Source organism: Cryobacterium sp. AP27 (genome assembly GCF_056680495.1).
Genome location: NZ_CM155285.1, coordinates 3,250,844 through 3,364,480, shown reverse-complemented (window position 1 = coordinate 3,364,480; position 113,637 = coordinate 3,250,844). Strand labels below are relative to the sequence as shown.

Here is a 113,637-nt window from a genome sequence, read left to right as displayed (position 1 = left end):
GTCGTCACCGAGCCACAAGGCGTACTCCGCAACGTCGTCCGAGGCGACGGATGCCGACGCGATCAGTTCGTCGGGGAGCACGGTGGCGTCAACCTGAACGTGCCCGTGACCGTCGTCGTGTGTGGCCTCATCCGCTTCGCTGATCATAGGTGCTTCACTCCCTCGCTCTTGGAGTAGTAGCTCGCGTGACGGTAGTTTTTACCGGACGCGGATTCGAAGAAGGCACCCTTGGCGTCGGGGTCGCTCGTGGTGATGGCGGCCGCGGGCACCACCCACACGGAGACGCCCTCGGCGCGACGGGTATACAGGTCGCGGGCGTTACGCACAGCGAGAATTTCATCGGGAGCGTGCAGCGATCCCACGTGTACATGGCTCAGTCCACGGTTGGAGCGCACGAAGACCTCCCACAGCGGCCAAATTTCAGTTGCGGAATCGCCGGGCGCGGTCATGAGGCCACCATTTCAGATCGTTCGGACTGTTTGCGGGCGTATGCGGCGGCAGCTTCGCGCACCCATGCGCCTTCGGCGTGGGCGTCGCGGCGGCGCTGCAGGCGCTGGGCGTTGCTTGCTCCCCGGCCGGAGAGTACCTCGTGGAACTCGGTCCAGTCGATCTCGCCCAGGTCGTACTTCTGGGTTTCTTCGTTCCAGCGCAGATCGGGGTCCGGCAGGGTGATGCCGAGCACGGCGGCTTGCGGCACAAGCATGCCCACGAAGCGCTGACGGAGTTCGTCGTTGGAGAACCGCTTGATCTTCCACGCCATGGACTGCGCGGAGTTCGGCGAGTCGTCATCGGGCGGGCCGAACATCATCAGGGCGGGCCAATACCAGCGGTTCACGGAATCCTGCGCCATTTCGCGCTGGGCCTCCGTGCCCTGCATGAGCTCGAGCAGAATCTCGAATCCCTGGCGCTGGTGGAAGGATTCCTCCTTGCAGATACGCACCATCGCGCGGCCGTACGGACCGTAGCTGGCGCGGCAGAGCGGCACCTGGTTGCAGATGGCCGCGCCGTCCACGAGCCAGCCGACCGAACCCATGTCAGCCCAGGTCGGGGTCGGATAGTTGAAGATCGAGGAGTAGCGCGCCTTGCCGGCGATGAGGGCCTCGGTCATGCCGTCGCGCGTGGCGCCGAGCGTCTGCGCGGCAGAGTACAGGTAGAGACCGTGTCCGGCCTCGTCCTGCACCTTGGCCATGAGAATGGCCTTGCGCTTAAGGCTCGGTGCCCTCGTGATCCAGTTGGATTCCGGTTGCATACCGATGATTTCGGAATGCGCGTGCTGGGAGATCTGCCTCACCAGGGACTTGCGATACGCCTCTGGCATCCAGTCGCGTGGCTCAATGCGGGAATCCGCCGCGATCAAATCGTTGAACTGCTGTTCGTCGGCCGAGATCTCCGGATTCTCTGCGGAGGCATCCGGAGCAAGGGCGTAAGGCCCTGCGGGGGTTGTCATCATTGACTCCTGGTCATCGTTGGGCTCAAGGTGCACATCCGAAAGGCGAATGTTTTACCAACCGATCGTTCAGTTAGTATATAGTCACAGTATCGGCGCGGCAACCCCCGCCGCCAGCACAAGTCATTACCGCACGGTCGCTCAAAGAGGAGAACCAAGTTGGACGCAGCACCCGACGCCGTACAGCGTGAAACAATCGCGCCTCAGTCAACCGAATCATCCCTCGGCACCAGCGCCATGATGCGGCGAGACCGGGCATCCGCTGCCCTCGGCATGGTCGTGGAACACACCGAGCCGGGAAGCGCCATCGTGTCGATGCTGATTCGCGACGATATGCTCAACGGCTTCGACGTGACGCACGGCGGCATGATCTTCTCCCTTGCCGACACGGCCTTCGCCATTGCCTGCAACGACTCTCATCACGTCACGCTCGCGGCCGGCGCCGACATCAGCTTTCTGAAACCGGCCACCCTGGGACAGACTCTTACCGCCACCGCCGTGCTCCGTACCAAGAGCGGGCGGAGCGGACTGTACGACGTGCGCGTCACCGACGAGCACAACGTCCCCGTCGCGGAATTCCGCGGTCGCAGTCGCACCACGAACCTCGCAACGCCCACCCGCGCCCACAACTAATCTGCTCCGGAGGCACCATGTCAACGCTGACCACGACCCGCCTGCACGCTCCATCCCACGATGAACTCGACCCGGAAGAGCGGATGTCTCGCGACGAGATCGCCGCTCTTCAGCTGGTACGGCTGCAGCAGACGGTGCGGCACGCCTACGCCAACGTGCCGCTGTACACGCGAAAGTTCGATGCGGTCGGGGTTCACCCCGACGACATCCGCACGCTGGACGATGTGGCCCTCCTGCCGTTCACGACGAAGGACGACCTGCGGCAGAGCTACCCCTTCGGCATGTTCGCGGTGCCGATGAACCGAGTCGCACGCATTCACACCTCCTCGGGCACCACCGGTCTGCCTACCGTGGTCGGGTACACCAAGGACGACCTCCGCAGCTGGGCCGGGCTCGTTGCGCGCAGCCTGCGGGCCGCCGGCGTGCGCCCCGGAATGAAGGTGCACAACGCTTACGGGTACGGCTTGTTCACGGGCGGACTTGGCGCACACGCCGGCATCGAGGCCCTGGGTGCGGTCGCCATCCCCATGTCGGGAGGACAGACCAACAAGCAGGTGCAGATGATCAACGACTTCGAACCCGACGTGATCCTGTCCACCCCGAGCTATCTGCTGACGATCACGGATGCCATGATTGCCGCCGGCCTCGACCCTCGTCGATCCAGCCTGAAGGCGGGCGTCCTGGGCGCCGAGCCGTGGACCAACCAGATGCGTCTGGAACTGGAGGAACGTCTGGACTTCGACGCGCTCGACATCTACGGGCTCAGCGAAGTCATGGGCCCTGGTGTGGGCAGCGAGTGCATCGAGTCGAAGGACGGACCGCACCTGTGGGAGGACCAGTTCTACCCGGAGATCATTGACGGCGACAACGGAAACGTTCTCGGCGACGGCGACACCGGCGAGTTGGTCTTCACCTCCCTGACGAAGCAGGCCTTCCCCGTGATTCGATACCGCACCCGGGATCTCACTCGCCTGCTGCCCGGAACGTCGCGCCCCGGCATGCGCCGGATGGAGAAGATCACCGGACGCAACGACGACATGATCATTCTCCGCGGCGTGAACCTGTTCCCCACCCAGATCGAGGAGATCGTGCTCAGCATCGAACACCTCTCCCCGCATTTCGTACTGGAGCTCACCCGCCCCGGGCGGATGGACGAGCTGACCGTGCGCATCGAGCGCCACGAGCACGCTGACGGCGCCTCATCCGCCACTGCCCGCGCGGCGCTCATCGCGCGGATCAAGGACCAGATCGGCTCGACTGTGCACGTGGAGATCGCCGAACCCGGCACGCTGGAGCGCAGCGCCGGCAAGCTCAAGCGCCTGTACGATCTGCGGTGAATCGGAGTACGTCGCCCCCGGCATGGGATACTTCTAACAATGTCTGACCTCATCACGGCCAAGCGGGGGCGCCCCGGGTACGATCAGCGCGCCATTCTCGACATCGCCGTCGCCGCCTTCAACGAGTACGGCTACGACGCCACCTCGATGGGTGTGCTCGCGGCGCGCCTGGACCTCTCGAAAGCGGCGATTTACCACCACTTCGCGTCCAAGGAAGAGTTGCTGCAGCTTGCCCTCGACGAGGCGTTGACCGCTCTCGAAGGCGTGCTTCGTGAGGACGGAGCACTCGAGGGGTCCGCGCTGGACCGGCTCGCCTACGTGTTGCGCGGCGCGGTACAGGTGCTCGCGGCCAAGCTGCCCTCGGTGACCCTGTTGCTGCGCGTGCGCGGCAATTCTCAGGTCGAGCGGAATGCCCTCACCCGCCGGCGCGCGTTCGACCGCGTGGTCTCGGCCCTGGTGGTCGAGGCTCGTGACGAGGGATCCCTGCGCAGCGACGTGGACGCGCGCGTTGTCACCCGGCTGCTCTTCGGCATGGTCAACTCCATCACGGAGTGGTACCGCCCCGAGGGGCCGGAAGACGGCGCACAGCTCGCCGACGACATACTCACGGTAGCCCTGGACGGCCTGCGCCCCCGCACCTGACGTCCCGCGTCGAGGCGCGGACAGCGTCCACGCCCGATCCCGGCCGGCTCCGCTTGGTGTGGTGTGTGGTGGTTTAACGCAAAAATGGCCACCCCGTGCGGGGTGGCCATTAGTGTGTCGCTAAGTTAAGTCCGGCGGTGTCCTACTCTCCCACAGGGTCCCCCCTGCAGTACCATCGGCGCAAAGAGTCTTAGCTTCCGGGTTCGGAATGTGACCGGGCGTTTCCCTCTTGCTATAGCCGCCGAAACACCTGTGATGCGTGTTTCGAACCTATATTTTTTAGTTATAGTGCTTCCGTAGAAGCGGTTGTTCTCGACCGTACATCGAGAACCACATAGTGGACGCTAAAGCAGCTTCTTCAAACTGAGTGTTATCAAATTATCGGCTTATTAGTACCGGTCAGCTTCATGGGTCTTTAGTCCCCACTTCCACATCCGGCCTATCAACGCAGTAGTCTAGCTGCGAGCCTCTCCCCCGAAGGGATGGAAATCTCATCTCGAAGCTGGCTTCCCGCTTAGATGCTTTCAGCGGTTATCCATTCCGAACGTAGCTAATCAGCGGTGCTCCTGGCGGAACAACTGACACACCAGAGGTTCGTCCATCCCGGTCCTCTCGTACTAGGGATAGATCTTCTCAAATTTCCTGCGCGCGCAGCGGATAGGGACCGAACTGTCTCACGACGTTCTAAACCCAGCTCGCGTACCGCTTTAATGGGCGAACAGCCCAACCCTTGGGACCTACTCCAGCCCCAGGATGCGACGAGCCGACATCGAGGTGCCAAACCATGCCGTCGATATGGACTCTTGGGCAAGATCAGCCTGTTATCCCCGAGGTACCTTTTATCCGTTGAGCGACAGCGCTTCCACAAGCCACTGCCGGATCACTAGTCCCGACTTTCGTCCCTGCTCGACTTGTCAGTCTCACAGTCAAGCTCCCTTGTGCACTTACACTCGACACCTGATTGCCAACCAGGTTGAGGGAACCTTTGGGCGCCTCCGTTACTTTTTAGGAGGCAACCGCCCCAGTTAAACTACCCACCAGGCACTGTCCCTGAACCGGATCACGGTTCGAAGTTAGGTATCCAATATGACCAGAGTGGTATTTCAACGATGACTCCACCTGAACTAGCGTCCAAGCTTCAAAGTCTCCCACCTATCCTACACAAGCCACACCGAACACCAATACCAAGCTGTAGTAAAGGTCACGGGGTCTTTCCGTCCTGCTGCGCGTAACGAGCATCTTTACTCGTAATGCAATTTCGCCGAGTTCGCGGTTGAGACAGCTGGGAAGTCGTTACGCCATTCGTGCAGGTCGGAACTTACCCGACAAGGAATTTCGCTACCTTAGGATGGTTATAGTTACCACCGCCGTTTACTGGGGCTTAAATTCTCAGCTTCGCCTTGCGGCTAACCGTTCCTCTTAACCTTCCAGCACCGGGCAGGCGTCAGTCCGTATACATCGTCTTGCGACTTAGCACGGACCTGTGTTTTTAGTAAACAGTCGCTTCCCACTGGTCTCTGCGGCCTTCGAACGCTCCCGGAGCAAGTCCGTTCACGCCTCAGGCCCCCCTTCTCCCGAAGTTACGGGGGCATTTTGCCGAGTTCCTTAACCACGATTCTCTCGATCTCCTTAGTATTCTCTACCTGATCACCTGAGTCGGTTTGGGGTACGGGTGACTAAAACCTCGCGTCGATGCTTTTCTCGGCAGCATAGGATCACTGATTTCACCCTTACGGGCTACCCATCGGGTCTCAGGCTATATGAACGACGGATTTGCCTATCGTTCGCCCTACATCCTTAGACCGGGTCAACCATCGCCCGGCTCAGCTACCTTCCTGCGTCACACCTGTTAATACGCTAACCGCACCAGAATAGGGTCGTACGCTAGGCCCCACGCCTCACCCCGAAGGGATCGGTCTAGGGGATTCAGATACTTAGCATTACTGGATTAGCTTGGGCGGTTTTTCGTCAGTACGGGAATATCAACCCGTTGTCCATCGACTACGCCTGTCGGCCTCGCCTTAGGTCCCGACTTACCCAGGGCGGATTAGCCTGGCCCTGGAACCCTTGATCTTTCGGAGGACGGGTTTCTCACCCGTCTTTCGCTACTCATGCCTGCATTCTCACTCGTGTGGCCTCCACGGCTGGTTTACACCGCCGCTTCGCTGGCCACACGACGCTCTCCTACCCATCAACACGGCTGAACCAACACCACAAGGGTGCGGCTAACCAAAAATATCAATGCCACAACTTCGGTGGCGTGCTTGAGCCCCGTTACATTGTCGGCGCGGAATCACTTGACCAGTGAGCTATTACGCACTCTTTCAAGGGTGGCTGCTTCTAAGCCAACCTCCTGGTTGTCTGTGCAACTCCACATCCTTTCCCACTTAGCACGCGCTTTGGGACCTTAGTTGGTGGTCTGGGTTGTTTCCCTCTCGACGATGAAGCTTATCCCCCACCGTCTCACTGCTGCGCTCTCACTTACCGGCATTCGGAGTTTGGCTGACGTCAGTAAGCTTTTGGGCCCCATCGGCCATCCAGTAGCTCTACCTCCGGCAAGAAACACGCAACGCTGCACCTAAATGCATTTCGGAGAGAACCAGCTATCACGAAGTTTGATTGGCCTTTCACCCCTATCCACAGCTCATCCCCTCCATTTTCAACTGAAGTGGGTTCGGTCCTCCACGACGTCTTACCGTCGCTTCAACCTGGCCATGGATAGATCACTTCGCTTCGGGTCTAGGACATGCGACTGAATCGCCCTATTCAGACTCGCTTTCGCTACGCATTCCCCTCTCGGGTTAAGCTCGCCACATATCACTAACTCGCAGGCTCATTCTTCAAAAGGCACGCTGTCACCAGAATCAGACTGGCTCCAACGGATTGTAAGCAAACGGTTTCAGGTACTATTTCACTCCCCTCCCGGGGTACTTTTCACCTTTCCCTCACGGTACTTGTTCACTATCGGTCATGTAGGAGTATTTAGGCTTATCAGGTGGTCCTGACGGATTCACACGGGATTTCTCGGGCCCCGTGCTACTTGGGATACTCTTCGGGTGATTGCTGCATTTCGACTACGGGGTTCGCACCCTCTATGACCAGGCTTTCAATCCTGTTCGTCTATACAACGCTCTAACCCTTGCCATTCGGTAGAATCAGCTGAAAAGTCCCACAACCCCGACCATGCAACGCCTACCGGCTATCACACATGATCGGTTTAGCCTCATCCGGGTTCGCTCGCCACTACTAACGGAATCACTATTGTTTTCTCTTCCTGTGGGTACTGAGATGTTTCACTTCCCCACGTTCCCTCTACCCGCCCTATATATTCAGGCGGGAGTCACCAGGTCACCTCACGGGCCTGGCGGGGTTTCCCCATTCGGACATCCTCGGATCACAGTTCGTTTATCAACTCCCCGAGGCTTATCGCAGATTACTACGTCCTTCTTCGGCTCTACATGCCAAGGCATTCACCGTTTGCTCTTAAAAATTTGAAATCACATGAGTTTGAATCGATTGGTGCCACGAATAAATTCGCGGCAGAAATTGACCAATGATCTAATTGCTTAGATCTTTGTAATTTGGGGACCGAAGTCCCACAAATTTAAGATGCTCGCGTCCACTGTGTAGTTCTCAAAGTACGGGCGGTACCCCTCGAAGCCGGCGATTAATGCCCACAACAAGAAGTCCAGAGGAAGGTCCAAACCACCGAAGTGATCCGTTCCGGTCCCTCAGGACCCAACAGCGTGCTCATGCAAGTCTCTCCACCCCAATCTTTTCCAACCTCCGAAGAAGCGTACTTGAACCGAACTGGCCGTTCTTACATCAATGTCAATGTTCCACCCATGAGCGCCATCGAAAACGTTCGTTTCCGTATGACTGGCAATCGTATTCCGCTGTATACAGACGGGATTGCACGTGCTCCTTAGAAAGGAGGTGATCCAGCCGCACCTTCCGGTACGGCTACCTTGTTACGACTTAGTCCTAATCACCGATCCCACCTTCGACAGCTCCATCCCTTACGGGTTTGGCCACCGGCTTCGGGTGTTACCGACTTTCATGACTTGACGGGCGGTGTGTACAAGGCCCGGGAACGTATTCACCGCAGCGTTGCTGATCTGCGATTACTAGCGACTCCGACTTCATGAGGTCGAGTTGCAGACCTCAATCCGAACTGAGACCGGCTTTTTGGGATTCGCTCCACCTTGCGGTATTGCAGCCCTTTGTACCGGCCATTGTAGCATGCGTGAAGCCCAAGACATAAGGGGCATGATGATTTGACGTCATCCCCACCTTCCTCCGAGTTGACCCCGGCAGTATCCCATGAGTTCCCACCATTACGTGCTGGCAACATAGGACGAGGGTTGCGCTCGTTGCGGGACTTAACCCAACATCTCACGACACGAGCTGACGACAACCATGCACCACCTGTATACCGACCTTGCGGGGCGACTGTTTCCAGCCGTTTCCGGTATATGTCAAGCCTTGGTAAGGTTCTTCGCGTTGCATCGAATTAATCCGCATGCTCCGCCGCTTGTGCGGGCCCCCGTCAATTCCTTTGAGTTTTAGCCTTGCGGCCGTACTCCCCAGGCGGGGAACTTAATGCGTTAGCTGCGACACGGAGACCGTGGAATGGTCCCCACATCTAGTTCCCAACGTTTACGGCATGGACTACCAGGGTATCTAATCCTGTTCGCTCCCCATGCTTTCGCTCCTCAGCGTCAGTTACGGCCCAGAGATCTGCCTTCGCCATTGGTGTTCCTCCTGATATCTGCGCATTCCACCGCTACACCAGGAATTCCAATCTCCCCTACCGCACTCTAGTCTGCCCGTACCCACTGCAGGCCCGAGGTTGAGCCTCGGGTTTTCACAGCAGACGCAACAAACCGCCTACGAGCTCTTTACGCCCAATAATTCCGGACAACGCTTGCACCCTACGTATTACCGCGGCTGCTGGCACGTAGTTAGCCGGTGCTTTTTCTGCAGGTACCGTCACTTCCAGGAAAACCCAGTCACTTCTTCCCTACTAAAAGAGGTTTACAACCCGAAGGCCTTCGTCCCTCACGCGGCGTTGCTGCATCAGGCTTGCGCCCATTGTGCAATATTCCCCACTGCTGCCTCCCGTAGGAGTCTGGGCCGTGTCTCAGTCCCAGTGTGGCCGGTCACCCTCTCAGGCCGGCTACCCGTCGTCGCCTTGGTGAGCCATTACCTCACCAACTAGCTGATAGGCCGCGAGCTCATCCTTGACCAAAATTCTTTCCACCCCAGAAGATGCCTTCCAAGGTCGTATCCGGTATTAGCTACAGTTTCCCGCAGTTATCCCAGAGTCAAGGGCAGATTGCTCACGTGTTACTCACCCGTTCGCCACTGATCAAAGAAGCAAGCTCCTCATCACCGTTCGACTTGCATGTGTTAAGCACGCCGCCAGCGTTCGTCCTGAGCCAGGATCAAACTCTCCGTAAATGTTTGAATAGCTACCCAACCGAAATCGAGTGCCCATCTAGTGCACCAAGTCGCCGGAATAGGCGAACAAGATGCAAGTTTGAAACTAGCAAGAACAAATCATTACTGACTTGCTTTTGTTATTTTGCGTGATCGAAACCACGACTTTCAATTCATATTCCAAAGGAATCTCCCGGCTGCGTACCCGCTAGAAACGGGACAACAACCACGAGGTATTTGGCATTTGACATTGTGCACGCTGTTGAGTTCTCAAGGATCGGACGCACCCAGCTTCACACCCTAACGGGCACTCTCGCTGAGGCACTTCACTTATTTCGTGTAGCTCATCTGCACCCGAAGGAAACTGATGAACTTCATCAAGTCAAACAGCACTGCAAGAGCAGGTTGTTTAGGCTTGGAATTGGTCCCGCATGAGGCCGGGAAGCTGAGCAGCTTTCCGCACCTGTGGGGTGACTTAGATGACATTACGGCCATTCCCACGACCGCGCAAATCCGCCCGGGTTTTGCCTGCATCCCGGGCGCGTCGCGACTCCGGAGCCCCTGAGGGGCACGTGTCCTCATTCATGCCGACTGCGGCCTGGAAGAGCCCCTGCTACCTTTTTTGCACAGGGGCAATCGGGCGCCGCACGGGCACCCAGTCAGGTCCTCGACACTCCGCGATGTGCGAAACGATTGGGGAAGCCCCTCATGAGAATCACGTGCCCGTACTGCCGCTCCGATGCCATCCTCACCCCGAATGCAGCCCATGTCGATCGGGGGCCGCTTCCCCTCTATGTGCTGGCGTGTTCGGGCTGCGACCGAACCAGTGTGCGGCGAGACAACCAGGAGCGCCTCGTGGCTGCTCTGGTCGGCCGGCGGCACGGCAGCGGAACCCACGAGCTCAGCGTGACGGCTGAGCACGGCGGGCTCCTGAGATTCCAGACCGATCCGACCGGTCGACGGTCCCCCACGCTCGAGCACTCCGCCCTCCTTGAATTCGTCACGCGCAGCATCGGTGCCTCGCAGACTTTCACTCTTCTGCTGCGCACCGTTGAGGTTGGGGCACGCTACGCCTCACCGCACGGCAACGTCCCGTATCAGGCCGTCCGCGGATGGGTGGTGATCGACGGCGAGATCCACGCGCTCACCCGAACCGAAGCGTGGGAGGCCTCATGCGAGGAGGCGCACCATGACATGCCGGAGGGGCCGGAGGCCGGCGTTCACTACGTGACTGCCGACAACATCTATCGTCCGTACCAATGGCGGATGACCCCCACCAGATAGGTTCCGTCGGCTAGGGCTCAATGGATTCGACACGCTCGGGACGCTCGTCGACCCAGGCGAGGAGCTCGCGCACGCCCTCGGGGATCGTCGCGTCGGTGCAGCGATAGCGGTACTCATGCTTCCCGTCCACGAGGGCGATGTCGTAGAGCTGGGCATCGGGCCACGCGCGCCCGGGCCGCGGGTCGGCGAGGTCCCGCAGGCCCGCGCGGTCGATCTCCGCGGCGAGAGCCGTGGCATCCGCCGGCGGGAGCACGGCACTGTCCAGGTCGGTACGAGCCACCATCCCGGCGAAACCGCCACCACGCCGCACGCTGAGTCTCATGGCAGAACTCCCACCTCCGTCCACGCACCATGAACAATCGCTTGCTCGTGGGCGCCGAAGAGCTCGCCGGCCGCATCGATCGTAAACTGTGCCGCGGCGGCAAAATCCGTGGCGGTGCCCATTTTGGTGGTGAGGGCGTTGTACCAAATTTTGCCGGCCTTCTCCCACGCCGCCCCGCCGAGGCCGATGGCGGCGAGGTAGAACGCGCGATTGGGAATGCCCGAGTTGACGTGAACACCACCGTTGTCGTTGGCGGGGTCGTTGTCATCGGGCAGGTCCAGATACTGGTCCATGTGGCCCGGCTGGCGGTCGCCCGCGAACGCCGTGCCGGGACTCTTCATGGAGCGCAGGGCCGCCCCCAGCTTCGGCACGAGCACGCCCTGCCCGATGAGCCAGTCCGCCTCGGCGGCCGTCTGCCTGAGGCCGTACTGTTTCACCAGGCTGCCGAAGACGTCGGAGAAGGACTCGTTGAGCGCGCCCGGCTGTTTGCTGTAGACGAGGCCTGCGGTGAATTCGGTGACGCCGTGCGTGAGCTCGTGCGCGATCACGTCGATCGCCCGAGTGAGTCCGCCGATCTGAAAGATTCGGTCGCTGCCGTCGCCGTAAACCATTTGGCTGCCATCCCAGAAGGCGTTGTCGAAGGCCACGCCGTAGTGCACGGAGGAAACCAGTTCCATTCCCGCGTTGTCGAGGGAGCTTCTGCCGAGGACGTCGTGGAAGAAGGCGGCGGTGGCCGCGCTGCCGTCAAACGCCTCATTGACGGCGAGGTCGGAATGGAGCGCATCACCCGCGGATCGTTTCTTGACGCCCGGCAGAAAACTACGCCCGTGCGTCTCGTTGTCGTACACGGTGATCCCCTGCTCGGTCAGGGAGACGACTCCGATCAAGCCCAAATTTTGGTCAAGTTCGCGACTGAACTGGCCAATCAGGGCCCGACGCGATCGAATGCCCGACGACGTGCCTATCGACGACAGGGCTGCTTCACGTTCGTCCTTGGTTCCCTGCATCGCCAGCCAGGCGAGAAGGTCGGGCGGGGCGATGCTGCAGCTCGGCCGGCGGCGGACCCCCGACGGTTGTTGCGGCAATGGGTGCAACTGTCGCTTTGGCATGATTCTCCTTTTCTCGCGAATCGGCAGCACGCTACGGTATGCCCACAGTATGACCTCCGCGCGTGCCGCGCTACCGTGCGCGGCGATAACGCCGGAGTAACGCGAATCGGGCCAGAATGCCCGCATACGGAAACATCACGCCTTCAGAAAGGAACAAATCATGGCTGACGCCGATTCCCGCGATCTGCCCACGACTCGCTACTGTGCCACTCCAGAGTTGTACACCAAGCAGTTGGCCGAGCAGCCCGGCTTTGCCGCGGCCCGCGTCGCCATGGACACGGCGGTGCGAGAAATCGTGGCGCGGGGCATCTTCCCGGGCCGATCCGGTGTGACGCACATTCCCGTGGTCGTTCACGTCGTGTGGCACGACGATGACGAGAACATCTCCGACGAGCAGATCCACAGCCAAATCGACGTGCTCAATCAGGATTTCCGCAAGACCAACGCCGATCTGGACAGCCTGCCGAAGGTCTTCGAAGCCCTGGCGGATGACGCCCAGGTGGAGTTCGCCCTGGCGACAACGGATCCCGACGGTATGGACACGGACGGAATCACCCGCACCCACACCGACCGGTCCTCGTTCAGCTACGACGACACGATCAAATTCGACTCGTCCGGAGGTCGGGACGCATGGCCGGCCGACAAATACCTCAACCTCTGGGTGGGCCGGCTCGGCGGTGGATTGCTCGGATACGCCCAGTTCCCCGGAGGTGAGCCGTCCACCGACGGCGTCGTCGTTCTCAACACGGCCTTCGGCACTGTTGGGACGGCATCGCCGCCGTTCGGACGCGGCCGCACAGCAACCCACGAAATCGGCCACTGGCTGAACCTGAACCATATCTGGGGTGACGAGTCGGGGTGCGTGGGTACCGACAAGGTGGACGACACGCCAAATCAAGCGGACGCGAACGTCGGCAAGCCCACCTTCCCTCATGTCTCCTGCAACAACGGACCGGACGGGGACCTGTTCGTGGACTACATGGACTACGTGGACGACGAGGTCATGGTGATGTTCTCCGTTGGACAGGTCACCCGGATGCAGGCCTGCCTCGAAGGCCCCCGAAACACCTTCGAATTCGTGGAGGATAGTGCGCTGGCAGAGCAAAACCGTGACCGTCTGTCGGGCATGGACACCATGTGAGGGGCGGCCCCGCCGGATCAGGAGAGGAAACGCACCCCGTGGCTGCGATAGATCAGGACTCGCCCGTTCCTGTCGGCGAATGGACCCACTCGCATGAGGAAGATGACGACGAGATCCTGGTCTATCGCCCGGCGGCGACGTTCCCGTTCCCTCCCACCCGGGGAGGGAGGGACTCTCTCCGCGTGCGCGATGACGGCACAATTGTGACGCTCACGCCCGGACCGGACGATCGTCCCAGGCAAACCGGGATCCGCGATGTCGGCGACACGTCGGCGCTCAGGGTCGTTGAAGTGAATCCGGAGATTCTCAAGATTCGTCGGCCGTGACGGAGACCCCGTCGGTCGGGCAGGAAGGCAGGAGTCATGTACACCTACGTCATCGTTCCCGCATCCGTCGACCCCGCGGCGGGGCGGTCGGCGCGGCGCGAACCGGGACTGAAATGGTGCCGGTTCGGAGACCAGGTCATCTACTGGACGACCGGCATAGCCGATTCGAGCGCCGGACGTCGTGTGCGCACGCTGGGGCCCGCGACGCAGTCAAGTCGCGGTCTCTTGCACCTTGTGGTGCAGGCCGGCAACGCATTCCGCCAGGACTTTCCGGACGTGCCCGTCGTTCTCGATCATGGACGGTACCTCGCCGTCGAACTGAGCGATGACGAGTTCGTTCGGGCGTCGCTCGGCAACCCCGCACACTTCAGCGTTCAACCGCTCCCCCAGAACTCCTCCATCGTCGTGCCGGCGTCGAGCGCCGGCCGGCGCCTCCATGCCGTCGATCCGGCGCTGGCCATGCTCGCCGAGCAGGTCTCCGCCGCTCATCTCCAGGACTCCCTTGTCGCTCTCACCGGGTTCGGCACGCGTCATTCCCTGAGCCAGGGGTACGCTCAGGCCGCCGACTGGGTGACGGAACGACTGCGGCTGTGGGGGTACGGGCTCACCCGAGTTGCCATCACGGTCGGGTCGGGCACGAGCTTCTCGGTTGTCGCCGACAAGCCAGGGCAGGGCGACGATCCCGAGCTCGTTCTCGTCACCGCCCACCTCGATTCCATCAACCACGTGGACGGCCCTCTGGCACCCGCACCCGGCGCCGATGACAATGGCAGCGGATGTGCCGGCGTACTCGAAATCGGCCGAATCCTGGCCGAGCGCACGGATGCCCAGGATCTGCGCCTGGTGCTCTTCGGCGGCGAAGAAGAGGGCCTGTTCGGGAGTGAGCAGTACGTTCGAGCCCTGAGCGACCGCGACCGTGCTCGCATCCGGGCCGTGATCAACATGGACATGGTCGGCACCCTCAACTCCGACCGGCCTGGCGTACTTCTCGAGGGAGCCCCCGTGTCACAAGGGCTTATTGACGAGCTCACGGCGAGCGCGCAGGACTATACGACGCTTTCGGTCGACGTGTCGTTGAATCCGTTCGCAAGCGACCATGTGCCATTCATTCGTGCGGGGCTGCCCGCCGCACTCACGATTGAGGGCATGGATTCCGCCAACCACAACGTTCACTCGAGCCATGACACCCTCGACACGATCAACTACCCGCTTGCCTGCGAAATCATCACAATGAATCTCGTCACAACGGCACGCTTGATCGGCACCCGAACCTCCACTGACGATCTCAAGCGGCGGCGCCGGTCAACAACCGACAGCGACTGACTCGCCCGATCAGAAGTGATCGGTGCGCCGTGTCCTCAGGTTTGCTCGGGTCTCATCGGCTTCGCGACCGGCCGTGCGGCTGTCCTGGTCTTGACCGGATTCCCGCAGGCACAATGAGAGAGTCTCAAGCGAATCGGCAAGATCGGATGCGGGGTGGACGCCCGCCCCGTTTCCGACTTCACTACCCTCCTCCACGCGTCTCCGCTGCATTGCGACGGCGCGTTCGCTCTCAAAAAGTGCCTTGTCCCGACGCCCCGCCTCAGCGAGTCTGAGGGCGAAGACGTTGAGGGCACGGGCGAGGACCGCCGTATCGGCGTGCTGGTGCGCGTCGGCACGCTTCCACGAGTTCTTCACTCGCCTGGACTGAACCGTCGATGGGTGACGCTGAGGTCACCGGCAACCTCCTGATCGTTCGCGCCGCCACGGTGGCCGCGTCACAGCCAGTATCGCCCTCCCCCGTGTGCTGCATAGGCTTTGGGCGCCAGGACGTCGACCGGGTGAGACGGGCGCAGAACGCAGTCGCGGCCCGACCGGGGAACCTGAGCACGCACTGAAACCAGTGACGGGGTTCCTCGGCCGGGCCGCGAGCGGCCGCGCCTGTTAGCTCTTCACATACCCGTTCGGGTTCAGGACGTACTTCGTGGCCGCACCCGCGTCGAACTCCGCGTAGCCGCGCGGGGCATCTTCCAAGCTGATCGCCTTGGCGTTGACCGCCTTGCCGATCTGCACGCGGTCATGGAGGATGGCCATCATCAGCTGGCGGTTGTACTTCATCACGGGACACTGGCCGGTCGCGAAGGTGAGCGACTTGGCCCAGCCGAGACCGAGACGAATGGACAGCGACCCGACCTGGGCCGCAGCATCCTTCGCCCCCGGGTCACCCGTGACGTAGAGCCCCGGGATGCCCAGACCTCCACCGGCAGCGGTGACCGTCATCAGAGAGTTCAGCACCGTGGCCGGGGCCTCTTCGCCGGCCCCCTTGCCGTGGCCGCGCGCCTCAAAGCCCACCGCGTCGACGCCGGCATCGACCTCCGGCACACCGAGGATCTGTTCGATCTGCTCCCCCGGCTCGCCCTTGGTGAGGTCAATGGTCTCGCATCCGAAGCTGCGTGCCTGCGCGAGCCGTTCCGTGTTCATGTCGCCGACGATGACGACGGCGGCACCGAGCAGCTGCGCGGAGACCGCCGCCGCGAGGCCGACGGGCCCTGCCCCGGCCACGTAGACCGTGGACCCCACTTCGACCCCGGCGGTGTAAGCGCCGTGGAACCCGGTCGGGAAGATGTCCGAGAGCATGGTGAGGTCCATGATCTTCTCGAGCGCCTGATCCCGATCGGGAAACTTGAGCAGGTTCCAGTCAGCGTAGGGCACGAGCACGTACTCGGCCTGGCCGCCGACCCAGCCGCCCATGTCGACGTAGCCGTAGGCGCTGCCCGGACGATCCGGGTTCACGTTGAGGCAGATGCCCGTCTTGCGCTCCTTGCAGTTGCGGCAGCGACCGCAGGAGATGTTGAAGGGAACGGAAACGATGTCCCCGACCTTGACGAATTCGACGTCGGGTCCGGCTTCAATCACTTCGCCGGTGATTTCGTGCCCCAGCACGAGGTTTTTGGGCGCCGTCGTGCGTCCGCGGACCATGTGCTGGTCCGAGCCGCAGATGTTGGTGGTCACCGTGCGCAGGATGACCCCGTGGGGCACCTTGCGACCCACGTTGGCCGGGTTCACGCCCGGTCCGTCCTTGAGTTCAAACGTGGGATAGTCGATGTCGATAACCTCGACTTCGCCCGCGCTCTTGTAGGCAACTGCTCTGTTGGCCGTCATGAAGTACCTTCCTAATTCTTTAGTCGACCAATACCCCCCAAAAAGGGCTGGTCAACAATTGGATTTCTCAAGTTCGTTCCCTGACAGGGTATATGTCGCGCTGGACACCAAACTGAGTACCCGCTCACAATAAGAACAGAGCTGGAAGGCACATCACGCCGTGCCGCGCGTGCGTCGTCAGTGCTTGGCAACCAGGGTGAGCACGTCGTAGGAGGCGACCATCTCATCGTTCTGATTGGTGAGGATCGCGTCCCAGCGCACCTCACCGTACTCATCGGTCTCCCGTGGCGTTATCTGCTTGGCCGTGAGCGCGACGCGGATGCTGTCCCCCGGTGAGACCGGCGTGAGAAACCGCAGGTTTTCGAGGCCGGAATTCGCCAGGACGGGCCCCGGCGCCGGGTCCACGAACAGTCCGGCCGCCCAGGATACGAGCAGGTACCCGTGGGCGACTCGCCCGGGGAAGAACGGGTTGGCCGTCGCGGCTTCCTCGTTCATGTGCGCGTAGAACGTGTCGCCGGTGAACTCCGCGAAGTGCTCGATGTCGTCGAGGGTCACGGTGCGGGAGTCCGACACGATCTGGTCGCCGAGCTTCAGCTCCGCGAGGCTCTTTCTGAACGGATGCGTTTCACCGGCATGCGCCGTCGCACCCTGATGCCAGATGCCCGTGATGGCGGTGAGCATCTCGGGCGAACCCTGAATGGCGGTGCGCTGCATGTGGTGCAGCACCGCGCGGATGCCGCCGAGCTCCTCGCCACCGCCGGCGCGTCCCGGTCCACCGTGCACGAGCTGGGGAACGGGTGAGCCGTGCCCCGTCGACGTGCGGGCATCGTCGCGGTCGAGCACGAGTACGCGTCCGTTGAACGCGGAAATCCCGGTCATGAGCGCCACGGCCACCTGAGGATCATGCGTGGCGATGCTCGTCACGAGCGATCCGCCGCCGCGTCGCACCAGGGCGATCGCTTCCTCGATGGTGTCGTATCCGAGCACGCTGGAGACGGGGCCGAAGGCCTCGACCTCGTGCACAGCATCCGTTGCGACGTCGAAACGCAGCAGCAACGGGGGGACGAAGGCGCCGTCGGGCGCGGGGGCGCTGGTGCCGTCGCTGCGCACGACGGTCGGGGCATCGGTTGAACCCACGACCAGTTCGCCGCCGGCCTCCTGCAGCCGGGCGACCTGGCGGAGCACCTCGGCGCGCTGCTCGGTCGAGGCGAGCGGGCCCATCGTGACGCCCTCGGCTCTCGGGTCACCGAGTACGATGCGCTGCGTGATGCGCTGCTGCACGGCGTCGATCACGTCGCCCATGGCGGCGCGGGGCACGATCACGCGGCGAATGGCGGTGCACTTCTGGCCCGCCTTGACTGTCATCTCGGTGACGACCTGTTTCACGAAGGCGTCGAATTCCGGGGTTCCGGCCGTGGCGTCGGTGCCCAGCACGGAGGCGTTGATCGAGTCGGTCTCGTTGGTGAAGCGCACGCCGCCGGTCTGCACCGAATCGCTCGCGCGGAGCTTCTCGGCCGTGGACGCGGAGCCGGTGAACGCCACAAGGTCGCCGAGTCGCACGTCGTCGAAGAGGGTCGGGACGCTGCCGGACACGAGCTGCAGCGAACCCTCGGGGAGCAGCCCGGAGTCGGCGAGGATACGCACGAAGGCTTCCGCGAGGTATCCCGACGGCGTCGCGGGCTTCACGAGTGTCGGCACGCCGGCGAGGAAGGCCGGGGCGAACTTCTCGAGTGCGCCCCAGACCGGAAAGTTGAAGGCGTTGATCTGCACGGCCACGCCGGGCAGGCGCGAGTAGATGTGACGTGCCAGGAACGAGCCGTCTTTCGACAGCGGTTCGACCGGTCCGTCCACGTATACCTTGGCGTTCGGCAGTTCGCGGCGGCCCTTCGACGAGTAGGAGAACAGCACGCCGATACCGCCGTCGATGTCCACCCAGGAATCAACCTTGGTGGCACCAGTGCGGCTGGAGAGCTCGTAGAGCTCCTGCTTGCGTTCGGTCAGCAGCAACGCCATCTGCTTGAGCAACACGGCGCGCTGGTGAAACGTGAGGGCGCCGAGCGACGCCTGACCGACGGTCCGAGCGTATTCGAGGGCGGCGCCGAGGTCGAGGCCCTCCGTGCTCACGCGCGTGACGATCTCACCGGTCGACGCGTCACGCACGTCGACGGCGGATGCCTCGGCGGCGGGAACAAACCAGGAACCTTGAACGTAGCTGGGCAGAATCTGAGTCATTTAGCGAGCTCCTCGATGTGGAGAGTGGACGAAGTGGGCATCATCAGTCGGTCCAGCTGTAAAAGCCCTGGCCTGATTTGCGGCCGAGTTTTCCCTCGGCCACGAGCCGACGGAGCAGGGCGGGGGGCTCGAATCGGGCCCCGAGCTGGCTGTGCAGGTATTCGGCGATGCCGAGGCGCACGTCGAGCCCAACCAGGTCGGTGAGTTTAAGCGGGCCGACCGGGTGCTTGTATCCGAGCATCATTGCCGCGTCGATGTCCTCGGCGGAGGCCACGCCATCCTCGAGCATGCGGATAGCCTCAAGACCGAGGGCCACTCCGAGCCGCGATGACGCGAAACCGGGGGCGTCGCTGACGGTGATGGGCGTCTTGCCGAGCGCCACGACCCAGGCCTGGGCATCCGCGATGAGTTCGGCGGACGTCTCTCGGCCGGCGACGAGTTCGACGAGGGTCGAGGCGGGCACCGGGTTGAAGAAGTGCAGTCCGAGGAAACGGGCGGGGCGCTCGAGCTGGGCGGCGAGGTCGTCGATCGAAATGGAGGAGGTGTTGCTCGCGAGGGCGGCGTCCGCATCGAGCTCGGCCTCGACGCGCTGCAGTGCGTCGACCTTGAGCGCTCGAACCTCCGGCACCGCTTCCACGACGAGTTCCCGGTCGGCAAAGGCGGTGAAGTCCCAGCCCACGTGCAGTCGGTCGGTGAGTTCGGCCTGCGTCTCGCCGGTGGCTCCGCGGGTGATGCTCGCCGTCACGGCGCGAAGCACCCGCTCCCGAGCGGCCTCGGCCTCGACCTCGTTGCGTTCGACCAGGCAGACGTGCGCCCCCGCGAGCAGGAAGGAATGCGCGATGCCCGCACCCATCCGGCCGCCGCCCAGGACGCCGACCCGTTCGGGTACCCCGCTCTCGCCGCGATCGCCGAGTTCAAGTCCTACTTTGCTCATCAGACACGCTCCAGGATTAGTGCCGAGCCCTGGCCGACGCCCACGCACATGGTGGCGAGGCCGTGCTGGGCGTTTTCACGCTCCATCCGTCCGAGCAGGGTCACAACAAGTCGTGCACCGCTCGATCCGAGGGGGTGACCGAGCGCGATCGCTCCGCCATCGCGATTGACGATCCGCTGATCCAGACCGAGACGGCGGATGCTGGCGAGCGACTGGGTGGCGAAAGCCTCGTTGAGCTCGATCGCGCCGAGGTCGTCGACGTCCAGTCCGGTGCGGTCCAGCACCTTCCGGGTGGCCCCGACGGGTCCAAGACCCATAATTTCGGGGGCGAGGCCCACGCTCGCACCGAACACGATGCGTGCGCGCGGCACGAGGCCGTACCGTTTGACGGCCTCGCCACTGGCCACAATCACGGCGGATGCTCCGTCGTTGAGCGAGCTCGCATTGCCGGCGGTGACCACGGATCCACCCGAGACGATGGGACGCAGTTTCGCGAGGCCCTCCAACGTCGTATCCCGGCGCGGTCCCTCATCGACGAGCACCTCGCCGGCCTTGGTTGGAACGCCGACGATTTCGTCGACGAAGTGTCCCGCATCAATCGCGGCGGCGGCGCGTTGCTGGCTCTGCAGGGCGAACGCATCCGCTTCGTCGCGGGTGATGCCGTCGAGACGGGCGACCTCTTCGGCTGTTTCACTCATGGAGAAGGTGGCCTTGTCGCGGGCCGCCAGGCGCGGGTTGACGAAGCGCCAGCCGATGGACGTGTCGAACTGGGGGCTCGGCTTGGCCCAGGGGCGTTCCGGCTTTCCCTGCACCCAGGGTGCGCGGGTCATGGATTCGACGCCGCCGGCGACCATGATGTCGGTGTCTCCCGCTCGAACGGCCTGGGCGGCCATGGTGATGGCGGACAGACCCGAGGCGCACAAGCGGTTCACGGTGATGCCGGGGACCCCGTCGGGCAGGCCTGCGAGCAGAGCGGCCATGCGCGCCACATTGCGGTTGTCTTCACCGGCCTGCGTGGCCGCGCCGAAGATGATGTCGTCGATGCGCGACGGGTCGACACCTGCTCGGCGTACAGCTTCGGCGACAACGATCGCGGCGAGGTCGTCGGGGCGGACTCCGGAGAGCACTCCGCCGTAACGACCGACGGGGGTACGTGCCCCTCCAACGAGATAGGCCTCTGCCATGGTTTCTCCTGACGACGGTGTCTGCGTGAATGCTGTGGTGAACGCGTCGAATTAGTAACCGACCGTTCGGAAAGTAATTCTGGCAGATAGTCGACCGCTCGGCAACCTGCGCTGTCACCACCATAGTTCTGCGGCCCTTGACAGTCCTGCGCTCTGCGGCATACTCGGAGCAGTTGAACACCTCGCTGCCGAATCGGGTGTCGGATGACGTGCGCGGGGATGCTGCCTTCGCCGGCATCCCGAAATGAAAGAGGAACGTCGTGACCAGTGCCACCGCCCCGGGGAGCGGCGACTCCTTTGACACCCAGCCGATCCCGCTCGAGGAGATCACCCGACACCCGCACCCGGGGCCGCTCGCGGGGGTGATCGGAATCGACGGGCATGAGGGAACGGGCAAAACCACGATCGCCCGGGGCGCCGCCGACGCACTGAATGCCTCGTACGTGCGGCCGTTCGGCGGCGAACGGGGGCTGCTTCTCTCCAGGGCCGACGAGGCCGGCGACAGCGACGCAGTGTTGCGAATCGGTGCGGCGGCCATCACGGCGGCAATCCGGCGTTCCGGTCCGATGCGTCCCATCGTGGTGGAACGCTCCTGGATAACGGTGGGCTCGTTGGTGTCGGACGAGGAATTCTACGAGCGCTGGCAGCTATGGATACCGACGATCCTGTGCTGGGCGGACCTGCCGACCACCCTCAAGCGATTGGGCCACGGCGCCGAGGCGCGGGAGGCCAGGGACCGGCACGGGCACTTCGTTGACCGCTACCGCCGCATGGCCGAGGACCGCGGATGTGTGATCGTCGATACGTCCAACGCGACCGACGATGAGGCCATCGCGCAGGTTGTCCGCGCGGCTCGGCGTCTGCTCCGTTGGGCGGCCGCTCCATCCACGCAATCTTGATCAGGCGGCAGACAGGCACAGGCTGATTAAACGCCAGAAGGGGCACCCGCCGCATGGCGGGTGCCCCTTCTCAGCTGAAGCGGGTGTTAGATGCTGGCGAGTTCACGCACAGCCTGGTCGCCGGGACCGGCGGACGTGTAGCTGGCGTCGATCTCTGCACGATCGAGCAGCTCGTCCATGCGGCGCTTGCGCTGCTTGGGGATGAGCGTCACGACGGTGCCGGACTTGCCCGCGCGGCCCGTGCGGCCGGCGCGGTGCAGGTACGCCTTGTACTCGTCGGGAGCATCGGCCTGGATGACCAGGTCGATGTCGTCAACGTGGATTCCGCGAGCGGCGACATCCGTTGCAACCAGCACGTTGACCCGGCCACTCGTGAGCATCTGAAGGTTGCGGGTACGACGGGCCTGGTTCAGGTCACCGTGCAGGCTGGTGGCCTTCACGCCGGCGTCTTCCAGCTGGTCGGCGAGCTGCTCGGCATACGCACGGGTGCGGCTGAAGATGAGCGTCTTGCCGGCGCGGTTGACGAGCTCCTGGATGATGCGGCTCTTGTCGCGGTGCTCGATGACGAGCACGCGGTGGTCGATCGTGGAGGAGGCCTGGTCTTCACCGGCGACCTCGTGCACGGCCGGGTTGGTCAGGAATTCCTTGACCAGCGAGGCAACACCCTTGTCGAGGGTTGCCGAGAAGAGCAGCTTCTGGCCGCCCGCCTTGGTGGCGCGGAGGATGCGCTGCACGGGCTCGAGGAACCCGAGGTCGCACATGTAGTCGGCCTCGTCCAGAACGGTGATGACAACCTCGGAGAGGTCAAGACGACCCTGCTCCATGAGGTCCTCGATACGTCCGGCAGTGCCGACGATGATGTCCACGCCGCGCTGGAGGGCACTGACCTGACGGTACTGGGGAACACCTCCATAGATCTGCGTGGTGAAGAGCCCCACGCTGCGGGCAATCGGCTGCACAGTACGGTCGATCTGCAGCGCCAGCTCACGGGTCGGGGCCAGGATGAGCGCGCGCGGCTTGCGAGCGTGCTTGCGGTCCTTGGCGCCGTTGTTCTCCATGAGCTTCTCCACGAGGGGAGCAGCGAAAGCGATGGTCTTGCCGGAGCCGGTCTTGCCGCGCCCGAGAACGTCGCGCCCGGAGAGCACGTCGGGAATGGTGGCGGCCTGGATAGGGAACGGTGCCGGAGCGCCGAGCGAAGCGAGTTCGCGAACGATGTTCTCGCCGAGGCCCAGGTCGCCGAACGTCTTGCCGACCACATCGGATGCCGTCGTGGCGGTGGCTTCGAGGCGCTCGAGTACCACGTCGTCGCCGCCGGCGAAGCTGGGCTTGACGCCGTTTTCGGAGCGCTTCGGGTAGAAGGTGCTGTCCCCGCCCTCGCCGCGGGCCGGACGGTCGTTGCGGTCGAAGTTGCGGGGAGCGCGCTCGGCGCGGTCACCGTAGGACGGACGCTCGGTGCGGGCCGGGCGGTCGTTGTTGTAGGCAGGGCGATCCGTGCGCGGAGCACGGTCACCGTACGACGGACGCTCGGTACGAGCGGGACGCTCGGTACGAGCGGGACGCTCGGAGTTACGGTCGTTGTTGTAGGCAGGACGATCCGTGCGCGGAGCACGGTCACCGTACGACGGACGCTCGGTACGAGCGGGACGCTCGGAGTTACGGTCGTTGTTGTACGACGGGCGGTCGTTGCCGTACGAGGGACGGTCGTTGCGCGGAGCGCGATCGTTGTACGACGGACGCTCGGTGCGGGCGGGACGCTCGCTGTTGCGGTCGTTGTTGTACGACGGGCGGTCGCCACGGGGCGCGCGGTCGTTGTACGACGGACGGTCACCGCCGCGAGCGGGACGCTCGCTGTTGCGGTCATTGCCGTACGAGGGACGGTCGTTGCGCGGAGCGCGATCGTTGTACGACGGGCGCTCGGTGCGGGCGGGACGCTCGCTGTTACGGTCGTTGTTGTACGACGGGCGGTCGCCACGGGGCGCGCGGTCGTTGTACGACGGACGGTCACCGCCGCGAGCGGGACGCTCGCTGTTGCGGTCGTTGTTGTAGGCAGGACGCTCTGAGCGCTGGCCGGTGGCCGGGCGGTCGCTGCGCGCACCATAGGAGGGACGGTCGCCGTAGCTGCCGCGATCGCTCGCGGGACGCTCAGCTGCGCGGGATGCGCGCTCGTCGGCGTTCCAACGCTGCTTCTTGGGGGCGCCTTCGTCAGCCTTGTAGCCGCGGTGACCGGGGCTCTTGCTGCCCTGGTTGTTTGATCCGCCACGGTTGGGCCCGCTCTTGGCGGCGTATTTCGGATCGTAATTGTTCTTGCTCTGGGGCATAGAAGTGTTCCTGGGTTGTGTTCAGTACATGGCAGAACAACGTCGCACATGCGACGTAACTGAGAACCCGGGCAGTCTATGGCCGGGGCCGTTCACATACAGTGATTTTTCACCAGCGGATTACTGGGAAACCGGCCCAACTTGACTTACAAACCCATCCACGCACAGCGCGGTGTCAAGAGCCGACTGGTCAACGTTACCCGATCGAACCCGAAATGTCACGGCCGGCGCACAATTCGGTTCGCTGGTGGCCTATGATCTCGCCCACCGCACCGGGAAGACGAGATGCCGGCCGCTTGCGGCCCGCCGGCCGGCGACCGGCTCGGTGTGGCTTGCACGCAGCAAGAGGTTCTAGGCTCAACCCTGTCCCTGTACGAAGATCATTCTCGGAGCCCGCGTGACCATCGGCAGTCGTTTCCCCCGCATAGGGACCCCCCGCATCCGCCTTCTGGCCGTTCTGGGAATCGTTGCGGTCGCCGCGGCGTGCACGGTTGCCTTTGTGGGAGTTTCCGGCGACACCACGACGGCCGACGTCGTGACCGAACCGATTGTCGGCGTGCGTACCTTCGAGGCCTCGAAGAACGTGACCGTCACGACAGACATCACCTACGGCACCCGGCCGGACGGCGGCCCGCTGCAACTCGACGTGTGCTCAACGGCTCCCGCCGGTTCACCGCCGCGCCCCGCCGTCGTTTCGATCCACGGCGGCAGTTGGACGCGTGGCGACAAGTCGAGCGACGACTGGCGTCAAGTGTGCGAATGGCTGGCGTCCGAGGGCTTCGTCGCCTATTCCGTTGACTACGGACTCACCCCGACGGCCCCCTTCCCCGCGGGCATCGACGACATCCAGGCCGCGGTGGAATGGATCCGCGCGCCCGCGAACGCCGATCGATTCGGTATCGACGCGGACCGGATCGGCGCTTTCGGCGGCTCGGCGGGCGCAAACCTGGCCGCGCTGCTCGGCACCAGAGGGGAAGGGTCCCTCACCGAGGGATCGCGGGTGGCAGCGGTCGCCGAGCTCTCCGGGCCGAGCGATCTGCGCGGAGCGTCGATGGCCACGGACGGCGCCTCCCCGCGCCTGCAGAACCTGGTGCTGCGCTATCTTGACTGCGACACGCTGAGCGCCTGCCCACAGGCCGCCGACGCCTCGCCTCTGACTCAACTGGACGCGAGCGATCCGCCGTTCTTCATCGCCAACTCCGCACGGGAGTTCGTGCCGCTCACGCAGGCGACGCGCTTCGCCTCAGCCCTGGACAACGTGGGCATCCGGCACGAACTCGTGACGGTGCCGGGCGGCGTGCACTCCATCGGGCTCCTCGACGCCGAGCTGCGCGCCCGGGTCGCCGCTTTTCTGCACGACAATCTCGGTTCTTAGCGGCGGCTCTCTCCGCCTCGCCTCTCCTCGGGATCGGGTCGCGCGGCGGCAACGATCGTAGCGGCCACGGAGGCGGTGCGGGAGCGGCTAGGAAACCCGACCGCGGATGCGACGTGACAGCTCCCCGGCCGTGCCGGCGATCTGCGCGGCGAGCGCCGGCCAGTCTGCCTCGGCCACGTCCCGCCGGGCGAATGTCACGGCGATCGCGGCCGCCGGCCAGCCCGCGTGGTCGCGCACCACCACGGCAACGGATGCGATCTCTGCGGTGATCTCGCCGTCTTCCTGGGCGAAACCCCGCGATCGCACCTCGTCGAGCACGCGGCGCAGCTCCCTCGCCGTATGCGGCCCCTGTCCGTCCCGGGTGGAAAAGGCCGCCGGGTCGGGGAACAGCGCGCGCAACTGCGCGGCCGGAAGTGCCGCGAGCATGGCACGACCGCTCGCCGTCAGATGACTCGGCAGGCGCACGCCCACATCCGACACGAGTGAGGTGCGTCGGGGCGCACGCTCCTCGACGAGATAGATGACATCTCGCCCGTGCAGCACGACGAGGTGCGCGCTCTCCCCCACCTGGTCCACGAGCTGCGCAATCAGGGGGCGACCCAGTCGCGAGAGGGGCTGTTGGCGGGAGAATCCGCTGCTGAGCTCGAACGCGGCCACACCGAGCCCGTACCGTCGTTCCTCGGGCAGGTGCACAACGAATCCACGCTCCGCCAGCACGGCGAGCAGCTGGTAGACCGTCGACCGCGGCAAAGCGAGCGCGGCAGCGATGGCGCCGGCCGCTACCGGCCCCCTCTGGGCCGCAAGGTGGGTGAGGATTCGCAAGGTACTGTCCGCCGCGGGGACCTTGGGGCGGGCCACGTTCACGTCCATTCCGAATCCCCCTGACATGTCCGGTATACCGGACTGTTCCCACGCTAGCAGCACCCGCAGCGCCGCAAAAGGGTGTGGAATCGGAACATGAGCCCCGCCCCCGCCTCCATCGTCGCCCCGTCCTCCGCACCCGAGGCATCCGTTATCGTCGTCGCCGGCGCGGTGTCATTTTCCGATGTCGTGGCGGTCGCCAGGAACGGGGCGCCGATCCTGCTCGACCCGGCCGCGCTGGAGGGCGTGGCCGCGACGCGACTGATCATCGATGACCTCGCGAGCGACGCGAACCCGCACTATGGCATTTCCACGGGCTTCGGCGCCCTTGCCACCACGTTCATCACCTCCGACCGCCGCGCGCAGCTGCAGGCAAGTCTCGTGCGTTCACATGCCGCGGGGAGCGGACCGGAGGTGGAACGCGAGGTCGTGCGCGCCCTCATGCTGCTGCGCCTGTCGACGCTCATGACGGGCCGCACAGGCGTGAAGCCGCGGACCGTCGAGGTCTATGCGGCCCTGCTGAATGCCGGCATCACCCCCGTAGTGCGCGAATACGGCTCGCTCGGCTGCTCCGGCGACCTCGCACCTCTGGCCCACTGCGCCCTCGCTGTCATGGGTGAGGGGGAGGTACGCGATGCGGCCGGCACGGCGATGACCGCCGGGGAGGCTCTCGCGGCAGTCGGCATCACTCCGGTCGTGCTCGCCGAGAAGGAGGGCCTCGCCCTGATCAACGGCACCGACGGCATGCTCGGCATGCTCGTGCTTGCCCTGCACGATCTCTCGGTGCTGATGCAGACCGCCGACATCGCCGCGGCGATGAGTATCGAGGCGCTGCTGGGAACGGATGCGACCTTCGCGGCCGACCTTCACGCCCTGCGACCCCAGGTGGGCCAGGCCGTGAGCGCCACGAACCTGCGCGCGCTGCTCACCGGTTCGCCGCTACTCGCGAGCCACGCCGGCCCGGAGGACCCCACCGTGCAGGACGCGTACTCGCTGCGCTGTGCGCCGCAGGTGCACGGCGCGGCCCGCGACACCGCCGACCACGCCGCCCGGGTGGCGGAGCGTGAGCTCGCGAGCGCGGTCGACAACCCCGTCGTCACGCTCGACGGGCGGATCGAATCCAACGGCAACTTCCACGGTGCTCCCGTGGCGTACGTGCTCGATTTTCTCGCGATTGCGGCCGCCGACGTGGCGAGCATGAGCGAACGCCGCACGGACCGCCACCTCGACGCCAATCGCAACAAGGGGCTTCCTCCGTTTCTGGCGCACGAGGTGGGTGTCGACTCGGGGCTGATGATCGCGCAGTACACCGCCGCCGGAATCGTCTCCGAGCTCAAACGCTTGGCCGCGCCCGCATCCGTTGATTCCATCCCCTCCTCCGCGATGCAGGAAGACCACGTCTCCATGGGCTGGCACGCCGCCCGCAAGCTGCGCCGTTCGCTCGACGGCCTCGGCCGGGTGCTCGCGATCGAGGTCATGACCGCGGCCCGCGCGCTCGATTTGCGCGCACCGCTGCAGCCCGGCGCCGCAACGGATGCCGTGCGCCGCGTCGTGCGCACCGTGGCCGACGGCCCGGGTCACGATCGCTTTCTGTCGCCGGAGATCGAGGGTGTCGTATCACTCGTTCAGACCGGTGCGGTGCGGGATGCCGCCGCAGGGGTTGTGGGCGATCTGGGGTGAACAGGGTCGTGTTTTTCATCTCCTTGTAGCACCCGAAGCGGCGTGGCATACTGGCGCCACGTCGACGTCGAAGTTCGCTGCTGGCCCGCTATGGGGTCATGGCCTCGTGTGGAGTCGACCTCCAAGCGTGACCCAAGTGAAATGACCTCAACATTGAGATTTCGCCGAATTCCTGTTGCTGACGCACGCTCCCGGTGCCTGGCCGTTGCGACCGCGTCGGCGCTCACGCTCACCCTGGTCGCGTTCACGGCACCGCAGGGTGCGCTCGCGGCAGAAGGAGACACGCCCGTACCGACCGTGACCTCCGGCGACTCAACGAACAGCGCCATGCCGGCGACATCAGATGCACCCGCCGTCCCGGAGCAAGCCGATCCCCTGCCGGATCTCGTCCCGGAACCCGCCGCGTCACCCACGCCTTCGCCCGCCCCGACGCGTACGCTATCGCCGACGCCCATCCGTGAACCGGCCGCACCAACGCCCTCCGCGCAGCCCGCCGGCCGGCCCGACGCCCCCGTCGCGGCGCCCACCCCGGTTCCGGTCCCGGTTCCTGTCCTCACCCCGGTTCCGGTCCCGGTTCCTGTCCTCACCCCGGTTCCGGTCCCCACCCCGGTTCCGGTCCCTGCGCCCGTTCCCGTCACCGTTCCCACCCCGGTTCCGGTCCCTGTTCCCGTTCCTGTTCCCGTTCCCGTTCCCGTTCCCGTTCCCGTTCCCGTTCCCGTTCCCGTTCCCGTTCCCGTTCCCGTTCCCGTTCCCGTTCCCGTTCCCGTTCCCGTTCCCGAGGACGACATCATTCCCGCTGTTCCGCACACGATCCCCCGCCCCGACGCGCACGCTGTCGCCGCCGCACAGGCAGCCGCACAGGCAGCCGCACAGGCAGCCGCACAGGCAGCCGCACAGGCAGCGCGCGCCGCCGCGGAACGGGCGGCCGCACGGCAGGCCCTGGCGCGGGCATCCGCTCAGAACGCCGTGACGGCGGCGCTCACCGAGAGGGACACCGCCTCGAGAGCCCTCGCCTCGGCACAGGCGACCCTCGCTGCCCTCGCAAGCCGCGCCGACACCCTGCAGACACTCGCCGACACGGCCGCCACCAAGGCCGCCCATTCGCGGCGACTCCTCACGGGCCTCGTGCTCGAGCTCGGGCGACAGCGAACGGGAACGGCCTCCGTGGATGCCTTGCTCTCAGGCGACAACCTGCTCTCCGCGCTGGCGTCCGTCGACCGCTTCTCCCAGCTCACCGGCAGCATCGATACCGTTCGGGCACGTGCTGCACGGGACGCCGCCCGCGCACAATCACTCCTCGACCAGGTGGTTGCCGCCCGGGACGTGGCCGCGCTGATTCCGATCGCCGCTCGTCAAGCGGACCTCGACGCGGCCCAGGCCGCCGTGGATGCCGCCACCTTGACACTCGCCCGGCTGGACGCGGCCGTGGCGAGCCCGGCCGGGTCGGCAACCGCGGTCATCGAGCCGTCAGGCGCGGCGCGGCTCTCCGCGCTGGACACCGGCCAGCTCAGCGCCCAGGGCTGGGCCCTGCCCGCCCTCGGTCGTATCACCGACGTCTTCGGATATCGACCGATTCGCCCGCTGCCCACCGTGGGCGACTTCCACCACGGCACCGACATCGGCGCGGCGTGTGGCGCCCCGGTGCGCGCGGCAACCTCCGGCATAGTCTCGTCCGTCGGCGCGCTCGGGACCTACGGCAACTGGATCGTCATCAATCACGGCTCCGGGCTTCAGACCGGCTACGCCCACCTCGCCACCGGCGATGTGCTCGTCTCCGAGGGCGACCATGTGGCCGCAGGCGAGGTCATCGCCGGCGTGGGCCGCACGGGTGCCGCCACGGGGTGCCACCTGCATATTGAGGTGCGCGTCGACGGAACGCGCGTTGATCCGCAGCCGTTCCTGGCCTCCCGCGGCGTGATCCTCGGCTAGGCGGGTTCGGGGAGGTCCACGGGCAGGCGCTGGGAAAACAGCGCCGGACCGAACGATTCAGCCGCCGAGCGAATGCGGCGGGCGAAGCTGTCGGTCATGGGCGGAAGCTCGGACAGGGGCCACCAGGCCGCCTCCGAATTCTCCCCGTCCGCCGGGGCAGGGTCGCCGTTGAGCCAGCTGCAGGCGAAGACCAGGTCAAGATACTGCGCCTCATCCCCGTTCGGGTACGTGACCGGGTCGAGCACATGCGCCCATACCAGGCGCACGGCCTTGACCACAACATCGGCTTCTTCAAGCACTTCGCGCACGGCGGCATCGGCCGGTTCCTCACCGGGATCGATAATCCCGGTGACCGGCGACCATTCCCCGGTGTCGGTGCGACGCACGAGCAGCACATCGTCGCCACGGAGTACGACGGCGGTCACACCGGTCAGCCAGAGCGGCGCGTGGCCAATGTGTTCTCGCAGGTCGAGAACAAAATCGGGAGTTGTCATGCTTCGAGCCTAACCACCACGCCGCAAAGTGGGGGAATTCCTCAAAAATGAGGCACCAGGGCCCGGTGGGCCGAGTGAAGATTGTGTCGGTCTTCGCGCACGCCCGCCACGTCACGGATGTCGCCGAGCACGGTCCGTGTGAGTGCCCTGTTCCGCATGCTCAGAACGGCGAGAACATGCCCGCGCTCAGTCTCACCCGCGTTCCCGGCAAAATCAAGGAAAGGGGGCTAGACGACCGTGGCCAGGGAGCCGCTTTCGTCGGCGGTGAATGGATGCCGCGGCAGGGACGCCCAGGCCAGGGCGAGCGCGTCCACGGCGCGGTCGGTGTCGTCGACGGAATGCATGAACGGCATGCGCAAGAAGCGTTCGAAGGCCCCGTCGAGGCCGAAGAGCGGGCCGGCCGGGACGATGAGTCCGTGGTTGCGTGCGGCGAGCGCCAGCTGCGAGCTCACCGGGCGACCCAGGTTCACCCAGGCGGTGATGCCACCGTCGACATGCGGTACATGCCATTCAGGGAATGTTTCGAAGAGGCGGCGCTCGAGATGGTCCCGGCCGGCACGAAGCTGGTCGGCGCGCAGGCGGAGGATGCCCGGAATATCGCCGAGCAAGCGGGTAACGATGAGCTGCTCGAGAATGGGAGTGCCGAGATCGTTCGCGGTCCGCGCCGCGACGAGCTTGTGGATGAGCGTGGGTTCGGCCCGGATCCAGCCGATCCGGATGCCGCCCCACACCGACTTGCCCACCGAACCGATGCTCACGACGGTGTCTTCGTCCGTGGCACGGCCGCAGCTCGCAAACGGCGCGAATTCGCCCTCGCGGTCGATGGCGAGTTCGGCGATCGTCTCGTCGATGATCAGGACCGTGCCGCTGCGCGCCGCGGCGGCGATCACGCGTTCGCGCTGCGGCATTGGCATGCTCTCGCCGGTGGGATTGTGGAAGTCGGGCATGAGGTAGCCCAGCGCGGGGCTGCTGCGCTGCAGAGTCTGCAGCAGGGCGATCTCGTCCCAGCCTCGCGGTGGGGCGTCGGCGTCCGGGCCACCGGCCGACACGCTCACACCGACGAGGCGGGCCCCGGCGGAGCGCAGTGCCTCGGCGGCGTGCGGGTAAGTGGGATTCTCGATGAGCGCACGGTCGCCGCGATTGACGAGCACCCGGCTGAGCAGCGAGATGGCGTGTTGGGCCCCAATGGTGACCATGATCTGCTCAGGGGTGGTCGGCAAACCGCGCGCGGCATACCGGTCGGCGATGGCCGCGCGTAGCGCCGGCAGCCCCACCGGCTCGAACCCCGACTCGCCGAGGTGCGCGGGCAGGTCCGCGGCCGCGCGTTGCACGGCATCCGCCAGACCGGGCAGGGCCGGCATCGTGGCCTTGCTGAAATCGATGACGCCCGCGCCCACGGCGGGCGAGTCGCCGGGATGCGCCGGCGGCAGTCGGGTCACGCTGCCGGAACCTCGCACGCTGCGCAGGTAACCGCCCTCGCGGAGCCGCCGGTACGCGGCGGCCACCGTGGTGCGACTCACGGCCAGACGGGCGCTCAGATCCCGTTCTGCGGGAAGACGGCTGTCCGTGGCGATGCGGCCGTCCAGGGTGAGCAGGCGGATGCGTTCGCTCAGCGACACGTAGGCGCTCGCTCCCCCACGCCACTGTCCGAGCAGCGTTTCCAGGTTTCGTGCACTGATCTGATTCTCGACCATAAGGCCACTATACGAAGATTGGACTCTTGATAACAGGTTGACTATGCAATTGGATTAGTTTCCATGACCCGGAGACTCGCTCAACTGCATATTGGCCTTTTCCTGTACGGAATCGGCATCGCGTTGATTGTTCGCGCGGCCATTGGGGTGGCCCCCTGGGACGTGCTGACCCAGGGCATCGACGCGCACACTCATCTCGGTTTCGGGATCATCACCATTCTGATCAGCGTGGTGGTGCTCGCGCTCTGGATCCCCATTCGGCAGAAGCCCGGCGTCGGCACGCTGTTGAACGCTGTGCTCGTCGGGCCGTCCGCCGACGTGGGACTCCTGCTCATCCCCGAGGGGCTCGACCTGTGGGTGCGGGTGCTGCTCTTCGCTGCCGGGCTGCTGCTCGTCGCCGTGGCGACGGGCTTGTACATCGGTGCACACTTCGGTCCCGGCCCACGTGATGGGCTGATGACCGGCCTGCACCGGCGCACGGGCTGGAACATCTGGGTTGTGCGCAGCGCCATCGAGGTGACGGTGCTCGGCATCGGCTGGGCGCTCGGCGGGAACGTGGGCGTGGGCACGGTGCTGTTCGCGGTGCTCATCGGACCGCTGTGCCAGATCACGATCCCCCTGTTCTCGATGACACGCCCCGTGCCGGCACCGGAGCCCGCACCGGAGCCCGCCGCGAGCATCCGCTAGCTCCGCGCAGATCAGAGGTTGCGCTCGGCGTAAACCAGCATGGCGTCGCGTACGAACTCGGCACCGGCCTGGCCGCCGAAGGTCGCAGCGAATCGCTCGTCCGCCGGGTACATCTCGGCCAGACCCGTGAAGTACTGTTTCGACGGACCGCCGTCTGGCCCGCTGGGCGTGCCCGGGATACCTCGGAGCCACTCGAGCTGCCGAGCGGCAAGCTCCTGGGCCGCCTCGCTGTCGGCAGCGAGGCCGGCTCCAGCCGCCGACTGCCAGTCCACGACGAGCTGCGCCATCGACTGCTGGAATGCCGCCTTCTCGGTCGTCGACAGGGCACGCCACCACGAGTCACTGTTGGCGTAGGCCTCCCGGCCCCACCGTTGCTCCACCTCCTCCCTGTGCACGGTGTGGTCAAAACCGTCGAACATGGTCGCTGCCATGAGCTGTTCCTTTCCGTTCAGGGTGTCTATCGTGTGCTGCACCGAGTGAATCTGTCGCGTAAGACGTTGCTGCTCGTCACGCAGCCCGTGCAAGTGGGTGGTGAGGGCGGCGCGCTCGTCCCGGTGCCGTTCGAGCACCTCGCCGATGGCCGTCAGCCCCAGGCCCAGTTCGCGCAGCAGCAGAATGCGCTGCAATCGCACGAGCGACCGTTCGTCGTAATACCGGTAGCCGTTGCTGCCGATGCGGCTGGGCTCGAGCAGACCGAGTTCCCCGTAGTGCCGCAGGGTGCGGCTCGTCGTGTGCGCCAACCGCGCTGTCTCCTGAATGGACCAGTCCATGTCGCCTCCCGCGCACTCGCTCTGACAACAACGCTAGAATTTGACGTTACGTCAATGTCAAGCGCATGCGAGTGGAATTTTCGACCGGTCAGCCGCAGAAATCCGCGATCGTCCCTTCGAGTATGGCGGTGAGGTCGACGACGGATGCCGCATCCACCCACTCGGTGTCGGCGTGCAGCCCGTCCCCGGTCGCGCCGAAGACCACGCACGGAATACCGGCCGCCAGCACGAGGCCCGCGTCGGTCCAGAACGGTTCGCCGCGGGTGGCGGGCGCGTGCCCGAGCGTTCGGGCCGCGTTGTCGGTGAGCGCTCGCACGATCGGCCATTCCGGCTCGGCCTCGAACGCTCCGCGCGCCACGAGGTGACGCAGCTCGAACCGAAACCCGGGCACCGTGCTCGCCAGATCGGTGAAGAGCGCGCGCAGCTCGGCCTCCACGGTGTTCGGAGGCTCGCCGGGCAGCATCCGCCGCTCCAGGGTGAGCACACAGCTCGCGGCGACCGTCGCGGCGTCGTCGCCACCGCTGATCATCGACACGCGCACCGCGCCATGGCCGAGGGCGGGGTGCGCCGGGCGGGATTCCAGGCGGTCGCGCAGGGAATCCAGTGCCCGCATCGCAAGGGCGGCATGCGCAATGGCGTCCACCCCGAGTGCGGGCTGAGAGCCATGCGCCGCGAGGCCGGTGAGCGTCAGCTCGAACCAGGCGAACCCGCGATGGGCCGTCGTGAGCTCGAGCCCGCTCGGTTCCACGATGATGGCGGCATCCGCGCGGTAGGTACGCAACACCTCCTCGGTGCCGAGACTGCCGAACTCCTCGTCGGCGACGAGCGTCACCACGATGTCGCCGGCCAGCGGCAGGGCGGAGGCTCGTGCCGCCGCCACCAAAATCGCGGCCAGCCCGCTCTTGGTGTCGACGGCGCCGCGGCCGTACACGCGTCCGCCGACGTGGTCCCCGCTGAATGGGTCGCCGTCGTAGGTGGCGACTCCGACCGTGTCGAGATGCGCATTGAGCATGATGGATCTGCCGCCGCCGGCGCCACGCTTCACCCCCACGACGGACGGCCTGCCGAGGGTTTCCTCGAGCACGCTCACCGCGAAGCCCCGGGTCAGGAGCCAGTCGGCGCACCACAGCGCGAGCTCACCCTCACCGGCCGCCCCGGGCACGAGGTCGGGATTGACCGAATCGATCTGCACGAGCTGCCGCAGAAGGGAGACGGGGTCGAGGTCGCTCGGTGCAGGGGTCACCGTTCCAACCTATCGCCGCGACGATCGAGAAACGAGACGTTTTCTCCCCGGGGCGCCGGTCGCTGGATAGGCTGAAGCATGCGCAGAGCGACGACCGGCGCGACCGCCCGGACCCGTGCGAACACACGGCCCCGTGCGAGCTGGGGACTGATTCCGGCGGCCCTGGTGAGTGCATCCGCGGTTCTGCTTTTTGGCCTGCGGATGCCCGTTGCCGGTTACCTCGTGCTGGCGGCGGCGATGGCGCTCTCGTTTGTGCTCAACCGGGCGCTGTTTCGCGACCTGCTGCTCATCGCGTTGGGTCTGGGCATCGTCAGCACGATCTCGGTCGAGGCGAACATCGACTACCCGAACATTGCCCTCATGGGCAGCGTTCTCTCCCTTTCGGTGCTTGTGCCGTACCTCCTCTCACGCTACGGATACCGCGACCACGCCGTTCGCTTTCCGATTCGCACCGGCCAACGGTGGACAACACTCGAACGCGCCTACCTTCCGCTCGTGCTGCTGCTCGGCTACCTGCTGCTGCCCCGGTATTTCATCGGTTCCGGCGCCTACCTCAACTGGCCCGTGGTGACCGCTCCCGACGAGATCGCCCGACTTTTCGTCGGCGTGGGATTCGTGGGGATCTGGGACGAACTCTTCTTCATCTGCACGATCTTCGCCCTGCTGAGGCGCCATTTTCCGGACTGGCAGGCGAACGTGCTGCAGGCCGTGATCTTCTGCTCCTTTCTCTGGGAGCTCGGCTACCAGAGCTGGGGACCCGTGCTCACGTTTCCCTTCGCGCTGCTGCAGGGCTACACGTTCGCCCGCACGCGGTCGCTCACCTACGTGGTGTGCGTACATCTGCTCTTCGATGCCGTGGTGTTCCTCGTGTTGGTGCACGCGCACCACCCGGCGTGGCTCGCCTTCTTCTGGTACTAACCGGGCGGAGCCTCTTGCGCGATCCCCAAACGCGATATATCGTGTCTTCTATAAACGCGATATATCGCGTTATCCCGACAGAAAGGATCCTCCGGTGTCTTTGGAAAAATGGCTGGTCTTCCCCGGACAGACCAAGATCATCGACGTTGACGTGGTGCGCAGACTCAAACTGGGCATGATCGGCGGCACCGTCGATGTGATCGGCCACGACGAGCCCGGCGCGCGCATCGAAGTGAACAGTGTGAGCGGCAAAGAGCTCAGAATCTCCATGAACGGCGACGCGCTCGAGATCGACCACGTGCAGTTGCGCTGGGACAACTTCATCGACGTGTTCGCGTCATTCCGCGGCACATCCCGGGCCGAGGTCAGTGTTCTCGTGCCCCGCGACGTGGCGCTCACCTTCGGAGTGGTCTCCGCGGACGCGCTCATTTCCGGCCTGCACAACGACGCGAAGCTCAGCACCGTCTCTGGCGGGCTCGTGGTGGACGCCGGCGAGGGCCACCTCGAAATCAATGCGGTCAGCGCCGAGGTATCGGTGCGCAATCACGAGGGCACGGTCAACGTGCACACCGTGACGGGCGAGATCACCGCGAGCGGGCGCATCCGCCGCTTCGGCCTCGACGGAGTCACGAGCAATGTCTTCCTCGATCTCGACGGCACGCCCGATGAGATCACCACCAACACGGTGAGCGGCAATCTCACCGTGCGCCTGGCCGCCGATGTCGCCGCCCGCTACCGACTCAACACCATCTCCGGCACCCTGCAGCTCGACGACCAGACGGTTCGCGGCACCTTCGGACGGCCCTACGAATCGTCAAGCGGCGCGCTTGACGGCTCCTGGGTCGAGCTGCGCGCGAACTCCGTCTCCGGCGACATCTCCGTCGTGCGGCGGACCGGCACCGGCGAAACGGGTGCCGACCCGGCCGCCGCGCAGAGCACCCCGCCGACGGCACCGTCCCCCACCGAATCCGGCGGTCCCGCATCATGACACCCGTGTTCGCCCATGGCAGCCTGCGGTTGTACCTGCTGAGCCTGCTGGCCGAACGACCGCGGCACGGCTACGAGCTGATCCAGGCGCTCAGCGAGCGCTTCGGGGGCACGTACAGTCCGAGTGCCGGAACAATTTACCCGCGCCTCGCCAAGCTTGAGGAGGAGGGCCTCGTGACCAAGGCGGCCGACGGCCGCAAGACGGTCTACGAAATCACCCCGGCCGGTCGCGCGGAGCTCGCGGCCAGGGACGGTGAACTCGGCGCCATCGAAGACGAGGTCACCGACTCGGTGCGTCGCCTCGCGACCGAGGTGCGTTCCGGTGTGAACGCGGCCATGCGCTCTCTGCGCGCGGATCTGGCCGCGGCCGCGCGCCAGGCCCGCACCGACGTCGCCGGGAGTTCGCCCGGCACCGCAGGAAACGCCTCGGAAGCGCATGGCTCAGGAACCGGACCGTCTGAAAAGACATCACAACCGACCGACGGGGGCATCCGCCAACCGGAGGCCCCGCCCACAGCGCACGCCGGTGAGGAGCCCGCTGCCGGGGCCGAGCCTGGCACGACGGTTCGCCTGAATTCGAACCGGGCCCTGCACGAGGCCGACATGGTGCTCAACGAATTTCGGCAGCAGCTGCGCGCCGATCTGCGCACCCAGGCCTACCGCTCCCGGGTTCCCGCCGGCACGGTCTCCGATCTGCGCCGGGAACTGGCCGAGGTGCGGGCCCGAATTCTGGCGTCCCTCGGCGCGTAGCGCCGGTGCGCCCCACGACGGGCGGGCCGACGCCGCGTCAGGCCTTCGGGGGCGCGCCGCGCTCGCGGATCTGTTCCGGCGTCGGGTGGAAGATCTGGGTTCGCGGTCCGGAGCGATCGACCTCGTGCATCGCCATGAGTGCTCCGCAGATCGGGCAGACGTCGTGCGCCTTGCGCGCCGCGACATCTGCCGCGGCCACGACCGGGTACGGTCCCAGCGGCGGCGGGCCGATCAGGGGCAAGAGCTTTCGGTTGATCCAGGAGGCCCAGCCGCCCCGACCCGAAGTCGTTCGTCTCATAATGATTAGTATACTAACCAAATGAACGACGCGCACCGGCCCGAGCAGCCGACGACAACCGACACCGATCTGCTCCGTCTCGAAAACCAGGTCTGCTTCGCGCTCGCAATCGCATCGCGCAGCGTCATCTCGCTCTATCGCCCGATTCTCGAGCCGTACGGACTCACCCACCCGCAATACCTCGTGATGCTCGCCCTGTGGGAACGCAGCCCCCGGTCGGTCAAGAACCTCGGAGAGGAGCTCCGTCTCGAACCAGCCACGCTGTCACCGCTGCTCAAACGCCTGGAACGTACCGGCCTCGTCGCCCGGCAACGCAGCGTCCACGACGAACGCGTGCTCGAGGTTTCGCTCACCGACGCCGGACACGCCCTCCGCGCCGAGGCCGAAACGATTCCGCCGCGAGTGGTCGACAAACTCGGCATGAGTCTGCGGCAATTGGACGAACTTCGCACCTCCCTGTGGCGCGTCATCGACGCCGCCCAGGCGGCGACGCCGGGTACGTAGACTCCCCCGATTTGACACGGCGCCGCTTGGGTGTAGTGTCATGCCTCGTGACACCCGAGGCGCACGCCCCCATACCGGAAAACCGATCGCGCAAGCGGTGGATCATCGGCGACCCCCTCCCCACCGAGCATCTGGAAGGTCAGCTGCTGCCGAAGCATTTGGCGCTGCCCATTTTTGCGAGCGACCCGCTCTCGAGCGTGGCCTACGCGCCGCAAGAACTGCTCATGATCCTCACCCTCGGCGGGCTCGCGTTCCTGAGCTTCGCCCCCTGGGTTGCCGCCGTCGTCGTTGTGCTGCTGGTGGTCGTCGTCGCCTCGTATCGGCAACTGATCAAGGCCTACCCCTCCGGCGGCGGGGATTACGAGGTGGCCCATCGCAACCTGGGCGAAAAGGCCGGCCTGATCGTGGCATCCGCCCTGCTCGTGGACTACGTGATGACCGTGGTCGTGTCGGTCGCCAGCGGCGTGGACAACATCATCTCCGCCCTCCCCGGCCTCAACCCGTTCCGCGTCGAGATGGCGGTCTTCTTCATCATTCTGCTCGCCGCCGTCAACCTGCGCGGCGTGCGCGAGTCCAGCAAGGCCTTCGCCATCCCGACCTACCTCTTTGTTGCGAGCGTGCTCTTCATGATCATCGTGGGCCTCGTGCGGGTGGCGCTCGGCGACGCCCCCGTGGCCGAGTCCGCGGGGTTCGACGTGCAGGGCGAGAACCTGGCTCAGGCCGCCTTCATCCTGCTGTTGCTGCGATCCTTTGCCAGCGGATGCAGCGCCCTGACCGGCGTGGAAGCCATCGCGAACGGTGTTCCCGCGTTCAAACGCCCCAAGGTGAAGAATGCGCAAACCACGCTGACCCTCATGGGCGGCATCGCCATCGTGCTGTTCATCGGCCTCACCACGCTCGCACTCGTGGCGAATGTGCACTATGCCGAACGGCCCTGCGACCTGATCGGCTGGGATGAGTGCGCGACCGCACCGCAGCGCAGCCTGATCGCCCAGGTGGCCGCGGCGACCTTCGGCAACTCCTCGATCATGTTCTTCGTGCTGCAGGCTGCCACGGCGGCCGTGCTGCTGCTGGCGGCCAACACGGCGTTCAACGGATTCCCCCTGCTCGGTTCCGTGCTCGCCCGCGACTCGTATGCGCCCAAGTCGCTGAGCACCCGCGGCGACCGACTGATCTACTCGAACGGCGTGGTGCTACTGGCCCTGGCCGCGTGCGTGATCATGGTGCTTTACCGGGCCAACCTGACCCTGCTCATCCAGCTGTATATCATCGGCGTCTTCGTCTCGTTCACCCTCGGGCAAACCGGCATGGTGAAGCACTGGCTGAACCTGCTCAAGACCAACCCGCCGCACCGGGCATCCATCATCTGGAGCCTCTCCATCAACGGCTTCGGTGCCGCGCTGACCGGTGTCGTGCTCGTCGTGGTCACGATCACCAAGTTCACCCACGGCGCCTGGCTGGTGTTCGTACTCATGCCGGTCCTGTTCGCTCTCATGGTCGGCGTCAACCGCTACTACCGGGACGTCGCCAAGGAGATCGAGGTGGACCCGGTCACGACGTTCGGGTCAAGCGGCGACCACGCCATCGTGCTGGTCGGGAAGATGCAGAAGCCCGTGCTCAAGGCGCTCGACTACGCGATCGCGGCCCGTCACGAATCCCTCGAGGCCGTGCACGTGTCCATCGACGACGCCGAAACCAAGGTCCTCAAGCGAGCGTGGGTCAAACAGAACATCCAGGTGCCGCTGCGCATTATCGCCTCACCGTACCGGGACATCAGCTGGCCGCTCATCACCTACATTCGCGGCCGTCGGGAGGACCACGGTTCGGAGGTCGTCACGGTGTACACGCCGATCTACATCGTGGGTCACTGGTGGGAGAGCCTGTTGCACAACCACAAGGCCCGGCGGCTGCGCCAGAAGCTCATGATGGTGCACGGCGTCACGATCGCGCTCGTGCCGTGGCTGTTGGACTCCTCCGAACTCATTTACGGGCGCCGGTCCCGGCCGATCCCCGGCCAGGAGCGCCGGGGCGAGCCGGTACGGTCCCAGCCGGTGCCCCGCAAGCCGCTCGGCCCGGCCGCCGGTGACTCCGGCACCCGGCCGCCTCCGGTCGTTCCCGGGGTGTCCACGGTGTCGCGCCCGTCGGCGTCGCGCCGGCGCAAGCGGAAGTAGCCGGGTCGGCGGTCCGGCTGCCCCTGTCGGCCCTGATCGTGAACGCGACCGGGCGTCGTCGTCGGTTCGCGGCAAACGAATTTGGGCCTGACATGGCGACGTCGGCACCCTCCGGCCCGTTGCTGCGAGCCGCCGTGTCCCAGCCCCTGCCCGGTACTCGGCCGGCCGCCACCGGCATCCAGCCACGATCACCTGTGACAAAACCCCGGCCAGCGGCCTTATTCGCACGGTGCGGGCGGCAGGATACCGATCGGCGAATCCGTGCGGCGCGACGCCTGACGATGCCCACACCCCGGGCGCTCACCGCCTCGGTGCGGTTTGCACGAACGTGCGCGCTGCGCGTCCGCGGCCGACACCGGCCGTCATGCTAAACTGACATTTAGTTTTTCACATTTTGTTCGGCAACTCCCGAGTGACTCCGGCTCACTCGGCCTGGCATCGTAAGGGGGTCACGCATGGGGCGCGGCCGTCAAAAAGCAAAGCACACCAAGGTCGCCCGGGAACTGAAGTATTTCAGCCCGGACACCAACTACAACGCGCTCGAACGCGAGCTCACCGGGCATCCGTCCGACCCGCGTCTCGATGAGGACCTGGCCAAGTGGCCGGAGTACGACCGAGACAAGGCCGACAAGGCCACGTCCGCCGTCTCCGACGACGAAGACCAATACGTCGATCACTACGCGTCCGAAGACGAGCAGCGACGCGCATAGTCTTCCGCTCAAAACTCTCGGCAGGCTTCACCTGCCGAGAGTTTCTGGTTAAGCCGAAGCCGAGGCACCCGAGCCGGCCACCCGATCGCGTTCCTTGTTCAGGAGATCCGGCCGACGACATCCGCTCTCCCCCGGATTCCCGGGGGCGCCGGCGGCACCGACCCGACGATCTCCTGAACGAGCAACCGCGACACACACGGCGAGGCGGTGCCGCGGTGCGGCCGCCCGCCGTCGACGACTAGTTCGCGAACGACCCGACGAGGCGCACGGCGCCGCCGTTGACGCCCTTGGCGCCCTGCTCGAAGCCGGTGATGTCGTGCGGAGCCGTCGAGACCCGTCCGGTCACCCAGGCGGCGATGCCGCTGGCCGCCAGGCGAGCGATAACGGATGATGCGGAGCCGGCATCGACGACGGCGAACATGCCGACGCCGAGGTTCCAGGTGCCCTCCGAGCTTTCCAGGGACGCCCCGGCCATGTCGCTCAGCACCCGGAACACCGGGGCCGGCGACCAGGTGGCGCGATCGACCTCCACCCAGGAGCCGACCGGGAGCACCCGCGCGAGGTTGGCCGCAATTCCACCGCCGGTGACGTGGCTCAGCGAGTGGATGACGCCGGCGAGGGCCGGGTCGCCCAGCACGTCAAGCAGCGGCCCGGTGTAGAGGCGCGTCGGCTCGAGCAGTACCTCGCCGACGACACCGCCGAGGTCATCGGACCGATCGACGAAGTCGATCTTGGCCCGACGAAGAATGCTTCGCACGAGCGAGTAACCGTTGGAGTGCAGACCGGACGACGCCATGGCGATGACGATGTCACCGGACACGACCTTGTCGGCGCCGAGCACCTGGTCGGCCTCGACCACACCGGTGGCCGCGCCGGCCACGTCGTAGTCGTCGACGCCGAGCAGTCCGGGATGCTCCGCGGTCTCGCCGCCGACGAGGGCGGTGCCGGTCTCGGCGCAGGCCCGGGCAATGCCGGCCACGATCGAGGCGATGCGTTCCGGGACGACCTTGCCGCAGGCGATGTAGTCGGTCATGAAGAGCGGACGCGCGCCGACGACGACGATGTCGTCGACGACCATGCCCACGAGGTCCTGCCCGATGGTGTCGTGCTTGTCGATGGCCTGGGCGATGGCGACCTTCGTGCCGACGCCGTCCGTCGACGTGGCCAGAAGCGGCTGCCGATACGACGTGAGGAACGACACGTCGTAGAGTCCCGCGAATCCGCCGACTCCGCCCCAAACCTCCGGGCCGTGTGTCTTCGACACGGCGGATTTCATCAGCTCAACCGCGAGGTCTCCCGCCGCGGTGTCGACTCCGGCTGCTGCATACGACGCATTTGTCATTCTTGTCTTCCTGGATCGCCGAACGGAACCTGTTCCATCGCCGCGAGGGCGTTATCCCGATGAACGGCCGGTTCGATCAGGGCCTCCAGATCGGAGTCTGGACCGGGGTCGCATCCGTTGCTTTCCGGTTCGCGTTCGAGAAGGTTCCTGCCGGGGTGCACTGAATCGGGCAGGGCAATGGGGTAAATTCCGGTGAAGCACGCGGTGCAGAGGCGCTCACGCGGCTGCTCGGTGGCCTCGATCATGCCGTCTTGGGACAGGTAGCCGAGGGAATCGGCGCCGATCGACTGGCGCACCTCGTCGATCTCAAGGCCGCTCGCCACGAGCTCGGCACGGGAGGCGAAGTCGATGCCGTAGAAGCAGGGCCACGTGATGGGCGGGCTGGAGATGCGCACGTGAACCTCGGCGGCGCCGGCCTCCCGCAGCATGCTCACGAGTGCGCGCTGCGTGTTGCCGCGCACGATCGAGTCATCGACGACGATGAGGCGTTTGCCCTTGATGACGTTCTTGAGCGGGTTGAGCTTCAAACGGATACCGCGCTGCCGGATGGTCTGCGACGGAGCGATGAAGGTGCGTCCCACGTACGAGTTCTTGACCAGACCCTGGCCGAACGGGATGCCGGACGCCTGCGCGTAGCCGATGGCCGCCGGCGTGCCGGATTCCGGCGTCGGAATGACCAGATCGGCCTCGACCGCGTGTTCCGCGGCGAGCCTGCGGCCCATTTCGACCCGGGCCTCGTGCACGCCGCGGCCCGCGATGGTGGTGTCCGGACGCGCAAGGTACACGTACTCGAAGACGCAGCCCTTGGGATCGGCCTTCGCGAACCGCTGTGTGCGCAGTCCGTTCTCGTCGATCGTGATGAGCTCACCCGGCTCGACCTCGCGCACGAAGCTCGCTCCGACGATGTCGAGGGCGGCGGTTTCGGAGGCGACGACCCAGCCGCGTTCGAGCCGACCGAGCACGAGCGGGCGAACGCCCTGTGGGTCGCGGGCGGCGTACAGGGTGGTTTCGTCCATGAAGACGAGGCAGTAGGCGCCGCGCAGTCGAGGGAGCACCTCGAGAGCCGTGGCCTCCAGGGTGTGGTCCAGGTCACCGGTGAGCAGCGCCGTGATCACGGCCGTGTCGGTGGTGTTGCCGCGGGCGATTTCGCCGTCGACCTGTGGATAGCGCTCTTTGACGAGGTCGAGAAGCTCGGCGGTGTTGGTGAGGTTGCCGTTGTGGCCGAGGGCCACCGTCCCGCCCGCCGTGCGACCGAGCGTGGGCTGCGCGTTCTGCCAGCTGCTCGACCCCGTTGTGGAATACCGGGTGTGCCCGACCGCGATGTGTCCGAGCAGGGTGCCCAGCGAGGCCTCGTTGAAGACCTGGGAGACGAGGCCCATGTCCTTGTAAATGAGGATCTTGCTGCCGTCGCTCGTGGCGATCCCGGCCGATTCCTGTCCACGGTGCTGGAGGGCGTACAACCCGAAGTAGCTCAGCTTGGACACCTCTTCACCGGGCGCCCACACGCCGAAGACACCGCAGGCATCCTGCGGCCCCTTCTCATTGGGAAGCAGATCGTGATTTAGCAGTCCATCGCCACCGGCCAAGGTGCAGCCCCTTTACTCTGATTTCTCATTGAATTGTTGGGTGTCGGTTGACTCAGCCGGCGCCGCTACGGCGCGTGAATCATCTGAACCCAGTCTATCCGCGACCACGGTGTGGGCACGGCGACCGATGATGCGGTCAAGGATGAGGGCTACGATGCTGCCGAGGAGAACGCCCGCCGCGAGGCACGCGAGCAGCAGAAAACCGAAAACCTGAGCCTTATTGAAGTCCGCGTTGTCGGGAAACGCGGTGGTGAGCACGAGAGCCGCGACAATTCCGACCCCCGCACCGAGGACCATGAAGTTCTTGTAGCGCGGCGAGCGGTGCACCATCAGGGTGTCTGCAGCGATAACGGACTCGGCCGGAAAGGCGGTGTCGTTGTCGGTTGCGGGTGTGGGCTGCTGCTGGTCGGGCCGTTCGGAAGAACTCACCGGACCATTCTGCCATGCGAGACTGAGGCGGTGAACAGAATTGTGGTCCTCGGCAGCGCCAACATGGACTTGGTCGTGCGGCAAAGCCGACTTCCCCGACCCGGCGAGACCATCTTCGGCTCGGGTTTCGACACCGTGCCGGGCGGCAAAGGACTCAACCAGGCCGTCGCCGCCGCACGTTTGGGCGGCGCCGTCGACTTTCTCGGGGCGATGGGAACGGACGCTTACGGCACGGAACTGCGCGCCTTGCTCACGACCGAAGGCATCCGCTCTAGCGGTGTACGCGAGTCGACCGAGCCGACCGGAACCGCGCATATCTCGGTCGTGGACTCGGGTGAGAACTCGATCGTGGTGGTGTCGGGAGCCAACGCGACCCTGACCGATCTCGATGACACCCAGCGCACCGCGATCGCAGATGCGGCCTTTCTTGTGATGCAGTGCGAGCTGCCGGTCGCCGTGCTGGTGCAGGCGATTGCGGTGGCCAGGGAGGCCGGCGTGTTCACCGTGCTGACCCCGGCCCCGGTAGTGCCGTTACCGGATGGTTTTCTCTCCTCGGTGGACCTCGTCGTGCCGAACCAGCTCGAGGCCGAGGAGCTCAGCGGTGAATCAGACCCGGTACGCGCGGCCGAAGTGCTCAGCGCCGAGAACACCTGGGCCATCGTGACGCTCGGTGCCGAGGGATCGGTGGTTGCCTACAACGGCGAGGTCCTCGGCCTCGCGCCGGCCCGTCCGGTGCAGGCCGTCGACACCACTGCGGCCGGTGACACGTTCGTGGGCGCGCTCGTGGCCCGGCTGGCCCTGAAGGCCGGCGGCGCGGTACCGGTCACCGAGGAGGCCATGGTCGAGGCGCTGCGCTGGGCGACGGTCGCCTCGTCCATCTCGGTCACGCGCGTGGGGGCCACGACGTCCATGCCGCACCTCACCGAGGTCGCCGACATCCTCGCCTGAAACGACCCGTGACGCGGCGCCCGTGGCTTGCTACCGTTAAGCATGTGCAGGAATATTCATACCCTGAGTAATTTTGAGCCGGCCGCCAGCGACGACGAAGTGCACGCCGCGGCTCTGCAATATGTGCGCAAGATCAGCGGATCGACCAAGCCGTCGAAGGCCAATGCCGATGCGTTTGACCGCGCGGTGGCGGAGATCGCCCACATCTCGAGGCACCTCCTCGACGACCTCGTCACCGTGGCACCGCCGAAAAACCGCGAGGTCGAGGCCGAGAAGGCCCGGGCTCGCTCCGCGAAGCGTTTCGCGGCGTAGCGCGGCCGACCCGGGGAGGACCGACACTCACCCTGAGACGGCGGGCGCCTGGCGCGAACCCGCCGGCCGGCCGCGGGCACGCTGGGTTAGAGCGGGAGAACGGGAACGTATCCGGCGAGGTCGGCACGCGCGCCGGAGGCGTGGATGCTGCCGGTTGCGACGCCGTCCGTCCAGGAAAGGCCGCCGGTGGCGAGGGCAAGCCACGTGGCGACATCCGTTTCAATCACATTGGGCGGCGTGCCCCGGGTGTGGCGGGGGCCGGCCACGCACTGCACCGCGCCGAACGGCGGCACCCGCACCTCCACGGTATTGCCCTCGGCCTGCTCCGCCAGGAGTTGCAGGGTGAAGCGCACCGCTTGGGCGCGGATGTCCCGGCTCGCGTGGGCCCCCTCGGCGAGCGCCGTGCGCACCGCCGCTTCGCCGGTGGCGTCATCTATTCGTGCTCGTGCCATGGTTCCAGTCTGCCGGATCACCGGGTCAGAGCGCTCACGCCGGGCAATATCTCGCCGGGTGACCGAGGTGGCATCCGGTAACCTGAAACTGTGAAAATTCTGGTTCTCGGATCCGGTGCCCGCGAGCACGCCATCATTACCGCGCTGCTGCGTGAGGAGCCCGGACACCTCATCGAGGCGGCGCCGGGCAACGCCGGCATCGCCGCAGACGTCTCCGTAGTGCCCCTCGACCCGAACGACCCGGTCACCGTCGCCGACTACGCCACCCTCAACAACGTCGAACTCGTCGTAATCGGTCCCGAGGCGCCCCTCGTGGCGGGCGTCGCCGACGCGCTGCGCACCCGCGGAATCGCAGTCTTCGGGCCCGACAAGGCCGCGGCGGCCCTCGAAGGCAGCAAGACCTTCGCTAAACGCATCATGGACGACGCCGGTGTGCCCACCGGGCGAGCCGTGCGTGCGGGAAACCTCGCGCAGGTCGAGGCCGCCCTCACCGATTTTGGCGCCCCCTACGTCGTGAAGGCCGACGGCCTCGCCGCAGGCAAGGGCGTGCTGGTGACCGACGACCACGCCGCCGCCATCGCACACGCCACGTACTGGCTCGAGCACGGCAGCATGCTGATAGAGGAATTTCTCGACGGCCAGGAAATCTCCCTGTTCCTGCTCAGCGACGGCCACGCCGTGCTGCCCCTCTCCCCCGCCCAGGACTACAAGCGCCTCGGCAACAACGATGCCGGACCGAACACGGGCGGCATGGGGGCCTACTCGCCGCTGCCCTGGCTGGACGCCGAATTCGGCAGCGAACGGTTGTTCGCGCAGGAGATCATCGACACGGTTGCCCTGCCCACCGTGCGGCAGCTCGAGCAGGACGGTACCCCCTTCGTCGGGCTGCTCTACTGCGGGCTCATCCTGACCAGGCAGGGCATTCGGGTGATTGAATTCAACGCGCGCTTCGGCGACCCGGAGACCCAGGTGGTGCTGCCGCGCCTCGTGACCCCCCTGTCCGACTTGTTGTTCGCCACCGCGACAGGCGCGCTCGATGACCGCGCCTGGCCCGAATTCTCGACCGACGTGGCCGTCACCGTGGTGCTGGCCAGCGAGAATTATCCGGAGACTCCGCTCACCGGCCGCCCCATCAGCGGTCTCGACAGTGCGCTCGAGGTGCCCGGCGTCACCATCGCGCACGCCGCGACCGCCGTGCGTGATGACACGCTCGTCTCCACCGGCGGCCGTGTCCTGAGCGTCGTTGCGGTGGGCTCGTCGTTCGCCGAGGCCCGCGAACGCGCGTATGACGCCGTCAACCACGTGTCGCTCAAGGGCGCCCAGTTCCGCACGGACATCGCCGCGCGCGTGGCCTGACCCACGGCATCCGTCGGCCCGCCACCGTGCACCGGTCTGCTCGGTCTGCTCGGTCTGCTCGGTCTGCTCGGTCTGCTCGGTCTGCTCGGTCTGCTCGGTCTGCTCGGTGCTTGGTCGCGCGTCGCTAATTCAGGAGATCCGCCTCCGGGCGCACTGAAGGTCCGCAGGAACACGCGTCAGAGCGGATGCCGGGGCGGGATCTCCTGAACTAAGGACACCACCCGCGGGCTCACGCTCCGGACGCGGGTCAGGCGCGGCGGCCGAGGCGCTGGTACTTGGCGACGCGGTTAGGCAGCAGGGCGTCGATCGGGGTGGCGCGGAGCGTGGAGAGTTCATACTCGATGGCCGCGGCCATCCGTCGGCAGAATGCCTTGCCCTCCTCCGCCGCGTCGGGACGTTCGTCGACGATGTGGTCGACGACGCCGTTGGCGTGCAGCGCGGCCACGTTCACGCCCTGCGCCTCGGACATCTCGGGCGCGAAGGCGGTGCTGCGGTGCACGATGGCGCTCGCCCCCTCCGGCGGGAGGGGTGAGAGCCAAGCGTGCTGCGCAGCAATGGTGCGATCCGCCGGCAGGAGGGCGAGCGCCCCGCCGCCAGCGCCCTGCCCGAGCAGCACGGACACCGTCGGTGAGCGCACCCCGATCAGGTCCAGCAGTGAGCGGGCGATTTCCCCGGCCATGCCGCCCTCCTCCGCCTCCTTCGACAGCGCGGCGCCCGCGGTGTCGATCACGGTCAGGAGCGGGAGCCCCAGTTCTTCGGCCAGTCGCATACCGCGGCGGGCCTCCCGCAACGACGCCGGCCCCATCTGTGTGTCTTGGGAGGGCCGCGGGCGGCTGTGTCCGAGAACGATGCAGCCCTGCTCCCCGAAGCGTGCCATGGCGAGCATGAGCGCCGGGTCGTTTTCGCCCTGTCCGGTGCCGTTGAGGGGCAGCACGTCATGCGCGCCCCAGGCGAGCAGCTGGCGCAGGTCGGGTCGCCGCGGGTTGCGCGAGATGCCAATGGAGGTCCACGCTGCTGCCGCGACAGGCCGCACGGCCAGTGAGGCGGGGGCGACGACGGACGCCTGCGGCGACACGAGCACGGTCAGCACTCGGTCCAGCAGCTCGGGCAGCTGCTCGGGGGGCAGGACCGCGTCGATGATGCCCTTGTCGAACAGGTTCTCGGCGACCTGCACCCCGGGAGGGAAGGGCTTGCCGTGGAGCGCCTCGTAGACGCGCGGGCCGAGAAACCCCAGCAGCGCTCCCGGTTCGGCCACCGTCACGTGGCCCAGCGACCCCCAAGACGCCATCACGCCGCCGGTCGTCGGGTGGCGCAGGTACACCAGGTACGGGAGCCCGGCCTGGCGGTGCGCGAGCACCGCCGCGGTGATTTTCACCATCGACAGGAACGCGAGCGTCCCCTCCTGCATGCGGGTGCCGCCGGAGGCCGGTCCTGCCAGCAACGGCAGCCCGGAGCGGGTGGCTCGCTCGATGGCGCCGACGATCCGGTCCGCGGCCGACAGCCCGATCGAGCCGGCCAGGAACGAGAATTCGCTCACGACGACGGCCACACGTCTGCCGCGGATGAGTCCCTCCCCCGTGAGCACAGACTCATCGACACCGCTCTTCGCCCGCGCCCGCAGCAGATCGCTCGCGTAGGCCTCGCTCGGTTCGGGATCGACGACCGGCTCGTCCCAGGACACGAACGTCCCAGGGTCGAGGACGACCGCGATGAGTTCAGTCGCGGTCAGGTGGCTCTTCTTCGCTGCGGCAGCGTCGGTCACGTCGGGCACCTTTCGGAAAATCGCGGAGCCGGTGTCGCGTCCGCTCGCCGTGCTCGTTGTGCGCCCGGTGGCGCCGTGCGGGCGCGGGGCGCTGTCACCACGCCTCAAGATCTCACTGTACAAGCCGGAACCGGGACCGGGCCGTCGCAGCCGCGGGTCCCCTATGGCCGGGCCGAGTACGACAGAATGTAAGCGTGACCGAATCCGCGCAGCCCACAGCATCCGTCGCCCTCGACCTGCCGGGGTGGCGACACGCCTACTCGGGCAAGGTGCGCGACCTGTACGTTCCCGACGCCGCGGGTGCCCCGACCGACCTGGTCGACGCCGAACGTGTGCTCGTGGTCGCGAGCGATCGAGTGAGTGCGTTCGATCATGTGCTGGAGCCAGGGATCCCCGGCAAGGGAGAGCTGCTCACGACCTTGAGCCTGTGGTGGTTCGATCGACTGACCCAGGTGCCGAACCACCTCCTGGCCGACCATGAGCTGGTGGGCGACACCGTGCGTGAGCTCATTCCGGCCGCCGTCGCCGGTCGCGCCATGCTCTGCACCACACTCGATATGTTCCCGGTCGAATGCGTCGTACGCGGCTACCTCACCGGATCCGGCTGGAAGGAATACCAGCTCAGCCAGTCCGTATGCGGCATTGCCCTGCCGGCCGGTCTCACCAACGGCGACCGGCTCCCTGAGCCCATTTACACGCCGGCCTGGAAGGCCCCGATGGGCGAGCACGACGAGAACATCTCGTTCGAGCGCACCGTCGAGCTCGTCGGCGAGACCGTGGCGGCCGAACTGCGGGACCTGTCCCTGGCGCTTTTCACGACGGCGTCGACGATCGCCGAGAACGCCGGCGTGATCCTCGCCGACACCAAATTCGAGTTCGGGGCGAATCGCGCGACGGGCATCACGACGCTCGCCGATGAGGTGCTCACAAGCGATTCCAGCCGCTACTGGGACGCGGAGGCCTGGCACACCGGCACGACCCCGGAGTCGCGCATGGCAAGTTTTGACAAACAGATCGTTCGCGACTGGCTCGCCGCGAACTGGGCCGGTGACGGCACTCCCCCGGCGCTGCCCGCCGCCATCGTGGAGCAGACCGCCGCGCGCTACCGTGAACTGCTCGAGCGCCTCACCCGCGTCCCGCGTCACCGCTTGTGACGCCCGGTGGCGGCCGAAACGGCCATGAAACACGGTTTCGGTAGTCTCGTACGCATGAGAATCAAAATGTGCAGCATCCATGTGAAGGATGCCGCAGACGCGTTCGACTTCTACACGAAGATCCTCGGATTCGAAGAGCTCATGAAGGTACCGGAGGCCGAACTCTACATCGTCCGTTCGCCGGAAGACCCGGACGGTGTCGGGCTGCTACTGGAGCCCACCGACACCAAGGTGGCCAGGTCCTATCAAGAGGGCATCGCCCGCCTCGGCCTGCCCGCGATCGTCTTCGGCTCCCCCGACGTGCGGGCGGAACGCGACCGTCTGGTGGCTCTCGGCGTGCGGTTCGAGGTCGAACCCAGCACTGACGAATTCGGCACAACGGCCGATTTCGACGACACCTGCGGCAACCTCATCCGCCTGCATCAGGACTAGCAGCGCAGCGCCGTTACGCCGCGGGGCCGTGGCCGGAGCGGCCGGAGCGGCCGGCGCGCTTGGCGCGACGCGTCAGGCCGTGCAGGGACGCGCGGAACTCCTTGGCGGTGAGCGGACGACCGGGGAGCTTCGGCCTGGTCGCCTCGGCCGATCGCAGACCATCGAGCACGATCGACAGCTGCCGACGCCACTGGCCGGCATAGCCGTCCCCGAGGGTTCCGAGCGAGCCCACCATGGTCACGAGCACAGCAATGTCCACCGCGTCGACGTCGGACCGCAGATCGCCGTCCTTTTTGGCCTGGGCGACAAGGCCGGCAATGAACGTGTCGAACTGGGCCGCCGGCCGGTTCGCCGGATCAATCAAGGCCATCCGCTTCAGAATCGACGGCAGGGCCGGGTCGGCCACGAGCCACTCGGCGACGCGCTCGCTGTAGATGACGACGCCGTCCCACGCCGTCGGCGCGGCCTCGATCTCACCGCGCACGGAGGCCAGGTCGGCGAGGGCCAGCTCAAACAGGGACCGCACCAGGTCGTCACGCGTCGGAAAGTTTCGGTACAGCGTGGCCACTCCCACGTCGGCACGGCGCGCGATTTCTTCGAGGGAAGCATCGACGCCGTCGGTCGCGAACAGGGCCCGCGCCTCGGTCACCAGGCGTTCCCGGTTCTGCCGCGCATCGCGGCGCCGGGGTTGCGAACCCTCCTGGGGGGTTCGGGTCGACGAGGTCATAAACATGATTCTAGGTCCCCCGTCTCCGGATTCACGGAGGGAATCCTCCGTGCGCCCGTGCAGCGGTGTCGGTGTTGCGTGAATGCGAGCGAAACCGGACAATTCAGGGAAGGAAGCTGGCACCGCGGCCACCCCTCTGGTTCAGAAAAGGAACACCCATGCCCGTCGAGCACAACACCCGAGAGTTTGACCCCGAGATCGTCACGGATTTTCGGGAGCGAATGAGCTACGGCGCCTACCTGGATCTGCCGACCCTGCTCGCAGCACAGAAGCCGGTGAGTGTGCCGGAGCACCACGATGAGCTGCTGTTCATCATTCAGCACCAGACGACCGAGCTGTGGCTCAAGCTCATGCTGCACGAGCTGCGGGCTGCGACGGAATCACTGCGGCTGGATGACCTCGCGCCGGCGTTGAAGCGCATCGCCAGGGTCAAGCACATCCAGCGCACCCTCACGGAGCAATGGTCGGTGCTCGCAACCCTGACCCCCACCGAATATGCAGAGTTTCGCGGGTTCCTCGGCAACTCCTCCGGGTTTCAGTCATACCAGTATCGTGCGGTCGAGTTCGCCCTCGGCAACAAGAACAAACGGATGCTCAGCGTGTTTGCGAGTGACCCCGCTGCTCTCGCAGTCCTCACCGAGGTGTTCGATGCCCCGAGCATCTACGACGAGTTCCTGCGCTATCTCGCGAGGAACGGCTTCGATATCCCCCTCGACGTGCTCAACCGGGATGTGACCGAAGCCTGGGTCTTCCACCCCGAGCTCGTGGCCACGTTCCGCCGCATCTACGAGAACGCGAGCGAACATTGGAACGCCTACGAGGCGTGCGAAGAACTCGTCGACCTCGAGGACAACTTCCAGTTGTGGCGGTTCCGGCATCTCAAGACCGTGCAGCGGATCATTGGAATGAAGCCCGGTACGGGCGGGTCGAGCGGCGCCGCGTTTCTGCAGAAGGCGCTCGAGCTCACGTTTTTCCCCGAGTTGTTTGCCGTGCGCACCGAGATCGGACGCTGACCCAGGAGCCCACATGACCACCCTCCCGCTGTTTCTCGACGCCCACGTTCACCTCACCCTCATCGACCCGTCGACTCTGCTCTCCGGCGGCATCGGCCGGGTGCTCGACCTCGGGGGCCTCCCCGCAGCAACAATGCCCGACACGCCCGAGGCGGCATACGCCAATCAGTTCCTCACGGCGCCCGGCGGCTACCCGGCACGGCAGTCCTGGGCCCCGCCCGGGAGCGTGTGCGCAGTGGCGAGCCGCGCGGATGCCGCGAGCGCGGTCGATCGGCAGTCCGCGGCCGGAGCATCCGTGGTGAAGGTCACACTCAACTCGGAGGCCGGCCCGGTGCTCGCCGACGACGTGCTGGCGGCGATCGTGGCGCGCGCACGCATGCACGGGTTGCCCGTCGTCGCCCATGCGGAGGGCTCCGGGCAGGCGCAACGTGCCGGTGCGGCCGGCGTGGACATGTTCGCGCACACCCCGTTCAGCGAGCGGCTGGACGATCACCTCGTGACCGCCATGGCAGGGCCAATGACGTGGATCAGTACCCTCGACATTCATGGGCACGGGCGCCGCACCGCCGCGTTCGATCTGGCGAGCGACAATCTGGCCCGGTTTCACGCCGCGGGCGGCCGGGTGCTGTACGGCACCGATATGGGGAACGGCCCGCTGCCGGTGGGGCTCAATCGGCGGGAGATCGAGGCGCTCCTCGGCGCCGGCCTGTCACCCGACGACGTGATCGATGCCCTCACGAACGACGCGGGGCTGAGCTGGAGCCCGGGCGACACCGGGCGCGTTACCGTTATTGCGGGCGAGCGCCCGAGCGACCCGACCGATTTCGTGGCCTGGTTGTGCACCGCCCGCGCGGTGACTCGCCCATCGCCGCACTCGGAAGCCCACGACGCCGACGACCAGAAGGACGCGCATGACAACGCAGTTTGACCCGACATCCGGCATCGATCCCCACCTCACCTTCGCCCGCCGGATGGACCGCATCGACGGGCTCGCGCACTACCGGCCGCGCTTCATCGGAACGGATGCCCTCCCGGACGACGCCAACCCCCTGGCGTACCTCGATGGGAACTCCCTGGGACGGCCGACGAAGGCCAGCGCGGAACGCATCGCCGAGTTCATCACCCACGCCTGGGGAGAACGCCTGATCCGCGGCTGGGACGAATCGTGGATGGAGCTGCCATTGCGCATCGGCGACGATCTCGGCCGTTCGGTGATCGGTGCGGCACCGGGCCAGACCTTCGTGGGCGACTCGACGACGGTGTTGCTGTATAAGCTCGCGCGCGCCGCGGTGGATTCCCGACCCGGACGCACGGAGATCGTGCTCGACTCCGACAACTTTCCCACCGACCGGTACGTGCTCGAGGGCATCGCCGCCGAACGCGGGCTGAGCCTGCGTTGGATCGTGTCGTCGACCGAGGGCGGTGTGACGCCGGAGCAGGTGCGCGACGCCGTGGGACCGCGCACCGCCCTTGTGGTGCTGAGTCACGTGGCCTACCGCTCCGGGTACATTGCGGACATGCGCCGGATCACCACGATCGCACACGAGCACGACGCCCTCGTGCTGTGGGATCTCTCCCATTCCACCGGCTCAATCCCGGTGGAACTCGACCTCTGCGATGTCGATCTCGCCGTGGGGTGCTCCTACAAGTACCTCAACGGCGGTCCAGGCTCCCCCGCCTTCGGCTACGTGCGCGCCGACCTGCAGGACGTGCTCGTGCAGCCGATTCAGGGCTGGATGGGCGCTCGGGACGTCTTTGCGATGGGACCGGAGTATGTTCCGGCAACCGGCATCCGTCGCTTCATGAGCGGCACACCAGCGATTGTGGCCATGCTCGCCATGCAGGACACAATCGGCATGATCGAGGAGGCCGGCATCGAACAGGTGCGCGCCAAATCGGTGGCGCTGACCGAGTTCGCGATTGCCCTCGCCGATGAGTGGCTGGCACCGATGGGCGTCACCGTGGCCTCCCCGCGGGAGAGCTCGCACCGCGGCGGTCACGTCACAATCAACCACCCGGCCATGCGCCAGGTCACCACGACCCTCTGGGCGTACGACGTGATCCCGGATTTCCGCAGCCCGAACGGGCTCCGGATCGGCCTGTCGCCGCTCAGCACAAGCTTTGTGGAGACCTACGACGGCCTCGCCGCGATCCGCGACGTACTGCGTGGCGTGCTGCTCGGCCAGAGCGGGCTGACGGCGTAGGCGCGTCGACCTGTAGAATCGACCCATCCACCCTCGAACCAAAGCGGAGTGCGCTGTGCCCACAATTGTTGTAGAAGTTATGCCCAAGGCCGAGCTGCTTGACCCGCAGGGCAAGGCCGTAGCCGGCGCCCTCGGTCGCCTCGGTCAGACCCAGTTTTCCGACGTGCGCGTCGGCAAGCGTTTTGAGATCACGATCGACGGACCGGCGGATGCTGCCGCCCTCGCGGCCGTCGCCGAGCTCGCCGACACCGTGCTCTCCAACTCCGTGATCGAGGATGTCGTCGGCATCCACGTCGTCGAACCGGCCAACTAGTGCGCATCGGCGTCGTAACCTTCCCCGGTTCCCTCGACGATCGTGACGCGCAGCGCGCGATCCGACTGGCCGGTGCGGAGCCCGTTGCCCTCTGGCACGGCGACCACGACCTGCACGGCGTTGACGCGCTCGTGCTTCCCGGTGGCTTCAGCTACGGGGACTACCTGCGCTGCGGTGCTATCGCGAGCCTGTCGCCGATCATGACCGAGGTCATCGACGCGGCGAACAAGGGGATGCCGGTGCTCGGAATCTGCAACGGATTCCAAATGCTCGCCGAGGCACATCTGCTCGACGGCGGACTCATCCGCAACGAGGGCGGGCGTTTCATCTGCCGTGACCAGCAGTTGCGCGTCGAGAACACGTCGACCGACTGGACCGGTGGATTCACCACCGGTCAGGAGATCACCATTCCGCTCAAGAACGGCGAGGGCGCCTTCATCGCGTCCGCCGACACGCTTGCGCGCCTCGAGGGCGACGGCCAGGTGGCCTTCCGCTACCTCGGAGTGAACCCGAACGGTTCGCTCAACGACATCGCCGGCGTCACGAACGCGCGCGGCAACGTCGTCGGCCTCATGCCGCACCCCGAGCACGCCGTCGAGGCCGGTTTCGGCCCCGACACCGCCGACGCCATGCGCAGCGGCACCGACGGGCTCACGTTCTTCACCTCCGTGATCGAGCGGGCACTCGTCGGCGCCTGACCCGCGCGTCAAGAAACCCCTCGGTCAACATCCGACCCAGGCAAGGATGAGTACAGCCGTGTTGCGAACCATGTTCACCGCCAAGATCCACCGCGCCACCGTCACCCACGCCGACGTGAACTACGTCGGTTCGGTGACCATCGACCGTGACCTGCTCACGGCCGCCGATGTGCTGCCGGGCGAGAAGGTGGCGATCGTGGACGTGACCAACGGCGCCCGCCTCGAAACCTACGTGATCGAGGGAGAGGCGGGCAGCGGCGTGCTCGGCATCAACGGCGCCGCCGCGCACCTGATCCGTCCGGGCGACATTGTGATTGTCATCGCTTACGGGCTGATGAGCACCGAAGAGGCCCGCGAGCACACGCCGCGGGTCGTGCACGTCGACGCGGACAACCGCATCGTGGCCACCGGCATCCGCCCGGCCGAGGCGCTGGCCGCCGGACTCGACTCGCCGCCGTTCGCCATCGTCTGACCTGTCCGCCCCGGTACGACGGGGACGGATGCTGACCCGCGGAGAGGCGGACGGCTGCAGCCGTTCGCCCCACGCAGTTTCGTCTACTTCTGCACGGCTATGCGGGCGTCCACCATGCCCTCACCGAAGAAGCCGTTGTCGGCGGCGCTGCCCACGCACTGGAGGGACCCGACCGGGCACGACAGGTCGGCGGCTTGCTCGGAGAGCCGGCCGGCAAGTGCCTGGCCGGACAGCCGCGGGTGCGTGGACTTGATCAGGGCGGCTACCCCGGCCGCGTGCGGGGATGCCATTGAGGTGCCCGAGTAGATGGCGTAGCCCCCACCCGTGACCGTCGACAGGATCGCGGACCCGGGTGCGGTGACGTCGATCACGTCGAGACCGAAGTTGGAGAAGCCCGACTTCGCGCTCGTCTTCGTGGCGGAGGAGACCGTCACGACCCCGTCGAGCTCAGCAGGGATGTCCGCGCAACCGGTGGAGACGGAGCGAAGTGCCGGGGTCGTGTCGTTCGGGCTCGAGTCATCCGTCGTTTTGTTGGCGAGGTCGATGTTCGAGTTACCGGCGGCGGCAACGTTCACGACGCCCTTCTTCTGCGAGTACTGCACCGCGCGGTCGACGGCCGTCTTGACGGCGGCCTGGTCGGCGTCGTTGTCGCACCAGAACATCCACGGGTCGATGTAGTAACTGTTATTGGTCACGTCGGCTCCGGTTGCGGTGGCGTACATGAAGCCGCAGATGGCGGCCTCGGGGTAGATGAAGCCGTCATCGTTGACAACCTTCACCGAGGACAGGCGCACGTTCGGGGCGACGCCCACGATGCCCACGCCGTTGCGGGCGGCGGCGATCGTGCCGGCCACGTGCGTGCCATGCGAACTTGTCGTGGGTTGCCACGCCGTCGGGCCCGTGTCGGGCACACCGCTGATGCAGCCGGCGGATAGGGACGCATCAATGTTGGCGGCGAGGTCGGGATGCGTGGCCTCGATGCCCGAGTCAAGAACGGCCACGAGCACGTTGCGGTCGCCGTCGGTGACCTGGTGCGCCGCGTCGGCTCCGATCAGCGCCATGTCCCACTGCTCCGCCTCGCGGGGGTCCGAGACCACGTCGCCGGAGGACTCCACTCCCATGTCCTTGGTCACGGCGGCGCTGCGCCGCTCGGGTGTATTCGTGCTCGCATCGCCGAGGTAGGTGGCATCCGCGGCACCGACGGGAGCGGTGCGGGTTGCCCCAACCGATTCGACCGCCCTGTCCAGGCGCACGGTGTCGGCGAAGACGGTGTTGTCGGACTGTGCGATCACCACGCCGATCTCGTCGTACGAGGCCACGACCTCACCCCCGGCCTGGGCGACGGCCCGCTCGGCCTTCCTCGTCTGGCCCTGATTCGCCTTGGTGACGTTGATCGCGTAGTTCATCACAGCTCCATGAACGAGCTGCGTCTTCGGCGGTGGGGCAGCCTGGGCGATCCCGGGCGCCAGGAAGGTGGCGCTCAGCGCCGCCGTCAGGGCGATGCCTGCGGCCACTCCTCGTCGGCGTCCGGTGGTGTTCGAAGTACTGCTGGTAGGGGAACTGAACATCCTGCTCCTTATCCGTGACGGCTCCGAATAAGCCGTCATCCGGCCCCGCGCCCGCGTCCGCGGACGGCAGAGACGGCCGACACTGGCAGACGAAAAGGCGACGCGGTGATCGGCGTCCGAGGGCCAGCCCCGCACGTGTGCGGCCGCGAGCTCCCGGCGATCATGGCCAACTCCCCAGCAACGCTATTGATTCTCCTGGCCTGTGGATAGCCCGCACAAAGGCGGACACGAAGGCAGAATGCGATGCGGTGGGCGGTCTAGGTCGTGGGCGAAAGCGGACGAGCGGATGCCGATTGCTCGGCCTCGACGTCTTCCCCAACCGTCCGGGGCTCGAGGCGAACGAAGGTAGCGCCGTCGGTTTCGAGCGTTTCGGGCAGAATGTCGTGCTCGATCGTGGTGGCCAGCGGCTTCTCTTTCACGAGACTGAGCAAGACGACGGCAACGAGGACCAGCGGCACGAGGTAGAGGAACACCGGCGTGAGGGCGTCGTTGTAGGAGCCCACGATGATGCTCCGCACGGATTCCGGCAGGTCGCGAACCATGCCCGGGGTGAAGGAGTTCGAGGCTCCGCTTGCGCCGGAGGCCGCGGGCATCCGCTCCTCGAGCAAATCACCGAGCCTGGAAACGAAGAGGCTGCCGACCACCGCGGCGCCGAGGGAAGCGCCGATCTGGCGGAAGTAGTTGTTCGAAGCCGTGGCTGTGCCGACCTCGGTGTTGGGGAAGGAGTTCTGCACGATCAGGATGAGAATCTGCATGCTCAGGCCGAGCCCGAGGCCCATCACGGCAAGGTAGCTGCACAGCACCCAAATGGGCAGAGTCGGCGTCATCGTGGAGAGCAGCACGAGCGCGACGGCCACCAACAGGGTGCCCGCGATCGGAAACAACTTGTAACGCCCGGTTTTGCTCACCAGCTGGCCAGAAACCACCGAGCTCACGAGCAGGGCGGCCATCATCGGGATCATCAGGAACCCGGCCTGTGTGGCGTTCGCGCCGGTCACCATCTGCAGGTACGTGGGCAGGTAGGCCAGGGCGCCGAACATGGCGACGCCGATGATGAGACCGGCGCCCGTCGTGAGGTTGAAGTTGCGGTCCTTGAACATGTGCAGCGGCATGATCGGTTCGGCGGCCCGGCGCTCGACCGTCACGAACGCCACGGCGGCCACGAGAGTGGCCACGATCAGGGACATGATCAGCAGCGAGTCCCAGTCGTAGGTCGTGCCGCCCCAGGTGCTGACGAGCACGAGGCCCGTCGATGCGATGGCGAGCAGACCCATACCGGCCACGTCGAGCTTCGGGCGGTCGTGCTTGACCTTCGGCAGGCGCAGGAAGAAGACCGCCGAGACGATGGCGAGGGCTCCGAGGGGGATGTTCATCCAGAACGCCCAGCGCCAGCCGATGCTCTCCGTGAACCAGCCACCGAGCAGCGGGCCGGCCACCGAGGACAGCGCGAAAACGCCGCCCATGATGCCCATGTATTTGCCGCGATCGCGGGCCGGAACAACGTCGGCGATGATCGCCTGGGAGAGGATCATGAGCCCACCGCCGCCGAGGCCCTGCACGGCGCGGCCGATGATGAGCCAGGTCATATCGGCGGCGAGCCCGCCCACGATCGACCCCACGATGAAGATACTGATCGCTCCGATGAGCAGGCCCCGGCGGCCGATGAGGTCGCCGATCTTGCCATAGACGGGCAGCATGACCGTGGCAGCGAGGATGTACGCCGTCGTCACCCACAGCATGTGGTCGACACCGTTGAGCTCGCCCACGATCGTGGGAAGCGCGGTGCTGAAAATGGTCTGGTCCAGGGAGGCGAGCAGCATCGTCACCAGGAGACCCGCGAACACGAGCAGAATGTGGCGTTTGCCGGGGTTCTCGGTTGCTGCCGGCCTGGCCGGTGGGGCGGTGCGTGTATCGGTCATCGGAGTCTCTCCAGTAGGTCTGTCGCGAGCGCGAGCGCCCGGCATTCAAGTTCGTGGGTGCTGCTGCCTGGCGTGTTGGTGCTCGATCGTGTTTCCGTGGCCTCGGCCCATTCCTTGACGGCCACGCGCACCGCGCCCCCGCACAGAGCGAGCACGAGGTCCGCGGATGCCGCTCGGTCCGCGGCCACATCGGTGTCGAATCGTCGGTCTCGCGAGAGGATTGTCTGCACCGCGTCGGTGAATTCGGTCGTCAGGCGCGTGAACTGCGCGAGTTGAGCGGACATGAGGTGCGGGTGGCGCCGCAGGATCTCGAGGCGGTCTGCGCGCATCGTCACCCGGGTCGACGGCGGGCCGATCACGGTGATCAGCAGGTGAACGACCGTGGCGATCGTTCCGATTTCTTCGACGCGCGCGCACTCGGCGGCGAGCTCCTCCGCGGAGAGCTCCATGTGGCGGAGCCCGATGATGGCAGCGTCCTTGCTCTCGAAGTAGTTGAAGAAGGTGCGCGGAGAGACGTCGGCAAGCTCGCTGATGGCATCCACCGTCGTCTGCTCGAGTCCGTCGCGCAGCACGAGCGTGACGGCGGCGTCCTCCAACCGCGCCCTCGTTTCCAGGCGTTTGCGGTCGCGCAGGCCCAGGCCTGATTTTTTCGATTCGATAGTCACAAGGGAAATTCTTGCGCGCGCTGCTTTATTGCGCAATTGCAAACTTACAGGACTGCAAGTTTCACAGCGAGTGTCCAGTTTCGTCGGAGGCCCGCGCGGGCAATCCGCAGATCGGTCTGCAAGGATTGCAGGGCATCACCCGCCGTCCTCACCCCTGGAGTGTTTTCTTCGTGTCTCCCCGCCTGTTGTTTCGATCCGTCGCCATCGCCGAGGCCATCACCTGGGCGCTGCTCATCACCGGGATGCTCCTGAAGTACGTATTCAGCGCCGGCGAAGCGGGCGTGCAAGTCGGTGGATTTCTGCATGGACTGGTCTTCATCGCATTCGGAATGACGGCGGTGCTCCTCGCCGTGAACCAGCATTGGGGCCCGCGACTCACGGCGCTCGCGATCGTCACCGCCATCATTCCTTTCGGCACCATTCCCCTCGACCGCGGTCTCGAAAAGCGCGGCCTGCTCGACGGCGGATGGCGCCGCACCCGCACCGACGACCCACGGGATCACACCCGGATCAGTGCCCTGCTCCGCTGGATGCTGGTTCGGCCCGCGCTGTTCACGGCCGCGCTCGCGCTCGGCCTGGTTGCGATCATGACCGCGCTGCTCACGGTCGGGCCTCCCGGCGGCGGCAGCTGAGGCATCCGACCCGAACGATTCCGCGCCTGGGGCGCCTGGGGCGCCTGGGGCGCCTGGGGCGCCGAAGCCGGACCGTTCGCCACCGGCTACCGCAACTCAGGGAAGCACATGGCCCGCCGCGGTGAAGAGGCGGTACCACTCCGGGCGGGTCAGCGGCACGTCGGCCCCGGCCGCGGCGTCGGTGAGGTGACCGAGATTCGTGGTCCCCAGCACCACCTGGATGTTGGCCGGATGCCGGGTGATCCACGCGACGGCAATCGCGGCCGGCGTCACGTCATACGCCACGGCAAGTTCGTCGATGACGTCGTTCAGGGCCGCATACGTCTCGCGATCGCCGAGGAAGATCCCGTCAAAGAACCCCTTCTGGAAGGGTGACCACGCCTGCAGGGTGATGCCGTTGAGCCGAGCATGGTCCAGAATGCCGTAGCCACGGTCCACGGACTGGTCGAGGCCGGCCATATTGGCGGACATCCCCGCGGTGATCATGGGCGCGTGCGTGATGCTCAGCTGCACCTGGTTGACGACGAGAGGCTGGATCACCGAGCTCTTGAGCAGCTCAATCTGTCCCGGCGTGTGATTGGAGACGCCGAAATGGCGCACCTTGCCGGACGCCTGCAGTGCGTCGAAGGCGGCGGCCACCTCATTGGGCTCCACGAGGGCGTCGGGACGGTGCAGCAACAACAGGTCCAGGTAATCGGTCCGCAGTGCCGCCAACGATTCGTCCACGGAACGCAGGATGTGTTCGGTGGAGAAGTCCCAGAAGCCCTCGCGGATGCCGACCTTCGACTGGATCGTGACGTCCGCACGCTCGGCGGCGGTGAACGTGACGGCGTCGCCGAAACGTTTCTCGCACTCGTGCGGCTGCGCGCCGTAGATGTCGGCGTGGTCGAAGAAGCTGATACCGGCATCACGGGCACCGCCCACCAGCTGGCGAATGTCGGAGTCGGTCATCGCGGAGATCCTCATCAGCCCGAGGACGATGCTGGACGTTTCGAGGTTCGTGTTCGGCAAGGTCTGCAGTTTCATGGCTCTATCTTGCCTGTGTTCCCTGCGGGAGTCGCTCAGGGAGCGCTAGTAGCTTACCGTCGCCATCGACATCGCGCCGAGGATCAGGGCGAGAATTCCACCGCCGAAGACAATCCAGAACAGCATGAAGAGCCCTCCGATCACGATTCCGGTGATCGCCATTCCGCGGCCGGTCGGCTCTCGCTTCAGACCGATGATTCCGAAGATCAAGGCGCCCAGCGGCACGAGAAACGTGAAGCCGAAAAAGATGGACACGAGGCCGAGCACCAGCGAGGTGACGCTCAGTCCAGTGGGTGAGGGGGCGGCATAACCGACCTGGTACGCCACCGGCGCGTTGTACGGCGAGTAGCCGCTTGCCTGATACTGAACGGGGCGCGGCGGCGGTTGTTCGGGGCCCGAAGTGGACGGGTTAGACATGGTGTCCTCGGCGGTGGCGCCCCCAAGAGGGACTTTCGGATGTTGCGCACAGCATATCGCCACTCAAATCCTTTGAGAAGCACCTGACCGCACGGCATTCAGCGCGCTAATCTCGGGTGTGGCCACTTCCTCGGAACGCCCTCCGAAAACGGGCGCGCGTGTCTGGCTCCCCGCCGACACGGCGCTCTGGACGTCGTGCCACATTGTCTTCGACACGGTGCACGGCCGCGTGCCGGAGCATCGGATCGATACCCTGTTTCCGCTCGGCCAGGGTGAGACAGCCCTGGCAGCGGGGGATCTCTTCGTCGACTCGTTCTACGCCGCCGGCGACGGTTCCTATGATCGATCGACCACCTTCGCCTTCGGCACCGGCGTTTTCGGCCTGGCCCTCGCCGCGGGCACGCTCGCGGCGAGCGCCGCCGGCAATGCGTCGAGACGCAGTCAGGCCGCCGCGAATGCACAGCAGGCCTGGCGACCCCTGTTCGGCGGAACGGTCTTCGTGACCAATGCGGGATTCTATGTGCAGACCATGGAGGGCCTCTTCCCTTGGGGCTGGGAGTCCATCCATCTCATGCAGGTCGTCGCATTCAATCGGGTGACCATGCAGGCTCAGTCGACCACCGGCCCGGTCACCTGGCGCCTGAACTCGGAATGGTCCGAGTTGATTTTCGCGCTGTGGGCCCTGCGCCGGCATCCGTCCCACCCGCAGCTGCGGGACGGCACGTGGTTGCCGCAGAACTGGTTGCGTTGGGCGACCGATCAGGGTTATCGCCCTCACCTCGACCGCCCCGAACTCAGTTCCTGAATCGCTGTCGGCAAACCGTCAGTCGGTGCCCCGTGCCGCGCGGTAGCCTGTGCCATGACGACTCCGGGCGCAGCCACGGATAATCGGCATGAAACGCCTGATCAAAGGAGATTATTCGTGTTCACAAGCCCGTACGCCCCGGTCGTCATTCCCGATGACAGCATCTACGACTACCTCTTCGGCGATCTCACCGACGCCGAGCTCGACCAGATTGCGATCGTCGACGGAACCACCGGCGCGGCAACGAGCTATCGAACCCTGGTGAGCCAGATCAACCGGGTGGCCGCGGCCCTCGCCGAGCGTGGCGTGGCGACCGGCACCGTGGTGGCGCTGCTCTGCCCGAACATTCCGGCGTTCGCGAGCGTGTTTCACGGCATCCTGCGCTCGGGCGCCACGGTCACCACCGTCAATTCGCTGTACACGCCCGGGGAAATCCAGAGCCAGCTCGAGGGCTCCGGCGCGACCTGGCTCATGACGGTCGGCCCGCTGCTCGAAGGCGCGAGCGAGGCGGCCGCGTCCGCCGGCCTGACCGATGACCATGTCGTGGTGCTCGATGGCGCACCGGGGCATCCGTCGCTCGCCGACCTGTTGGCGACGGATGCCCCGGTGCCCCAGGTATCCGTAGACTCCGCAACGCACGTGGCCGTGCTGCCGTTCTCATCGGGGACCACCGGACGCGCCAAGGGCGTCATGCTCAGCCACCGCAACCTGGTCGCGAACGTGCAGCAGGCCCGCGAGCTGATCGGCGTCGTGCAGGAAGACCGCGTGCTGGCCCTGCTCCCGTTCTTTCACATCTACGGCATGACCGTGCTGCTCAACCTCGCGTTCAAGCAGCGGGCAACCCTGGTGACCATGGCCAGGTTCGACCTGACCGAATTTCTGCGGATGATCCAGGACGAACGGTGCAGTTACGTGTTCATCGCGCCGCCGATTGCCGTGGCTTTGGCGAAGCATCCGCTGGTCGAGGAGTACGACATGTCCAGTGTGCACACGATCCTCTCCGGCGCGGCCCCGCTCGACGGCGCGCTCGCCCAGGCGGTGGCGACCCGACTGGACTGTCGGATACTGCAGGGCTACGGCATGACCGAGGCGAGTCCGGTCAGCCACCTGATCCCGATCGACGCACCGCAGATATCCCGGGACTCGGTCGGTGTCACCATCCCCAACATGGAATGCATGCTCGTGTCGCTGGAAACAGGCGAGGAAATTCCGCTTCCGGTCGACGGGGTGAGCGACCCGGGTGAGCTGCTGGTGCGTGGTCCGAACGTGATGCTCGGCTACCTCGGCAACGACCAGGCGACCCGAGAGACGATCGACGCCGACGGCTTTCTGCACACCGGCGATGTCGCGACGGTGAGCGCCGAGGGCGTGGTGCGCATCGTGGATCGCAGCAAGGAACTCATCAAGTACAAGGGTTACCAGATCCCGCCCGCCGAGCTCGAGGCGCTGCTGCTGAGCCACACCCACGTCGCGGATGTCGCGGTGATCGGGGTGCGGGACGCCGACGGCCAGGAGATTCCGAAGGCCTTCATCGTGGCCGTTGCAGTGGATCTCGTCACGGCCGAGGTGCTCATGGAGTGGGTTTCCGAGCGCGTCGCCCCGCACAAGAAGGTGCGGGTCGTGGAGTTCATCGACGTGATTCCGAAGTCCGCGTCCGGAAAGATCCTGCGGAAGGACCTCCGTGCGCGGGAAGTCGCGGGTGTCCAGCGGGGCGACGGATAGACTGAGCTGGTCAAGCATCCGCTATATCTGGGAGAACGCCACGTGACCGCTGTTTCCACCACCCACTCTCGCGGCGTCGCCGACACCGTCGCGAACGCCGCCGCCACGCCCGAGAAGGACCAGCCCTACGGCGCCCTCGGGCTCAAGGCCGACGAGTACGCGAAGATCCGCGAGATCCTCGGCCGCCGCCCCACCTCGGGCGAGCTCGCCATGTACTCCGTGATGTGGAGCGAGCACTGCTCCTACAAGAGCTCGAAGATGTACCTGCGCCAGTTCGGCGACAAGGTCTCCCCCGAGATGAAGAAGAACCTCATGGTGGGCATGGGCGAGAACGCCGGCGTGCTCGACGTGGGCGAGGGGTGGGCCGTCACCTTCAAGATCGAATCGCACAACCACCCCTCGTATATTGAGCCATTCCAGGGCGCCGCGACCGGCGTCGGCGGAATCGTGCGCGACATCATCTCGATGGGCGCCCGCCCGGTCGCCGTCATGGACGCCCTGCGCTTCGGAGACATCAACGACCCCGACACCGCGCGCGTCGTGCACGGCGTGGTCTCGGGCATCTCGTTCTACGGCAACTGCCTCGGCCTGCCCAACATCGGCGGCGAGACGTACTTCGACGCCGTGTATCAGGGCAACCCGCTCGTCAACGCGCTCTCCGTCGGCGTACTGCGTCACGAAGACCTGCATCTCGCCAACGCGCGCGGCGCCGGAAACAAGGTGATCCTCTTCGGTGCGCGCACCGGCGGCGATGGCATCGGCGGCGCATCCATCCTCGCGTCCGACACGTTCAGCGCCGGCGGGCCGACGAAGCGCCCCGCCGTGCAGGTGGGCGACCCGTTCGCCGAGAAGGTGCTCATCGAGTGCTGCCTCGAACTGTTCCAGGGCAAGCTCGTGGAGGGCATTCAGGACCTCGGCGCCGCCGGAATCAGCTGCGCCACAAGCGAGCTCGCCTCCAACGGCGACGGTGGAATGTTCATCGAACTCGACAAGGTACTGCTGCGCGACCCCACGCTCACGGCCGAAGAAATTCTCATGTCGGAGAGCCAGGAACGCATGATGGCCGTCGTGACACCCGAGAAGCTCGAGGGCTTCCTCGCCGTCACGAAGAAGTGGGACGTGGAGACCAGCGTGCTCGGCGAGGTGACCGACACCGGCCGCCTCATCATCAACTGGCACGGCGAGGAGATCGTCAACGTTCTTCCCCGCACCGTCGCCGTCGACGGCCCGGTCTACGAGCGCCCGCTCGCCTACCCCACCTGGATTGACGCGCTGCAGGCCGATTCCGCGAGCGCTCTGCCGCGCGCCCTCGACGCCGAGTCGCTGCGCACGCAGTTCCTCGACCTGCTCGGCTCTCCGAACCTGGCCGACCCGAGCTGGATCACCGACCAGTACGACCACTATGTGGGCGGCAACACCGCCCTCGCCTTCCCCGATGACGGCGGCATGATCCGCGTCGACGAGGAGAGCGGCCTCGGCTTCAGCATCGCCACCGACGCGAACGGGCGCTACTGCCAGCTCGACCCGTACCGCGGCGCGCAGCTCGCCCTAGCCGAGGCCTACCGCAACGTGGCCGCAACCGGCGCCGTCCCGGCCGGCATCAGCGACTGCCTCAACTTCGGTTCCCCGGAAAACCCCGAGGTCATGTGGCAGTTCCGTGAGGCCGTCACCGCCCTGGCCGACGGATGCCTGGAGCTCGGCATCCCCGTCACCGGCGGCAACGTGTCGTTCTACAACCAGACCGGCGATCAGCCTATTCACCCCACCCCGGTCGTCGCCGTGCTCGGCGTGATCGACGACGTGGGACGCCGCACCCCGAGCGGCTGGCAGGACGACGGGCACAATATCTACCTGCTCGGCACAACCGCCGAAGAACTTGACGGATCCGCGTGGTCCGGAGTGGTGCACAATCACCTCGGCGGCCGGCCTCCGGTCGTTGACCTGGGGCGCGAGGTGGCCCTGGGCGGACTGCTGCACGCCGCATCGAAGGAAGCCCTCATCGACAGCGCGCACGACCTGAGCGAAGGCGGGCTGGCCCAGGCCCTCGCCGAAGCCGTGATGCGTTTCGGCGTGGGCGCCCGTGTGTGGCTGGGCGACATTTGCGAGCGCGACGGCGTCGACGCATCCGTTGCCCTCTTCTCGGAGTCGGCCGGTCGCGTGATCGTGTCTGTTCCCCGCGAGGACGATGTGAAGTTCCTCGGCTTGTGCAAGGGCCGCGAGTACCCGGTGTTGCGCATCGGCGTCACGGACGCCGAACTGGGCGCGCTGGAGATTCAGGATCAGTTCTCCGTGTCGTTGGACGACCTGCAGGCCCGTCACCGCGCCACGCTGCCTGCCGCGTTCGCCTAAACGACGGCTTCGCCCTGTAGCCGATCGCGGCTGCAGGGCGCGCTACACGGCGAACTCGACCCACAGCGGGTAATGGTCGGAGATACGCCAGGAGAGCTTGTCCCTGCCCAGTCCCGGATACACGTGCGCCGGGAAATCGAAGGAGCCGCCCCGGTTCGTGTACGTGAGGCCACGCAGCAGCGACTGCACCGGGTTGGTGTTGGTCGTGAACCACGCAATCTGGTCATAGAAATGCGCTGACTTGTCGTCGTCGAAGATGGTGCGCGGCAGATCGTTGAGTTCGGGCGGCGGAAACAACCCCGTCTCGATGAAGGCGTCGTAGAGCGGGTTGCCGTGCCGGTCGATGTTGAAATCGCCGAGCACCAGCAGGTTGGTGTTCCAATCGTTCTTGCGGTCGGCCCAGGCGCGCATCCACTGGGCAAACGCTTGGATCTCGGGAATCCGGTCGCTCACACTCCCCCAGAGGATGTGCACGGTCGTGAGAATGAACTCCACCCCGTCTCGGGTGAAACTGGCCGCATAGGGCGAGCGGGCGAATTGCACGGTCGCCCTGACCCGCACCGCGGTGGGCAGCACCACCTCGCCGACCAGGCCGGACGGCTGCACCCGGGTGGTGTCGTACAGGAACGTGAGCCGCTCCCCGTTGCCCGCGTCCCCCTCGGTGACGTCGGAGGTCAGCACGCGCCAGTTCGCGCCGAGCCGCTGCATCAGAAATCGGAGTGCCGCCACGTTGCGGCGCACCTCCTGCACCGCGACGACGTCGAATCGCGCCACGATCTCCGCGATGCTGGCCACGGCGCGCCAGTCCCGCTGCGGTGAGGTCGTCGCGGAGGCCTCCCACGTGGGCGCGACGCCCGAAAAGGCCCGAAGATTCCAGCTGCCGATGAGCAGGTTGCCGGGTCGTTTCGCCGGGACGACAGCGTCGACTTCGGCACCCAGGCGCGTGAGTTCCGTGGCCACATCTGCCGGCGTTTCCACCACCACGCCAACCATAAAAGCACAGGAGGCCCGGTCGGTCCAGACCCTGCCGACACGTGAGCGCGGCGGGTTAGAGCACGGGCTCCTCAATCAGTGTCTCGGCCCGTTCCCACAGTTTTGCCGCCACACCGCGATCACGCGACGTGCGGGTGGCCGGTTGGCGCGTCGGTGCACCGCGGGTGAGAAAACGCGGGCCGAAGTAGTCGCCGCCGTGGGCATCCGGGTCGATCGCGGCGCGCACGGTAGGCCACGCGCCGTGGTCCTTGCCCTGGGCGCCGACGATCCGCTGCAGGCCGTCGATGACCCGCTTCACGGGCGTGATCTCGTTGACGCCCGGCACGGTGGGGGTCAGGCCGGAGATGGAATAGCCGGGATGCGCCACGAGCGACTGCACGGCACCGGCACCGGCGGCACGCAGCCGACGGTCCAGCTCGAAACCGAACACCTGCATGGCAATCTTCGACTGCGCGTAGGCCTTCCACCCGTTGTAGGTCGTGGCGAGCTGCAGATCGTCGAGGGACGAGTCCATCAGTCGAGAGATCAACGAGCCCAGCGACACGACGCGGCTGCCCGGTGTGCGCCGGAGGGCCGGCAGGGCGCCGGCGGTGAGCGCGAAATGCCCGAGAAAATTGGTGGCGAGAATAAGTTCGTTGCCATCGAGGCTCACCCGCCGGTCGGCCGGGGGGTGCACAATGCCGGCATTGAGAATGAGTGCGTCCAGGCGGGGAAGAGCACGCAGCTCCTCGGCCGCCGTACGCACGGACACCAGATCGGCGACGTCGAGCATCATCGTCGACACGGATGCCCCCGGAACACGCGATCGGATGGCGGTCACGGCGGCCTGCGCGCGCGTCTCATTCCGGCAGGCGAGCACCACGTGGGCGCCGGTAGTGGCGAGCTGCTCGCTGGTGAAATAGCCGAGGCCCGCGTTGGCCCCCGTGACGACGAACGTTTTGCCCGTCTGCGCGGGCAAAGCGCGCGGGTTCCAGCTCATGGAACCTCGGGAGCGGCGGAGCCACCGGCGAGGCGCACGTGGTGGTGAATGACCTCGGCGATCACGAAGTTGAGAAACTTCTCGGCGAAGGCGGGGTCGAGGTGCGCTTCCACGGCCAGGTTGCGCAGCCGGTCGATCTGCTCCAGTTCGCGCCCGGGGTCGGCGGGCGGCAGCCCGTGCAGGGCCTTGAGCCGTCCCACCTGTTGGGTGAATTTGAAGCGTTCCGCGAGCAGATGAATCAGCGCGGCGTCGATGTTGTCGATGCTCTCGCGAATGCTGTGCAACTGGTCAATCGCGTCTTGTCCCGCGTCGGCGGGTAAATCCTCGTGTACGGCCATCCTTTGACGATAATGCATTCGCGTCGGTCGACTCTGCCTCGGCGTCCGGCCCGAACGGTCACGGCATCGCATCGAGCAGACCCGGCCTGCGGCGGCGCGCGGGCAGACCGAGGCGGAGCCGCTTTTGGGTGAGCAGGATGCCGAAGAGCACGAGCACGGCACCGACCGGTTGGTGCCAGGTGAATGTTTCGGCGAGCACGACCACACCGAGCAATACGCCCACCACCGGTGTGACGTACGTGACCATGGACGTCGTCGTCGGGCCCCAGGCGCGCAACACGTTGATATACCAGATGTAGGCGAGGCCGGTTCCGAGCGCTCCCAGCGTAAGCAGGCTCAACACGATCGGCCAGCTGAGCTGCGTCGGATGCCAGGCGATCACGGGTGTGAGCAGCAGCATCAGCACGCCGGCCAGGCCGATGTTGAGGAACGCGAAGGTGGGGCCGGCGATGGGCCGCTTGCTGATGAAGCGGCGGGTGTAGCCGAAGGTGAAGCCGTAGCACACGGCCGCCCCGAGGCAGGCGATCTGGCCCCACAGGTCGCCCGTGAGCGCGGCGTACTGCCAGGGACCGATGATCACGACCACGCCGAGGATTCCGATCAGCACACCGACGACCTGCCCGCGAACGAGACTTTCCACTCGGAACGCGAAGGTGGCCATGAGCGCCGTCATGATCGGCGTCACCGCGTTATAGATACTCGCGAGGCTCGACGAGACGTACTGCTCGGCCCAGGCGAAGAGCAGGTGCGGCACGAGGCATCCGGTTATGGCGATCACGAGGAAGTGCAGCCAGACCACGATCTCGCGTGGCAGGACCGGCCCGCCGCTCACCCGGGGCCGTCGGGCCAGCACGATCAGGCCGAGCGTCAACCCACCCAGAACGAGCCGTGACCAGGCGACCTGACCGAAGGAGACGCCGTCGAGGGCCACCTTCATGAACAGGAAACTGGCCCCCCAAATAGCACCCATTCCCAGGAATTGCAGGGCGACGACGGTTCTGCTGGAGGAAGACATGTGACTCACATGCCGAGACTATCCCCCGGCACAGGACCGGGCGGACGAATAGCATCGAGAGATGTCCGACTCCATTCAGCTCTCTCCCACCGTGACGCTGCGCACGCTCAGACAGGGCGATGCCCCCGCACTGCTGCACGCGTACGTCCGCAATCGTGAGCATCTCGCACCATGGGATCCGGCTCGGCTCGAATCATTTTTCACGTTGGAGGTGCAGTCGACGATGCTGGCCTTTCAGCTTGAAGAACTCGCAACCGGGGTCGGGGTTCCCCTCGCGCTCTGGGAGGACGATCGCGTCGTGGGCCGCGTCACCCTGGCGCGGATCGTGCGCGGCCCGCTGCAGAGCGCAAGCGTGGGGTACTTCATCGACAAGGCCTATACCGGCCGGGGCCTCGCCTCCGCGGCTCTGGCGCACACGCTCGATCAGGCGCGCCGCACGCTCGGCCTGCACCGCATTGAAGCCAGCACCCTGCTGAACAACGTCGCCTCGCAGCGGGTGCTGCGCCGCGCGGGGTTCGAGCAGATAGGCATGGCGCCCGAGTACCTCCAGATCGCCGGCGAGTGGCAGGATCACCTGCTTTTTCACAAACTTCTCGGCGATTCCGCCCTACCGGGTGAGGTCGGCGTCCGGCGGGGCGTCACGGTAGACGATCGAACGGGACGGGTAGGCGTCCACTCGGGCCTGGAGCCGCGCCCGCACGCCGGGCCACTCGTCGATCAGGATTGAGTACATGGCGGTGTCCCGCCAGCTCCCGTCGGCCCGCACACGGTTGCGGCGGAGCACACCCTCGAACGTCGCGCCGATGGCCGCGATGGCCGCTCGTGAGCGTGTGTTGATGGAATCGGCCTGGATGGTGATGCGCCCGAAGTCGTTGCGGAATGCTTCGGCCAGCAGTAGGAGCTTGCACTCGGCGTTCACGGCGGTGCCCCAGACTCGCGGATCGTATGCGGTCCACCCGAGCTGCGCGCTCTCGTTCTCCAGGTCGAGGTCGCCCAGCGTCGTCGTGCCCACAAGCTGGCCGTCATTGAGCCCGCCGAGCAGTCGCACCGCGTACGGCAGGCTTTCCCACTGGTAGTAGCCCTCCGCCCAGGAGATGAACGCATCCACATTCGTTCGCAGGGCGGCCAGGCCTCCGCCATAGCCGAACTCGAATACGGCACGGTGTGTGATGGCGTGGTGGAGTTCGGGGAGTGCGGCGCTGCCGAGAGGCTGCAGCTGCACGAAACGGCCCCGGAGGGTTGCAGAGGGCGGGCGCATGGCGGTCACGAATTTATTGTGCCAGTTGCCACGGCAAAGCGATGGCCCCCATCCCGACTCTGAGGAGGGGCTGGGGGCCGATCGTGGAACGTGGTCTAGTCGATCAGGTCGTGCCGCACGACGATGGCCTCACGGTCCGGTCCCACGCCGATGGCGGAGATGCGGGCACCGCTCATCTCCTGGAGCTTGAGGACGTAATCGCGGGCGGCCTGCGGCAGGTCCTCGAACGTTCGTACGCCCGTGATGTCTTCGGTCCAGCCCGGGAACTCCTCGTAGATGGGAGTGGCATGGTGGAAGTCGGACTGGGAGACGGGCACCTCGTCGACGCGAACGCCGTCAACGGAGTAGGCGACACAGACCGGAATGGTGTCGAGCCCGGTGAGCACGTCAAGCTTGGTCAAGACGAAGTCGGTCACCCCGTTGATGCGAGCCGTGTAGCGAGCGATGGGCGCGTCGTACCAGCCACAGCGACGCGGGCGCCCGGTGGTTGTGCCGAACTCGAAGCCGTTGGCGCGCAGGAACTCCCCCGAGTCGTCGAAGAGCTCCGTGGGGAACGGACCGGCGCCGACGCGCGTCGTGTACGCCTTGACGACGGCAATGACGCGGTCGATACGGTTGGGCGCCACTCCGGAACCGGTGACGGCTCCACCGGATGTGGCATTCGACGACGTGACGAAGGGGTACGTTCCGTGGTCGACGTCGAGCATGGTTGCCTGACCGCCCTCGAACAGCACCGTCTTGCCGGCGTCGAGCGCCTGGTGCAGCAGCAGGGCCGTATCGGCGACCATGGGACGCAGCCGCTCGGCATGACTGAGCAGCTCCTCCACGATCTCTTCAACCTCGATCGAGCGACGGTTATAGACCTTGACGAGCAGATGATTCTTCTGGTTGAGGGCGCCCTCAACCTTCTGACGCAGGATATTCTCGTCGAACAGGTCCTGTACCCGTATGCCCACCCGGTTGATCTTGTCGGCATATGCGGGACCGATTCCACGGCCGGTCGTGCCGATCTGCCGCTTGCCGAGAAAACGCTCGGTGACCTTGTCGAGAGTGCGGTGGTACTGCGTGATCAGGTGGGCGTTGGCGCTTACCTTGAGGCGAGACACATCGACACCACGCTCGCTGAGGGCGTCGAGTTCCTCGAAGAGCACCTCAATGTCAACGACCACGCCGTTGGCGATCACCGGGGTGACGCCCGGGCTCAGAATCCCCGAGGGCAGCAGGTGCAGCGCGTACTTCTCGTCACCGACCACGACGGTGTGTCCGGCGTTGTTGCCGCCGTTGAACTTGACGACATAGTCGACGCGGTTCCCGAGAAGGTCTGTGGCCTTGCCCTTACCCTCGTCGCCCCACTGGGCGCCGATCAATACGATCGCTGGCATGTTTTAGTTCTCTCCTCGGATAACAAAAGCTTCAGTCGCCGGCGACGGGTCGGACCCTGGGTTGACGGCCGTGGTGCGTTCGGCGCCGATGCTCGCAATGGCAGTCGGGTCGGCATCCATCAGGAAGGCCGTCAGCCGGGTGACTTCATCGTTCTCCCCGATCTCAGCGGCCGCACGGCGCAAAGCGAAGAGCGCGCGCAGCACACCACGGTTGGGTTCGTGGCGCCACGGGATGGGGCCGTGCCCCTTCCACCCGGCTCGGCGGAGAGCGTCGAGACCACGGTGGTAGCCCACGCGGGCAAAGGCGTAGGACTCAAGCACGCGGCCCGCGGCGTGTGCCACGTCGGCGAGCTCGGCCCAGGCCAGCGATGAGGTCGGATGCGCCCACGCCACGGCGGCAATATCTGCCGCGGAGGTTCGGTCTATCGCGGCGAGCACCTCCGCTTCCACAGGTAGAAGGGTCTCGGGCTGGTCAAGCAAGTTATCGCCGGTCACACTCGATACTATCGCGGTGCGGTTGACGACCGCGTGACGACGGCCGGTGGAGTGGATATTGCGCGCGATGGGGCTCGGTCGTGGTGATCGGGGCAGGAGAGCCCGCGACGATCAATCCGTGGCGCTCGACACGATCGGCCAGCGCAGCAGAGCCGCGGCGCTCGATGTCTCGGGCAGCTCCCCCGGCGATACGATGACAACTCGGGCGTCGGTCAGTATCGCCGCCCGCAGGAGCGCGTCGACCGCCGGAACAGGGCCGAGAGACGTCGCACCCAGCGTGTCGTCCGTCGGTGCAGCCACCCACGGCTCGCGGTCGAGGGCGATGAGTTCGTCGACCGGCACGCGGTCGCGTGCCACCAGGAGAACGTCGACCTGGGCCTGCTGCAACGACCGCAGGACGCCCCAAAAATCCGTCTCGGCGAGGCCGTCTTCCCGGCCGGCTCCCGCGGCGAGCCGTTCGAGCGCACCATGTTCGTCGTGCGCGAGAATCGATGCGATGTGCCGCTCAAGGTCGCGCTGCAACACCGCGTCGGTGGCCCCATCGGACCGGGTGTTGGCCGGCAGTTCGGTGAGGATTTCCCGTGTCGCCGGCGCGAGCTGGTCGACGAGCAGCTGCCGGGCGCGAATGTCCCCGGTCAGCACGATGAGTTCGGCACCACTCTCTCGCACGATGGTATCGAGGGCGGATGCGACCAGGGTCTCATTGCGCTTCCAGATCTCCTCGGTGTGGTGCTGGTAGCGACCGTTGGCAAGAAAATTATCTTCACCGTGCACCTTCGTGATGAACTCCGTCTCTCCTTCGACGGCTTGCTCGACGAGCGTTGTCGCTCGGCTCAGGCGTGACAGCCGGATTTCGCCGCCGTCGCGACCGACCTCCGCAACCACGTAGGTGACGTCCCGCGGTCGCTGAATCAGCAGCGGTGCGAGCTGGGGTACAGCGCCGTGCCCCACGATGAGTTCGGCCAGCGGTTCCCCCGGCAGCAGCTCGCTGAGCTCGATCACTCCCGCCCGGGCCACGATGAGGCGACTGACCGGCCCGCCGATGCCGGGCGGCTGCTCGAGGATCGCCTCGATCGCGGACACGTTCTCGACCGGGGCACCGGCCTCGGAGAGAGCCTCGGCCACCGTGCGCTGGCGGAGAGTCGAGGTGCGCCGCGAATCGCTCGCGTCCTGACTCACGTCCGCGTACACCGTCGACGATTCGCCGGGTCGCCGGTACAGATCCGCCATCCCCTCATTTCCAAAATCAGCCATTGCCAGCCCCTTCCGCTGTTGCCAGTAGTGGAAACCTAGGCCCGAGTGGCCACATTGACAACCCTTCGCAGCGCAGCGCCCGCAGCCTGGGCGCGGTAAGGGCTTCGGGAAATTCTTAGGCGGGCGTGCGCTGCTGGGCCGCGATGCACCATCCGCCGCCGTTTTCGTCGAACACATACGTGGTCGACACGAAATACTCGTGCAGGTGCTCGCCGCGGCGCACCACGACCCGGGATACGACGATTCCGGCATGCTCGCCCAGACGGACCACCGCCGGGTCATGCACCTGATAGTCATCGCAGGCCGCGAGATCGAGGATCGCTCCGGTGAGCTCGTCGCGGCCGATGATGGCGCCGGGCAGGATCAACAGGCCATCTGGCGTCATGGAACGCTGGAAATATTCAGCGCCCTGCCCGGACACAAGGGCCTGCCACCCCTCGTGTTCTTCATGCAGCAGTCGGGCGGGCAGATCATCAGTGATCGCAGTCATGTCCACACGGTAGCCCCTGCAGCGCGCCGGTGGGGCAGAATTTTTCCGGCCGCGCCTGCCGACGTGTTGCTCGCTCTTCAGAAGTGGTGCTGCAGTACCCAGTTGTGCATTGTGACGGCGGCGGCGGCCGAGGCGTTGAGTGACCGGGTGGAGCCGAACTGGCTGATCTCCACGATGGCGTCGGCCGCGGCGACCGCGGCCTCGGACAGGCCGGGACCCTCCTGCCCGAATAACAGCACGCAACGCTCCGGGAAGCGGTACGTCTCAATGATGACCGATCCGGGCACATTGTCGATCGCGACGACCGGCAGACCCTCGGCGGATGCCCAGTCCACGAAAGCCGCCACGTCGGGGTGGTGCATCACATGCTGGTAGCGGTCGGTCACCATGGCGCCGCGCTTGTTCCATCGCTTGCGCCCGATAATGTGCACCGTATCCGCTGCGAAGGCGTTGGCGCTGCGCACGATCGAGCCGATGTTCATGTCGTGCTGCCAGTTCTCAATGGCGACGTGGAAGGGATGCCGATGCTCATCGAGGTCGGCGATGATCGCTTCCATCAGCCAGTAGCGATACCGATCGATCACGTTGCGGGTGTCGCCGCGCTCCAGAAGTTCCGCGTCGTAACGCGGCTCGGAGGGCCATTCGCCCTGCCAGGGACCGACTCCGTGGGTCGAGAGCTCATTCGTCGGGTTGTCTGCTGGCGTACTCACTGATTCACTTTATCGCACAGCGCCCTCACGGACCTTTCGGTGTGCCGAAATCTTCGCTAGTGTTTCGGTATGACGAAAACTGAGGCGCCGCAGCGTGACCGGGCACTGACGCCCACGACCGTGGCATCGTCACGTTTGCTCTGGTTGTTGGGGCCTGCACTCGTGGCCGGCGTGGCCTACCTCGATCCCGGCAATGTGGCCAGCAACATGACCGCCGGCGCCCGCTATGGCTACCTCCTCGTGTGGGTGGTCGTGGCCGGCAACGTCATGGCCTGGCTCATCCAGTACCTGTCTGCCAAGCTCGGCATCGTCACCGGCCAGAGCCTGCCCGAGATTCTCGGCCTGCGCATGAAGAAGCCGATGTCGCGCCGGCTCTACTGGATCCAGGCGGAACTGGTGGCGATGGCCACCGACCTCGCCGAGATCATCGGCGGCGCCGTTGCACTGTACCTGCTCTTCGGCCTTCCCCTTCTGGCCGGCGGCATCATCACCGGAACGATTTCCATGGTTGTGCTGACGGTGCAGACCCGGCGCGGTCCCAAGGTCTTCGAGCGCGTGATTGTGGCCCTCATGCTCATCATCACGGTGGGCTTCACGGTGGGCGTCTTCATGTCCCCGCCCGATGGCGGCCAGGTGCTCGGCGGCATGGTTCCACGCTTCGAGGGCGCCAACTCGGTGCTTCTCGCCGCCTCCATTCTCGGTGCGACGATCATGCCGCACGCCATTTACGCCCATTCGTCCCTGGCCCGCGACCGATTCCCCGAATGGCAAGGCGCCAGGGCAACCCGACGATTGCTGTGGGCGACGAAGTGGGACGTGACGATTGCCATGGCCATTGCCGGCACCGTGAACCTCGCGATCCTGCTGCTCGCGGCATCCGCCCTGCAAGGCGTGGAGGGGACCGACACCCTGCAGGGCGCCTACGCGGCCATCGAAACGTCACTCGGCGCGGCCGTCGCGACCGCCTTCGCGATCGGGCTGCTCGCCTCCGGCCTCGCCTCCACGTCGGTGGGAGCCTACGCAGGGTCGGAGATCATGTCCGGCCTGCTGCACGTTCGGATTCCCCTGTTGCTGCGCCGCCTGATCACCCTCATCCCGGCACTGTTCATTCTCAGCGTGGGGTTTGACCCCACCGAAGCCCTCGTCTTGAGCCAGGTCGTGCTGTCGTTCGGTATCCCGTTCGCGCTGATTCCGCTCGTGTGGCTCACCGCCCAGCGCGGTCTTCTCGGCACCTTTGCGAACCGCTGGTTCACGACAGTGGCCGGGGCGCTGTGTTCCCTGGCCCTGGTGGCGCTCAACGTGGTGCTGCTCGTTCTGGTTTTCACCGGGGCGTAACCGGGCGGGGAGTATCCTGAAGCGGTCATGAAGCACACCACGCCAGCCTCCGAGGATTACCTCAAGACCATATACGCGCACACCGAATGGCAGAGCGAGCCGATCACCCCGAAGGCGCTGGCCACTCGACTGGGCGTGGCGCCGTCATCCGTCACCGAAATGGTGAAGAAGCTCGCCGCGGCCGGACTGATCACCCACGTTCCCTACGGTCCGTTGACGCTGACCGACGCCGGCGTCTTGCGAGCCACGGCCGTGGTGCGGCGCCATCGTGTGATTGAAACCTGGCTCGTGCGAGAGATGGGCTACGACTGGGACCAGGTGCACGAGGAGGCCGAGGTGCTTGAGCATTCGATCTCGGATCGCCTGCTCGATGCGATCAACGCGCGCCTCGGCCACCCCTCCCGCGACCCGCACGGCGACCCCATTCCGCTCGCCGACGGTTCCTCGCCGCGGCAGGCCGCGGTTCTACTCGCCGACGCCGAGGCCGGGTACTCGGGCACCGTTCTTCGGGTGAGCGACCGGGACTCCGCCGTACTGCGCGAACTGGCCACCAACGGCATCGGCCCCGGTGTGGTCATCACCGTGCTCGGGCCGCTGACCGTGAGGCTGCCGGACGGCCGCACCCGGCACGTTACGCCGCCGGCCGCCGACGCCATCTGGGTCACCCACGATGACGCAATGCCCAGCTAGGCTGAAACCCCCGAGTGACAGGAGCGCCGCATGGCTCGCCGTGAAGAGATTGAATGCTGGCTCACCGACATGGACGGTGTGCTCGTGCACGAGAACGCTGCCCTGCCGGGCGCTGCCGACCTGCTGCAGCAATGGACGGACACCGGAACGCCGTTTCTGGTGCTGACGAATAACTCGATTTACACGCCGCGGGACCTGAGTGCCCGACTGCGCGCATCCGGCCTCAACGTGCCGGAGGAAAGCATCTGGACCTCGGCCCTCGCCACGGCGGATTTTCTGCAGGCGCAGGTTTCCGGCGGCACCGCCTTCGTGATCGGCGAGATGGGCCTCACCACGGCGCTGCACGAAGCCGGCTTCACCATGACCGAGACCAACCCGGACTTCGTTGTCGTCGGCGAGACGCGCAACTACTCGTTCGAAGCCATCACGAAGGCCATTCGCCTTATTCTCGGCGGGGCCCGGTTCATCGCCACCAACCCGGACGCCACCGGCCCGAGCGCCGACGGCCCCATGCCGGCTACGGGCGCGATTGCGGCGCTGATCAGCAAGGCAACCGGGCGCGAACCGTACATCGTGGGCAAGCCCAACCCGATGATGTTCCGCTCCGCCATGAACAAGATCGGCGCTCACTCGGAGAACACGGCCATGATCGGTGACCGCATGGACACCGATATCGTGGCCGGTATCGAGGCCGGGCTGCACACCATTCTCGTCATGACCGGAATCAGCGACGACGCCGAGATAGCGCGCTACCCGTTCCGTCCGAGTGAGATCCTCTCCGGCGTGCATGAGCTGGTCTCCGCCGAACCCGTCGAGTCCGACGAGATCTAGGCCCGCCGCCGTCGGGCGTCATGCGCCCGTGGAAACGTCTTCCCGACCATCGGGATGCGCGGGGAGCCGGGAGCCTCGGCATCCGCGGGCCGTGGGCCGGGCCGTGCGCGCACAACCGGTGTTTTCGAAACACGCCGGGTCGGGGAGCCACGGATGCCGGCGTGTCGCGAATGATCCGGTTTTAGCGGTGGTGCCGGGCTCGGCGGGCGTCGACGACCGTGCGGTCTATCGCGGCGAGTGTGGTCGGCCACTCGACCAGGATCTGCTCGTACGTGAGGCGAAGGGTCGGGCGGCCCCGGCCCATCGATTTCGACGGCCACGTAATCCTCGACAACGACGTCTTTCGACTCCGCCCGTCGCGAGCATCCGTCGGGTGCGGGTGACTCGTGCCCGGTGCCGCGCGTTGCGCTGAGCAGCGGAAGCCGCGGCCTGGTCAGCCGGTGGGGCCTGGTCCCGCCACGCTGGAGGTCAACGGCTCAGCCGAGGATCGACTGACGAAGCAGTGGTAGTGGCGCGCCGGGTCAGCCCACTGTTCCTCGGTGACCGGATAGCTGCCCTGAACCTGCAGGTCGGGGTAGGCGCCGGCTGCCGCGAGGTCAAGCACGCCCGGGGCGGTGCACAGCAGGTTCATCTGCGTAGCCAGCGCGGCCTCACCAGGAAACGGCGCCGCGGCATCGTCTCCGAATGAGCCGCGAAACACCAGCTGCGCGCCATGCGGCGCCGCACAGTCGGAGACCGTGAATGTCTCCTCCCACGGCGAAACATAGGGTTCCAGGCATTCGCCTCCGAACAGGGTGTCCCAGGCGTGATCGCCGACAGGCTGCGCCGCCGTCACCTCGGGCGTCAGCGTCGGAGTCGGCGTGGTCGTCGGCGACGGGGTGGCCGATGCCGTGGATGTCGGGGCGACGACCGGGGTCCCGCCCGCGAGTCGCTGACCGAACAGGAACAGGCCCACGAGAATGACGATGACCAGGATGGCCGCGCCCACCCAGATGACCGTGCGTGTTGCGGTGCGGGCCGGGCCGCTCGGCGCCGAGTGCCGTTCCGGCCGGGCGGGCTCGTCGCCGTCGTTCGCAGGCGCACCGGGCAACACGGCGGTTGCCGCGTCGCCGTCGCGGTCCCCCGCCTCGGCCCGTGCCGCATCAGCGTCATCGTGACCCGTGGCGGGCAGAGCGGATGCGGAAGCCTCCTCCGGACCGACCGGCGCGTGCGGTGCGACTGGCACCTCCGTCAGGTCAATCACGGCGGTGACGTCCGGAACGCCAGGCATATCGGGCACATCAGGCGCCTCCGAAGCAGCGGTCACGTCGGCTGCCGCCGGAGCTGAGGCTTCGTGAGACGCATCCGGTGCCGTCGGATTTTCTGATGCGCCGGTCACTTCGGGAAATTCGGACGCCTCTGGCGACTGGTTCCCACGGGCATCGCGGACGCCGGCTTGAGGGGGCTCGCCCTGCGCTTCGGCGTCCGAGGGGACGTCGGACGATGCCGGCCCAGTCGCTACCGAAGCGGCGGCATCCGATACAGAGGGCTCCGGCTCGGCCTGCTCGAAAGCGGGCGCGGCGGAGGGCCGTTCAGCAGGCTCCGGCGCCGCAGGCCCACTTGGTTCGCCGGCAGACGCCGAAGATTCCTGGGCGGCAGGCTCGGAATCCGTCTCCGCAGAGGCTTCGGAGGGGGGTGCAATCGGCGCCTCGCCGTTGGCATGCGCCGATTCCGATTCGAAATCCGTGTCCGGATCGTCCTGGGGCCCTCCGAACTGCGATGCCAACCAGTCGAAGCCGTGATCGGACTCGTCGTCCTTCGGCACTAGTTCAGCCCCAGGTCCTCAAGGGAAATCGCCGCGTAGTACGGGTAGCCGGCAGCCTCGATAATTTCTCGCGCGCCCGTGTTGCGATCGACGACGACGGCGACGCCGGCGATGATTGCGCCCACCTTGAGCAGCGCCTCGACGGCCGCGAGCGGTGATCCGCCGGTAGTCGAGGTGTCTTCCAGCACGATGACACGCTTGTCGGCGAGGTCAGGTCCTTCGACCTGACGGCCCCGCCCGTGATCCTTCGGCTCCTTGCGTACGACGAAGGCGTCATAGCTGGCGCCTCGAGCCGCGCCTTGGTGCAGAACGGCAGCCGCAACGGGGTCGGCCCCCATCGTCATGCCGCCGACGGCGGAGACGTCGGGAATGTCCTTGATGAGGTCGATCATCACCTGGCCGATGAGCGGCGCCACACGATGATCGAGGCTCACGCGGCGCAGGTCGACGTAATACGTCGCCGTCTTGCCGCTCGTGAGAACGAATTCCCCGTGAAAAACGGCCTCGGCCGCGATGAAATCGATGAGTTGCTGCCGCGTATCCTTCACAGACCCAAGTTTAGGGCATGGAGACAAGAGGCCCCCGCTCGCATCCGGTGTCTAGTTCAGGAGATCCACGGCCGCGGCATCCGGCCCCGCAAGAACACGCGGCCGGGCGGATGCCGGTGCCTGCATCTCCTGAAGTAGCGACAGAGACACACGCCACGTGTGCAGCGCACAGGGCGGGTGGCGGGTGCGGTCCCGGCGGCGCGGCAGTGGCGGGTCCTAGAAGATGCGGACGAGTGCGCGCTCGGGAATACGACCGTAGCCGTCGCGGGCCACGGTTCCCACGAGGGAAACGATCGAGGCGATGGAGATGGCGGCAAGAATAGCGAGAAGAGCGAACATGAAATACCTTTCGACAAGAGGTGGCGGGTCAAAGTACGGAGGCGCCATTGCTCGTGATCGACTTCTCTATTTCATCATCGGAAAACATGCAGCACAACCGCATTATTTAGCCAATCGTGTGTAGCTTGGCTACATGGACGTACAGCGGCTCGAGCTCCTCCGGGAATTGGCCGAGCGCCGCACGGTAACGGCGGTTGCGCGGGCAACGCATCGCACCCCATCCGCGGTATCCCAACAGCTCAAGGTGCTCGAACGCGAGGCCGGCCTGCCCCTCACCGAGCGCAGCGGCCGCGGCCTGGTGCTCACGGCGGCGGGTCGGGCCCTCGCCCGCAGCGCGAGCGACGTGGCCGTGGCGCTCGAGCGTGCGAACGCCCTGTGGGATGAGTTCCGCAATCTGGCCACCGGCGAGGTGAGCGTCGTGACGTTTCCGACCGCCGGGCAGATGTTGCTCCCCGGCGCGCTAGCCGACCTGGCCGCCACGCCGGGCCTTGTCGTCACCTGCACCGACCGGGACCCGGAGCGAAGCGACTTTCCCGCCCTGACCGCCGAATTCGACATTGTGCTCGCGCACACCATGCGGGGTCAGCCGTCCTGGGGCGGGCGAGGCCTCAGCGTGGTGCCGCTGATGACCGAACCGCTCGACGTGGGACTGCCGGCAGATCACCGGCTGGCCGGGCGAGCATCCGTGTCGTCCGCGGATGTGGCGGGCGAACCGTGGATCGGCGTGCCGGATGGCTACCCCTTCGAACGCATCCTGCACGAGATCGAACAGCAATCCGGCGAACGGCTCACGGTGACGCAGCGCTTCGCGGACCTGCGGCTGATCGAGTCCTTCATCACCGCCGGGCACGGCATTGCGCTGCTGCCCCGGTACACGTCGGCCGGGGACCAGCCGGGCCGACTCGTGCTCAAACCGCTGCGCGGAGTCGATGCCGAGCGACAGATCGTGGCGCTCATGCGTCCCGACCGCGCCGAACGCCTCGCCGTGCGCACGGTCATGGGTGCCCTTCGAGACCAGGCCGCGGCGGTGCAATCTCAGCACGCGCACAAGAAGTAGCGAGCAGTGCCGCACCACGGCGTACCGCGAGCATCGCAGTGGGCTGCGTAAACCGCGACGGACCGCGTATTGAGGCAGGCTGGCTATCGGTGCGGGCCGCGAACCGCGGCGGGCCGTGCTCACCGCAGCGGGCTGGGGGCAGCATGGCGGGCCCTCTCCCGCAATAATGGAGACGACGCGCGAGGACCATCGAGCCCGGCGCCACCGCCCGCAATCGCCCACGCGACCGGCACAGAAGGAGACACGATGACCACTCCCCCGATACCAGACACGTCGTCGCCGGCGGCACGTCGCGCCGACAGCCACGACCTGATCCGGGTGCAGGGCGCCCGCGTGAACAACCTCAAAGACGTCACCGTCGACATCCCGAAGCGCCGGCTGACGGTCTTCACCGGCGTATCCGGATCGGGAAAGAGTTCACTCGTGTTCGGCACCGTGGCCGCCGAGTCACAGCGGATGATCAACGAAACGTACAGCGCGTTTTTGCAGGGCTTCATGCCCACGGTCGCCCGGCCCGACGTTGACGTACTCGAAGGACTGACCACGGCCATCATCGTCGACCAGGAGCGGATGGGCGCCAACTCCCGGTCCACCGTCGGCACCGCCACCGACGTCAATGCGATGCTGCGGATCGTGTTCAGCAGGCTGGGGCAGCCGCATATCGGCTCGCCGCAGGCCTTCGCCTTCAATGTGCCTTCGGTGAGCGGAGCGGGCGCCGTCACACTCGAGCGTGCCGGTCGTACCGTGAAAGAACGACGCAGCTTCGCGGTGACCGGGGGCATGTGCCCGCGCTGTGAGGGCATGGGCAGGGTGAACGACATCGACCTCACGCAGCTCTACGACGCCTCCAAGTCTCTCAACGAGGGAGCGATGACGATCCCCGGGTACACCGCCGACGGCTGGGGGGTGCGCATCTTCACCGGGTCCGGATTCGTCGATCCCGACAAGGCGATCCGTGACTACAGCACGAAGGAACTCAACGACTTTCTGTACCACGAGCCCACCAAGGTCAAGGTCGGCGACATCAACATGACCTACGAGGGGTTGGTGCCGAAGATCCAGAAATCATTCCTCTCCAAGGACCGTGAGGCCATGCAACCGCACATTCGGGCCTTCGTGGACCGCGCAGTCACCTTCGCGACCTGCCCCGAGTGCGGCGGCACCCGTCTCAACGACGGCGCCCGGTCATCGCGCGTCGGCGGGCTGAACATCGCCGAGGCCTGCGCCATGCAAATCAGTGACCTGGCGGCGTGGGTGAGCACCGTCACGGAGCCATCGGTGGCGCCGCTGCTGGCCGCGCTGACGGAGACGCTCGACTCGTTCGTCGAGATCGGCCTCGGGTATCTCTCGCTGGACCGTCCGGCCGGCACGCTGTCCGGCGGTGAGGCGCAACGCACGAAGATGATCCGCCACCTCGGCTCGTCGCTCACCGATGTCACCTATGTTTTCGACGAGCCGACCATCGGCCTGCACCCCCATGACATCGAACGGATGAACAGGCTGCTGCTGGAGCTTCGCGACAAGGGCAACACCGTGCTCGTGGTGGAACACAAACCGGAGACGATCGTCATCGCCGATCACATCGTCGATCTGGGTCCCGGAGCGGGAACCGCGGGCGGCGAGGTCTGTTTTGAGGGCACGGTCGAGGGGCTGCGGGGCAGCGACACCCTCACCGGCCGCCACTTCGACGACAAACGCGTCGTGAAAGAGACGGTGCGCGTCCCGTCCGGCACGTTGGCCATCCGGGGTGCGACGGAGAACAACCTGCAGGGCGTCGACGTGGACATCCCGCTCGGGGTGCTCGTCGTCATCACCGGCGTCGCCGGCTCCGGCAAGAGTTCGCTGGTGCACGGCTCGATTCCCCCGGGGTCGGGAGTCGTGTCCATCGACCAGGGCGCGATCCGCGGGTCGCGGCGCAGCAACCCGGCCACCTATACCGGGCTTCTCGACCCGATCCGCAGCGCATTCGCCAAGGCCAACGGGGTGAAGCCGGCGCTGTTCAGCGCCAACTCCGCGGGCGCCTGCCCCAACTGCAACGGTGCCGGAGTGATCTTCACCGACCTCGGCATGATGGCGAGCGTCACCACCACCTGCGAGGTGTGCGAGGGCAAGCGGTTCGACGCATCCGTTCTGGAGTACCCGCTCGGCGGGCGCGATATCAGCGAGGTGCTCGCCATGTCGGTCGACGAGGCCAAAGACTTCTTCGGTGCCGGTGACGCCCGCACCCCGGCCGCGCACGCCGTCCTGGTGCGTCTGGCGGATGTCGGCCTCGGCTATGTCAGCCTCGGCCAGCCGCTCACCACGCTGTCAGGCGGCGAACGCCAGCGGCTGAAACTGGCCACGCAGATGGCCGACAAGGGCGACGTCTATGTGCTCGACGAACCGACCGCCGGACTTCACCTCGCCGACGTGGAACAGCTGCTCGGTCTGCTCGACCAGCTCGTCGAATCCGGCAAGTCGGTCATCGTCGTGGAACACCACCAGGCGGTCATGACGCACGCCGACTGGATCATCGACCTCGGACCGGGCGCCGGCCACGACGGCGGCAAGATCGTCTTCGAAGGCACTCCCGCGCAACTTGTCGCCGACCGATCCACTCTCACGGGCAAGCACCTCGCGACCTACGTCGGAGCTTAGGGGCACGCGCGACGGGGCGCCACGCGGGGCTGGCCCCTGCCCGCACGGATCACGCCCGCCCGACGGAACGCGGGCGACACAAACCGGGGCCGGCACACACGCACCGGCACACGCAGGGTGGCACAACGCAGGGTGGCACAACGCAGGGTGGCACAACGCAGGGTGGGGCGGCTCCCGTGAGCCGCCCCACCCTGTTCAGCGGATGCTAGTCGTTCTGCGGGAAACCGAGATTGATGCCGCCGTGGCTCGGGTCGAGCCACCGACTCGTGACGGCCTTCTCGCGGGTGAAGAAGTTGATCCCGGCGGGTCCGTACGCCTTCGCGTCGCCGAACAGGGAGTTCTTCCAGCCGCCGAAGGAGTGGTACGCCACCGGGACGGGGATCGGCACGTTGATGCCGACCATGCCCACCTGCACCTCATTCTGGAATCGGCGGGCGGCGCCGCCGTCGTTGGTGAAGATGGCTGTGCCGTTGCCGTACGGGCTCGCGTTGATCAGGTCGAGGCCCTCGGTGTAGGTGTCCACACGCACGATGGACAGCACCGGACCGAAGATCTCATCGACGTAGACGGCCGAGTCGACGCTCACGTTGTCGAACAGGGTCGGTCCGAGCCAGAAACCGTCGGCGGCGCCGTCGACCTCGATGCCGCGACCGTCGACAACAACCGTGGCCCCGTCGGCCGTGGCCACGTCGATGTAGCTGGCGACCTTGTCCCGGTGCACCTCGGTGATGAGCGGGCCCATGTCGCAGCCGCGAGTGCCGTCGCCGACCTTCAGCCCCTTCATTCGCTCCGTGATCTTGGCGATGAGTTCGTCGGCGACCGGTTCCACCGCGACGATCACGCTGATGGCCATGCACCGTTCGCCCGCCGATCCGAATCCGGCATTGACCGCGGCATCCGCTGTCAGGTCCAGGTCGGCGTCCGGCAGCACGAGCATATGGTTCTTGGCACCGCCGAGGGCCTGCACCCGTTTGCCGGCCTTGGCCGCGGTCTCGTAGATGTAGCGGGCGATGGGTGTCGAACCGACGAAGGAGATCGCCTGCACGTCGGGGTTCACCAGCAGGGCGTCGACGGCTTCCTTGTCCCCGTGCACGACGTTGAACACGCCGGCCGGCAGCCCGGCCTCGGCGAACAGCTCGGCGAGCCAGTTTGCGGCGGAGGGGTCCTTCTCGCTCGGCTTGAGCACGACGGTGTTTCCCGCCGCAATGGCGATCGGGAAGTACCACAGCGGAACCATGGCCGGAAAGTTGAACGGGCTGATGATGCCGACCACGCCGAGCGGCTGGCGCAGCGTGTAGACGTCGACGCCGGTCGAGACGTTCTCTGAGTAGTCTCCCTTGGAGAGGTGGGGCATGCCGAGTGCGAATTCGACAACCTCGAGCCCGCGGATGATCTCGCCGAGGGCGTCGGCGGTCACCTTGCCGTGTTCCGCGGTGAGGATGTCGGCGAGCTCGCCCTTGCGTGCGTTGAGCAGTTCGCGGAAGTTGTACATGATGGTCTGGCGCTTGGCCTGGCTGGTATCGCGCCACAGCGGGAACGCGGCCTGGGCATTCGCGACGGCGGCGTCGAGGTCGGCGGCGGTCGCCAGGGTGAGGTTCTTGGTGACGAGACCCGTGGCGGGGTTGTACACCGGCGACGTGCGGGTGGAACTGCCGGCGTACGGCGCCCCGTCGACCCAGTGGGCGAGGAGCGGAAGCGTGGTGGAGACGGCGGTGTCGGTCATTGCGGTGAGCCTTTCGGTAAGCGGATGGTTAGGAGAGCAGATCGAGGCTCAAAACCTCGTCGTAGATGGCGATGGCCTCGGCCACTTCGGCGTCGGTCACGACGCACGGGGGGACCACGTGAATGCGGTTCTCGATGATGAACGGAAGCAGACCGCGAGCCAACAGCTCGGTCTTGATACGTCCCATCACGCTGCCGCCGGCGGGTTCGCGGGTGTCGTGATCGGCCACGAGTTCAATGGCCCAGAAGACACCTTCACCACGAACCTCGCCGATGATCGGGTGCGCCGCCTGCAGCGCGGCGAGCGCCGGAGCGAGCACGTCGCGGCCGATGCGCGCCGCGTTTTCCACGATGCCCTCGTCCTCCATTGCGTCGAGCGTTCCCACGATCGAGGCCATGGCCAGCGGATGTCCGCTGTACGTGAGACCTCCGGGAAACACGGTCTCGTCGAAATCGGCGGCGATCGGGTCGGAGATGATCACGCCACCAGCGGGAACGTAGCCGGAGTTGACGCCCTTGGCGAAGGTGATCAGGTCGGGGACAACATCGTAGTTCTCGAACGCGAACCACCGACCGGTGCGGCCGAAGCCGCACATGACCTCGTCGAAGATGAGCATGATGCCGTACTTGTCGCACAGAGCGCGAACACCGGGGAGATAGCCCGGCGGCGGCAGCATGATTCCGGCCGTGCCCGGCACGGTTTCGAGCAGGATGGCGGCGATCGATTCGGAGCCCTCGCTCTGGATCACCCGTTCCAGGTGGTGCAGAGCGCGCTCGCATTCCTCCTGCTCGGTTGTGGCCCAGAACTCGCTGCGGTAGAGGAAGGGTCCGAAGAAGTGCACATGCCCGCGGGCGAACTCGTTGGGGATGCGACGCCAGTCGCCGGTCGCGACGATGGCCGCACCGGTGTTGCCGTGGTACGACTTGTAGAGGGAGAGCACCTTGTCACGCCCGGTGTGCAGGCGGGCCATCCTGATCGCGTTCTCGTTCGCATCCGCACCGCCATTGGTGAAGAAGACCTTATTGAACCCCTCGGGGGCACGGTCGGTGATGCGTCGTGCCGCTTCGCCGCGGGCCAGGTTGGCGGTGGCCGGAGAAATCGTCGTGAGGGACTGCAGCTGCTCGGTGATCGCCTTGATGACGGCCGGATGCTGGTGGCCGATATTGAGGTTCACCAGCTGACTGGAGAAGTCGAGGTAGCTGCGTCCGTCGTAGTCCCACACCCGGCAGCCGAGACCTCCGGCGATCACGAGCGGCTTCAGCGCCGCCTGCGCCGACCAGGAATGGAAAACGTGCGCGCGATCGAGCTCCGTGGTGCGCTCGGTCAGTCCGACCTGCGCGGTTCCGACTGCGGTGGTGTCGTTCACAAGTATCGCTTCTTTCGGTTGAGACGTACGGGGCAGGGACAGGAGAAGAGTCGTGGGGTGGCCGGGCAGCGGATGCCGCCGCCCGGCCGGTCAAGCGGTGCGGGCTAGTTGCCGCCCTTGTTCAACGTGACGTCGATCGGGGTCCAGTCGGTCCCCATCACGTCGACTCCGTCGTCGATCAGCTCGTCGAGCGCCTGCTGCACGTAGGTGTTCGAGAACGCGGTTGCCGGCGGCTCGGCCGTGATAATGGTCGCGCCGGTTTCGTTCTTGGTGTTCATGGCGATGTCGACGGTGTTCGACCAGGCCGCTTCATCGATCAGGCCGACGCCGTTGCTGGACGGAAAGATCAGTTTGCTGACCTCGTTGGTCATCCACAGCTGGTGGCTTGTGCCGAGGGAAGACCCGGCGGCCGTGACGATTCCGGCGGCTTCTTCCGCGTTGTTCGCGGCATAGATCCAGCCGCGGATCGAGGCCTTGATGAATTTCACGGTGTTGTCGGCGTAGTCCGAGTCGCTGTCGAGCTTGTCGGTGTTCGCCCAGATGGCATCCTGCAGCATCGCCGAGCCCTCGTCGTTCCAGTCGATGACGTTGAGGTCTTCGGGCTGGTAGAGGTCACCGGTGTCGGGGTTTTCGGTCTCGAGCACCTGCGCGTATTCGTTGTACGTCATCGCCTGTGCCGCATCGATGTCGCCGGAGAGGAACGCGTTCATGTCGAAGGCCTGCTGGATCAGCGAGATGTCGTCGATTTCGACACCCGCCTTCTGCATTCCGGCGAAGAGTTCCCACTCGTTGCCGAAGCCCCAGCTGCCCACGTTCTTGCCCTTGAGATCGGCGGCGGTGGTGATGTTCTGGTCCTTGAACGAAATCTGCGTGGTGGCGCTGCGCTCGAAGATCTGCGCGACGTCGGTGATGTTGGCGCCCTGCTCGATCGAGCCCAGCACCTTCGGCACCCACGAGATGGCGTAGTCGACGTCGCCGGCGGCGAGCACGTCCTGGGGAACGATGTCGGGGCCGCCCTCTGCGATGGTGACGTCGAGACCTTCGTCTTCGTAGTAGCCCTGGTCGACCGCCGCGTAATAGCCGGCGAACTGCGCCTGAGCGACCCACTGCAGTTGGAGGGTGATGGGGGTGAGCCCCCCGGAGTCCCCATCGTCCGTGGAGGCAGCGGTGCTGCATCCGCTGAGGACGAGCGCGCCAAGCGCGGCCATGGTTCCGAGAGTTCCGAGTCGTGAAGTGCTGTGTTTCATCATGTGATCGCCTTCTCTAGTGCGGGTGTACAGAAAGGAGGTAATGCGGTGCTGTGGTCATGCTGCCCGTCGACTGCTGCCGACGGGACGTTTATCCGGGGCGCCGACTGGTCAGCTTCTCGACACCGAGAGCTGCGCAGAAGAACACCAGGCCGAGAATGATGGAGCCGAGCACGTAGGCCCAGGCCAGGCCGTAGTTGCTGCTGGCGGCGGCAGAGGTGATGGATTTGCCAAGGCCCCCGACCGGTCCGCCGAAGTACTCGGCGATGAGAGCCGAGATCACCGCGAGCGACGACGCAATCCGCAGGCCGGTGAACACGAACGGAAGCGCGGTGGGCAGCGTGACCGCCCGGGTCGCCTGCCAGTTGGACACTGCGTAGGAGCGCATGAGGTCCCGGTGCACGGGCGACACCTGACGGAGACCCTTGAGCGTGTTGAAATACACCGGAACGAACACAGCGAGCGCCGCAACGAGCTGTCGTGCGGTTTCTGCGCCGGCCCCGAACATCGTGTACAGCACGGGAGCGAGGGCGACGATGGGCACCACCGACAGGGCGCCGACCACGGGCACGGCCATCTGGTCGAAGACGCGAGCCAGCGACGACACGATCGCGAGCAGGATGCCCACGAAAGCGCCCAGGAGCAGCCCGACGAGGGCGTTCCGGCCGGTGACGAACATCCCGTCAGCCACATTCTGCAGGTTGGACGCGAACTCGGAACCGATGGAGAACGGCGCCGGGAGAATGAACGCCTTGATCGCGAAGCCGGTGACGAGGGCCTGCCACAGCAGGATCACCGCAGCGCCGAAGAGGATCGGCGCGAGCACCGTCTGCATCACGCGCGGCTGGGCGTCTCTCATCGGGTTTCCACTCCTCTGGCGCCCGGCGGCCGACTCGCGCTCTCGTCGCCGTGCAGCAGGTCGCGCACCTGGCTGAGCCCACGGAAGAAGTTTTCGTCTTCGCGCAGGTCTTCGCCGCGGTTGCTCATGTCACCGAGCCCCACGTCGACGATCGAACGGATGCGTCCGGGACGCGGTGACATGACCACGACGCGGTCGGAGAGGAAGACGGCCTCGGGGATGGAGTGCGTCACGAACACGACGGCGGCCTTGGTCTCGGCGCAGATGCGCACCAGCTCGTTCTGCATCCGCTCGCGGGTCATCTCGTCAAGGGCGCCGAAGGGCTCGTCCATGAGCAGCAAGCTCGGGCTTTCGGCGAGAGACCGGGCGATCGCGACGCGTTGTTGCATGCCGCCGGAGAGCTGGTCGGGGTAGTGGCGCGCGAAGTCGGACAGCCCCACCAGTTCGATGAGTTCCGCCACCCGGGCACGTCGCGCGACCTTGCCCAGACCGTGCAGTTCAAGCGGCAATTCGATGTTGCCGGCGACCGTGCGCCAGGGCAACAACCCGGCCTGTTGAAAGGCGATGCCGTAGTCCTGGTCGATCCGGGCCTGCCGGGCCGGTTTGCCGAATACTTCGATGCTGCCGCTGGTGGGCATGTCGAGGTCGGCGATGAGGCGCAGCAGGGTGCTCTTGCCGCAGCCGCTCGGCCCGATCAGCGACACGAATTCGCCGGGGGCGACCGTGAGGCTCACGTTGTCGAGCGCGGTGACGCCGTCGCCCTTGCGGGCGGCGAAGACCCGGCTCACCCCGTCCACCTCTACGGCCGATGTCGTGGTGCGTGCGTCTGGATTGTTCGTAGGTGCGGTGATGCTCATGCGGGAGACTCTCCTCTGCGGAAACGACGAAGAAACAGTCCGATCAGGCCGACGAATCCGGCCGCGACCAGGCCGACCAGGATCGACCCGAAGATGGGGGCCCAGGGTTTGCCGGGGTCGCCGCCGGACGACCCGGCGTACTCCACGATCAGGCGGCCGATGCCGCCACGGAGTCCGATGGAGACTTCGGCGACGACGCTGCCGATGACGGCGCTCACCGCGGCGAGCCGCAGGGCGGGCAGCAGGTAGCTGACGCTGGCCGGCAGGCGCAGGCGCCACAGGGTCTTCCACCAGCCCACGGAGTAGCAGCGCATGAGGTCGACGTGGTTGGCGTCCGGCGATCCCAGACCGCGCAGCGCGCCGATCGAGACGGGGAAGAAGGCGAGGTAACTGGCGATCAACGCCACCGACATCCAGCTCTCCCAGGAGAACTCGCCGATGTTGATCTGCGCGCCCCACCGCCGCACCAGGGGTGCGATGGCGATGAGGGGCACCGTCTGGCTCAGAATGATCCACGGCAGAATCATGGATTCCACCAGGCGGAACCGCTGCATCAGCAGGGCGAGGATCATGCCGACCGTGACGCCCACAAGCCAGCCCACGGATGCGATGCCGAGGGTGAACAGGGACGCCGCTGCGACCGCCTGCCACAGTGGCACCGCGATCGCCGCCCCGGTCACCGGTTCGAACAGGCGCGCGAGCATGGTTGCGAGGTGCGGCATGGCCAGGTCGCTCGTGCGCGGCAGCACCGTGAGGGTGCCGATGATGACGCCGTCGGCCGGACCGAGAAACTTGTACAGTTCCCAGATCAGGGCGATCGTCACAACACCGAGCACCCCGAAGATCGTGCCTCGCCAGCGGGCTGACAGCCCGAACCGCGCGCGGTGCGCGGGCGACAGTTGAGTCATGCGGGCCTCCCTTCGTGACTCGGTGTGTCAGCGGGTGGCCACGATGTGGTCGGCCATGGCCGGAATGATCGTGTCGCCGTAGACCCGCAGCGTTTCCTCTTTGTTGTCGTGCTGCAGGTAGCCGGCGAACTGGTCGACGCCGAGCGCCTTGAGCGCCTGAAGCTTTTCGATGTGGTCCGCCGCCGTGCCCATGAGGCAGAAGCGGTCCACGATCTCGTCGGGCACGAACGCGGCGTGCTCATTGCCGGCCTGGCCGTGCTGGTTGTAGTCGTACCCTTCGCGGCCGGCAATGTAGTCGGTCAGTGCCTTGGGCACGTTCGAGTCGGTGCCGTACTTGCTGACGATGTCGGCGACGTGGTTGCCGACCATTCCACCGAACCACCGGCACTGGTCGCGCATGTGCTCCCAGTCATCTCCCACGTACATGGGCGCTGCGACGCAGAACTTCACTGCCATGGGGTCACGGCCCGCGTTTGAGGCGGCGGTGCGCACGGTGTTGATCATCCACTCGGCCACGTCGAGGTCGGCCATTTGCAGGATGAACCCGTCGCCGACCTCGCCGGCGAGTTTGAGGGCGAGCGGACCGTAGGCGGCGACCCACATTTCGAGGCTGGAACCCTTGCTCCAGGGAAACTGCAGGGTCGCGCCGTTGTGTTCGACGGATCGGGAGTTGGCCAGTTCACGGATCACGTGAATCGATTCCCGCAGCGTCTTCAGCGTTGTCGGCGCCCCATTGGTGGTACGCACGGCCGAGTCGCCGCGGCCGATCCCGCAGACCGTACGGTTGCCGTACATCTCGTTGAGGGTCGCGTAGGTCGAGGCGGTGACGGTCCAGTCCCGGGTCGCGGGATTGGTGACCATCGGTCCGAGAATGATCTTGCTGGTTTCGGCGAGGATGCGGCTGTAGATCACATAAGGTTCCTGCCAGAGCAGGTGTGAGTCGAAGGTCCACACGTGGCTGAAGCCGTGGGCCTCGGCCAGTTTGGCCAGTTGCACCGTGCGTGCCGACGGCGGGTTCGTCTGTAGTACTGCTCCAAAATCCATGTCGTGCTCTCTCTTGGTGGTAGCTGAAGAAGTGGGAATCTGGTCTAGATCAGGTATTGGCTGAGACCGCGCTTGATGTAGCGGCCGTCGCCCTTGGTTCCCAGGTACTCGTTCCCGTCGATCACGACCTTGCCGCGGGAGATGACGGTGTCGACGTGTCCGTCTATTTCGTAACCCTCCCAGGCGGAGTAGTCCATGTTCATGTGGTGGGTCTTGTCGACCCCGATCGAGGTGTGTCCGTTCGGGTCGTAAATCACCACGTCGCCATCGGCGCCGGGCTGGATGACGCCCTTGGTGCCGTACATGCCGAACATGCGAGCCGGCGTGGTCGAGCACACCTCGACCCAGCGTTCAAGCGAAATCTTGCCGTCGACGACGCCCTGGTAGAGCAGATCCATCCGGTGTTCGACCGAGCCGATGCCGTTGGGGATCTTGGAGAAGTCGGTCAGGCCCATGTCCTTCTGGCCCTTCATGCAGAACGGGCAGTGGTCGGTGGAGACCATCTGGATGTCGTTCGTGCGCAGGCTCTGCCACATGTGGTGCTGGTGGCCCTCGGCCTTGGCGCGCAGCGGGGTGGAGCAGACCCACTTGGCGCCTTCGAAGCTGCCCCACTCGTCGCTCTCGGCGGCGAGGTTGTCCTCGAGCGACAGGTAGAGGTATTGCGGGCAGGTCTCGCCGAACACGTTCTGACCGTTGTCGCGTGCGGTGGCGATCTGGGCCACCGCCTGTTTCGCTGAAACGTGCACGATATACAGCGGTGCGCCGGTCAGATTGGCCAACATGATCGCCCGGTGCGTGGCTTCTTCCTCGGCCTGCCAGGGACGGGTGAGGCCGTGGTTGAGCGGGCTCGTATTGCCGGCTGCGACCGCCTGCTGCACGAGGAGGTCAATGACGCTGCCGTTTTCGGCGTGCATCATGATCATGCTGCCGTTGGTGGCGGCGCGCTGCATGGCCTTGACGATCTGACCGTCATCGCTGAGGAACACGCCCTTGTAGGCCATGAACAGCTTGAAACTCGAGACGCCCTCGTTCACGAGTTCGTCCATCGCGGTCAACGAGGAGTCCTGCACGTCGGAGAGGATCTGGTGAAAGCCGTAGTCGATGGCGCACTGGCCGGATGCCTTTTCCTGCCAGGCCGCATAGCGTTCGAGCACGTTTTCGCCCGCATACTGCACCACGAAATCCACAATGCTCGTGGTTCCGCCCCAGGCGGCGGCCCGGGTGCCGGTTTCGAATGTGTCGCTGGCCTGGGTACCGCCGAACGGCATCTCCATGTGGGTATGGGCGTCGATGCCGCCGGGGATGACGTATTTGCCGCGGGCGTCGATGACCCGGTCGACGTTGGTTTCCACATTGAAACCGAGCAGGGTGGATCCGGGCGCGAGCACCGCGCTGATGGTTTCCCCGTCGATGAGCACGTCGGCGAGGCCTCGGCCCGTGGCGTTGACCACGGTGCCGTTCTTAATCAAAGTCTTCATGTGCATCCGTTCTCAAGTGTTCCGAGCCGTGCGGTCGAGGTTGACTCGGCCGCACGAGCCGGAACGTGGACGATCAGGGGGGGCAGTGATCAGGGTGCGACGAGGGAGTCGTAGGAGTCCGGGCGACGGTCCCGGTAGAACTGCCAGCTGTTGCGCACCTCACGCACGACGCCGAGGTCGAGGTCGCGCACGATGATCTCTTCGGTGCCGGCCGACGCTACGTCGCCGACGTAGTTGCCCTTCGGGTCGACGAAGTAGGAGCTGCCGTAGAAGGTGACGGCCTCGTCCCCGAATTCGGCCGCTTCGTTGCCGATGCGGTTGTTCGCCCCCACGTAGTACTGGTTCGCAACGGCGGCGGCGGGCTGTTCCAGCTCCCACAGCCGGTTGGACAGGCCCGGCTTGGTCGCCGACGGGTTGAATACGATCTCCGCCCCGTTGAGGCCGAGCGCGCGCCAGCCCTCGGGGAAGTGCCGGTCGTAGCAGATGTAGACGCCGATCTTGCCGTACTTCGTTTCGAAGACCGGGTAGCCCATGTTGCCCGGACGGAAGTAGAACTTCTCCCAGAACTGCGGCAGGTGGGGGATGTGGTGTTTGCGATACTTGCCGAGGTAGCTGCCGTCCGCGTCGATCACGGCCGCCGTGTTGTAGAGCACGCCCGGCTGTTCCTCTTCGTACACCGGCAACACGATCACCATGCTGAACTCGGCCGCGAGCTTCTGGAAGCGCTCCACCAGAGGTCCCGGCACGGGGTGCGCATACTCGTAGTACTTCGAGTCCTGCACGATGCCGAAGTACGGTCCGTGAAACAGCTCCTGAAAGCAGATTACCTGCACGCCGTCTTTGGCCGCGGTCCGCACGAACTCCTCGTGCTTCTGGATCATCGACTCCTGGTCGCCGGTCCAGGTGGCCTGCGTGATGGCCGTTCGAACGATATTTCTTTGGTCAACGCTCATATTCTTGTTCCGCCCATCGTCTGAGGATCTTGTGCTTCAGGGTGTCGGAGTCCGACGGCCGCGATGGCCGCGTACTTCTCACCTGTCGTGATTGGTCCCACCGGACGACGTCGTCCGGTTTTGTTATTATTTGACGTAAACATTTCAATTGTGTTTCTCTAAGTGACACACACGTTAATCATCCTGTCGCCCGATGAACGCTGAGGCAAGAGCAATGCACAACTTGGTCGAGGAAATCGAACACCGCACTCCCGCCGGAATCGCCGCTGCCGTCGGTCGGCTCATTAATGCGGGCCGGTTCGTTCCCGGGGACCGCCTGCCGACGGTGCGCGACCTGGCCGCAGAGCTCGGGGTGAGCCCGGCAACGATCAGTCACGCGTGGAAGGCCCTGTCCGCGGCCGGGCTCATCGTCTCCCGCGGTCGCAGCGGTACCTTCGTGCTCGACGCGGCCCCGAAGTGGCTGCCCGCCCGCAGTCAGACATTGGCCGGCCCCCTCGGACCCTCGCGGCTGGATCTCTCGCGTGGCACACCCGACCCGCGGCTGTTGCCGGCGCTGGGCCCGGCGCTGTCCCGCGTCTCGCAGCGCGCGGTCACTCCGAGTTACCAGGATCTCCCCGTGATTCCCGAGCTGCTCGACGAGTTGCAGCGATCCTGGCCGTACCCGGTCGAGGCGATCACGGTTGTCGACGGCGCCCTGGATGCGATCTCCCGCAGCCTCGACCAGATCACCCGGTTCGGTGACCGCGTGATCGTGGAGAATCCGACGTTTCCGCCGTTCTTCGACCTGCTCGACCAGCTCGGCCTGGAGCGGGTTGCGGTGGAGATCGACGCGGAAGGGATCGTTCCGGCCAGTCTCGCTGCCGCCTTGCGGCTCGCGCCGGCCGCGGTGATCCTGCAACCGCGCGCTCACAATCCCACCGGGGCGTCGATGACGGCGGACCGCGCCGGGGAGCTGGCCCACCTGCTCGCGGCCAGTCCCTCGAAGCCCGTTGTGATCGAGGACGACCATTCCGGCGACATCAGCATTGCCCCCGACGTGAGCCTGGGCCGGTGGCTGCCCGACCGGGTTTTGCATGTGCGGAGCTTCTCCAAGTCCCACGGCCCCGACCTGCGCATTGCCGCGATCGGAGGCCCGTCGGCCCTCGTCGATCCAATCGTGGCGCGCCGCATGCTCGGCCCCGGCTGGACAAGTCGGATGCTGCAGACGATCCTGCACGATCTGCTCACCAACGGCGACAGCATGGCTCAGGTGAGCGAGGCCCGCCGCATCTACTTCGCGCGGCAGCGGGCGCTGAGCGAGGCCCTGGCTCGGCACGGCATAGCCCTGGGCCAGGCCGATGGCATCAACACCTGGCTCCCGGTCCATGACGAGCGAGACGCCATCGTGCGTCTCGCCGCGTCAGGAATCCGCGTTGCCGGCGGTTCACCATTTATCGCCGCCGAAGGGGGCTCGTTCATCCGGGTGACCGCCGGCGCCCTGCCCGAGGACATCGCACCGGTGGCGGAAGCGCTCGCGGCTGCCGCCGGCAGCGGGGGCGCGGCGGCGCACTCCCTGAGTCTGCGCTGGGCCTAGCGCTCCGGGCACGGGCACGAACACCGGCGACCCGGGCGGCCACGACGGGCCGCGCCGGTACGGCACGGCGCTGGTGCGGATGCCGCGACGCGCGCTCTCGCGCGTCAGCTGAGCTGGCGCAGCCGGGGAGCGAGATCCCGCTCGAACAGGTCGAGGAAGCGCTTCTGGTCGTGGCCAGGTGCGTGGAAGACGAGGTGGTTGAGGCCCGCATCCAGGTACGGCTTGATCAGAGAAACCGCCTCGTCGGGGTCGGAGGCGACAATCCAGCGCTTGGCGACCTGTTCGATCGGGAGGGCATCAGCGGCGGCCTCCATTTCCAACGGATCCTGAATGGAGTGCTTCTGCTCGGGAGTCAGCGACAGCGGAGCCCAGAATCGCGTGTTGTCGAGCGCGGTGTCGCGATCCGTGTCATAGGAAATCTTGATCTCGATCATGCGATCGATGTCGTCCTGGGGGCGCTCGACCGTGTCCAAACCTTCCGCGACGGCGGGCAGGAGCTTCTCGGTATAGAGCTCCATTCCCTTCCCCGAGGTGCAGATGAAGCCGTCTCCGGCACGGCCGGCATAGCGGGCGACAACGGGACCACCGGCCGCGATGTATACCGGAATGGGAGCATCGGGAATGTCGTAGAGCGTGGCACCGACCGTCGAGTAGTAGTCCCCCTCGAAGTCGGTGCGCTCGCCGGTCCAGAGCTGCCTCATCAGATCGACGGATTCCCGCAGGCGCGCAAATCGTTCCTTGAAGGGTGGCCATTCGCCCTTGAATCCCGTGGCGATCTCGTTGAGCGCCTCGCCCGTTCCGACGCCGAGCATGATGCGGCCCGGATACAGGCACGCCATCGTACCGAAGGCCTGGGCGAGCACCGCCGGGTTGTAGCGGAACGTAGGGGTCATGACCGACGTGCCGATTTGCACGCGCTTCGTCCGCTCGCCCACCGCGGTCATCCAGGACATGGCGAAGGGCGCGTGGCCGCCCACGTGCCGCCACGGCTGGAAGTGATCGCTCACCGTCACACTGTCGAGCCCATGTTCCTCGGCCATGACTCCGAGCTCCACCAGTTCTCGTGGTGCGAATTGTTCTGCGGACGCTTTCAAACCCAGCTTCAACATGCTGCCTCTACTCAATCTGGCACTTTCCCATTCGGGGTGCCGGTTGGGGGCGCCATTTCTGGAACCGATATGACGAGTATGGCAATGGCAGTGGTAACAGGCAAAAAACCCGCGCGCTATAAGGCGGTCCCAAATCTTGCTACGGTACTCAGGACCGCCAATTGGACTTTATTGGTTGAGCTTGCCTCGATTTGGGCGGCAGGTCACTGGAAAATCCAGTTTCCTATGCCCAATTCGTGAGGTAATCAATGTCGTGTCGTGTTCGCTTCCTTCTTGTCGGTCTGGGCGCCAGCGCCGCTCTGTTGCTAAGCGGATGCGCCGCCGCGGTGCCGCCCGCGGCAACACCGACCGTGCCCCCGCTTCTCAACGCAAGCTACCCGGTCACCGTCGACAACTGCGGCACGAGCCTCACGGTCACGTCCGCTCCGGAACGCGTCGTGACAATTAAGTCATCGGCCACCGAGATGATGCTCGCCCTGGGCCTCGCCGACCGCATCGTCGGCTCGGCATTCCTTGACGGCCCGCTGCCGTCGAATCTGGCGGATACCGGCGCGAACCTGAACGTGATGAGCGACTTCCTCCCGGGGCAAGAGGCCGTCCTCGGGCTCACTCCCGATTTCATCTACGGCGGCTGGGAGTCCAACTTCTCCGCCGACGGCGTGGGCGAGCGTGCGGCGCTGGCTGATCTCAGTATCGGCAGCTACGTGTCGCCCGCGGCCTGCAAGGGCGACGCCATGCCCGACCCCCTCACCTTCGACACGGTCTTCTCCGAGATCACCGAGGCCGGCGACATCTTCGGCGTTGCACCGGAGGCGGACGCCCTCGTGACGTCTCTTACCGGCGACCTCGCCGCCCTCGAGCCGGTCACCACGGACAAGCGCACCGCCCTCTGGTATTCCAGCGGGACAGACACCCCGTATGTCGGTGCCGGCATAGGATCCCCCGACATGATCATGCAGGCCGCCGGACTGACGAACATATTCCATGATGTGCATGACACGTGGACATCCGTCGGCTGGGAATCGATCATCGAGGCGAACCCCGACGTGATCGTGCTTGTCGACGCCACGTGGAACACCGCCGCCGACAAGATCGCAAACCTCGAATCGAGCGCCGCCACCCAGGGCCTGAATGCGGTGGCCAACAAGCGCTACATCATCCTGCCCTTCGCCTCCACCGAAGCCGGCATTCGCAACGTGGAGGCCACGGCCTCCACCATCGACCAGCTCGCCGACCTGAGCAAGTAGCCCCGGAGCGCATGCGGGACAGGGTGACCGGTTGACCGGCCGCAGGTACGCCATCTGGTTCGGAGCAGCCGTCCTCGCCCTGCTTCTGGCCTGCGCCGTGGCCGTCACAATCGGTCCGGCAGAGGTGAGCCTCACACATGTGGCCGGCAGCTTCGCCCAGCGCCTCGGTTTCTCGTTCGGCGAGGCGGTTCCCCCGCTCATCGACTCGATCGTGTGGCAGCTGCGGCTGCCCCGGGTACTCACGGCGGCCTTCGTCGGGGCGGGACTCGCGCTGAGCGGGGCGGTCATGCAGAGCGTCACCCGCAACCCGCTTGCCGACCCGTACCTGTTGGGCCTGTCGTCGGGGGCGTCGCTCGGTGCGGTGTGCGTGGTCATTCTCGGCGTGAGTTTCGCCCTTCCCGCCGCCGCATTTCTTGGCGCGCTCCTGGCCCTTTTCGCCACCCTCAGCATTGCCAGGGTCGGGGGAACAATCACCCCGGCGCGCGCCGTGCTGTCCGGTCTGGCCATTGCCCAACTCGCCGCGGCCGGCACGTCCTTCGTCATCTTCTGGGCCGCCAAGGGCGATTCATACCGCGAGATTCTCAATTGGCTGCTCGGTTCCGTCGCCGGCAGTACCTGGCAGAGCGTCATCATCTCAGGCACCGCGCTTCTCGTCGTGGGGATCGGAATCGTGCTCTCGGCGACCCGGCTCGATGCGTTCGCGTTCGGGGACACCTCCGCCGCCAGTCTGGGGATCAACGTGAACGCCACCCGCTGGGGACTGCTCGGATCCGTTGCGCTCCTCACCGGGGCGATGGTGGCGGTCAGCGGCTCCATCGGCTTCGTGGGCCTCATCCTCCCGCACCTCGTGCGCGGGCTCAGCGGACCGGGCCATCGCCGGCTGCTGCCGCTGGTGATCGTGTGCGGCGCCCTGTTCCTGGTAGTCGCAGACACCCTCGCGCGCACCGTCTTCGACCCGCGCGAGCTCCCCGTCGGCATCATCACCGCGTTCATCGGCGTGCCCGTTTTCATCCTGTTGATCAAGAGAAAGCGGTCGGCCGTATGGGGGTGACGATCCGCGATCTCTCGTTCTCCATCGACGGAACACGCATTCTCAGCGAGGTGTCGGCGTCCATCGACACCGGCACGGTGACCGGGCTGCTCGGACCCAACGGCGCCGGCAAATCCACCCTGTTGCGCCTCCTGGCCGGCATCGAGAAGGCGGATGCCGGCGAGGTCGCCCTCGACGATGTGGCCATCGGCTCGCTACCCCGACGCGAAGTCGCGAGGCGAGTGGCCCTGCTGGAGCAGAACACCTCACCGAGCGTCGACCTGTCGGTCGCCGAGGTGGTGCTGCTCGGGCGGATCCCGCATCGCACGCGCCTGCTCGGCGGCTTCGGCGGGGACGACGACCGTCAAGTGGCGGCGGACGCCCTCACGGCCGTCGGCGCGAGCGACATCACCGATCGCCTGTGGCACACGCTCAGTGGCGGGCAGCAACAGCGCGTGCAGATCGCCCGGGCGCTCGCGCAGCGTCCCAGCCTGCTACTGCTCGACGAACCCACCAACCACCTCGACGTGAGCGCTCAGCTCTCCCTCCTCGGACAGGTTCGAGGGCTCGGCCTGACGGCGATCATGGCCCTGCACGATCTCAATCTGGCCGCCGCGTACTGCGACCGCATTCTGCTGCTGCATGGCGGGCGTCTCGTGGCCGCGGGCACCCCACGCGAGGTGCTGCGCCCGGACATCATCGCCGACGTCTACGGGGTCGACTGCTACATCATCGACCACCCGCGCGGCGGCCATCCCGTGATCGTGTTCTCCGCGCTGGACACCACCCCGCTCCCCACCGACCCAAAACGAGGTACCCCGTGAAGAACATCACCGTGCTGGCCGGAGGAATCGGCGGCGCCCGCTTCACCCGGGGCCTGCTGGCCCACCTCACGGAGGCGCATCCGCAGGCCACCGTCACCGTGATCGTGAATACCGGCGACGACATGTGGCTCGACGGACTGCGTATCTGCCCCGATCTCGACACCGTGATGTACACCCTCGGCGGCGGAATCAACGAGGAGCAGGGCTGGGGCCGTCCCGACGAAACCCGCCGCACATCCGCCGAGATCGCCGCCTACGGCCGAGGCTGGCCCTGGTTCACGCTCGGCGACCTCGACCTCGCCACGCACATCGTGCGCACCGACCTGCTGCGAACCGGGTCGACACTGAGCGAGGCGACGGAGATTCTCTGCCGCCGCTGGCAGCCGGGAGTGCGCCTGCTGCCGATGAGCGACCAGCCGGTGGAGACGCACGTTCGGCTGGCCGAGAACGCGGACGAGCACCGCGCCGGCGAACTCATGCACTTCGAGGAATGGTGGGTTCGGTACCGGGCCCGCCTTCCGGTCACTGAGTTCGTGCAGGTGGGACTGGGTGAGGCCGTGCCCGCACCGGGAGTGATCGAGGCCATCGAACAGGCCGACCTCGTCATTCTTCCCCCGTCGAATCCCGTCGTCTCCATCGGAACGATCACGGCCGTTGCGGGCATCCGCGCCGCCCTCCGTTCGACCCGTGCGCACGTCGTGGGAGTGTCACCCATCATCGGTGGCGCGGCCGTGCGCGGCATGGCCGACGCGTGTCTGCACACGATCGGGGTCGAGACCTCGGCCCTCGCCGTGGGATTGCACTACGGCGCCCGATCGGCCGGCGGCGTGCTCGATGCCTGGCTCGTGGACGAAACGGATGCCGGCGCGCTACCCGCACTCGCGGCGGCCGGCATCCGTGCCACCGCCGTGCCCCTGTGGATGCACGACGTGCGCCGCACGGCCGGCATGGCCGCCGCCGTGCTCGCGATCGCCGACCCCGCCTAGGGTCGAGCCGGCCGCGCCTCTGCCGCTGTGGCGCACGGGTCCGTTCAGTGCGGTGCGGGGCCGACCGACTCCCCGAGTGCGGCGCGCGAGCACGGCCCAAGGCCGAGACCTCGTGCCACGTCGAGGTCCTCCACGGTGTCCACGTCGCGACGCATCGGCGATGCTGCGGACAGATCCAACGGCACACAGCCGGCCCGCTCGTGCGCCTTCCGCGATCCGGGACCGAAGTGCAGCGCCGGCGGTCGGCCCCGGCAGGTGAAGAGCGCCGTCGTACCCGTTCCGGCGGCATCGGGCACCATCGACAACACGTGCGCGGCGGCGAGGTCCAGCGTCGCCGTGACGTCGGATGCGCGCAACGCCGGAAGATCCCCCGTGACGATGGCGAGCGAATCTCCGGGGAACGCGGCCTGAGCGGCACCGATGCCCTGCCGGATCGCCGCGTTCAGCCGGTCCTCTGTCGGCAGTCCGGCGCGATCGGTGGTTTCGGGCACGATATTCGCGCCCAGAAGGCGAAGCGCGGCCGCGAGCGCGGGATCACCGGTGACGACAAAGACGCGGCGTACCCGGGGCGAACCGAGTAGCGCCGAAACGGTGTCGACGGCGAACGCCGCGGCGAGCGCGGCCCGCTCGGGCAGTGCGCCGAGCCGGCTCTTGCCTTCCGGGTTGCCCTTGGCCGGCACGACAACGACCCAGCTCACCCGGATGTCCCCTCGGCCAGAGCCGCCGCACGACCCGCCGCGTAGCCATCGGCGTAGCCCTCGGCGAGCGCCTCGTTCGTACCGAGACGGAACATGTCGGCCTCACTCGGACGCTGCAGCGCGGATGCACCGGGGAGCACCAGGTCCCCCACCAGCTGTCCGAGGCCACGCACGACGGCGACCGGGTTGCCACTCGTCTTGCCCTTCACCAGGTCTGCCGCGCCCGCGATCTCGTCGGCGACGGCCGCGACGGTGACGTCGAGGCGGCGACCCGAAACGTCTGTCGTGCCGCGGAGGTCGTCGAGCACCGCTATTCCCGCCGCGCCAATCGCGATATCGGTCTGCCCCTCCCGCCAGGCCCGCCCGGCGGTGTCGGTGATGACCACCCCGAGGAGCAGGCCGGTGCGCCCTCGCAACTCGGCGCAGAGGGCGCGCGCCGACGCATCCGGGTCGATCGGCAACAGAAGAACGATCCCCTCGGGCGCATTGCTCGTGTCAACACCGGCGGCCGCAAGTACGAGGCCCTGCCGATTCTCCACGATGCGGGTCACGCCGCCGGGGTGCGCACGTGTCGCCACCACGCGCACGGTTTCGTCGGTGATCGCTTGCTCGCGATCCACGGCGGCCACCTGCCTGCCCTCGGCCTTGGACACGATCTTGCTGGTGACGGCCAGAATATCGCCGCTCTGCAACTGCGATCCCGCCGCGCGTTCAATCAGCGCGGCGAGGTCGTCGCCCGCGGCAACCTCACCGATCCCCTCGAGGACGAAGACGGAGAGCACGTTAGCGCACAAGTTTCGGCAGGACCTGGGCGCCGAACACGTCGATCCACTGGCGCTGGTTGCGGCCCACGTTGTGCAGATAGATGCGATCGAAGCCCAGGTCGACGAACTTTTGAATGTACTTGCGGTGCTCGTCGGGGTCGGCTGAGATGACCATCCGCCCCTTAAAGTCCTCGGGGCGCACAAGCTTGGCGATCTGCTCGAACTCAAACGGGGATCGAATGTCGCTCTTCGGAAACTTCATCCCGCCGTTCGGCCATTCAAGCAGGGCGTTCTTCATGGCTTCTTCGTCGGTTTCGGCCCAGCTCATGTGCAGCTGCAGCACCCTGGGCATCGTCGACGGGTCCTTGCCCGCGTCTCGGGCGCCATCATCGAACCGGTTGAACAGCATCGAGATCTTCTCGAGCGGGGCTCCCACCGTGATGAGGCCGTCGGCCGTGCGACCGGCGCGTTTCGCGGTGACCGGCCCGGCCGTCGCCACCAGAATCTCCGGGGCGACCTCGGGCATGGTCCACAACCGGGTGGACTCAAGCTTGAAGAACTGGCCGGAGTGCTTCACATCCTTGCCGGCCAGCGAGCCGGTGAACAGCTTCGAGATGATTTCGATGGCCTCGAACATGCGGTTGATGCGTTCGGGCGCCTCCGGCCAGTAGGCACCCACGATGTGTTCGTTGAGTGCCTCCCCCGAACCGAGTCCAAGCCAGTGCCGGCCCGGGTACATGGCGGCGAGAGTCGCCGAGGCCTGGGCGACCATGGCCGGGTGCCAGCGAAAGGTGGGCGCGGTGACGCCGGGGCCCAAATCGCCCGTGGTGCGTTCGGCGATGGCCGCGAGCACACTCCATACGAAGGAGCTCTGGCCCTGTTGTGGCACCCATGGTTGAAAGTGATCGGCCGCCATTACCCCGCTGAATCCGTGCCCCTCGGCGTACGCCGACAGCGCAACCGCCTCCGCGGGGGCGAACTGTTCCAACATGGCTGCGTAGCCGATCTGCAATTGCGCCATTGTGCCCTCCTGAACGTCGCGTGGTCCTCACCATCTAACCGCAACAGCACGGCGTCCCTGCACGCCCGGTTCGTTCGCAGCTTCTCGGGGCGCTGGAGAATAGGCTGGACGCATGCGCATTGCCACCTGGAACGTCAACTCCATCCGCGCGAGAGTCGACCGCACCGTCGACTGGATGGTGCGCGAAGACATCGACGTGCTCGCCATGCAGGAAATCAAGTGCAAGCCCGAGCAGTTTCCGGCGCAAGCCTTTGAAGACGCGGGCTACGACCTCGCCATTCACGGGCTCAGCCAGTGGAACGGCGTTGCCTTCGCGAGTCGACTGCCCATCACGGATGTGGTCACGTCCTTTCCGGGGATGCCCGGCTTCCTGAAGGGCGAGGAGGGACCGGACCTGCCCCTCGAAGCGCGGGCCCTCGGCGTGACGATCAACGAGCAGCGCCTGTGGAGTCTCTACGTGCCCAACGGTCGCGCCCTCGGCGACCCGCACTACACCTACAAACTTGACTGGCTCGCCGCCCTGCAACGGCACGCTCAGGACGAGCTCGCGGCTGATCCGCACCTCTCCCTCGCGCTGATGGGGGACTGGAACGTGGCGCCGTTCGACGAGGACATGGGCGACCCCAGCTTTGTGCCCGGCGTCTCGACCCACATCTCCGAGCCGGAGCGCGCCGCATTCACGGCGTTCGAGGCCGCCGGACTGCACGATGTCGTGCGTCCCCTCGCGCCGGAGGGGTTCACATTCTGGGATTACAAGCGCCTGCGCTTTCCCCGCAACGAGGGGATGCGCATCGACTTCATCCTCGGCTCCGAGGCCTTCGCCGACCGCGTCACAGATGCGAGTATCCACCGCAACGAACGCAAGGGTGACGCGCCGAGTGATCACGTGCCTGTGGTCGTGGACGTGGACATCGACGGTGAAGACGATGACCGCCCCATGATCTTCTAGCATTCGACCAAGGACACCATGTCGCCCCCCGCACCCCGACCGATTCCACCGTCGTCGGCATCCGTTACCGTCTCGATCTCCCGCTGGGTCGACCCGAGCCGCATCGAGGAGGCGACCGGCTGGGTGCAGGCCGGCGTCGACCTCGCCCACCAATACCCCGGATTTCTCGGTTCGGGCTGGGTGCGCGCGAGCGAAGACTCCGGGCATTGGCGGATGCTGTACAAGTTCTCGAACGCCGAGACTCTGAACGCGTGGGAATCCTCCATCGACCGCTCCGAGTGGCTGCACGCGGGCCGCGACCTCGTGCTTGACGCCCGCGACGAGTCAAAACGCACGGGAATCGAGGGGTGGTTCGATGCGCCCCAGGAGGCGGCAGCCGGAGTCGCCGTGCAACCGCCACCGCGCTGGAAACAAGCCGTCAGCATCTGGCTCGGCTTCTTCCCCCTGAATCTGGCCTTCACGCTGCTCACCACCGCGTTCATTCCGGCGTGGAACGACCTCTGGTCGGTGTCCCGCGTACTCTTGACCACCCTGGCGCTGACACCGATCATGACCTACGTGCTCCTGCCGTGGATCACCCGCATGCTGCGCCCCTGGTTGCAGAAGCAGCCCCGTCGCCGCTGATCGCGACGACGGGGACTCCCCTTCGTGTTGCCGGTCAGACCATTAATCGATCGTGGGCGTGGTGGACGGGCGCGGAGCAGCGATCCGAATCAACTTGGTGTTCACGAATTCTTCCATACCGTACTTACCCAGCTCGCGGCCGATTCCCGATCGCTTCACGCCGCCGAAGGGCAACTCCGCTGACGTGCCCGAGGCCGCGTTCACCGTCACCATCCCCACCTGAAGGCGGTCCGCCATGCGTTCGGCACGGATCAAATCCGTGGATTGGATCGCCGCCCCAAGCCCATACGCCGACGCGTTGGCCATCTCAATGGCTTCTTCTTCTGATGCGACTCTGTGCACCACGGCGACCGGACCGAAGAGCTCCTCCGAATACGCCCGCATCTCCGGCGTCACCCCGGTGAGGATAGTGGGCTGAAACCACGCGCCGGGCAGATCCATTCTGGCGCCACCAACAACCGCACTGGCACCTTTGCTGATGGCGTCCTCGACCTGTTCGGCAAGCCCATCCACGGCTGCGACCGACGACATCGGACCCATGAAGGTCTCGGGAAGGCGGGGGTCACCCACGCGGATGGCGGAAACGGCGGCGGTGAACTGCGCGAGGAAGTCCTCGTAAACGGCTTCGGCCACTATGAAGCGTTTGGCCGCGTTGCACGCCTGGCCTGCGTTGCCGAAGCGACCGAGCACGGCCTGTTCGGCCGCGTGCCTGACATCGGCAGACTCGAGCACCAGGAACGCGTCGGATCCCCCCAACTCGAGAACGACTTTCTTCAGGTTTCTCCCCGCAATTTCGGCCACGGCAGCGCCGGCGCGCTCGGATCCGGTCAAGGAGACTCCCTGAACGCGGGGGTCCGCGATAATCATGGCCGCTTGCTCATTGGTGGCGAAAATGTTCGTATACGTGCCGTGCGGCGCGCCGGCATCCCGAAAGATCTGCTCCATAGCCAGGGCAGACTCCGGGCATTGAGGCGCATGCTTCAGGAGAATGGTGTTGCCGTTCATGATGTTGGGCGCGGCAAAACGAGCGACCTGGTAGTACGGATAGTTCCACGGCATGATTCCCAAGATCGGGCCGAGACCCTCCTTCCGGACCACGGCCGATCCACCGCCAGCGATGTCCAGCGCCTCATCCTGCAGGAACCCCGGACCCTTGTCCGCGTAGTAGTTGTAGATTGACGCCACGAGGTCAACTTCGAGTAGAGCCTGCGAGATCGGCTTGCCCATTTCGCGCGTGATGGCAGCGGCGAGAGCGTCGCGTCGTTCCGCGTACAGCTCGGCCACCCGCCGCAGCAAGGTCACCCGATCAGCCACGGCAGAGAACCGCCAATTTTCAAACGCTGTGGCAGCCGAGTCCACCGCGGCCGCGATCTCAACTCCCGTCGCTACGGGGAACTCCTGGACTGACTCCCCCGTTGCGGGGTCGGTTATGGCGTACACGGTCACGATGTCCTCCTGGGCTGCGTCGTACTCTGATTTATGGAAGTCTCGAGCCAGATGCAGGCGAAGCCCGCATCTGCCAACTCGGTCAGGGGTGGACCAGCTCTCCGGTGACGAGCCGTCCAGCGAGGTCGGTGAGCAGGTCGACTCCGGCGAGCATATCTGTGTCGGACGTCAACTCACGCTCGTTATGCGAAATTCCTTCGATGCTGGGCACGAAAAGCATGATGGTCGGGACGATGTCCTTCATGTTCGTCGAGTCGTGACCGGCGCGGGTGCGAACGGTGCCGTAGGGCAGGCCCAGTTTCTCGGCGCTGGCCGCGGCCAACAGCAGTCCCGCGGCGTCGTACTCTTTCGCCGCCCAGATGTGCTCGGCACCGCGTTCAATTCGCACTGCGGCCCAGCGTTCAATCTCGGCGATCCTGCGGTGCAGCTCCGCATCGGCAGCGGCCAACACCGTGGGGTCGGTGCTGCGCACATCCACGAGCAGATTGACGCGGTTGGCCACGACAACCGGCGAGTTCGGAAAGACGGTGAACTCTCCACAGGAGGTGATCACCATGTGGTCATCCGTCGTGAACTGGTTGGCGATTTCGCGCGCCGCGACGACGAGCGAAGAAGCCCCCAGCAGGGCGTCGGAACGGTCAGCGATCACGGTGGCTCCCGTGTGCGCCTGCTCTCCGTGCACCACGAATTCATACTTATTGGCACCCCAGGTGGATTCGACCAGTCCGATGCTGAGGCCGTCGTCCTCCAGGGAGCGTCCCTGTTCGATGTGAATTTCCAGATAAGCGGCGACTTCGAGGCTGAAGTCCCCAATCGTTCCAATCGCCTCGAGCGCCTCGCGTACCGTCACCCCCTGTGGATCGGTCGTGGCCAATACGCGCGCGGCGGGTAATTTTCCGGTGAACACGGAGCTGCCCATCATCGAAGGTTTGAACCGGCAGCCCTCCTCGTTAAACCAGTTGACGATGACGATGTTATAGAGCGGGATCCCACCCTGATCGCCCAAGGTCTCGCGCAATCGCATCGCGGCGTGCGCTCCCGCCAACACTCCGTAGGCACCGTCGAAGCGACCGCCGAGCGGTTGCGAATCCAGATGCGAACCTATGGCGATGTACGGGGCGCCGGGGACCAATTCGACGAGCGTGAACTGGTTGCCGACCTGGTCATAACGCACCTCGAAACCGTGCCCCTCGACAAGCCCGCGAAACCAATTTCGGGTCTGGCCGTCCGCCGCCGTGGCGGCCTGCCGATCGACGCCGCCCCCCGCGGTGGCCCCGAAGGTGCTCATGGAATGAAAATCGGCCAGGAATGCGCGTTGCTGTTCAGTGTTCGTTTTCATGGAAGTGCTCCGATCGGGTTAGTGGACGGCGGTGCGGGAGTCGAAGCTGAAATGACCGTCAACAACGGTGGCGATAATGTCGAGCGTCCCGATGTCGGCGGCGGCCAGTGGGGAGCCGGAGAGAACCACGAAATCGGCGAGTTTCCCTCGGGCGAGAGTTCCCCGGCTGTCGATCGTGCCGGTGGCGATGGCGGCCCACTCGGTGTAGCTCCGCAGCGCCTCTTCCGGGGTCAGCCCCGCGCCGGGCCCACCGAGTACGAGTCCGTTCTCGGTTTTTCGATCAACGGATGACTGCAGGGCGCGACGCACGTTATTGTCGGCGACAGGCAGGTCTGAACTGCCGGCCAGGATGACCCCTGCATCGACGAGCGTCCGGCCTCGGTACAGCCAGCCCTCCCGTTCGACCCCGACGAGGGCCGCGAACTGGTCGCCTAACGGGCCGATGAACCCTGCCTGGGGCGTTACCGCGATTCCCGCCCGGGCGATCAGGGCGACCTGGTCCAGACGCGAGATCCCGAAGTGCTCAATACGGTTCGGCAGCGCGTTTGGGCCGAATCGGTCCTGGCAGTCGATGATGATCTCGGCGGCAAGGTCAATGGCCGCGTCTCCGATGGCATGCAATGCAATCGGCCAGCCCGCCCGGTAGACGTCGGTGACGCGTTCGCGGTAGGACTGCGGGTCATCGAGAAGATAGCCGCTGTTGTGCGGGTGCCCGCAATAGTCCTCCGTGACCGCGGCGGTCGCACCCAGAAGCGACCCGTCCATGAAAACCTTGACCGGGCCGAGCGAGAGCCAGTCGTTGCCGAAACCTGCCCCGATACCCAGGTCGATGCCCCGTCCGTGGCCGGTGTCGTGCATATCCGCCGCGTGGGCGCTGAGCGGACGCAAGGCGTCGAGGGTCGGCATCAGCTGAGCTCGGGCATGGAGACGATTGTCCCGGAGGGCCTGCTGGTAGGCCTGAACCTCGATGGGACTGTGTCCGATCCACCCCGCACCGATGCCGGCCTCGGTGAAACTGGTGATGCCTTGTTCTGCGTACAGCGTGGTTGCATCGTCGAGCGCCTGTACGATCTGCGGAACCGAGTAGGGCAGCAACAGGTCCTGGATCAGGGCCTGGGCGGATTCCTCGATCACTCCGGTCGGGTAGCCGTCGGCGTCGCGCAGCACGGCGCCCCCGGCCGGATTGGAGAAGCCGGGTTCGAAGACGCCGGCCAGCCGCAGGGTTGCTGAGTTGGTGATTGAGAGATGCCCCGACACGTGGCGCAGATACAGCGGTCGGCCGCCGGTTAGTTCGTCGAGCCGCCGGATGTCCGGAAACTGACCGTCGTGATGTTTGTGGTTGAAGCCGGTTCCTTTAACCCACGCCCCCGGCTCGGTGGAAAGCCGCACGATTTCACGCTCAAGGAGATCGTAGATGCTGTCCAGACCACGAGCATCCTGCAGGTCGACGGCGGACAGGCCGAGCCCCCACCACGTGGTGTGACAGTGTGCGTCGATGAATCCCGGAACGATGGTCGCACCGGCGAAGTCCTCGATGCGCTCGGCCGTGCAGCCCTGAACTTCCTCATCGAAGCCGACAATACGGCCGTCGAGGATACCCATGGTGTGAGCGGCGGGGCGCTGCCGGTCCAAGGTGAGGATCGTCGCTCCCCGAATGATCCGGTCGAGTTTCATGATCGCACCGACGGTTTCGTGTTTCCCGCAGAGGGTGGCATGGTTTCGGGGTCCGTCCGCACGTGCAGCAGCGCCGGCAGCCCGCTGGACAGCGCGCTCACCAGGGCGGATTCGAAGTCTTCGGTGCGTTCCACGAGCTCGCCGTACCCGCCAAAGGATCGCATCCACGCAGCGAAATCGGGATTTGTCATTGACGTTCCCGAAGCACGACCCGGATAGTGCGCTCGCTGATGTTGCACAATCGTCCCGTAGATTCCGTTGTCCACGACGACCACAAGCGGGTTGCTGCCCTGGGCGAATGCGACGGAGACTTCCTGCGCGTTCATGAAGAAGTCCCCGTCGCCGCAGATTGCGACCGCCTGCCGGTCAGGAAAGATGAGGGACGCGGCCACCGCCGAGGGCACGGCCAGCCCCATGGCGCCATTGCGCGGGGCCACCAGGGAATGCGCCTGGGTGTGGGAAAGGTAACGGTGGCCCCAAATGGTGGCGTTCCCGGCACCGTACGTGACGACTCGTTCCGCGGGCAGCAACCGCTCCAGGACCTCGAATGCAACACCAAGGTCGACCCCGGTTCCGCCGTCTGGATGAGGCGTTGCGAAGCGTTGCTGATCTGCGTGCAGCTCCGTCATCCAGTCGACCGTTCGGGCACCGCGGGCGGATTCGGGTGTCGGCAGTACGGCGACGAAAGCGCTCGGGGTGCTGAGCACATGCTGGTCGATGCGACCGGAATGCATGGTGGCGGAAGGATCGGGAAGCACCAACAGCGTGCGCTGCGCAAACCCGCGAGTGAACCCGTCGCTGAGCACATCGGAACGGCCGCAACCGACAAACAGGAGGAGGTCCGCATCGTCCAGTCGAGCCGCGAGCGTATCCGCACGTCCGTAGCCCAACCAGCCCGCATAGGCGGCGGAATGTGGAACAACGTCGTAGGCCCGCCAATCAGTTGCCACGGGGATCCCGGCAGTCGCGGCCCACTCCATCAATGTCCGGCCGGTCGCGTCATCCCAGCCGTCTCCGCCGGCGACGATGAGCGGGCGCTGCGCAGCAGCCAATTTCTCTGCAACCATCGTGACCTCTGCCGGCGATGGCGTGGCACTGGCGACCGGTCGAACCGGGGCCAGGGCCGCCTCGACCTGCTGAGCCAGGACATCCTCCGGCAGTCCGATGACAACCGGACCGGGACGCCCTGATGCGGCCAAATGCATGGCCTCGGCGACCAGCTCACCGGCACGGTCCGGGTCCTCCAGCACGATCACGCGTTTGGCGGTGGTGCCGAACCAGCCGGTCAGGCTGAACTCCTGAAAGGAGTCACGCTCGCGGTCCGCCACCGGAATCAGCCCCACAAACAGCACAAGCGCTGTCGCGTCCTGCCAGGCCGTGTGCACGGCGATCATCGCGTTCGCCGCTCCCGGACCGCGGGTAACCATCACGACGCCCGGTGTACCCGTCAGCCTTCCCTCGGCGAGCGCCATGAAGCCGGCGCCACCCTCGTGACGACACACCACGGTCTCAATGGGCGAATCGTGAAGCCCGTCGAGGACGTCGAGGTAGCTCTCGCCGGGTACCGCGTAGACGCGGCGCACACGGTGGGCTTCGAGTTGGGCGACGATGAGGTGGCCGGCTGACTGTGACATGAGAGGAACTTTCCGGTCGGAGCGCTGAAGGTGGTTAGTGCTTGAACCCGGGCAGGTCCACACTCATGCGCGGGGCGATGTGGCCGGCGACCGCGGTGAACAGGGACAGAAACACCAGCATCGCTGCCGCAGGCCACCACTGGTTGCCCGCGGAGGCGACCAGAGCCGTGGCGAGCAACGGAACGAAGCCACTGACCATTCCTGCGGTGTTCTGGGCAAACCCGACGCCGGTGTACCGTGTGCGTGCGGGGAAAAGGCCGGTGAGAACCGTGCCGGATGCCGCGTAGGGAAAGGAAAGCGCGGCAACGGCGAGGGTCATGCCGATGACGACGAGTACCGAATTTCCGCTGACGATCAGCAGGAA

The 113,637-nt window shown here is 66.0% G+C and carries 105 protein-coding genes and 3 rRNA genes (2 of these 108 only partly in view); 46 read left to right on the top strand and 62 right to left on the bottom strand.

Annotated elements, in window-relative coordinates; genetic code table 11:
- The 3 genes in view from paaC to paaA are tightly spaced (each overlapping or abutting the next) and all read right to left on the bottom strand, a layout consistent with a single transcriptional unit that may run on beyond the window.
- Positions 1-147 carry the start of a 1,2-phenylacetyl-CoA epoxidase subunit PaaC gene (gene paaC / locus AC1MB9_RS15925; protein ID WP_479962886.1) on the bottom strand. It extends 696 nt beyond the left edge of the window, so 147 of the gene's 843 nt are visible here — the first part of the coding sequence; its start codon is at positions 145-147; its stop codon lies beyond the left edge, outside the window.
- Complete coding sequence (gene paaB, locus AC1MB9_RS15920; protein WP_479962885.1) at positions 144-449, bottom strand: 1,2-phenylacetyl-CoA epoxidase subunit PaaB; 306 nt, start codon at positions 447-449, stop codon at positions 144-146. Before paaB ends, paaC begins: the two co-directional genes overlap by 4 nt.
- Positions 446-1,450, bottom strand: coding sequence for a 1,2-phenylacetyl-CoA epoxidase subunit PaaA (gene paaA / locus AC1MB9_RS15915; protein WP_479962884.1), 1,005 nt, complete (start codon positions 1,448-1,450; stop codon positions 446-448). The genes paaB and paaA overlap by 4 nt, the downstream gene beginning before the upstream one ends.
- Positions 1,451-1,606: 156 nt before the next feature.
- On the opposite strand from paaA, the gene paaI reads away from it, so the two are divergent.
- Genes paaI through AC1MB9_RS15900 form a run of 3 tightly spaced genes read left to right on the top strand, consistent with a single transcriptional unit; the run spans position 1,607 to position 4,059 of the window.
- Positions 1,607-2,080, top strand: a complete 474-nt coding sequence (gene paaI, locus AC1MB9_RS15910) for a hydroxyphenylacetyl-CoA thioesterase PaaI (RefSeq protein ID WP_479962883.1) — start codon at positions 1,607-1,609, stop codon at positions 2,078-2,080.
- 17 nt (positions 2,081-2,097) lie between these two features.
- The gene (paaK, locus tag AC1MB9_RS15905; protein ID WP_479962882.1) at positions 2,098-3,417 is read left to right on the top strand and encodes a phenylacetate--CoA ligase PaaK; all 1,320 of its coding nucleotides are present in this window, start codon (positions 2,098-2,100) and stop codon (positions 3,415-3,417) included.
- A gap of 39 nt (positions 3,418-3,456) precedes the next feature.
- Positions 3,457-4,059: a TetR/AcrR family transcriptional regulator gene (locus AC1MB9_RS15900; protein ID WP_479962881.1), complete on the top strand. Its 603-nt coding sequence runs from the start codon at positions 3,457-3,459 to the stop codon at positions 4,057-4,059.
- 129 nt (positions 4,060-4,188) lie between these two features.
- On the opposite strand, the gene rrf is transcribed toward AC1MB9_RS15900, so the two are convergent.
- The 3 genes from rrf to AC1MB9_RS15885 form a co-directional block, all read right to left on the bottom strand.
- Positions 4,189-4,305 (bottom strand): 5S ribosomal RNA (rrf, locus tag AC1MB9_RS15895).
- 123 nt (positions 4,306-4,428) lie between these two features.
- A 23S ribosomal RNA gene (locus AC1MB9_RS15890) occupies positions 4,429-7,556 on the bottom strand.
- A gap of 432 nt (positions 7,557-7,988) precedes the next feature.
- Positions 7,989-9,522: ribosomal RNA gene (locus AC1MB9_RS15885) — 16S ribosomal RNA — on the bottom strand.
- Together the 16S, 23S and 5S rRNA genes form the textbook arrangement of a ribosomal RNA operon.
- Positions 9,523-10,209: 687 nt before the next feature.
- Here AC1MB9_RS15885 and AC1MB9_RS15880 point away from each other — a divergent pair.
- Entirely contained in the window at positions 10,210-10,785 is a 576-nt protein-coding gene (locus tag AC1MB9_RS15880) for a hypothetical protein (RefSeq protein WP_479962880.1), read from the top strand.
- Between the two features lie 10 nt (positions 10,786-10,795).
- On the opposite strand, the gene AC1MB9_RS15875 is transcribed toward AC1MB9_RS15880, so the two are convergent.
- Complete coding sequence (locus AC1MB9_RS15875) at positions 10,796-11,107, bottom strand: protealysin inhibitor emfourin (RefSeq protein ID WP_479962879.1); 312 nt, start codon at positions 11,105-11,107, stop codon at positions 10,796-10,798.
- Positions 11,104-12,216 carry a M4 family metallopeptidase gene (locus AC1MB9_RS15870; protein ID WP_479962878.1) on the bottom strand — a complete coding sequence of 371 codons (1,113 nt, stop codon included), beginning with the start codon at positions 12,214-12,216 and terminating at the stop codon, positions 11,104-11,106. Before AC1MB9_RS15870 ends, AC1MB9_RS15875 begins: the two co-directional genes overlap by 4 nt.
- Before the next feature lie 160 nt (positions 12,217-12,376).
- On the opposite strand from AC1MB9_RS15870, the gene AC1MB9_RS15865 reads away from it, so the two are divergent.
- From AC1MB9_RS15865 to AC1MB9_RS15855, 3 genes are read left to right on the top strand one after another with little or no spacing between them, the layout of a single operon-like run.
- Positions 12,377-13,357 carry a zinc metalloprotease gene (locus tag AC1MB9_RS15865; protein ID WP_479962877.1) on the top strand — a complete coding sequence of 327 codons (981 nt, stop codon included), beginning with the start codon at positions 12,377-12,379 and terminating at the stop codon, positions 13,355-13,357.
- A 38-nt stretch (positions 13,358-13,395) separates the two neighbouring features.
- Entirely contained in the window at positions 13,396-13,683 is a 288-nt protein-coding gene (locus AC1MB9_RS15860; RefSeq protein WP_479962876.1) for a hypothetical protein, read from the top strand.
- Between the two features lie 36 nt (positions 13,684-13,719).
- Positions 13,720-15,006: a M28 family metallopeptidase gene (locus AC1MB9_RS15855; RefSeq protein ID WP_479962875.1), complete on the top strand. Its 1,287-nt coding sequence runs from the start codon at positions 13,720-13,722 to the stop codon at positions 15,004-15,006.
- Between the two features lie 9 nt (positions 15,007-15,015).
- Here AC1MB9_RS15855 and AC1MB9_RS15850 read toward each other — a convergent pair whose 3' ends face one another.
- The 5 genes from AC1MB9_RS15850 to AC1MB9_RS15830 all read right to left on the bottom strand — a co-directional run bounded on the left by AC1MB9_RS15850 (position 15,016) and on the right by AC1MB9_RS15830 (position 21,174).
- A complete protein-coding gene (locus AC1MB9_RS15850) occupies positions 15,016-15,360 on the bottom strand; it encodes a hypothetical protein (RefSeq protein ID WP_479962874.1) in 345 nt (114 codons plus the stop codon).
- 246 nt (positions 15,361-15,606) lie between these two features.
- Positions 15,607-16,824: a formaldehyde dehydrogenase, glutathione-independent gene (fdhA, locus tag AC1MB9_RS15845; RefSeq protein WP_479962873.1), complete on the bottom strand. Its 1,218-nt coding sequence runs from the start codon at positions 16,822-16,824 to the stop codon at positions 15,607-15,609.
- 177 nt (positions 16,825-17,001) lie between these two features.
- The gene (gene paaZ, locus AC1MB9_RS15840; protein WP_479962872.1) at positions 17,002-19,056 is read right to left on the bottom strand and encodes a phenylacetic acid degradation bifunctional protein PaaZ; all 2,055 of its coding nucleotides are present in this window, start codon (positions 19,054-19,056) and stop codon (positions 17,002-17,004) included.
- Between the two features lie 43 nt (positions 19,057-19,099).
- On the bottom strand, positions 19,100-19,990 hold the full coding sequence (locus AC1MB9_RS15835) for a 3-hydroxyacyl-CoA dehydrogenase family protein (RefSeq protein WP_479962871.1): 891 nt from the start codon (positions 19,988-19,990) through the stop codon (positions 19,100-19,102).
- A complete protein-coding gene (locus AC1MB9_RS15830; protein ID WP_479962870.1) occupies positions 19,990-21,174 on the bottom strand; it encodes a thiolase family protein in 1,185 nt (394 codons plus the stop codon). Before AC1MB9_RS15830 ends, AC1MB9_RS15835 begins: the two co-directional genes overlap by 1 nt.
- 260 nt (positions 21,175-21,434) lie before the next feature.
- On the opposite strand from AC1MB9_RS15830, the gene AC1MB9_RS15825 reads away from it, so the two are divergent.
- The gene (locus tag AC1MB9_RS15825) at positions 21,435-22,073 is read left to right on the top strand and encodes a hypothetical protein (protein WP_479962869.1); all 639 of its coding nucleotides are present in this window, start codon (positions 21,435-21,437) and stop codon (positions 22,071-22,073) included.
- A gap of 86 nt (positions 22,074-22,159) precedes the next feature.
- Here AC1MB9_RS15825 and AC1MB9_RS15820 read toward each other — a convergent pair whose 3' ends face one another.
- The gene (locus AC1MB9_RS15820) at positions 22,160-24,391 is read right to left on the bottom strand and encodes a DEAD/DEAH box helicase (RefSeq protein ID WP_479962868.1); all 2,232 of its coding nucleotides are present in this window, start codon (positions 24,389-24,391) and stop codon (positions 22,160-22,162) included.
- Positions 24,392-24,788: 397 nt separating this feature from the next.
- Between AC1MB9_RS15820 and AC1MB9_RS15815 the strand changes: the two genes are divergently transcribed.
- Positions 24,789-25,766, top strand: a complete 978-nt coding sequence (locus AC1MB9_RS15815; RefSeq protein ID WP_479962867.1) for an alpha/beta hydrolase — start codon at positions 24,789-24,791, stop codon at positions 25,764-25,766.
- 87 nt (positions 25,767-25,853) lie between these two features.
- Here AC1MB9_RS15815 and AC1MB9_RS15810 read toward each other — a convergent pair whose 3' ends face one another.
- Positions 25,854-26,636, bottom strand: a complete 783-nt coding sequence (locus AC1MB9_RS15810; RefSeq protein WP_479962866.1) for an IclR family transcriptional regulator — start codon at positions 26,634-26,636, stop codon at positions 25,854-25,856.
- 87 nt (positions 26,637-26,723) lie between these two features.
- On the opposite strand from AC1MB9_RS15810, the gene hutH reads away from it, so the two are divergent.
- Both hutH and AC1MB9_RS15800 read left to right on the top strand, forming a co-directional pair.
- On the top strand, positions 26,724-28,307 hold the full coding sequence (hutH, locus tag AC1MB9_RS15805) for a histidine ammonia-lyase (RefSeq protein WP_479962865.1): 1,584 nt from the start codon (positions 26,724-26,726) through the stop codon (positions 28,305-28,307).
- Positions 28,308-28,448: 141 nt separating this feature from the next.
- Positions 28,449-30,236, top strand: coding sequence for a M23 family metallopeptidase (locus tag AC1MB9_RS15800; RefSeq protein ID WP_479962864.1), 1,788 nt, complete (start codon positions 28,449-28,451; stop codon positions 30,234-30,236).
- Here the strand turns inward: AC1MB9_RS15800 and AC1MB9_RS15795 are convergent.
- Positions 30,233-30,730 (bottom strand): NUDIX hydrolase, encoded by a 498-nt coding sequence (locus AC1MB9_RS15795; RefSeq protein WP_479962863.1) that lies wholly within the window; start codon positions 30,728-30,730, stop codon positions 30,233-30,235. The two genes, AC1MB9_RS15800 and AC1MB9_RS15795, sit on opposite strands and share 4 nt — an antisense overlap.
- Positions 30,731-30,957: 227 nt before the next feature.
- Positions 30,958-32,424, bottom strand: coding sequence for a MocR-like transcription factor YczR (yczR, locus tag AC1MB9_RS15790; protein ID WP_479962862.1), 1,467 nt, complete (start codon positions 32,422-32,424; stop codon positions 30,958-30,960).
- A 63-nt stretch (positions 32,425-32,487) separates the two neighbouring features.
- Here yczR and yczE point away from each other — a divergent pair, with 63 nt between their 5' ends.
- Positions 32,488-33,111, top strand: a complete 624-nt coding sequence (yczE, locus tag AC1MB9_RS15785; protein WP_479962861.1) for a membrane protein YczE — start codon at positions 32,488-32,490, stop codon at positions 33,109-33,111.
- 11 nt (positions 33,112-33,122) lie between these two features.
- Here the strand turns inward: yczE and AC1MB9_RS15780 are convergent, their stop codons facing one another.
- Together AC1MB9_RS15780 and AC1MB9_RS15775 are read right to left on the bottom strand one after the other, a co-directional pair.
- Positions 33,123-33,881: a MerR family transcriptional regulator gene (locus AC1MB9_RS15780; RefSeq protein WP_479962860.1), complete on the bottom strand. Its 759-nt coding sequence runs from the start codon at positions 33,879-33,881 to the stop codon at positions 33,123-33,125.
- Between the two features lie 88 nt (positions 33,882-33,969).
- The gene (locus AC1MB9_RS15775; RefSeq protein WP_479962859.1) at positions 33,970-35,124 is read right to left on the bottom strand and encodes a M20/M25/M40 family metallo-hydrolase; all 1,155 of its coding nucleotides are present in this window, start codon (positions 35,122-35,124) and stop codon (positions 33,970-33,972) included.
- Positions 35,125-35,202: 78 nt separating this feature from the next.
- Between AC1MB9_RS15775 and AC1MB9_RS15770 the strand changes: the two genes are divergently transcribed.
- From AC1MB9_RS15770 to AC1MB9_RS15760, 3 genes are all read left to right on the top strand, one after another.
- Positions 35,203-36,042 (top strand): CPBP family intramembrane glutamic endopeptidase, encoded by an 840-nt coding sequence (locus AC1MB9_RS15770; RefSeq protein ID WP_479962858.1) that lies wholly within the window; start codon positions 35,203-35,205, stop codon positions 36,040-36,042.
- Positions 36,043-36,136: 94 nt separating this feature from the next.
- Positions 36,137-37,030, top strand: a complete 894-nt coding sequence (locus AC1MB9_RS15765) for a DUF4097 family beta strand repeat-containing protein (RefSeq protein ID WP_479962857.1) — start codon at positions 36,137-36,139, stop codon at positions 37,028-37,030.
- Positions 37,027-37,779 carry a PadR family transcriptional regulator gene (locus AC1MB9_RS15760; protein WP_479962856.1) on the top strand — a complete coding sequence of 251 codons (753 nt, stop codon included), beginning with the start codon at positions 37,027-37,029 and terminating at the stop codon, positions 37,777-37,779. The genes AC1MB9_RS15765 and AC1MB9_RS15760 overlap by 4 nt, the downstream gene beginning before the upstream one ends.
- Positions 37,780-37,816: 37 nt before the next feature.
- On the opposite strand, the gene AC1MB9_RS15755 is transcribed toward AC1MB9_RS15760, so the two are convergent.
- Entirely contained in the window at positions 37,817-38,077 is a 261-nt protein-coding gene (locus AC1MB9_RS15755) for a hypothetical protein (protein ID WP_479962855.1), read from the bottom strand.
- A 21-nt stretch (positions 38,078-38,098) separates the two neighbouring features.
- Between AC1MB9_RS15755 and AC1MB9_RS15750 the strand changes: the two genes are divergently transcribed.
- From AC1MB9_RS15750 to AC1MB9_RS15740, 3 genes are all read left to right on the top strand, one after another.
- The gene (locus AC1MB9_RS15750) at positions 38,099-38,581 is read left to right on the top strand and encodes a MarR family winged helix-turn-helix transcriptional regulator (RefSeq protein WP_479962854.1); all 483 of its coding nucleotides are present in this window, start codon (positions 38,099-38,101) and stop codon (positions 38,579-38,581) included.
- Between the two features lie 47 nt (positions 38,582-38,628).
- Positions 38,629-40,752: an APC family permease gene (locus AC1MB9_RS15745; protein WP_479962853.1), complete on the top strand. Its 2,124-nt coding sequence runs from the start codon at positions 38,629-38,631 to the stop codon at positions 40,750-40,752.
- A 455-nt stretch (positions 40,753-41,207) separates the two neighbouring features.
- Complete coding sequence (locus tag AC1MB9_RS15740) at positions 41,208-41,462, top strand: DUF3073 domain-containing protein (RefSeq protein WP_479962852.1); 255 nt, start codon at positions 41,208-41,210, stop codon at positions 41,460-41,462.
- Between the two features lie 238 nt (positions 41,463-41,700).
- On the opposite strand, the gene purM is transcribed toward AC1MB9_RS15740, so the two are convergent.
- From purM to AC1MB9_RS15725, 3 genes are read right to left on the bottom strand one after another with little or no spacing between them, the layout of a single operon-like run.
- Entirely contained in the window at positions 41,701-42,804 is a 1,104-nt protein-coding gene (gene purM, locus AC1MB9_RS15735) for a phosphoribosylformylglycinamidine cyclo-ligase (protein WP_479962851.1), read from the bottom strand.
- Positions 42,801-44,390, bottom strand: coding sequence for an amidophosphoribosyltransferase (purF, locus tag AC1MB9_RS15730; RefSeq protein ID WP_479962850.1), 1,590 nt, complete (start codon positions 44,388-44,390; stop codon positions 42,801-42,803). Before purF ends, purM begins: the two co-directional genes overlap by 4 nt.
- 12 nt (positions 44,391-44,402) lie before the next feature.
- Positions 44,403-44,819, bottom strand: coding sequence for a hypothetical protein (locus tag AC1MB9_RS15725; RefSeq protein WP_479962849.1), 417 nt, complete (start codon positions 44,817-44,819; stop codon positions 44,403-44,405).
- Between the two features lie 30 nt (positions 44,820-44,849).
- Between AC1MB9_RS15725 and AC1MB9_RS15720 the strand changes: the two genes are divergently transcribed.
- Together AC1MB9_RS15720 and AC1MB9_RS15715 are read left to right on the top strand one after the other, a co-directional pair.
- Positions 44,850-45,767 carry a ribokinase gene (locus AC1MB9_RS15720; RefSeq protein WP_479962848.1) on the top strand — a complete coding sequence of 306 codons (918 nt, stop codon included), beginning with the start codon at positions 44,850-44,852 and terminating at the stop codon, positions 45,765-45,767.
- A gap of 42 nt (positions 45,768-45,809) precedes the next feature.
- A complete protein-coding gene (locus tag AC1MB9_RS15715; protein WP_479962847.1) occupies positions 45,810-46,079 on the top strand; it encodes a DUF2277 domain-containing protein in 270 nt (89 codons plus the stop codon).
- A gap of 86 nt (positions 46,080-46,165) precedes the next feature.
- On the opposite strand, the gene AC1MB9_RS15710 is transcribed toward AC1MB9_RS15715, so the two are convergent.
- Positions 46,166-46,531 (bottom strand): sterol carrier family protein, encoded by a 366-nt coding sequence (locus tag AC1MB9_RS15710; RefSeq protein WP_479962846.1) that lies wholly within the window; start codon positions 46,529-46,531, stop codon positions 46,166-46,168.
- A gap of 90 nt (positions 46,532-46,621) precedes the next feature.
- Between AC1MB9_RS15710 and purD the strand changes: the two genes are divergently transcribed.
- Positions 46,622-47,887 carry a phosphoribosylamine--glycine ligase gene (gene purD, locus AC1MB9_RS15705; protein WP_479962845.1) on the top strand — a complete coding sequence of 422 codons (1,266 nt, stop codon included), beginning with the start codon at positions 46,622-46,624 and terminating at the stop codon, positions 47,885-47,887.
- Between the two features lie 247 nt (positions 47,888-48,134).
- Here the strand turns inward: purD and AC1MB9_RS15700 are convergent, their stop codons facing one another.
- Positions 48,135-49,649, bottom strand: coding sequence for a carboxyl transferase domain-containing protein (locus AC1MB9_RS15700; protein WP_479964672.1), 1,515 nt, complete (start codon positions 49,647-49,649; stop codon positions 48,135-48,137).
- Between the two features lie 194 nt (positions 49,650-49,843).
- Here AC1MB9_RS15700 and AC1MB9_RS15695 point away from each other — a divergent pair, with 194 nt between their 5' ends.
- Positions 49,844-50,803: a phosphoribosylaminoimidazolesuccinocarboxamide synthase gene (locus AC1MB9_RS15695; protein WP_479962844.1), complete on the top strand. Its 960-nt coding sequence runs from the start codon at positions 49,844-49,846 to the stop codon at positions 50,801-50,803.
- Between the two features lie 54 nt (positions 50,804-50,857).
- Positions 50,858-51,235, top strand: a complete 378-nt coding sequence (locus tag AC1MB9_RS15690) for a VOC family protein (RefSeq protein ID WP_479962843.1) — start codon at positions 50,858-50,860, stop codon at positions 51,233-51,235.
- Between the two features lie 13 nt (positions 51,236-51,248).
- On the opposite strand, the gene AC1MB9_RS15685 is transcribed toward AC1MB9_RS15690, so the two are convergent.
- The gene (locus AC1MB9_RS15685; protein ID WP_479962842.1) at positions 51,249-51,962 is read right to left on the bottom strand and encodes a TetR/AcrR family transcriptional regulator; all 714 of its coding nucleotides are present in this window, start codon (positions 51,960-51,962) and stop codon (positions 51,249-51,251) included.
- A gap of 158 nt (positions 51,963-52,120) precedes the next feature.
- On the opposite strand from AC1MB9_RS15685, the gene kynA reads away from it, so the two are divergent.
- From kynA to panD, 6 genes are read left to right on the top strand one after another with little or no spacing between them, the layout of a single operon-like run.
- Positions 52,121-52,975, top strand: coding sequence for a tryptophan 2,3-dioxygenase (kynA, locus tag AC1MB9_RS15680; RefSeq protein WP_479962841.1), 855 nt, complete (start codon positions 52,121-52,123; stop codon positions 52,973-52,975).
- A 13-nt stretch (positions 52,976-52,988) separates the two neighbouring features.
- Positions 52,989-53,903 (top strand): amidohydrolase family protein, encoded by a 915-nt coding sequence (locus AC1MB9_RS15675; RefSeq protein WP_479962840.1) that lies wholly within the window; start codon positions 52,989-52,991, stop codon positions 53,901-53,903.
- Positions 53,887-55,179, top strand: a complete 1,293-nt coding sequence (locus AC1MB9_RS15670) for a kynureninase (RefSeq protein ID WP_479962839.1) — start codon at positions 53,887-53,889, stop codon at positions 55,177-55,179. The genes AC1MB9_RS15675 and AC1MB9_RS15670 overlap by 17 nt, the downstream gene beginning before the upstream one ends.
- A 55-nt stretch (positions 55,180-55,234) precedes the next feature.
- Entirely contained in the window at positions 55,235-55,492 is a 258-nt protein-coding gene (purS, locus tag AC1MB9_RS15665; protein ID WP_134172890.1) for a phosphoribosylformylglycinamidine synthase subunit PurS, read from the top strand.
- Positions 55,492-56,190: a phosphoribosylformylglycinamidine synthase subunit PurQ gene (gene purQ, locus AC1MB9_RS15660; protein WP_479962838.1), complete on the top strand. Its 699-nt coding sequence runs from the start codon at positions 55,492-55,494 to the stop codon at positions 56,188-56,190. Before purS ends, purQ begins: the two co-directional genes overlap by 1 nt.
- Before the next feature lie 58 nt (positions 56,191-56,248).
- The gene (gene panD, locus AC1MB9_RS15655) at positions 56,249-56,662 is read left to right on the top strand and encodes an aspartate 1-decarboxylase (protein ID WP_479964671.1); all 414 of its coding nucleotides are present in this window, start codon (positions 56,249-56,251) and stop codon (positions 56,660-56,662) included.
- A gap of 83 nt (positions 56,663-56,745) precedes the next feature.
- Here the strand turns inward: panD and AC1MB9_RS15650 are convergent, their stop codons facing one another.
- The 3 genes from AC1MB9_RS15650 to AC1MB9_RS15640 form a co-directional block, all read right to left on the bottom strand.
- Entirely contained in the window at positions 56,746-58,230 is a 1,485-nt protein-coding gene (locus AC1MB9_RS15650) for a S8 family serine peptidase (RefSeq protein WP_479962837.1), read from the bottom strand.
- A gap of 257 nt (positions 58,231-58,487) precedes the next feature.
- Entirely contained in the window at positions 58,488-60,149 is a 1,662-nt protein-coding gene (locus AC1MB9_RS15645) for an MDR family MFS transporter (protein WP_479962836.1), read from the bottom strand.
- Positions 60,146-60,814: a TetR/AcrR family transcriptional regulator gene (locus AC1MB9_RS15640; RefSeq protein ID WP_479962835.1), complete on the bottom strand. Its 669-nt coding sequence runs from the start codon at positions 60,812-60,814 to the stop codon at positions 60,146-60,148. The genes AC1MB9_RS15645 and AC1MB9_RS15640 overlap by 4 nt, the downstream gene beginning before the upstream one ends.
- A gap of 170 nt (positions 60,815-60,984) precedes the next feature.
- On the opposite strand from AC1MB9_RS15640, the gene AC1MB9_RS15635 reads away from it, so the two are divergent.
- Complete coding sequence (locus tag AC1MB9_RS15635) at positions 60,985-61,446, top strand: DUF3817 domain-containing protein (RefSeq protein WP_479962834.1); 462 nt, start codon at positions 60,985-60,987, stop codon at positions 61,444-61,446.
- Positions 61,447-61,542: 96 nt separating this feature from the next.
- Here the strand turns inward: AC1MB9_RS15635 and AC1MB9_RS15630 are convergent, their stop codons facing one another.
- Complete coding sequence (locus AC1MB9_RS15630; RefSeq protein WP_479962833.1) at positions 61,543-62,472, bottom strand: aldo/keto reductase; 930 nt, start codon at positions 62,470-62,472, stop codon at positions 61,543-61,545.
- A gap of 45 nt (positions 62,473-62,517) precedes the next feature.
- Positions 62,518-62,889, bottom strand: a complete 372-nt coding sequence (locus AC1MB9_RS15625; RefSeq protein WP_479962832.1) for a DUF4190 domain-containing protein — start codon at positions 62,887-62,889, stop codon at positions 62,518-62,520.
- Between the two features lie 118 nt (positions 62,890-63,007).
- Here AC1MB9_RS15625 and AC1MB9_RS15620 point away from each other — a divergent pair, with 118 nt between their 5' ends.
- The 3 genes from AC1MB9_RS15620 to purL all read left to right on the top strand — a co-directional run bounded on the left by AC1MB9_RS15620 (position 63,008) and on the right by purL (position 67,765).
- Positions 63,008-63,694 (top strand): hypothetical protein, encoded by a 687-nt coding sequence (locus tag AC1MB9_RS15620; RefSeq protein ID WP_479962831.1) that lies wholly within the window; start codon positions 63,008-63,010, stop codon positions 63,692-63,694.
- A gap of 117 nt (positions 63,695-63,811) precedes the next feature.
- Complete coding sequence (locus tag AC1MB9_RS15615) at positions 63,812-65,416, top strand: AMP-binding protein (protein WP_479962830.1); 1,605 nt, start codon at positions 63,812-63,814, stop codon at positions 65,414-65,416.
- A 42-nt stretch (positions 65,417-65,458) separates the two neighbouring features.
- Positions 65,459-67,765 (top strand): phosphoribosylformylglycinamidine synthase subunit PurL, encoded by a 2,307-nt coding sequence (gene purL, locus AC1MB9_RS15610; protein WP_479962829.1) that lies wholly within the window; start codon positions 65,459-65,461, stop codon positions 67,763-67,765.
- 42 nt (positions 67,766-67,807) lie between these two features.
- Here purL and AC1MB9_RS15605 read toward each other — a convergent pair whose 3' ends face one another.
- Genes AC1MB9_RS15605 through AC1MB9_RS15590 form a run of 4 tightly spaced genes read right to left on the bottom strand, consistent with a single transcriptional unit; the run spans position 67,808 to position 71,090 of the window.
- Complete coding sequence (locus AC1MB9_RS15605) at positions 67,808-68,758, bottom strand: endonuclease/exonuclease/phosphatase family protein (RefSeq protein WP_479962828.1); 951 nt, start codon at positions 68,756-68,758, stop codon at positions 67,808-67,810.
- Positions 68,759-68,813: 55 nt separating this feature from the next.
- Positions 68,814-69,737, bottom strand: coding sequence for an SDR family NAD(P)-dependent oxidoreductase (locus AC1MB9_RS15600; RefSeq protein ID WP_479962827.1), 924 nt, complete (start codon positions 69,735-69,737; stop codon positions 68,814-68,816).
- A complete protein-coding gene (locus tag AC1MB9_RS15595; RefSeq protein WP_479962826.1) occupies positions 69,734-70,075 on the bottom strand; it encodes a chorismate mutase in 342 nt (113 codons plus the stop codon). Before AC1MB9_RS15595 ends, AC1MB9_RS15600 begins: the two co-directional genes overlap by 4 nt.
- Positions 70,076-70,133: 58 nt before the next feature.
- A complete protein-coding gene (locus AC1MB9_RS15590) occupies positions 70,134-71,090 on the bottom strand; it encodes a DMT family transporter (protein WP_479964670.1) in 957 nt (318 codons plus the stop codon).
- Positions 71,091-71,151: 61 nt separating this feature from the next.
- Between AC1MB9_RS15590 and AC1MB9_RS15585 the strand changes: the two genes are divergently transcribed.
- A complete protein-coding gene (locus AC1MB9_RS15585) occupies positions 71,152-71,817 on the top strand; it encodes a GNAT family N-acetyltransferase (protein WP_479962825.1) in 666 nt (221 codons plus the stop codon).
- On the opposite strand, the gene AC1MB9_RS15580 is transcribed toward AC1MB9_RS15585, so the two are convergent.
- From AC1MB9_RS15580 to AC1MB9_RS15555, 6 genes are all read right to left on the bottom strand, one after another.
- A complete protein-coding gene (locus tag AC1MB9_RS15580) occupies positions 71,698-72,348 on the bottom strand; it encodes a GNAT family N-acetyltransferase (protein ID WP_479964669.1) in 651 nt (216 codons plus the stop codon). The genes AC1MB9_RS15585 and AC1MB9_RS15580 overlap by 120 nt on opposite strands.
- A gap of 95 nt (positions 72,349-72,443) precedes the next feature.
- A complete protein-coding gene (locus tag AC1MB9_RS15575) occupies positions 72,444-73,730 on the bottom strand; it encodes an adenylosuccinate synthase (protein WP_479962824.1) in 1,287 nt (428 codons plus the stop codon).
- Between the two features lie 3 nt (positions 73,731-73,733).
- The gene (locus AC1MB9_RS15570) at positions 73,734-74,225 is read right to left on the bottom strand and encodes a DUF3151 domain-containing protein (protein WP_479962823.1); all 492 of its coding nucleotides are present in this window, start codon (positions 74,223-74,225) and stop codon (positions 73,734-73,736) included.
- A gap of 111 nt (positions 74,226-74,336) precedes the next feature.
- Entirely contained in the window at positions 74,337-75,479 is a 1,143-nt protein-coding gene (locus tag AC1MB9_RS15565; protein WP_479962822.1) for a baeRF2 domain-containing protein, read from the bottom strand.
- Positions 75,480-75,594: 115 nt separating this feature from the next.
- Positions 75,595-75,969, bottom strand: a complete 375-nt coding sequence (locus AC1MB9_RS15560; protein WP_479962821.1) for a hypothetical protein — start codon at positions 75,967-75,969, stop codon at positions 75,595-75,597.
- Between the two features lie 77 nt (positions 75,970-76,046).
- Positions 76,047-76,679, bottom strand: a complete 633-nt coding sequence (locus AC1MB9_RS15555) for a TrmH family RNA methyltransferase (RefSeq protein ID WP_479962820.1) — start codon at positions 76,677-76,679, stop codon at positions 76,047-76,049.
- A 69-nt stretch (positions 76,680-76,748) separates the two neighbouring features.
- On the opposite strand from AC1MB9_RS15555, the gene AC1MB9_RS15550 reads away from it, so the two are divergent.
- Genes AC1MB9_RS15550 through AC1MB9_RS15540 form a run of 3 tightly spaced genes read left to right on the top strand, consistent with a single transcriptional unit; the run spans position 76,749 to position 79,535 of the window.
- Positions 76,749-78,014 (top strand): Nramp family divalent metal transporter, encoded by a 1,266-nt coding sequence (locus AC1MB9_RS15550; RefSeq protein ID WP_479962819.1) that lies wholly within the window; start codon positions 76,749-76,751, stop codon positions 78,012-78,014.
- A 27-nt stretch (positions 78,015-78,041) separates the two neighbouring features.
- A complete protein-coding gene (locus AC1MB9_RS15545; RefSeq protein ID WP_479962818.1) occupies positions 78,042-78,704 on the top strand; it encodes a metal-dependent transcriptional regulator in 663 nt (220 codons plus the stop codon).
- Between the two features lie 30 nt (positions 78,705-78,734).
- Positions 78,735-79,535, top strand: coding sequence for an HAD-IIA family hydrolase (locus AC1MB9_RS15540; protein WP_479962817.1), 801 nt, complete (start codon positions 78,735-78,737; stop codon positions 79,533-79,535).
- Positions 79,536-79,968: 433 nt separating this feature from the next.
- Here AC1MB9_RS15540 and AC1MB9_RS15535 read toward each other — a convergent pair whose 3' ends face one another.
- The 3 genes from AC1MB9_RS15535 to AC1MB9_RS15525 form a co-directional block, all read right to left on the bottom strand.
- Positions 79,969-80,805, bottom strand: a complete 837-nt coding sequence (locus AC1MB9_RS15535; protein WP_479962816.1) for a hypothetical protein — start codon at positions 80,803-80,805, stop codon at positions 79,969-79,971.
- Between the two features lie 533 nt (positions 80,806-81,338).
- Positions 81,339-81,887 (bottom strand): orotate phosphoribosyltransferase, encoded by a 549-nt coding sequence (pyrE, locus tag AC1MB9_RS15530; RefSeq protein WP_479962815.1) that lies wholly within the window; start codon positions 81,885-81,887, stop codon positions 81,339-81,341.
- A gap of 216 nt (positions 81,888-82,103) precedes the next feature.
- Positions 82,104-82,226: a hypothetical protein gene (locus AC1MB9_RS15525; RefSeq protein ID WP_479962814.1), complete on the bottom strand. Its 123-nt coding sequence runs from the start codon at positions 82,224-82,226 to the stop codon at positions 82,104-82,106.
- Positions 82,227-82,359: 133 nt separating this feature from the next.
- Here AC1MB9_RS15525 and AC1MB9_RS15520 point away from each other — a divergent pair, with 133 nt between their 5' ends.
- Together AC1MB9_RS15520 and AC1MB9_RS15515 are read left to right on the top strand one after the other, a co-directional pair.
- Positions 82,360-83,283 (top strand): LysR family transcriptional regulator, encoded by a 924-nt coding sequence (locus AC1MB9_RS15520; RefSeq protein WP_479962813.1) that lies wholly within the window; start codon positions 82,360-82,362, stop codon positions 83,281-83,283.
- A gap of 246 nt (positions 83,284-83,529) precedes the next feature.
- Positions 83,530-85,920 carry an ATP-binding cassette domain-containing protein gene (locus AC1MB9_RS15515; protein ID WP_479962812.1) on the top strand — a complete coding sequence of 797 codons (2,391 nt, stop codon included), beginning with the start codon at positions 83,530-83,532 and terminating at the stop codon, positions 85,918-85,920.
- A 205-nt stretch (positions 85,921-86,125) separates the two neighbouring features.
- Here AC1MB9_RS15515 and AC1MB9_RS15510 read toward each other — a convergent pair whose 3' ends face one another.
- The 9 genes from AC1MB9_RS15510 to AC1MB9_RS15470 form a co-directional block, all read right to left on the bottom strand.
- The gene (locus AC1MB9_RS15510) at positions 86,126-87,643 is read right to left on the bottom strand and encodes a CoA-acylating methylmalonate-semialdehyde dehydrogenase (RefSeq protein ID WP_479962811.1); all 1,518 of its coding nucleotides are present in this window, start codon (positions 87,641-87,643) and stop codon (positions 86,126-86,128) included.
- A 28-nt stretch (positions 87,644-87,671) separates the two neighbouring features.
- Positions 87,672-89,009 carry an aminotransferase class III-fold pyridoxal phosphate-dependent enzyme gene (locus tag AC1MB9_RS15505; protein ID WP_479962810.1) on the bottom strand — a complete coding sequence of 446 codons (1,338 nt, stop codon included), beginning with the start codon at positions 89,007-89,009 and terminating at the stop codon, positions 87,672-87,674.
- 104 nt (positions 89,010-89,113) lie between these two features.
- The gene (locus tag AC1MB9_RS15500) at positions 89,114-90,256 is read right to left on the bottom strand and encodes an ABC transporter substrate-binding protein (RefSeq protein WP_479964668.1); all 1,143 of its coding nucleotides are present in this window, start codon (positions 90,254-90,256) and stop codon (positions 89,114-89,116) included.
- Between the two features lie 91 nt (positions 90,257-90,347).
- A complete protein-coding gene (locus AC1MB9_RS15495) occupies positions 90,348-91,115 on the bottom strand; it encodes an ABC transporter permease (protein ID WP_479962809.1) in 768 nt (255 codons plus the stop codon).
- Positions 91,112-91,972, bottom strand: coding sequence for an ABC transporter ATP-binding protein (locus tag AC1MB9_RS15490; protein WP_479962808.1), 861 nt, complete (start codon positions 91,970-91,972; stop codon positions 91,112-91,114). Before AC1MB9_RS15490 ends, AC1MB9_RS15495 begins: the two co-directional genes overlap by 4 nt.
- A complete protein-coding gene (locus AC1MB9_RS15485; protein WP_479962807.1) occupies positions 91,969-92,880 on the bottom strand; it encodes an ABC transporter permease in 912 nt (303 codons plus the stop codon). The genes AC1MB9_RS15490 and AC1MB9_RS15485 overlap by 4 nt, the downstream gene beginning before the upstream one ends.
- Before the next feature lie 27 nt (positions 92,881-92,907).
- Positions 92,908-93,924, bottom strand: a complete 1,017-nt coding sequence (locus AC1MB9_RS15480) for a TIGR03842 family LLM class F420-dependent oxidoreductase (RefSeq protein WP_479962806.1) — start codon at positions 93,922-93,924, stop codon at positions 92,908-92,910.
- Between the two features lie 44 nt (positions 93,925-93,968).
- Entirely contained in the window at positions 93,969-95,402 is a 1,434-nt protein-coding gene (hydA, locus tag AC1MB9_RS15475) for a dihydropyrimidinase (protein WP_479962805.1), read from the bottom strand.
- Between the two features lie 89 nt (positions 95,403-95,491).
- Positions 95,492-96,355, bottom strand: a complete 864-nt coding sequence (locus AC1MB9_RS15470; protein WP_479962804.1) for a nitrilase-related carbon-nitrogen hydrolase — start codon at positions 96,353-96,355, stop codon at positions 95,492-95,494.
- Positions 96,356-96,569: 214 nt separating this feature from the next.
- Between AC1MB9_RS15470 and AC1MB9_RS15465 the strand changes: the two genes are divergently transcribed.
- Positions 96,570-97,928, top strand: a complete 1,359-nt coding sequence (locus AC1MB9_RS15465; protein WP_479962803.1) for an aminotransferase class I/II-fold pyridoxal phosphate-dependent enzyme — start codon at positions 96,570-96,572, stop codon at positions 97,926-97,928.
- Between the two features lie 104 nt (positions 97,929-98,032).
- Here AC1MB9_RS15465 and fgd read toward each other — a convergent pair whose 3' ends face one another.
- Positions 98,033-99,037 carry a glucose-6-phosphate dehydrogenase (coenzyme-F420) gene (gene fgd / locus AC1MB9_RS15460; protein ID WP_479962802.1) on the bottom strand — a complete coding sequence of 335 codons (1,005 nt, stop codon included), beginning with the start codon at positions 99,035-99,037 and terminating at the stop codon, positions 98,033-98,035.
- 248 nt (positions 99,038-99,285) lie between these two features.
- On the opposite strand from fgd, the gene AC1MB9_RS15455 reads away from it, so the two are divergent.
- The 4 genes from AC1MB9_RS15455 to cofD are packed head-to-tail and all read left to right on the top strand — an operon-like array spanning position 99,286 to position 103,124.
- Positions 99,286-100,284 (top strand): putative F420-0 ABC transporter substrate-binding protein, encoded by a 999-nt coding sequence (locus tag AC1MB9_RS15455; RefSeq protein ID WP_479962801.1) that lies wholly within the window; start codon positions 99,286-99,288, stop codon positions 100,282-100,284.
- A gap of 31 nt (positions 100,285-100,315) precedes the next feature.
- Positions 100,316-101,335 carry a putative F420-0 ABC transporter permease subunit gene (locus AC1MB9_RS15450; protein WP_479962800.1) on the top strand — a complete coding sequence of 340 codons (1,020 nt, stop codon included), beginning with the start codon at positions 100,316-100,318 and terminating at the stop codon, positions 101,333-101,335.
- The gene (locus tag AC1MB9_RS15445) at positions 101,326-102,138 is read left to right on the top strand and encodes an ABC transporter ATP-binding protein (RefSeq protein ID WP_479962799.1); all 813 of its coding nucleotides are present in this window, start codon (positions 101,326-101,328) and stop codon (positions 102,136-102,138) included. Before AC1MB9_RS15450 ends, AC1MB9_RS15445 begins: the two co-directional genes overlap by 10 nt.
- Positions 102,135-103,124 carry a 2-phospho-L-lactate transferase gene (gene cofD, locus AC1MB9_RS15440; protein WP_479962798.1) on the top strand — a complete coding sequence of 330 codons (990 nt, stop codon included), beginning with the start codon at positions 102,135-102,137 and terminating at the stop codon, positions 103,122-103,124. Before AC1MB9_RS15445 ends, cofD begins: the two co-directional genes overlap by 4 nt.
- A gap of 44 nt (positions 103,125-103,168) precedes the next feature.
- Here the strand turns inward: cofD and cofC are convergent, their stop codons facing one another.
- Genes cofC through AC1MB9_RS15425 form a run of 3 tightly spaced genes read right to left on the bottom strand, consistent with a single transcriptional unit; the run spans position 103,169 to position 105,607 of the window.
- Entirely contained in the window at positions 103,169-103,822 is a 654-nt protein-coding gene (gene cofC, locus AC1MB9_RS15435; RefSeq protein ID WP_479962797.1) for a 2-phospho-L-lactate guanylyltransferase, read from the bottom strand.
- On the bottom strand, positions 103,819-104,604 hold the full coding sequence (cofE, locus tag AC1MB9_RS15430) for a coenzyme F420-0:L-glutamate ligase (protein ID WP_479962796.1): 786 nt from the start codon (positions 104,602-104,604) through the stop codon (positions 103,819-103,821). Before cofE ends, cofC begins: the two co-directional genes overlap by 4 nt.
- A 1-nt stretch (position 104,605) precedes the next feature.
- Complete coding sequence (locus AC1MB9_RS15425; protein ID WP_479962795.1) at positions 104,606-105,607, bottom strand: TIGR03557 family F420-dependent LLM class oxidoreductase; 1,002 nt, start codon at positions 105,605-105,607, stop codon at positions 104,606-104,608.
- A 112-nt stretch (positions 105,608-105,719) separates the two neighbouring features.
- Between AC1MB9_RS15425 and AC1MB9_RS15420 the strand changes: the two genes are divergently transcribed.
- Together AC1MB9_RS15420 and AC1MB9_RS15415 are read left to right on the top strand one after the other, a co-directional pair.
- A complete protein-coding gene (locus tag AC1MB9_RS15420) occupies positions 105,720-106,556 on the top strand; it encodes an exodeoxyribonuclease III (protein ID WP_479962794.1) in 837 nt (278 codons plus the stop codon).
- Between the two features lie 18 nt (positions 106,557-106,574).
- Positions 106,575-107,180: an antibiotic biosynthesis monooxygenase gene (locus tag AC1MB9_RS15415; RefSeq protein ID WP_479962793.1), complete on the top strand. Its 606-nt coding sequence runs from the start codon at positions 106,575-106,577 to the stop codon at positions 107,178-107,180.
- A gap of 42 nt (positions 107,181-107,222) precedes the next feature.
- Here AC1MB9_RS15415 and AC1MB9_RS15410 read toward each other — a convergent pair whose 3' ends face one another.
- The 5 genes from AC1MB9_RS15410 to AC1MB9_RS15390 all read right to left on the bottom strand — a co-directional run.
- Positions 107,223-108,626 (bottom strand): NAD-dependent succinate-semialdehyde dehydrogenase, encoded by a 1,404-nt coding sequence (locus AC1MB9_RS15410; RefSeq protein WP_479962792.1) that lies wholly within the window; start codon positions 108,624-108,626, stop codon positions 107,223-107,225.
- 82 nt (positions 108,627-108,708) lie between these two features.
- Positions 108,709-109,965 carry a M20 family metallo-hydrolase gene (locus tag AC1MB9_RS15405; RefSeq protein ID WP_479962791.1) on the bottom strand — a complete coding sequence of 419 codons (1,257 nt, stop codon included), beginning with the start codon at positions 109,963-109,965 and terminating at the stop codon, positions 108,709-108,711.
- 18 nt (positions 109,966-109,983) lie between these two features.
- Positions 109,984-111,639 carry an amidohydrolase gene (locus AC1MB9_RS15400; RefSeq protein WP_479962790.1) on the bottom strand — a complete coding sequence of 552 codons (1,656 nt, stop codon included), beginning with the start codon at positions 111,637-111,639 and terminating at the stop codon, positions 109,984-109,986.
- Positions 111,636-113,273: a thiamine pyrophosphate-dependent enzyme gene (locus tag AC1MB9_RS15395; protein ID WP_479962789.1), complete on the bottom strand. Its 1,638-nt coding sequence runs from the start codon at positions 113,271-113,273 to the stop codon at positions 111,636-111,638. The genes AC1MB9_RS15400 and AC1MB9_RS15395 overlap by 4 nt, the downstream gene beginning before the upstream one ends.
- Positions 113,274-113,307: 34 nt before the next feature.
- Positions 113,308-113,637, bottom strand: partial view of an MFS transporter gene (locus AC1MB9_RS15390; RefSeq protein WP_479962788.1) — the 3' portion only. Its footprint extends 999 nt past the window's final position; 330 of the gene's 1,329 nt are visible here — the last part of the coding sequence; the start codon falls outside the window, past its right edge; the stop codon is at positions 113,308-113,310.

What these genes read in the sequence shown, in the direction of transcription:
- AC1MB9_RS15750 (WP_479962854.1), top strand. Translation starts at nt 38,099, where the DNA reads ATGAACGACGCGCACCGGCCCGAGCAGCCGACGACAACCGACACCGAT.
- AC1MB9_RS15510 (WP_479962811.1), bottom strand. Translation starts at nt 87,643, where the DNA reads ATGACCGACACCGCCGTCTCCACCACGCTTCCGCTCCTCGCCCACTGG.
- paaZ (WP_479962872.1), bottom strand. Translation starts at nt 19,056, where the DNA reads ATGACTCAGATTCTGCCCAGCTACGTTCAAGGTTCCTGGTTTGTTCCC.
- AC1MB9_RS15855 (WP_479962875.1), top strand. Translation starts at nt 13,720, where the DNA reads ATGTACACCTACGTCATCGTTCCCGCATCCGTCGACCCCGCGGCGGGG.
- AC1MB9_RS15500 (WP_479964668.1), bottom strand. Translation starts at nt 90,256, where the DNA reads ATGAAACACAGCACTTCACGACTCGGAACTCTCGGAACCATGGCCGCG.
- AC1MB9_RS15630 (WP_479962833.1), bottom strand. Translation starts at nt 62,472, where the DNA reads ATGAAACTGCAGACCTTGCCGAACACGAACCTCGAAACGTCCAGCATC.
- fgd (WP_479962802.1), bottom strand. Translation starts at nt 99,037, where the DNA reads ATGTTGAAGCTGGGTTTGAAAGCGTCCGCAGAACAATTCGCACCACGA.
- AC1MB9_RS15715 (WP_479962847.1), top strand. Translation starts at nt 45,810, where the DNA reads ATGTGCAGGAATATTCATACCCTGAGTAATTTTGAGCCGGCCGCCAGC.
- AC1MB9_RS15870 (WP_479962878.1), bottom strand. Translation starts at nt 12,216, where the DNA reads ATGCCAAAGCGACAGTTGCACCCATTGCCGCAACAACCGTCGGGGGTC.
- paaK (WP_479962882.1), top strand. Translation starts at nt 2,098, where the DNA reads ATGTCAACGCTGACCACGACCCGCCTGCACGCTCCATCCCACGATGAA.
- AC1MB9_RS15755 (WP_479962855.1), bottom strand. Translation starts at nt 38,077, where the DNA reads ATGAGACGAACGACTTCGGGTCGGGGCGGCTGGGCCTCCTGGATCAAC.
- AC1MB9_RS15520 (WP_479962813.1), top strand. Translation starts at nt 82,360, where the DNA reads ATGGACGTACAGCGGCTCGAGCTCCTCCGGGAATTGGCCGAGCGCCGC.
- AC1MB9_RS15770 (WP_479962858.1), top strand. Translation starts at nt 35,203, where the DNA reads ATGCGCAGAGCGACGACCGGCGCGACCGCCCGGACCCGTGCGAACACA.
- AC1MB9_RS15600 (WP_479962827.1), bottom strand. Translation starts at nt 69,737, where the DNA reads ATGAGCTGGAACCCGCGCGCTTTGCCCGCGCAGACGGGCAAAACGTTC.
- AC1MB9_RS15425 (WP_479962795.1), bottom strand. Translation starts at nt 105,607, where the DNA reads ATGGCGCAATTGCAGATCGGCTACGCAGCCATGTTGGAACAGTTCGCC.
- AC1MB9_RS15565 (WP_479962822.1), bottom strand. Translation starts at nt 75,479, where the DNA reads ATGGCTGATTTTGGAAATGAGGGGATGGCGGATCTGTACCGGCGACCC.
- AC1MB9_RS15605 (WP_479962828.1), bottom strand. Translation starts at nt 68,758, where the DNA reads ATGGTTGGCGTGGTGGTGGAAACGCCGGCAGATGTGGCCACGGAACTC.
- AC1MB9_RS15445 (WP_479962799.1), top strand. Translation starts at nt 101,326, where the DNA reads ATGGGGGTGACGATCCGCGATCTCTCGTTCTCCATCGACGGAACACGC.
- hydA (WP_479962805.1), bottom strand. Translation starts at nt 95,402, where the DNA reads ATGAAGACTTTGATTAAGAACGGCACCGTGGTCAACGCCACGGGCCGA.
- AC1MB9_RS15710 (WP_479962846.1), bottom strand. Translation starts at nt 46,531, where the DNA reads ATGGCACGAGCACGAATAGATGACGCCACCGGCGAAGCGGCGGTGCGC.
- AC1MB9_RS15400 (WP_479962790.1), bottom strand. Translation starts at nt 111,639, where the DNA reads ATGAAACTCGACCGGATCATTCGGGGAGCGACGATCCTCACCTTGGAC.
- AC1MB9_RS15830 (WP_479962870.1), bottom strand. Translation starts at nt 21,174, where the DNA reads ATGGCAGAGGCCTATCTCGTTGGAGGGGCACGTACCCCCGTCGGTCGT.
- AC1MB9_RS15485 (WP_479962807.1), bottom strand. Translation starts at nt 92,880, where the DNA reads ATGACTCAACTGTCGCCCGCGCACCGCGCGCGGTTCGGGCTGTCAGCC.
- hutH (WP_479962865.1), top strand. Translation starts at nt 26,724, where the DNA reads ATGAGCCCCGCCCCCGCCTCCATCGTCGCCCCGTCCTCCGCACCCGAG.
- AC1MB9_RS15675 (WP_479962840.1), top strand. Translation starts at nt 52,989, where the DNA reads ATGACCACCCTCCCGCTGTTTCTCGACGCCCACGTTCACCTCACCCTC.
- AC1MB9_RS15900 (WP_479962881.1), top strand. Translation starts at nt 3,457, where the DNA reads ATGTCTGACCTCATCACGGCCAAGCGGGGGCGCCCCGGGTACGATCAG.
- AC1MB9_RS15490 (WP_479962808.1), bottom strand. Translation starts at nt 91,972, where the DNA reads ATGAGCATCACCGCACCTACGAACAATCCAGACGCACGCACCACGACA.
- AC1MB9_RS15525 (WP_479962814.1), bottom strand. Translation starts at nt 82,226, where the DNA reads ATGTTCGCTCTTCTCGCTATTCTTGCCGCCATCTCCATCGCCTCGATC.
- AC1MB9_RS15670 (WP_479962839.1), top strand. Translation starts at nt 53,887, where the DNA reads ATGACAACGCAGTTTGACCCGACATCCGGCATCGATCCCCACCTCACC.
- AC1MB9_RS15580 (WP_479964669.1), bottom strand. Translation starts at nt 72,348, where the DNA reads ATGCGCCCGCCCTCTGCAACCCTCCGGGGCCGTTTCGTGCAGCTGCAG.
- AC1MB9_RS15465 (WP_479962803.1), top strand. Translation starts at nt 96,570, where the DNA reads ATGCACAACTTGGTCGAGGAAATCGAACACCGCACTCCCGCCGGAATC.
- AC1MB9_RS15560 (WP_479962821.1), bottom strand. Translation starts at nt 75,969, where the DNA reads ATGACTGCGATCACTGATGATCTGCCCGCCCGACTGCTGCATGAAGAA.
- AC1MB9_RS15415 (WP_479962793.1), top strand. Translation starts at nt 106,575, where the DNA reads ATGTCGCCCCCCGCACCCCGACCGATTCCACCGTCGTCGGCATCCGTT.
- AC1MB9_RS15835 (WP_479962871.1), bottom strand. Translation starts at nt 19,990, where the DNA reads ATGAGCAAAGTAGGACTTGAACTCGGCGATCGCGGCGAGAGCGGGGTA.
- AC1MB9_RS15875 (WP_479962879.1), bottom strand. Translation starts at nt 11,107, where the DNA reads ATGAGACTCAGCGTGCGGCGTGGTGGCGGTTTCGCCGGGATGGTGGCT.
- AC1MB9_RS15800 (WP_479962864.1), top strand. Translation starts at nt 28,449, where the DNA reads ATGACCTCAACATTGAGATTTCGCCGAATTCCTGTTGCTGACGCACGC.
- AC1MB9_RS15595 (WP_479962826.1), bottom strand. Translation starts at nt 70,075, where the DNA reads ATGGCCGTACACGAGGATTTACCCGCCGACGCGGGACAAGACGCGATT.
- yczE (WP_479962861.1), top strand. Translation starts at nt 32,488, where the DNA reads ATGACCCGGAGACTCGCTCAACTGCATATTGGCCTTTTCCTGTACGGA.
- AC1MB9_RS15470 (WP_479962804.1), bottom strand. Translation starts at nt 96,355, where the DNA reads ATGAGCGTTGACCAAAGAAATATCGTTCGAACGGCCATCACGCAGGCC.
- AC1MB9_RS15650 (WP_479962837.1), bottom strand. Translation starts at nt 58,230, where the DNA reads ATGTTCAGTTCCCCTACCAGCAGTACTTCGAACACCACCGGACGCCGA.
- AC1MB9_RS15820 (WP_479962868.1), bottom strand. Translation starts at nt 24,391, where the DNA reads ATGCCCCAGAGCAAGAACAATTACGATCCGAAATACGCCGCCAAGAGC.
- AC1MB9_RS15455 (WP_479962801.1), top strand. Translation starts at nt 99,286, where the DNA reads ATGTCGTGTCGTGTTCGCTTCCTTCTTGTCGGTCTGGGCGCCAGCGCC.
- AC1MB9_RS15760 (WP_479962856.1), top strand. Translation starts at nt 37,027, where the DNA reads ATGACACCCGTGTTCGCCCATGGCAGCCTGCGGTTGTACCTGCTGAGC.
- AC1MB9_RS15405 (WP_479962791.1), bottom strand. Translation starts at nt 109,965, where the DNA reads ATGAAAACGAACACTGAACAGCAACGCGCATTCCTGGCCGATTTTCAT.
- AC1MB9_RS15645 (WP_479962836.1), bottom strand. Translation starts at nt 60,149, where the DNA reads ATGACCGATACACGCACCGCCCCACCGGCCAGGCCGGCAGCAACCGAG.
- AC1MB9_RS15545 (WP_479962818.1), top strand. Translation starts at nt 78,042, where the DNA reads ATGAAGCACACCACGCCAGCCTCCGAGGATTACCTCAAGACCATATAC.
- AC1MB9_RS15585 (WP_479962825.1), top strand. Translation starts at nt 71,152, where the DNA reads ATGTCCGACTCCATTCAGCTCTCTCCCACCGTGACGCTGCGCACGCTC.
- AC1MB9_RS15575 (WP_479962824.1), bottom strand. Translation starts at nt 73,730, where the DNA reads ATGCCAGCGATCGTATTGATCGGCGCCCAGTGGGGCGACGAGGGTAAG.
- AC1MB9_RS15420 (WP_479962794.1), top strand. Translation starts at nt 105,720, where the DNA reads ATGCGCATTGCCACCTGGAACGTCAACTCCATCCGCGCGAGAGTCGAC.
- AC1MB9_RS15865 (WP_479962877.1), top strand. Translation starts at nt 12,377, where the DNA reads ATGGCTGACGCCGATTCCCGCGATCTGCCCACGACTCGCTACTGTGCC.
- AC1MB9_RS15685 (WP_479962842.1), bottom strand. Translation starts at nt 51,962, where the DNA reads ATGACCTCGTCGACCCGAACCCCCCAGGAGGGTTCGCAACCCCGGCGC.
- AC1MB9_RS15625 (WP_479962832.1), bottom strand. Translation starts at nt 62,889, where the DNA reads ATGTCTAACCCGTCCACTTCGGGCCCCGAACAACCGCCGCCGCGCCCC.
- AC1MB9_RS15740 (WP_479962852.1), top strand. Translation starts at nt 41,208, where the DNA reads ATGGGGCGCGGCCGTCAAAAAGCAAAGCACACCAAGGTCGCCCGGGAA.
- purM (WP_479962851.1), bottom strand. Translation starts at nt 42,804, where the DNA reads ATGACAAATGCGTCGTATGCAGCAGCCGGAGTCGACACCGCGGCGGGA.
- AC1MB9_RS15480 (WP_479962806.1), bottom strand. Translation starts at nt 93,924, where the DNA reads ATGGATTTTGGAGCAGTACTACAGACGAACCCGCCGTCGGCACGCACG.
- AC1MB9_RS15795 (WP_479962863.1), bottom strand. Translation starts at nt 30,730, where the DNA reads ATGACAACTCCCGATTTTGTTCTCGACCTGCGAGAACACATTGGCCAC.
- AC1MB9_RS15395 (WP_479962789.1), bottom strand. Translation starts at nt 113,273, where the DNA reads ATGTCACAGTCAGCCGGCCACCTCATCGTCGCCCAACTCGAAGCCCAC.
- AC1MB9_RS15590 (WP_479964670.1), bottom strand. Translation starts at nt 71,090, where the DNA reads ATGTCTTCCTCCAGCAGAACCGTCGTCGCCCTGCAATTCCTGGGAATG.
- AC1MB9_RS15540 (WP_479962817.1), top strand. Translation starts at nt 78,735, where the DNA reads ATGGCTCGCCGTGAAGAGATTGAATGCTGGCTCACCGACATGGACGGT.
- AC1MB9_RS15810 (WP_479962866.1), bottom strand. Translation starts at nt 26,636, where the DNA reads ATGGACGTGAACGTGGCCCGCCCCAAGGTCCCCGCGGCGGACAGTACC.
- AC1MB9_RS15550 (WP_479962819.1), top strand. Translation starts at nt 76,749, where the DNA reads ATGACGAAAACTGAGGCGCCGCAGCGTGACCGGGCACTGACGCCCACG.
- AC1MB9_RS15535 (WP_479962816.1), bottom strand. Translation starts at nt 80,805, where the DNA reads ATGCCTGGCGTTCCGGACGTCACCGCCGTGATTGACCTGACGGAGGTG.
- AC1MB9_RS15515 (WP_479962812.1), top strand. Translation starts at nt 83,530, where the DNA reads ATGACCACTCCCCCGATACCAGACACGTCGTCGCCGGCGGCACGTCGC.
- kynA (WP_479962841.1), top strand. Translation starts at nt 52,121, where the DNA reads ATGCCCGTCGAGCACAACACCCGAGAGTTTGACCCCGAGATCGTCACG.
- yczR (WP_479962862.1), bottom strand. Translation starts at nt 32,424, where the DNA reads ATGGTCGAGAATCAGATCAGTGCACGAAACCTGGAAACGCTGCTCGGA.
- AC1MB9_RS15780 (WP_479962860.1), bottom strand. Translation starts at nt 33,881, where the DNA reads ATGGACTGGTCCATTCAGGAGACAGCGCGGTTGGCGCACACGACGAGC.
- AC1MB9_RS15495 (WP_479962809.1), bottom strand. Translation starts at nt 91,115, where the DNA reads ATGAGAGACGCCCAGCCGCGCGTGATGCAGACGGTGCTCGCGCCGATC.
- fdhA (WP_479962873.1), bottom strand. Translation starts at nt 16,824, where the DNA reads ATGACGGCCAACAGAGCAGTTGCCTACAAGAGCGCGGGCGAAGTCGAG.
- AC1MB9_RS15880 (WP_479962880.1), top strand. Translation starts at nt 10,210, where the DNA reads ATGAGAATCACGTGCCCGTACTGCCGCTCCGATGCCATCCTCACCCCG.
- AC1MB9_RS15690 (WP_479962843.1), top strand. Translation starts at nt 50,858, where the DNA reads ATGAGAATCAAAATGTGCAGCATCCATGTGAAGGATGCCGCAGACGCG.
- paaA (WP_479962884.1), bottom strand. Translation starts at nt 1,450, where the DNA reads ATGATGACAACCCCCGCAGGGCCTTACGCCCTTGCTCCGGATGCCTCC.
- paaB (WP_479962885.1), bottom strand. Translation starts at nt 449, where the DNA reads ATGACCGCGCCCGGCGATTCCGCAACTGAAATTTGGCCGCTGTGGGAG.